This is a genomic window from Sphingopyxis sp. GC21 (genome assembly GCF_025727575.1).
In the GTDB taxonomy this organism is placed as follows: domain Bacteria; phylum Pseudomonadota; class Alphaproteobacteria; order Sphingomonadales; family Sphingomonadaceae; genus Sphingopyxis; species Sphingopyxis terrae_A.
Window position 1 is genome coordinate 281865 of sequence record NZ_CP095845.1, and the last position, 114737, is coordinate 396601.

The 114737-nt window shown below is 65.9% G+C and carries 107 protein-coding genes, 2 tRNA genes and 1 pseudogene (2 of these 110 cut by a window edge); 69 read left to right on the forward strand and 41 right to left on the reverse strand.

Annotated elements, in window-relative coordinates:
* Together MU856_RS01355 and MU856_RS01360 are read right to left on the reverse strand one after the other, a co-directional pair.
* Positions 1–86, reverse strand: the beginning of a protein-coding gene (locus tag MU856_RS01355) for a TlyA family RNA methyltransferase (protein ID WP_186401107.1). It extends 655 nt beyond the left edge of the window; only the first 86 of its 741 coding nucleotides appear in the window; it begins with the start codon at positions 84–86; the stop codon falls past the left edge of the window.
* Positions 86–2026, reverse strand: a complete 1941-nt coding sequence (locus tag MU856_RS01360; protein ID WP_263588255.1) for a thioredoxin family protein — start codon at positions 2024–2026, stop codon at positions 86–88. Before MU856_RS01360 ends, MU856_RS01355 begins: the two co-directional genes overlap by 1 nt.
* An 85-nt stretch (positions 2027–2111) precedes the next feature.
* Here MU856_RS01360 and MU856_RS01365 point away from each other — a divergent pair, with 85 nt between their 5' ends.
* Entirely contained in the window at positions 2112–3803 is a 1692-nt protein-coding gene (locus MU856_RS01365; protein ID WP_263588256.1) for an alkaline phosphatase family protein, read from the forward strand.
* A gap of 23 nt (positions 3804–3826) precedes the next feature.
* Complete coding sequence (gene proC, locus MU856_RS01370; RefSeq protein ID WP_234181021.1) at positions 3827–4657, forward strand: pyrroline-5-carboxylate reductase; 831 nt, start codon at positions 3827–3829, stop codon at positions 4655–4657.
* A 54-nt stretch (positions 4658–4711) separates the two neighbouring features.
* On the opposite strand, the gene MU856_RS01375 is transcribed toward proC, so the two are convergent.
* Positions 4712–5221 carry a MarR family winged helix-turn-helix transcriptional regulator gene (locus MU856_RS01375; protein WP_003042620.1) on the reverse strand — a complete coding sequence of 170 codons (510 nt, stop codon included), beginning with the start codon at positions 5219–5221 and terminating at the stop codon, positions 4712–4714.
* Between the two features lie 78 nt (positions 5222–5299).
* On the opposite strand from MU856_RS01375, the gene MU856_RS01380 reads away from it, so the two are divergent.
* The gene (locus MU856_RS01380) at positions 5300–6385 is read left to right on the forward strand and encodes a branched-chain amino acid aminotransferase (RefSeq protein ID WP_062900960.1); all 1086 of its coding nucleotides are present in this window, start codon (positions 5300–5302) and stop codon (positions 6383–6385) included.
* Between the two features lie 56 nt (positions 6386–6441).
* Positions 6442–6516 (forward strand) — tRNA-Gln (locus MU856_RS01385).
* A 288-nt stretch (positions 6517–6804) separates the two neighbouring features.
* Here MU856_RS01385 and MU856_RS01390 read toward each other — a convergent pair.
* Both MU856_RS01390 and MU856_RS01395 read right to left on the reverse strand, forming a co-directional pair.
* A complete protein-coding gene (locus MU856_RS01390; protein WP_263589007.1) occupies positions 6805–8298 on the reverse strand; it encodes an MFS transporter in 1494 nt (497 codons plus the stop codon).
* A 102-nt stretch (positions 8299–8400) separates the two neighbouring features.
* Positions 8401–9435, reverse strand: a complete 1035-nt coding sequence (locus MU856_RS01395) for a LacI family DNA-binding transcriptional regulator (protein WP_062900909.1) — start codon at positions 9433–9435, stop codon at positions 8401–8403.
* 307 nt (positions 9436–9742) lie between these two features.
* On the opposite strand from MU856_RS01395, the gene MU856_RS01400 reads away from it, so the two are divergent.
* The 6 genes from MU856_RS01400 to MU856_RS01425 all read left to right on the forward strand — a co-directional run bounded on the left by MU856_RS01400 (position 9743) and on the right by MU856_RS01425 (position 21014).
* Entirely contained in the window at positions 9743–12568 is a 2826-nt protein-coding gene (locus MU856_RS01400; protein ID WP_263588257.1) for a TonB-dependent receptor, read from the forward strand.
* Between the two features lie 74 nt (positions 12569–12642).
* Complete coding sequence (locus MU856_RS01405) at positions 12643–14148, forward strand: tryptophan halogenase family protein (protein ID WP_263588258.1); 1506 nt, start codon at positions 12643–12645, stop codon at positions 14146–14148.
* 26 nt (positions 14149–14174) lie between these two features.
* Entirely contained in the window at positions 14175–15953 is a 1779-nt protein-coding gene (locus tag MU856_RS01410) for an alpha-amylase family glycosyl hydrolase (RefSeq protein ID WP_234181000.1), read from the forward strand.
* A gap of 15 nt (positions 15954–15968) precedes the next feature.
* Positions 15969–17609: an alpha-amylase family glycosyl hydrolase gene (locus MU856_RS01415; protein ID WP_186401058.1), complete on the forward strand. Its 1641-nt coding sequence runs from the start codon at positions 15969–15971 to the stop codon at positions 17607–17609.
* Entirely contained in the window at positions 17609–19651 is a 2043-nt protein-coding gene (locus MU856_RS01420) for a glycoside hydrolase family 97 protein (protein WP_186401057.1), read from the forward strand. The genes MU856_RS01415 and MU856_RS01420 overlap by 1 nt, the downstream gene beginning before the upstream one ends.
* A gap of 82 nt (positions 19652–19733) precedes the next feature.
* Positions 19734–21014 (forward strand): sugar MFS transporter, encoded by a 1281-nt coding sequence (locus MU856_RS01425; RefSeq protein WP_263588259.1) that lies wholly within the window; start codon positions 19734–19736, stop codon positions 21012–21014.
* 49 nt (positions 21015–21063) lie between these two features.
* Here the strand turns inward: MU856_RS01425 and MU856_RS01430 are convergent, their stop codons facing one another.
* From MU856_RS01430 to kdpF, 5 genes are read right to left on the reverse strand one after another with little or no spacing between them, the layout of a single operon-like run.
* Positions 21064–21756 carry a response regulator gene (locus MU856_RS01430; protein WP_263588260.1) on the reverse strand — a complete coding sequence of 231 codons (693 nt, stop codon included), beginning with the start codon at positions 21754–21756 and terminating at the stop codon, positions 21064–21066.
* A 9-nt stretch (positions 21757–21765) separates the two neighbouring features.
* Positions 21766–22353 (reverse strand): potassium-transporting ATPase subunit KdpC, encoded by a 588-nt coding sequence (kdpC, locus tag MU856_RS01435; protein WP_263588261.1) that lies wholly within the window; start codon positions 22351–22353, stop codon positions 21766–21768.
* Between the two features lie 10 nt (positions 22354–22363).
* On the reverse strand, positions 22364–24394 hold the full coding sequence (kdpB, locus tag MU856_RS01440) for a potassium-transporting ATPase subunit KdpB (protein WP_186401053.1): 2031 nt from the start codon (positions 24392–24394) through the stop codon (positions 22364–22366).
* Between the two features lie 12 nt (positions 24395–24406).
* Positions 24407–26110 (reverse strand): potassium-transporting ATPase subunit KdpA, encoded by a 1704-nt coding sequence (gene kdpA / locus MU856_RS01445; protein WP_263588262.1) that lies wholly within the window; start codon positions 26108–26110, stop codon positions 24407–24409.
* A gap of 14 nt (positions 26111–26124) precedes the next feature.
* Positions 26125–26214: a K(+)-transporting ATPase subunit F gene (kdpF, locus tag MU856_RS01450; RefSeq protein WP_040590286.1), complete on the reverse strand. Its 90-nt coding sequence runs from the start codon at positions 26212–26214 to the stop codon at positions 26125–26127.
* Positions 26215–26469: 255 nt separating this feature from the next.
* Between kdpF and MU856_RS01455 the strand changes: the two genes are divergently transcribed.
* The gene (locus MU856_RS01455; RefSeq protein WP_263588263.1) at positions 26470–29127 is read left to right on the forward strand and encodes a sensor histidine kinase; all 2658 of its coding nucleotides are present in this window, start codon (positions 26470–26472) and stop codon (positions 29125–29127) included.
* A 294-nt stretch (positions 29128–29421) separates the two neighbouring features.
* Here MU856_RS01455 and MU856_RS01460 read toward each other — a convergent pair.
* Positions 29422–29568, reverse strand: a pseudogene (locus MU856_RS01460) (IS110 family transposase); the annotation flags it as partial.
* Positions 29569–29983: 415 nt separating this feature from the next.
* On the opposite strand from MU856_RS01460, the gene MU856_RS01465 reads away from it, so the two are divergent.
* Positions 29984–30760 carry an SDR family NAD(P)-dependent oxidoreductase gene (locus tag MU856_RS01465; protein WP_062900898.1) on the forward strand — a complete coding sequence of 259 codons (777 nt, stop codon included), beginning with the start codon at positions 29984–29986 and terminating at the stop codon, positions 30758–30760.
* Entirely contained in the window at positions 30757–31548 is a 792-nt protein-coding gene (locus tag MU856_RS01470; RefSeq protein ID WP_186401050.1) for an enoyl-CoA hydratase/isomerase family protein, read from the forward strand. The genes MU856_RS01465 and MU856_RS01470 overlap by 4 nt, the downstream gene beginning before the upstream one ends.
* A 50-nt stretch (positions 31549–31598) precedes the next feature.
* On the opposite strand, the gene MU856_RS01475 is transcribed toward MU856_RS01470, so the two are convergent.
* Complete coding sequence (locus MU856_RS01475) at positions 31599–32045, reverse strand: hypothetical protein (protein ID WP_186401049.1); 447 nt, start codon at positions 32043–32045, stop codon at positions 31599–31601.
* Between the two features lie 623 nt (positions 32046–32668).
* Positions 32669–33820 carry a flavodoxin-dependent (E)-4-hydroxy-3-methylbut-2-enyl-diphosphate synthase gene (ispG, locus tag MU856_RS01480; protein ID WP_186401048.1) on the reverse strand — a complete coding sequence of 384 codons (1152 nt, stop codon included), beginning with the start codon at positions 33818–33820 and terminating at the stop codon, positions 32669–32671.
* A gap of 279 nt (positions 33821–34099) precedes the next feature.
* Here ispG and MU856_RS01485 point away from each other — a divergent pair, with 279 nt between their 5' ends.
* Together MU856_RS01485 and MU856_RS01490 are read left to right on the forward strand one after the other, a co-directional pair.
* Positions 34100–34855 carry a TorF family putative porin gene (locus MU856_RS01485; RefSeq protein WP_062900894.1) on the forward strand — a complete coding sequence of 252 codons (756 nt, stop codon included), beginning with the start codon at positions 34100–34102 and terminating at the stop codon, positions 34853–34855.
* Between the two features lie 277 nt (positions 34856–35132).
* The gene (locus MU856_RS01490) at positions 35133–35897 is read left to right on the forward strand and encodes a TorF family putative porin (protein WP_186401047.1); all 765 of its coding nucleotides are present in this window, start codon (positions 35133–35135) and stop codon (positions 35895–35897) included.
* A gap of 49 nt (positions 35898–35946) precedes the next feature.
* Here the strand turns inward: MU856_RS01490 and MU856_RS01495 are convergent, their stop codons facing one another.
* Genes MU856_RS01495 through MU856_RS01510 form a run of 4 tightly spaced genes read right to left on the reverse strand, consistent with a single transcriptional unit; the run spans position 35947 to position 40857 of the window.
* On the reverse strand, positions 35947–37101 hold the full coding sequence (locus MU856_RS01495; RefSeq protein ID WP_263588264.1) for an alpha-hydroxy acid oxidase: 1155 nt from the start codon (positions 37099–37101) through the stop codon (positions 35947–35949).
* Complete coding sequence (locus MU856_RS01500; RefSeq protein ID WP_263588265.1) at positions 37098–38336, reverse strand: NAD(P)/FAD-dependent oxidoreductase; 1239 nt, start codon at positions 38334–38336, stop codon at positions 37098–37100. The genes MU856_RS01495 and MU856_RS01500 overlap by 4 nt, the downstream gene beginning before the upstream one ends.
* Positions 38336–39982, reverse strand: a complete 1647-nt coding sequence (locus tag MU856_RS01505) for an amidohydrolase (RefSeq protein ID WP_234180996.1) — start codon at positions 39980–39982, stop codon at positions 38336–38338. Before MU856_RS01505 ends, MU856_RS01500 begins: the two co-directional genes overlap by 1 nt.
* Positions 39979–40857: an NAD(P)-dependent oxidoreductase gene (locus MU856_RS01510; RefSeq protein WP_040589033.1), complete on the reverse strand. Its 879-nt coding sequence runs from the start codon at positions 40855–40857 to the stop codon at positions 39979–39981. The genes MU856_RS01505 and MU856_RS01510 overlap by 4 nt, the downstream gene beginning before the upstream one ends.
* A 59-nt stretch (positions 40858–40916) precedes the next feature.
* Between MU856_RS01510 and MU856_RS01515 the strand changes: the two genes are divergently transcribed.
* A complete protein-coding gene (locus MU856_RS01515) occupies positions 40917–42167 on the forward strand; it encodes a threonine ammonia-lyase (protein WP_062900888.1) in 1251 nt (416 codons plus the stop codon).
* 172 nt (positions 42168–42339) lie between these two features.
* Positions 42340–42738 (forward strand): acyl-CoA thioesterase, encoded by a 399-nt coding sequence (locus MU856_RS01520; protein WP_062900887.1) that lies wholly within the window; start codon positions 42340–42342, stop codon positions 42736–42738.
* 22 nt (positions 42739–42760) lie between these two features.
* Here the strand turns inward: MU856_RS01520 and MU856_RS01525 are convergent, their stop codons facing one another.
* The 4 genes from MU856_RS01525 to MU856_RS01540 form a co-directional block, all read right to left on the reverse strand.
* Positions 42761–44596 (reverse strand): gamma-glutamyltransferase family protein, encoded by a 1836-nt coding sequence (locus MU856_RS01525; protein ID WP_062900886.1) that lies wholly within the window; start codon positions 44594–44596, stop codon positions 42761–42763.
* A 76-nt stretch (positions 44597–44672) separates the two neighbouring features.
* Positions 44673–45923, reverse strand: a complete 1251-nt coding sequence (locus tag MU856_RS01530; RefSeq protein ID WP_263588266.1) for an N-succinylarginine dihydrolase — start codon at positions 45921–45923, stop codon at positions 44673–44675.
* Between the two features lie 3 nt (positions 45924–45926).
* The gene (locus tag MU856_RS01535; protein WP_062900884.1) at positions 45927–46937 is read right to left on the reverse strand and encodes an arginine N-succinyltransferase; all 1011 of its coding nucleotides are present in this window, start codon (positions 46935–46937) and stop codon (positions 45927–45929) included.
* A complete protein-coding gene (locus tag MU856_RS01540) occupies positions 46934–48142 on the reverse strand; it encodes a hydrolase (RefSeq protein ID WP_062902993.1) in 1209 nt (402 codons plus the stop codon). The genes MU856_RS01535 and MU856_RS01540 overlap by 4 nt, the downstream gene beginning before the upstream one ends.
* Before the next feature lie 195 nt (positions 48143–48337).
* Between MU856_RS01540 and MU856_RS01545 the strand changes: the two genes are divergently transcribed.
* From MU856_RS01545 to MU856_RS01575, 7 genes are all read left to right on the forward strand, one after another.
* Positions 48338–49510 carry a GGDEF domain-containing protein gene (locus tag MU856_RS01545; RefSeq protein WP_062900883.1) on the forward strand — a complete coding sequence of 391 codons (1173 nt, stop codon included), beginning with the start codon at positions 48338–48340 and terminating at the stop codon, positions 49508–49510.
* A 125-nt stretch (positions 49511–49635) separates the two neighbouring features.
* Positions 49636–51729, forward strand: a complete 2094-nt coding sequence (locus MU856_RS01550; protein WP_062900882.1) for a malate synthase G — start codon at positions 49636–49638, stop codon at positions 51727–51729.
* Between the two features lie 83 nt (positions 51730–51812).
* A complete protein-coding gene (locus MU856_RS01555) occupies positions 51813–52634 on the forward strand; it encodes a hypothetical protein (protein WP_062900881.1) in 822 nt (273 codons plus the stop codon).
* A gap of 123 nt (positions 52635–52757) precedes the next feature.
* Positions 52758–53135 (forward strand): Rap1a/Tai family immunity protein, encoded by a 378-nt coding sequence (locus tag MU856_RS01560; protein ID WP_263588267.1) that lies wholly within the window; start codon positions 52758–52760, stop codon positions 53133–53135.
* A gap of 14 nt (positions 53136–53149) precedes the next feature.
* Positions 53150–54064: a CDF family Co(II)/Ni(II) efflux transporter DmeF gene (dmeF, locus tag MU856_RS01565; RefSeq protein WP_234180517.1), complete on the forward strand. Its 915-nt coding sequence runs from the start codon at positions 53150–53152 to the stop codon at positions 54062–54064.
* A 95-nt stretch (positions 54065–54159) separates the two neighbouring features.
* Positions 54160–56172 (forward strand): GMC family oxidoreductase N-terminal domain-containing protein, encoded by a 2013-nt coding sequence (locus MU856_RS01570; protein ID WP_234180518.1) that lies wholly within the window; start codon positions 54160–54162, stop codon positions 56170–56172.
* A gap of 44 nt (positions 56173–56216) precedes the next feature.
* Positions 56217–56945 carry a rhodanese-related sulfurtransferase gene (locus tag MU856_RS01575; protein WP_186401035.1) on the forward strand — a complete coding sequence of 243 codons (729 nt, stop codon included), beginning with the start codon at positions 56217–56219 and terminating at the stop codon, positions 56943–56945.
* A 37-nt stretch (positions 56946–56982) separates the two neighbouring features.
* On the opposite strand, the gene MU856_RS01580 is transcribed toward MU856_RS01575, so the two are convergent.
* Complete coding sequence (locus MU856_RS01580; RefSeq protein WP_003038658.1) at positions 56983–58230, reverse strand: aspartate kinase; 1248 nt, start codon at positions 58228–58230, stop codon at positions 56983–56985.
* Positions 58231–58452: 222 nt separating this feature from the next.
* On the opposite strand from MU856_RS01580, the gene ubiG reads away from it, so the two are divergent.
* The gene (ubiG, locus tag MU856_RS01585; RefSeq protein ID WP_062900878.1) at positions 58453–59178 is read left to right on the forward strand and encodes a bifunctional 2-polyprenyl-6-hydroxyphenol methylase/3-demethylubiquinol 3-O-methyltransferase UbiG; all 726 of its coding nucleotides are present in this window, start codon (positions 58453–58455) and stop codon (positions 59176–59178) included.
* Positions 59179–59393: 215 nt separating this feature from the next.
* Positions 59394–59906, forward strand: coding sequence for a GNAT family N-acetyltransferase (locus MU856_RS01590; protein WP_062900877.1), 513 nt, complete (start codon positions 59394–59396; stop codon positions 59904–59906).
* A gap of 30 nt (positions 59907–59936) precedes the next feature.
* Here MU856_RS01590 and MU856_RS01595 read toward each other — a convergent pair whose 3' ends face one another.
* The 5 genes from MU856_RS01595 to MU856_RS01615 all read right to left on the reverse strand — a co-directional run bounded on the left by MU856_RS01595 (position 59937) and on the right by MU856_RS01615 (position 63185).
* Positions 59937–60242 carry a hypothetical protein gene (locus MU856_RS01595; protein WP_062900876.1) on the reverse strand — a complete coding sequence of 102 codons (306 nt, stop codon included), beginning with the start codon at positions 60240–60242 and terminating at the stop codon, positions 59937–59939.
* 43 nt (positions 60243–60285) lie between these two features.
* Complete coding sequence (locus MU856_RS01600; protein WP_234180520.1) at positions 60286–60981, reverse strand: esterase/lipase family protein; 696 nt, start codon at positions 60979–60981, stop codon at positions 60286–60288.
* Between the two features lie 59 nt (positions 60982–61040).
* Complete coding sequence (locus MU856_RS01605; RefSeq protein WP_234180522.1) at positions 61041–62213, reverse strand: PQQ-dependent sugar dehydrogenase; 1173 nt, start codon at positions 62211–62213, stop codon at positions 61041–61043.
* Between the two features lie 79 nt (positions 62214–62292).
* Entirely contained in the window at positions 62293–62928 is a 636-nt protein-coding gene (locus MU856_RS01610) for a sigma-70 family RNA polymerase sigma factor (RefSeq protein WP_062900873.1), read from the reverse strand.
* The gene (locus MU856_RS01615) at positions 62928–63185 is read right to left on the reverse strand and encodes a NepR family anti-sigma factor (RefSeq protein ID WP_058812440.1); all 258 of its coding nucleotides are present in this window, start codon (positions 63183–63185) and stop codon (positions 62928–62930) included. The genes MU856_RS01610 and MU856_RS01615 overlap by 1 nt, the downstream gene beginning before the upstream one ends.
* 165 nt (positions 63186–63350) lie before the next feature.
* Here MU856_RS01615 and MU856_RS01620 point away from each other — a divergent pair, with 165 nt between their 5' ends.
* Together MU856_RS01620 and MU856_RS01625 are read left to right on the forward strand one after the other, a co-directional pair.
* Positions 63351–63767 carry a BLUF domain-containing protein gene (locus MU856_RS01620; RefSeq protein ID WP_003038631.1) on the forward strand — a complete coding sequence of 139 codons (417 nt, stop codon included), beginning with the start codon at positions 63351–63353 and terminating at the stop codon, positions 63765–63767.
* A 96-nt stretch (positions 63768–63863) separates the two neighbouring features.
* A complete protein-coding gene (locus MU856_RS01625; protein ID WP_412072836.1) occupies positions 63864–64478 on the forward strand; it encodes a sigma-70 family RNA polymerase sigma factor in 615 nt (204 codons plus the stop codon).
* Positions 64479–64533: 55 nt separating this feature from the next.
* Here MU856_RS01625 and MU856_RS01630 read toward each other — a convergent pair whose 3' ends face one another.
* Positions 64534–65055, reverse strand: a complete 522-nt coding sequence (locus tag MU856_RS01630; RefSeq protein WP_082819813.1) for a GNAT family N-acetyltransferase — start codon at positions 65053–65055, stop codon at positions 64534–64536.
* Between the two features lie 160 nt (positions 65056–65215).
* The gene (locus MU856_RS01635) at positions 65216–66010 is read right to left on the reverse strand and encodes a response regulator (protein WP_003052571.1); all 795 of its coding nucleotides are present in this window, start codon (positions 66008–66010) and stop codon (positions 65216–65218) included.
* A 206-nt stretch (positions 66011–66216) separates the two neighbouring features.
* Between MU856_RS01635 and MU856_RS01640 the strand changes: the two genes are divergently transcribed.
* The 14 genes from MU856_RS01640 to fghA all read left to right on the forward strand — a co-directional run bounded on the left by MU856_RS01640 (position 66217) and on the right by fghA (position 80138).
* Complete coding sequence (locus MU856_RS01640; protein ID WP_238929722.1) at positions 66217–67797, forward strand: GAF domain-containing protein; 1581 nt, start codon at positions 66217–66219, stop codon at positions 67795–67797.
* 51 nt (positions 67798–67848) lie between these two features.
* Positions 67849–69099, forward strand: coding sequence for a putative DNA modification/repair radical SAM protein (locus MU856_RS01645; protein WP_062900870.1), 1251 nt, complete (start codon positions 67849–67851; stop codon positions 69097–69099).
* Positions 69096–70526, forward strand: a complete 1431-nt coding sequence (locus tag MU856_RS01650; protein ID WP_062900869.1) for a UdgX family uracil-DNA binding protein — start codon at positions 69096–69098, stop codon at positions 70524–70526. The genes MU856_RS01645 and MU856_RS01650 overlap by 4 nt, the downstream gene beginning before the upstream one ends.
* Positions 70526–71536 carry a ligase-associated DNA damage response exonuclease gene (locus MU856_RS01655; RefSeq protein ID WP_062900868.1) on the forward strand — a complete coding sequence of 337 codons (1011 nt, stop codon included), beginning with the start codon at positions 70526–70528 and terminating at the stop codon, positions 71534–71536. Before MU856_RS01650 ends, MU856_RS01655 begins: the two co-directional genes overlap by 1 nt.
* Positions 71533–73116, forward strand: a complete 1584-nt coding sequence (locus MU856_RS01660) for a cisplatin damage response ATP-dependent DNA ligase (protein ID WP_062900867.1) — start codon at positions 71533–71535, stop codon at positions 73114–73116. The genes MU856_RS01655 and MU856_RS01660 overlap by 4 nt, the downstream gene beginning before the upstream one ends.
* 88 nt (positions 73117–73204) lie before the next feature.
* The gene (locus MU856_RS01665) at positions 73205–73819 is read left to right on the forward strand and encodes a superoxide dismutase (protein ID WP_234180524.1); all 615 of its coding nucleotides are present in this window, start codon (positions 73205–73207) and stop codon (positions 73817–73819) included.
* 171 nt (positions 73820–73990) lie between these two features.
* Positions 73991–75370 carry an L-serine ammonia-lyase gene (locus MU856_RS01670; protein ID WP_234180527.1) on the forward strand — a complete coding sequence of 460 codons (1380 nt, stop codon included), beginning with the start codon at positions 73991–73993 and terminating at the stop codon, positions 75368–75370.
* Positions 75371–75451: 81 nt separating this feature from the next.
* Positions 75452–75841, forward strand: coding sequence for a hypothetical protein (locus MU856_RS01675; protein WP_234180529.1), 390 nt, complete (start codon positions 75452–75454; stop codon positions 75839–75841).
* A gap of 106 nt (positions 75842–75947) precedes the next feature.
* Positions 75948–77060 (forward strand): S-(hydroxymethyl)glutathione dehydrogenase/class III alcohol dehydrogenase, encoded by a 1113-nt coding sequence (locus MU856_RS01680; protein ID WP_062900863.1) that lies wholly within the window; start codon positions 75948–75950, stop codon positions 77058–77060.
* 18 nt (positions 77061–77078) lie between these two features.
* Positions 77079–77465 carry a VOC family protein gene (locus tag MU856_RS01685; RefSeq protein WP_003052594.1) on the forward strand — a complete coding sequence of 129 codons (387 nt, stop codon included), beginning with the start codon at positions 77079–77081 and terminating at the stop codon, positions 77463–77465.
* 1 nt (position 77466) lies between these two features.
* Positions 77467–78339: a formyltetrahydrofolate deformylase gene (gene purU, locus MU856_RS01690; RefSeq protein ID WP_062900861.1), complete on the forward strand. Its 873-nt coding sequence runs from the start codon at positions 77467–77469 to the stop codon at positions 78337–78339.
* Between the two features lie 55 nt (positions 78340–78394).
* Positions 78395–78775: a VOC family protein gene (locus tag MU856_RS01695; protein WP_003052600.1), complete on the forward strand. Its 381-nt coding sequence runs from the start codon at positions 78395–78397 to the stop codon at positions 78773–78775.
* Positions 78776–78789: 14 nt separating this feature from the next.
* On the forward strand, positions 78790–79293 hold the full coding sequence (locus MU856_RS01700) for a prolyl-tRNA synthetase associated domain-containing protein (protein WP_062900860.1): 504 nt from the start codon (positions 78790–78792) through the stop codon (positions 79291–79293).
* The gene (gene fghA / locus MU856_RS01705) at positions 79290–80138 is read left to right on the forward strand and encodes an S-formylglutathione hydrolase (protein WP_263588268.1); all 849 of its coding nucleotides are present in this window, start codon (positions 79290–79292) and stop codon (positions 80136–80138) included. The genes MU856_RS01700 and fghA overlap by 4 nt, the downstream gene beginning before the upstream one ends.
* A 31-nt stretch (positions 80139–80169) precedes the next feature.
* Here fghA and MU856_RS01710 read toward each other — a convergent pair whose 3' ends face one another.
* From MU856_RS01710 to MU856_RS01730, 5 genes are all read right to left on the reverse strand, one after another.
* Positions 80170–81147: a quinone oxidoreductase family protein gene (locus MU856_RS01710; RefSeq protein ID WP_234180532.1), complete on the reverse strand. Its 978-nt coding sequence runs from the start codon at positions 81145–81147 to the stop codon at positions 80170–80172.
* Between the two features lie 64 nt (positions 81148–81211).
* Positions 81212–83041 (reverse strand): DEAD/DEAH box helicase, encoded by a 1830-nt coding sequence (locus MU856_RS01715; RefSeq protein ID WP_003052614.1) that lies wholly within the window; start codon positions 83039–83041, stop codon positions 81212–81214.
* Positions 83042–83189: 148 nt separating this feature from the next.
* Complete coding sequence (locus MU856_RS01720) at positions 83190–84362, reverse strand: NAD(P)/FAD-dependent oxidoreductase (RefSeq protein WP_234180533.1); 1173 nt, start codon at positions 84360–84362, stop codon at positions 83190–83192.
* A 9-nt stretch (positions 84363–84371) separates the two neighbouring features.
* Entirely contained in the window at positions 84372–84551 is a 180-nt protein-coding gene (locus MU856_RS01725; RefSeq protein ID WP_003052619.1) for a hypothetical protein, read from the reverse strand.
* Entirely contained in the window at positions 84548–85024 is a 477-nt protein-coding gene (locus MU856_RS01730) for a GreA/GreB family elongation factor (protein WP_062900855.1), read from the reverse strand. The genes MU856_RS01725 and MU856_RS01730 overlap by 4 nt, the downstream gene beginning before the upstream one ends.
* A 150-nt stretch (positions 85025–85174) precedes the next feature.
* On the opposite strand from MU856_RS01730, the gene MU856_RS01735 reads away from it, so the two are divergent.
* The 9 genes from MU856_RS01735 to MU856_RS01775 all read left to right on the forward strand — a co-directional run bounded on the left by MU856_RS01735 (position 85175) and on the right by MU856_RS01775 (position 90610).
* Positions 85175–85471, forward strand: coding sequence for a DUF2282 domain-containing protein (locus tag MU856_RS01735; protein WP_234180534.1), 297 nt, complete (start codon positions 85175–85177; stop codon positions 85469–85471).
* Positions 85472–85480: 9 nt separating this feature from the next.
* Entirely contained in the window at positions 85481–86356 is an 876-nt protein-coding gene (locus MU856_RS01740; protein WP_260833921.1) for a DUF692 domain-containing protein, read from the forward strand.
* Positions 86349–87065 carry a DNA-binding domain-containing protein gene (locus MU856_RS01745; RefSeq protein ID WP_234180537.1) on the forward strand — a complete coding sequence of 239 codons (717 nt, stop codon included), beginning with the start codon at positions 86349–86351 and terminating at the stop codon, positions 87063–87065. Before MU856_RS01740 ends, MU856_RS01745 begins: the two co-directional genes overlap by 8 nt.
* Position 87066: 1 nt before the next feature.
* Positions 87067–87525, forward strand: a complete 459-nt coding sequence (locus MU856_RS01750; protein WP_234180540.1) for a DoxX family protein — start codon at positions 87067–87069, stop codon at positions 87523–87525.
* Positions 87522–88043, forward strand: a complete 522-nt coding sequence (locus MU856_RS01755; RefSeq protein WP_003052645.1) for a sigma-70 family RNA polymerase sigma factor — start codon at positions 87522–87524, stop codon at positions 88041–88043. Before MU856_RS01750 ends, MU856_RS01755 begins: the two co-directional genes overlap by 4 nt.
* A gap of 1 nt (position 88044) precedes the next feature.
* Positions 88045–88695: an NrsF family protein gene (locus MU856_RS01760; RefSeq protein WP_058812418.1), complete on the forward strand. Its 651-nt coding sequence runs from the start codon at positions 88045–88047 to the stop codon at positions 88693–88695.
* Between the two features lie 100 nt (positions 88696–88795).
* The gene (locus tag MU856_RS01765; RefSeq protein ID WP_263588269.1) at positions 88796–89512 is read left to right on the forward strand and encodes a head GIN domain-containing protein; all 717 of its coding nucleotides are present in this window, start codon (positions 88796–88798) and stop codon (positions 89510–89512) included.
* Positions 89513–89555: 43 nt separating this feature from the next.
* Positions 89556–90266, forward strand: a complete 711-nt coding sequence (locus MU856_RS01770) for a head GIN domain-containing protein (protein WP_234180544.1) — start codon at positions 89556–89558, stop codon at positions 90264–90266.
* Between the two features lie 32 nt (positions 90267–90298).
* Positions 90299–90610, forward strand: coding sequence for a YdeI/OmpD-associated family protein (locus MU856_RS01775; protein WP_234180546.1), 312 nt, complete (start codon positions 90299–90301; stop codon positions 90608–90610).
* A gap of 14 nt (positions 90611–90624) precedes the next feature.
* Here the strand turns inward: MU856_RS01775 and MU856_RS01780 are convergent, their stop codons facing one another.
* On the reverse strand, positions 90625–91473 hold the full coding sequence (locus MU856_RS01780; RefSeq protein ID WP_234180547.1) for a class I SAM-dependent methyltransferase: 849 nt from the start codon (positions 91471–91473) through the stop codon (positions 90625–90627).
* On the opposite strand from MU856_RS01780, the gene MU856_RS01785 reads away from it, so the two are divergent.
* The 6 genes from MU856_RS01785 to MU856_RS01810 all read left to right on the forward strand — a co-directional run bounded on the left by MU856_RS01785 (position 91472) and on the right by MU856_RS01810 (position 94205).
* A complete protein-coding gene (locus MU856_RS01785; protein ID WP_234180549.1) occupies positions 91472–92302 on the forward strand; it encodes a ComF family protein in 831 nt (276 codons plus the stop codon). The genes MU856_RS01780 and MU856_RS01785 overlap by 2 nt on opposite strands.
* Positions 92303–92354: 52 nt before the next feature.
* A complete protein-coding gene (gene grxC, locus MU856_RS01790; RefSeq protein ID WP_062767121.1) occupies positions 92355–92615 on the forward strand; it encodes a glutaredoxin 3 in 261 nt (86 codons plus the stop codon).
* A 3-nt stretch (positions 92616–92618) separates the two neighbouring features.
* Positions 92619–93086, forward strand: coding sequence for a DUF1178 family protein (locus MU856_RS01795; RefSeq protein ID WP_234180551.1), 468 nt, complete (start codon positions 92619–92621; stop codon positions 93084–93086).
* Positions 93087–93134: 48 nt separating this feature from the next.
* A tRNA-Arg gene (locus tag MU856_RS01800) sits at positions 93135–93211 on the forward strand.
* Positions 93212–93286: 75 nt separating this feature from the next.
* Positions 93287–93502 (forward strand): hypothetical protein, encoded by a 216-nt coding sequence (locus MU856_RS01805; protein WP_234180553.1) that lies wholly within the window; start codon positions 93287–93289, stop codon positions 93500–93502.
* 19 nt (positions 93503–93521) lie between these two features.
* Positions 93522–94205 (forward strand): fumarylacetoacetate hydrolase family protein, encoded by a 684-nt coding sequence (locus tag MU856_RS01810; protein ID WP_234180555.1) that lies wholly within the window; start codon positions 93522–93524, stop codon positions 94203–94205.
* Between the two features lie 34 nt (positions 94206–94239).
* On the opposite strand, the gene MU856_RS01815 is transcribed toward MU856_RS01810, so the two are convergent.
* Positions 94240–95046, reverse strand: coding sequence for an SDR family oxidoreductase (locus tag MU856_RS01815; RefSeq protein WP_234180557.1), 807 nt, complete (start codon positions 95044–95046; stop codon positions 94240–94242).
* A 147-nt stretch (positions 95047–95193) separates the two neighbouring features.
* Between MU856_RS01815 and MU856_RS01820 the strand changes: the two genes are divergently transcribed.
* The 7 genes from MU856_RS01820 (at position 95194) to MU856_RS01850 (ending at position 102933) form a co-directional block, all read left to right on the forward strand.
* Complete coding sequence (locus tag MU856_RS01820; RefSeq protein ID WP_234180559.1) at positions 95194–95577, forward strand: hypothetical protein; 384 nt, start codon at positions 95194–95196, stop codon at positions 95575–95577.
* 116 nt (positions 95578–95693) lie between these two features.
* Entirely contained in the window at positions 95694–95954 is a 261-nt protein-coding gene (locus MU856_RS01825) for a hypothetical protein (RefSeq protein WP_234180561.1), read from the forward strand.
* Between the two features lie 106 nt (positions 95955–96060).
* Positions 96061–98796, forward strand: a complete 2736-nt coding sequence (gene secA / locus MU856_RS01830; protein ID WP_003052744.1) for a preprotein translocase subunit SecA — start codon at positions 96061–96063, stop codon at positions 98794–98796.
* A 222-nt stretch (positions 98797–99018) separates the two neighbouring features.
* A complete protein-coding gene (locus MU856_RS01835; protein WP_234180563.1) occupies positions 99019–100416 on the forward strand; it encodes a circularly permuted type 2 ATP-grasp protein in 1398 nt (465 codons plus the stop codon).
* 5 nt (positions 100417–100421) lie between these two features.
* Complete coding sequence (locus tag MU856_RS01840; RefSeq protein WP_263588270.1) at positions 100422–101363, forward strand: alpha-E domain-containing protein; 942 nt, start codon at positions 100422–100424, stop codon at positions 101361–101363.
* A 2-nt stretch (positions 101364–101365) separates the two neighbouring features.
* Positions 101366–102169 carry a transglutaminase family protein gene (locus MU856_RS01845; protein ID WP_234180630.1) on the forward strand — a complete coding sequence of 268 codons (804 nt, stop codon included), beginning with the start codon at positions 101366–101368 and terminating at the stop codon, positions 102167–102169.
* A gap of 32 nt (positions 102170–102201) precedes the next feature.
* The gene (locus MU856_RS01850) at positions 102202–102933 is read left to right on the forward strand and encodes a proteasome-type protease (protein WP_003052754.1); all 732 of its coding nucleotides are present in this window, start codon (positions 102202–102204) and stop codon (positions 102931–102933) included.
* A 31-nt stretch (positions 102934–102964) separates the two neighbouring features.
* Here the strand turns inward: MU856_RS01850 and acs are convergent, their stop codons facing one another.
* Positions 102965–104929: an acetate--CoA ligase gene (gene acs / locus MU856_RS01855; RefSeq protein ID WP_234180565.1), complete on the reverse strand. Its 1965-nt coding sequence runs from the start codon at positions 104927–104929 to the stop codon at positions 102965–102967.
* A 179-nt stretch (positions 104930–105108) separates the two neighbouring features.
* On the opposite strand from acs, the gene MU856_RS01860 reads away from it, so the two are divergent.
* Positions 105109–106593: an aldehyde dehydrogenase family protein gene (locus MU856_RS01860; protein WP_263588271.1), complete on the forward strand. Its 1485-nt coding sequence runs from the start codon at positions 105109–105111 to the stop codon at positions 106591–106593.
* A gap of 111 nt (positions 106594–106704) precedes the next feature.
* Here the strand turns inward: MU856_RS01860 and MU856_RS01865 are convergent, their stop codons facing one another.
* From MU856_RS01865 to fsa, 3 genes are all read right to left on the reverse strand, one after another.
* Complete coding sequence (locus MU856_RS01865; RefSeq protein ID WP_234180569.1) at positions 106705–108207, reverse strand: acetyl-CoA acetyltransferase; 1503 nt, start codon at positions 108205–108207, stop codon at positions 106705–106707.
* Between the two features lies 1 nt (position 108208).
* Positions 108209–109003 (reverse strand): enoyl-CoA hydratase-related protein, encoded by a 795-nt coding sequence (locus MU856_RS01870; protein WP_234180571.1) that lies wholly within the window; start codon positions 109001–109003, stop codon positions 108209–108211.
* Between the two features lie 187 nt (positions 109004–109190).
* Positions 109191–109841, reverse strand: a complete 651-nt coding sequence (gene fsa, locus MU856_RS01875; RefSeq protein WP_234180573.1) for a fructose-6-phosphate aldolase — start codon at positions 109839–109841, stop codon at positions 109191–109193.
* 204 nt (positions 109842–110045) lie between these two features.
* Here fsa and radA point away from each other — a divergent pair, with 204 nt between their 5' ends.
* From radA to MU856_RS01895, 4 genes are read left to right on the forward strand one after another with little or no spacing between them, the layout of a single operon-like run.
* Positions 110046–111407, forward strand: coding sequence for a DNA repair protein RadA (radA, locus tag MU856_RS01880; protein WP_234180575.1), 1362 nt, complete (start codon positions 110046–110048; stop codon positions 111405–111407).
* 10 nt (positions 111408–111417) lie between these two features.
* The gene (locus MU856_RS01885) at positions 111418–111978 is read left to right on the forward strand and encodes a CvpA family protein (protein ID WP_234180577.1); all 561 of its coding nucleotides are present in this window, start codon (positions 111418–111420) and stop codon (positions 111976–111978) included.
* Complete coding sequence (locus tag MU856_RS01890) at positions 111975–112403, forward strand: iron-sulfur cluster assembly scaffold protein (protein ID WP_234180579.1); 429 nt, start codon at positions 111975–111977, stop codon at positions 112401–112403. Before MU856_RS01885 ends, MU856_RS01890 begins: the two co-directional genes overlap by 4 nt.
* Positions 112400–114301 (forward strand): cation:proton antiporter, encoded by a 1902-nt coding sequence (locus tag MU856_RS01895; RefSeq protein ID WP_234180581.1) that lies wholly within the window; start codon positions 112400–112402, stop codon positions 114299–114301. Before MU856_RS01890 ends, MU856_RS01895 begins: the two co-directional genes overlap by 4 nt.
* Before the next feature lie 26 nt (positions 114302–114327).
* Here the strand turns inward: MU856_RS01895 and aroB are convergent, their stop codons facing one another.
* Positions 114328–114737, reverse strand: the 3' end of a protein-coding gene (aroB, locus tag MU856_RS01900; protein WP_217373234.1) for a 3-dehydroquinate synthase. 694 nt of this gene lie beyond the right edge of the window; the window shows 410 of its 1104 coding nt (coding positions 695–1104); the start codon falls outside the window, past its right edge; the stop codon is at positions 114328–114330.

Consider the following 114737-nt stretch of genomic DNA (forward strand, 5'->3'; position numbering starts at 1 on the left):
CCGGCGAGGATCAGCGCCTGCGCGCGCGTCCGGCTTTCGGCGAGTCCGCGATCGACAAGCAGCTGGTCGGCACGCTGCTTCGCCATCAGTCGCCTGTCCGGTCGGTGAGAAGTCCCGGCGTCAGGATCTGCGGCAGGATTTCGGGTTCGGACTTTCCCGGCGCGTACCAGAGGTAAAGCGGCACGCTGTTGCGGCCATGCTCGGCCAAGGCACGCGTGATGGCGGGGTCGCCGTTGGTCCAGTCGCCGACGAGCGTGACGACGCCCGCCTTGTCGAACGCATCCTGCACCGCCTCGCGGTTGATCGCGCCTGCCTCGTTAGCCTTGCACGACAGGCACCAGTCGGCGGTGAAATAGACGAACACGGGCTTTCCCGTCGCACGCGCCTTGGCAAGCGCCGCCGCCGAATAGCGATCGGCCGAGACTTCGATTCCCGCGCCATGCCCCGCCTCGCGCCCGTCAACCTGTCGCCACAGGAGGACGGCGAGGGCGAGCGCGGTCAGGGCCATCGGTAGCGCCATCCATTTGCGGAAGGTCGCCATCCACGGTCCCGGCTTGGGCATGCGATTGCGGAGCGCAGGCACGAAGCCGACGGCCAGAAAGGGGAGGGCGATACCAAGACCCAGCCCGCCGAAAATCGGCAGGGCAGCCCAGGCCGGAAGGACCAGCGTGGCGCCGAGCGCGGCGCCGAGCAAGGGGCCGCTACACGGCGTGGCGACAAAGGCCGCGAGCGCGCCGGTCCAGAAACCGCCCGCCGCGCCGCTCTGGTTTGCGAGCCGTTGGCCGCCGCCGAACGACGGCAGTTCGAAGACGCCCAGCAGATTGAGCGTGATGGCGAGCGCGAGCAGCAGCAGCACGAACACGCTCGCCGGATGCTGCAGTTGAAAAGCCCAGCCGACCTGCTCGCCCGCCGCGCGCAGGCCGAGCAGCAGCGCGCCGAGCAGTAGCGCGGTGAGCGCCGCACCCGCCGTATAGGCCACAGCCTCGACCTTCGCGGCGCGTGCATCGTCGCCCGACCGCGCAAGGCTGAGTGCTTTCAGGCTCAGGATCGGAAAGACGCAGGGCATCAAATTGAGGATCAATCCGCCGACGATCGCGCCGCCGAGCGCGGTCCAGAACAGCGCCAAGTCGATACCGGCCCCGCCGCCGGAGCCGCCCCCGGCGATCGCCTTGCCGGCCGCCGGAACCGCGCCGGGGACGAAGCGTACGGAAAGGCCACGGTCCTGGTCGAGCTTGAGCAGCGCGTCGATTTCCCCTTGCGCGTTGCCCTTGCCCGCCGTTTCGATCACGATCCAGTCCCCGTTGCGGCTGAAGCGCTGCACTGCCGGATAATCGACGACGCCTTGGGTCGCTGCGAACAGATGCGGTACCGTTAACGATGTTCCCTCGGGCAGCGGTACGGCGAAGCGCACCATCGCGCCGCGGCGTTCCCACCGGCCCGCGCGGTCGAGCGGCTGCGGCAGCTTGGCGCGCCATGCGTCGAATTGCTGCTGCGCGCCCGCTGCGATGGCTCCGTCGCCAGCCTTCATCGCGACCGAGATCACCGCTTTTTCGGGAACGCAGATCTTGTCGGTGCAGGCGAGCCAGTTGGCGATGCCGGTCAGCGTCAGGTCGGTCCCCGGCGCGACGCTCTTGTCGACGCGGACATCGGCGAGCAGCGCATAGGGATGTTCATAGACATGGTTCATCAGCCCAAAGAGCGTCAGCGCCTCGGGAACCGGATAGCGAAAGGCGCCTACGGTGACGCCTGGCGGCGCGTTCCATTCGACTTGCATGCCGAAACCGGCGTCGCCGCCGTTCGACCAATAGCCGTGCCAACCCTTATCGGGGGTCATCGCGAGGGCAATCGTCGTCGCTCCGCCGGGCGACGGTACCACCGATTCGGCGACCAGCCGCGGCGCGATATGCGTGGTCTGCGCCTGCGAAGGAGCGAAGGCGAGCAGAACCAGGGCGAGCAGCGCCAGCAGCGCGCGCGCCGTCGCTGATGCACTTCGGTCTGTCACAAAGCCGTCTTTCGCGCGATCCATGCCTGTCCTGTGTCTGCCTGTCGTTCGAGGCTTGCCATATAGGCGGCTTTCGTCGAGAGGACAGCCCGCGCTGACGACCCCAGCCATGGAGATGTTCCCCGTGAAGCTCAAAAGCCTGACCACCGTTCTCGCTGCCACCCTCTGTTTCGCAAATGCCGGAGCCGGCCTTGCGCAGGATTCGGCGCCACCGGTCGCAAAGGTTACGGCGGCAACCCCGCCGCCCAAGCTGATCGTCGCAATCTCCGTCGACCAGTTTTCGGCCGATCTGTTTGCCGAATATCGCAGCCATTACACCGGCGGTCTCGCGCGGCTTGCGTCGGGCGTGGTATTTCCGGCGGGGTATCAGTCGCACGGCGCGACCGAAACCTGCCCCGGCCATTCGACGATCCTGACCGGAAATCATCCGGCGCACACCGGGATCATCGCGAATAATTATTTCGACCTCTCGGTCGCCCGGTCCGACAAGCGCGTCTATTGCGCCGAGGACGAAACCGTGCCGGATACAAGTTCGGGCGGCGGCAAATATGCGGCATCGGTGAATCATCTGATGGTCCCGACACTCGGCGATCTGATGAAGGCGCGCGATCCGAAAGCGCAGATCGTCTCGGTCGCAGGCAAGGATCGCGCCGCGATCATGATGGGCGGGCGCAAGGCGGACGAGCTGATGTGGCTGTTTCCGGGCGGCCTCACCAGCTATCGCGGCATCACGCTGTCGCTGGTCGCGCAGCAGGCAAGCAGCGCGATCGCCGCGGCGATTGGCCAAGCGCGCCCCGCGATGGACCTGCCCGCCGATTGCGCGTCACACAATATCGCGATCCCGATTGACAAGGGCGGCACGGTCGGCACCGGCCGCTTTCAGCGCGATGGCGGCGATTTCCGCCGCTTCATGGCCTCGCCCGAAGCGGACGGCGCGGTGCTCGCCGCCGGCGCCGCGCTGCGCGCTGCGCGCAAGCTGGGTGAGGGCACCACGACCGATCTATTGATCCTCGGCCTGTCGGCGACCGACTATATCGGCCACAGCACGGGCACCGAGGGCGCCGAGATGTGCATCCAGATGCACGCGCTCGACCAGCAGCTCGGCGACTTCTTCGCACGGCTCGATGCGACCGGCATCGACTATGCCGTCGTGCTGACCGCCGACCATGGCGGTCACGATCTCCCCGAACGCAACCGCCAAAACGCCTGGCCCGCCGCTGAACGCGTCGAAGCCGCGCTCGATCCCGAAGCGATGGGCAAGGCGGTGGCCGAAAAGCTCGGCCTGCCGCAGCCGCTGCTCTATGGCGACGGCCCGTTCGGCGACATGTATCTGTCGAAGGCGTTGACCCCCGCGCAGCGCAGGGCGGCGCTGGACGAGCTGGTAGCGCGCTACCGCGCCCACCGCCAAGTCGAGGCGGTGGTGACCGGTGAGGAACTGGCGAACCATCCGATCTCGAAGCGGTCGCCCGACGTGTGGACGCTGATGGACAAGCTGCGCGCTTCCTATAATGCGCAGCGTTCGGGCGATTTCATTGTCGTGCTCAAACCGCGCGTCACGCCGATCCCCGAATCGGGCCTCGGCTATGTCGCGACGCACGGTTCGGTATGGGACTATGACCGCCGCGTGCCGATCCTTTTCTGGCGCAAGGGGCTCACCGCCTTCGAACAGCCGAATGCCGTGATGACGGTGGATATCATGCCGACGCTTGCCGCGCTCATTGACCTGCCGGTCGACGCGGCCAAGATCGATGGCCGCTGCCTCGACCTGCTTTCGGGTCCGGAAAGCAGTTGCCGTCCGTAAAGAAGAATGAAGAACAAGGAATCATGACGAAGACTTTGGGAAAATTTGCCGGCCGGATGCTGCTGGTCGGTTGCGGCAATATGGCGGGCGCGATGCTCGATCGCTGGCTCGTCGCGGGGCTCGATCCGGCGCGGGTCGCCGTCGTCGATCCGCTCGCGGCGCCGCGCGAAGGCACCGCGCATTTCACCTCGCTTGCCGACTGGCGGGCGGCGGGTCAGGCCGCCGACTGGATCATGCTCGGCATGAAGCCGCAGCAATTGGGCGAGGTCGCTGGCGATCTGGCGGCGGTCGCGGGTGGCGAGGTGCATCTGCTCTCGATCCTCGCCGGCGTCTCGCTCGCCGATCTCGCGGTCCGTTTTCCCGAAGCGCGGGCGCAGGTCCGCATCCTTCCCAATCTGGCCGCGCGCATCGGCGCTGGGGTTTCGGCCGTGACCAGTACGGGTGATGCCGACAGTGCCGCGATCGAAGCGCTGCTCAAGCCGCTCGGCGAGATCGTTGCGCTCCCCGACGACGGCATGATGGACCTCGTTACCGCGTTCACCGGCAGCGGTCCGGCCTTCGTCTTTCGCCTGATCGAAGCCTATGCAGCGGCGGGCGAGCGGCTTGGCCTTTCGGGCGACGATGCGCTCAAGCTTGCGACCGCGACCTTTGGCGGAGCGACCGCCCTGCTCGCGCGCAGCGGCGAAAAGCCGGGCGCGCTCGTCGCGCAGGTCGCGAGCAAGGGCGGCACGACGCAGGCCGGGCTCGACATCCTCGACGAAGGCGGCGAACTCGTTGCGCTGATGACCAATGTCCTGCGCGCGGCGCGCGATCGCGGCCGCGAACTCGCCGATCTTGCCCGCGGCGAAGATTGATCGGCGCGCCCGCAAAGGCGTGGGCCGTGAAAGCGCCGGGCGGCTATCGCCCGCTCAGCTCTCGCTGCCCAGCCTGGCGACGCGCTGCCGCTCGCGCGGCGACATCAACGCTTCGTTGACCTGCCAGAAGCCGGTGACCGCCGCCTGACCCGCATGGGTGTAGGCGCGGCTCATCGCGTCGCGTAGCTGCCCGAAGACCGCAGCCTCGACGGCGCGTCCGGCGGGAGTGAGCCGTAGTTCCTTCTGCCGCCGGTCGCGGTTGCCCGGGCGCGTGACGAGCATCTCGCGCGCCTCCAGATCCTTGATGACCCGGCCGAGCGACTGTTTGGTGATGCCGAGCAGCGCGAGCAGGTCCGAAATCGTCAGCCCCGGCTGGCGCGCGATGAAGTAAAGCGCGCGGTAATGCGCGCGTCCGAGGCCGTTTTCGGCCAGCCGCGCATCGCCCGCGCGCCACAGCGCGCCATGGCCGAAAAACAGGAATTCGATGCCGCGGCGCACCTCCTCTTCACGCAAGAAAAGGGCAGAGGCAGCGGGAACTTGTGAAAGAAAATTTTCATCGGCCATGGCGACTACCGTTGCGCGCGGCGCCGCGCTTTGGCAAGAGGCGCGCACCGAGTCACTGCCAAGAGGTTAGGTTTTTCCATGTCCGCACCCGCTTTCACCCGTCTTCCGCATCCGAACCCGACGGCGGACGATGTACGCGCGGCGGCGATTGCGGACCCGGTCTTCGGCCGCGTCTTCACCGATCATATGGTCTCGATCCGCTACAAGGAAGGCCAGGGCTGGCACGATGCGCAGGTGATGCCGCGCGGCCCCTTGTCGCTTGATCCGGCGACCGCGGTCCTTCATTATGCGCAGGAGATATTCGAAGGGCTGAAGGCCTATCGGCTCGACGACGGATCGATGGCACTGTTCCGTGCCGAGGCGAATGCCGCACGCTTCAACGCCAGCGCCCGCCGCATGGCGATGGCCGAGCTGCCCGAGGACCTGTTCCTTGCCGCGGTGCGCGAGATTGTCCGCGTCGATGCCGACTGGTTCCCGAAGGTGCAAGGCGGCGCGCTCTATCTGCGCCCCTTCATGTATGCGAGCGAGGTGTTTCTGGGCGTCAAGCCTGCCGCCGAATATCATTTCCTCGTCATCGCCTCGCCGGTTGGCAATTATTTCAAGTCGGGCGCGCCGGCCGTCTCGCTGTGGGTGTCGGAAGACTATACCCGCGCCGCGCCCGGCGGCACCGGCGCCGCCAAATGCGGCGGCAATTATGCCGCGAGCCTGATTGCGCAGCAGGAAGCGATCGCAAAGGGTCACGATCAGGTCGTCTTCCTCGACGCCGCGGAGCATCGCTGGATCGAGGAACTGGGCGGCATGAACATGTTCTTCGTCTTCGACGATGGCAGCATTGTCACCCCGCCGCTCACCGGCACGATCCTGCCCGGCATTACCCGCGACGCCATCATCACACTGGCGCGCGATGCGGGCCTGACGGTGCGCGAGGAACCCTATGCGATCGACCAGTGGCAGGCCGATGCGACCAGCGGCAGGCTGACCGAAAGCTTTGCGTGCGGCACCGCGGCGGTCGTGACCCCTGTCGGCAAGGTGACGCGCGGCGCCACCAGTTTCACCGTCGGCGCCGGCGGCCCCGGACAGGTGACGGCGATGCTGAAGGACAGGCTTGTCGACATCCAGCGCGGCCGCGCCGCCGACCCGCACGGCTGGGTCACGCGCCTCTGATCCGGCGCCTTGCCAATCGGTCGCGAGACGCTATAGAGCGCCCTCGCACCGGCCGATGGGGCGTAGCCAAGCGGTAAGGCAGCGGTTTTTGGTACCGCCATGCGCAGGTTCGAATCCTGCCGCCCCAGCCAGCCGGTGCTGTGCCTCAGCCAAGGGACGGAAAACCCCAGTTTTCTCCCTAAGCTGATCAAGGGCGACCCTCGCAGTTGCATCTGAGATCGGGCAGTTCGTCGGCAGCCCGGCTTGTCCGGAAGTCGCCGCGGGGCAGTTCGAGAAACATAGAGGACAACGGCCGCATCGTTGCACGGATACGCTAGTGCAGAGGCTGTCCACGTCATCACCTAACGACCACCACCTGCCTTCCCAAAAAGCCTGATGAGGGCCGGAACATTCGGCCGCGACCCGCAGCAGGGCGGCGGTTATTGGGTGATCGATGCCGTGTCGACACGCGCCATGGCGGCGAGCGCCATCATCAGGGCGAGCGCCGCAAAGGCCATCGTATAGATTGGCTCGCCAGGAAAAAGCGCTTGCATGATCGACCCCATGACTGTGGCGACCAGAAGCTGCGGGATGACGACGAATATGTTGAAGAGACCCATGTAGATGCCGAGCTTTGCCTGTGGCAGGCTCGACGCAAGGATCGCATAGGGCATGGCAAGGACCGAGGCCCAGAAGATACCGATGAAAATTTCGCTGAAGATCAGCTGCGTCGGATCTCGCAGCAAAAAGAAACTCGCAAAACCGATCGCGCCGCAGGCCAGCCCCACCATGTGCGTCCGCGCCTGTCCCAGATGGCGCGACAACCACGGCAGCAGCGTCAGAGCGGCAACGGCCGCGACACCGTTATAGATCGCGAACAGCTCGCCTACCCAGTTGCCCGCCGCCTGATAAACCGCACTGGCCGCGTCGGTCGTGCCGAAATGATATTGGGCGACGATCGGCGTGGTATTGATCCACATGATGAACAGCGCAGACCAGCTGAAGAACTGTACCGCCGCGAGCCGCTTCATGAGCGGCGGCATTCCTGCAAAGTCGCCGACGATGCTTGACAGCATGTTCTTTTCATAGCCGCGGCGCGCGAGCGCGATGGCAATCATGCTGGCCAGGCCATAACCGATCAACAGCGTGCCGAGCAGCAGCACCTCGCGCAGCAGCGCAAATTCGAGCTGAATCAGGATGACTGCCAGCCCGGCGGCAATCCAGCCAACGTTGCCGATGTGGCTGCGCGCCGCCAGCGCGGGCCCGGTCGGAGCATCGTCTGCATTCGCGGGTTCGAACACAGCCATCTGCGCAGGGGTATATTCGCTGGTCGAAACGACGGTCCACAACACAGCGAGGAACAGGGCCAGTCCGCCAAACCAGAAAGCATAGCGAACCGTATCGGGAATCTGCCCCGGTGGCGCGACATTGGCGACGCCTGCCGCCTCCATCAGCGCCGGGAACAACGAGCCGACGACCGCACCGGCACCGATGAAGGCGGTCTGCACCGCATAACCGATGCTGTGCTGATCCTTGCGCAGCATATCGCCGACGAACGCCCGGAAGGGCTCCATCGAAATGTTGAGCGATGCGTCGAGAACCCACAGCATCATTGCCGCAAACCAGATGGACGGGCTTTCGGGCATGAGGAACAGCGCGATCGTCGCGAGCAGGGCGCCGGCAAGGAAATAGGGGCGCCGCCGACCAAGGCGGCCGAGCCAGGTACGGTCGCTCATGTGGCCGATGATCGGCTGGACGAGCAACCCGGTCAGCGGTGCCGCGACCCACAGTCCGGGCAATTTCTCGATATCCTCGCCCAACGATTGGAAAATGCGACTCATGTTCGCATTTTGCAGCGCGAAACCAATCTGGATGCCGAAAAAGCCGAAACTGACGTTCCACATGCCCGCGAAACCCTGCCGCGGCTTTTCCATCATCTCTCTCCCATGGCCGCTGACGGCTGTTGTCGGCAAGACGTGTTGCAGCGGGTGGCGTGCGGGGCAAGCGCGCGGCAACCACGTATACGAATACGTTGACTAAACTGCTGTGCTTTGTCGCCTGATCAACCGGGCGGGCAACATGCGTTGCTCGACCGGTCGCCCGTCGATGCTGGCGAGAAGAGCATCGACAAGGAGCGTCCCTGCGCCCTTCATGTCCTGCATGACCGTCGTGAGCGTCGGTGAGGTCAGGCCAGCGGCGGGAATGTCGTCGAAGCCGATGATCGCGACATCCTGCGGGAGTTTCAGCCCTGCTTCGGAGAGTGCGCGCATTGCGCCGATCGCGATCAGGTCGCTTGCCGCGAAGATCGCGTCGAATCGCTTTCTGCCAGCGAGCAACGACTGCGCCGCGGCATAGCCCGATGCCTCCGAGGATATCGCGTCGCGTTGAAGCGCGGCATCTGGCACGATGTCGGCGGCACGAAGCGCACGGCACAGACCGGTGTAGCGGTCCTGGAATTCGGGCGCATGGTCCGACGCATCGCCGAGGAAGGCGATCGCCCGGCGGCCTATTTCCACCAAGTGTGCTCCCGCCTGTTCGCCCGCGCCGACATTGTCCGACCCGACCGTCAACCCGATCCCATCGCTCGACACCGAGCCCCAGCGAACGAAATTAGTGCCCATCTCGACCAGATGCTCGAGCTTGCTGAGATACAGCTGATAGTCGCCATAGCCGAGCAGGATGATCCCGTCCGACCGGTGGCTGTCCTGATAGGCGACGTGCCAGTCGTTGTGCATCTGCTGAAAACTGATGAGCAAGTCATATCCGCGCAGCGCACATTCGCGGGTGATGGATCCCAGCATCGACAGGAAGAAGGGGTTGATCATCGATTCGTCAGGCGTCGGATCTTCAAAGAAGAGCAGCGCGAGCGTGTGGGTGCGTTGCGAGCGCAGGCTCGACGCATTCTTGTCGACCATGTAATTCAGTTCGCGTGCGATGCGTTCGATATTGGCCCGGGTCGCAGCGCTGACCGATTTGCTGCCGCGCAGCGCGCGCGAGACCGTCGGCTGCGAGACGCCGGCAAGATAGGCGATGTCGAAACTCGTCGGCTTGACGGAGGGTGGTCGGCCCATGCTGTTCTCCCGGTCGCGGCGCCCTTATCGTTGGTCGCTCAGCGCGTACAAAGTAACCGGCGACCGCGGTCCTGCCAAGATTTTGCAAGTCCCATCGCGCTTCGAACAGCCGCTGTGGCATTTGGGCGACACGTCGGGAATGCGCATATTATGCGTATACGTATACCCTATGGCCCTCGCAGCCGATTGGCCTCAATTGCGAGGGCGAAAGATGGGATCATCCCACGCATCGGAGAGGATAGTCGCGGCTGGCAGCCGCTTCCCCTGATGCTGGGCGCGCGAACCCGTCGAAGCCAGGGGAGCATAGATGACAAACAACAAAAGCCTTCGCCGCGGCGGCAGTGCCCTCGCACTTGGCCTCGCCTCGATTGTCTTCGCGCCGGGCGTCGCCTTGGCACAGGATACCGGCGCTTCGTCTGCGGACGATTCGAGCGGCGAGGGCGAGATCGTGGTCACCGGCTTCAGCGCCAGCCTGCAAAGCGCCGTCAATGCCAAGAAGAACCGCGACCAGGTGGTCGAATCGATTTCGGCCGAGGATATCGGCAAGCTGCCCGACGCCTCGATCGCCGAATCGATCGCTCGTTTGCCGGGCCTGACATCGCAGCGCGTATCGGGGCGCTCGAACGCGATCTCGATCCGCGGTTTCGCTCCCGACTTCTCGACCACGCTGCTCAACGGCCGCGAACAGACCTCGACCGGCGACAACCGCGCGGTCGAATATGACCAGTATCCGAGCGAAGTCATCAATCAGGTGCTCGTCTACAAGACCCCGATGGCGTCGATCGTCGGGCAGGGGCTTTCGGGTACCGTCGACCTGCGCACGATCCGTCCGCTCGACTATGGCAAGCGCGTCATCTCGGTCGGCGGGCGCGGCAGCTGGGCCGAAATCGGCAAGCTGAACGCCGGGTCGAAGAAATATGGCTACCGCGTCAACGGGGTGTACGTCGACCAGTTCGCGAACGACACGCTGGGGATCGCATTGTCGGCGAGCTATGTCGACGAACCCTATCAGATCCAGGAATTCAACGCTTGGGGCTATGCCGGCGACGGTACCGCGGCGAACCCGGTCGTCATCGGCGGGTCGAAAAGCTACGCGACCTCGACCCAGCTGACGCGGCTTGGCCTGCAGGGCACGGTGCAGTGGCGGCCGAGCCCCAATTTCACCTCGACGATCGATGCCTTCTATTCGGACTTCAAGGACGACCAGATCAAGCGCGGCATCGAGCTGCCCCTCGCCTTCGGCGGCGCCGGGGTCAATGTCACCGACGTCGACAGCAGCGGCCAATATGTCTTCGCGCGGTCGGGCACCTTCACCAATGTCGAGGGGGTCGTGCGTAACGACGTCTTCGAACGGCAGGCAAAGCTCTACAGCTTCGGCTGGAACAACCGCTGGGAAGGCGACAACGGCTGGAACGTCACCGCCGATATCAGCCTGTCGAAGACCGACCGCAACGAACTGATCCTCGAAAGCAATGCCGGCACCGGGCGCGGCGCGGGCGTCGGCGCGACCGATACGATCGGCTTCAGCAGCGACCGCAACGGCACCGTGTTCAGCCCCGGCCTGAACTATGGCGACTATGATCTGATCCAGCTCACCAGCCCGCTCGGCTGGGGCGGCGACCAGACCGGTGTCGACGGTACGCGCATCCGCGGCGGCCAGGACGGCTATTACAACAACCGCATCATCAAGGACGAACTCTGGCAATATCGCGTCGAAGTCGAACGCGAGCTCGACGGCTTCCTGAAATCGGTGCAGTTCGGCGTGAACTATACCGATCGCAGCAAGAGCTTGGTTCCCGACGAAGCCTTTGTCGGTCTCGTCGCCAACACCGACGGCCTGACCAGCGTGCCGATCCCCGAACAATATCGCCTCGGCACGACCAACCTGTCCTACCTCGGGCTGGGCCCCGTCGTCAGCTACGACCCGCGCGACCTGCTCGCGGCCGGCATCTACCAGCTGGTCGCCAATCCCTATGGCGACGTCGTGGTCAAATCCTACGACGTGTCCGAAAAGTTGATGACCACCTATCTCCAGGCCAACATCGACCAGGAAATGGGTTCGTCGGTGCTGACCGGGAATGTCGGCGTGCAGGCGATTTTCACCGACCAGAACTCGAACGGTGCGAGCGCCGCCTATATCGGCCAGAATGCGAACGGTTCTCCGAACATCCAGGGCATCCCGCAGCGTGCGAGCACCGACTATGTCGATGTGCTGCCCAGCCTGAACCTGTCGCTGCGCACCGCCAGCGATTTCGTGGTCCGCTTCAGCCTGGCGCGCGAGATCATCCGTCCGCGTCTCGACGACATGCGCGCGTCGCTGAAATATGGCACGACGATCGGCGACGTCGGCAATGGCGTCTGCCCCGTCGGCCGCCAGTGCGCCGTCGTCCGCGGCGACGCGGGCAACCCGGACCTGCGTCCGTGGCGCGCCAATGCCGCCGACCTGACGTTCGAGAAATATTTCGGGTCGAAGGGTTATCTGGCGGTGCAGCTCTTCTACAAGGATCTGAAGAGCTATATCTACAATCAGGACGTCGCTTTCGATTTCACCGGCTATCCGATCCAGGATCCGGGCCTCGACGTGAACGGCAATCCGATCATCGTGAACTATCTGGGCACCGCGAACGTCCCGATCAACGGCAAGGGCGGCAAGCTTTACGGCGTCGAACTGGCGGGTACCTTGCCCCTTGGTGAGCTGGTATCGGCGCTCGACGGTTTCGGCGTGACGGGCGGTGCGTCCTATACGAAGACCAAGATCCAGCCGACGCCGGGTGCGCCGGCCCAGGATATTCCCGGCTATTCGAAATGGGTCGCCAACGGCACAGCGTATTTCGAGAAATGGGGCTTCAACGCTCGCGTCAGCGCGCGCTACCGGTCGAGCTTCATCGGCGAGCTGTCGGGCTTCGGCGGCAATCGTGTCCGTCGCCGCGCCCGCGCCGAGACGATCGTCGATGCCCAAATCGGCTATGACTTCCAGCCGGGCAGCGCGCTCGAGGGGCTGTCGCTCTTCATTCAGGGCCAGAATCTGACGAACGAGCCCTTCGTCACCGACGATCCGCGCGATAGCCGGGCGGTGATCGACTATCAGGTCTATGGCAGCCGCTACCTCGCGGGCGCTTCGTTCAAATTCTGAACCCTCCCTGACGGGGGCGGCCGGGTCGCGCCGCCCCCGTCCTCTTGTTGCGCTACAGGGCAGAGGCTGATCTTATGTCCCCCATGCGGCTAGTTATCATCGGCGGAGGCACGGCAGGCTGGATGGCGGCCGCCTGCTTGCGCCGCTTTTTGCCGGCGGGCTGGTCGGTGTCGCTCGTCGAATCGGACGCGATCGGCGCCGTCGGCGTCGGCGAGGCGACGATCCCGCAGATCCGTCTGTTCAACGCCGCAATCGGCATCGACGAGGATGAGTTTCTTGCCGCGACGCAGGGCACGATCAAGCTCGGCATCGAATTCAACGGCTGGACGCGGCCCGGTCATCGCTACATGCACGCCTTCGGCGCGGTCGGGCGCGGGCTCGGCCTGCTTGAGTTCCATCACTATTGGTTGCGCGCGCGGGCGGCCGGGGTGGCCGAAACGCTCGACCATTATTCTCTCAACGAGCGGGCCGCGTACGCGCGGCGAATGCAGCGCGGCGCGCCGCGCACATCGCCGCATCTGCTCGAGATGCCCTATGCATTCCATTTCGACGCCGCGCTCTACGCTGCCTTTCTGCGCCGCCGCGCTGAAGTGAGCGGTGTCGAGCGGATCGAGGGGAAAGTTGTCGATGTCCGTCTGAATGGCGAGACCGGCGATGTCACCGGCGTCGCGTGCGATGACGGGCGGTCTGTCGAGGGCGATTTCTTCATCGACTGTTCGGGTTTCCGGGGCTTGCTGATCGAGGACGCGCTCGAAACCGGATATGAGGACTGGTCGCACTGGCTTCTCAACAATCGCGCGGTGGCGGTGCCGTGCGCGCACGGCGCCACGCCGCAGCTGCCGTGGACCGGCGCGACGACGCGCGACGCGGGTTGGCAGTGGCGTATCCCGCTGCAGCACCGGATCGGCAATGGTTATGTCTATTCTTCGGACCATGTAACGGACGACGAGGCCGTCGCGACCCTGCTTGCCAATCTCGACGGACCCGCGCAGGCGGAACCGAACCGGCTGCGCTTCGTCAGCGGCAAGCGGCGCCGGATGTGGAACCGCAATGTCGTCGCGCTTGGCCTGGCCAGCGGCTTCATGGAGCCGCTCGAATCGACGAGCATCCATCTGGTGCAGGCCGGCATATCGCGGCTGCTCAAGATGTTGCCATCGGGCGCTGCCGACCCCGCCGTCGCCGCCGAGTTCAACCGGCAGAGCGACTTCGAGTGGGAACGTATCCGCGACTTCATCATCCTGCATTTCAAGGCGACCGAACGCCGCGACACGGCCTATTGGCGCGACCGGGCAGAGATGCCGGTTCCCGACACGCTCGCGGCGAAGATCGAGCTGTTCCGCGCGCAGGGGCTCATCTTCCGCGAGCATGAGGAGCTGTTCACCGAATCGGGCTGGCTGCAAGTGCTGGTGGGGCAGGGGATTGCGCCGCGCGCGTGGCATCCGCTCGCCGATGGGATCGGCGCCGACGACCTCGCGCGCTATATGGCCGGCGTCGCGGCGATGGTCGAAGCGGAGGTCGCGCAAATGGCGAGCTATGACGATTTCCTTGCGGCGACCTCGCGCGCGGCGGTGGCGGCGTGATCCGCGGGCTCGCCGCGCTTGCGCTGATGTTGGCGCCGCTTCCGGTGCTGGCGCAGGCCGGCCTCGCCGACGTCCGCGCGCGCCCCGCGACCGAAGAAGTGATCTATTTCGTCCTGCCCGACCGGTTCGAGAATGGCGACCCGCGCAACGATCGCGGCGGACTGACGGGCGACCGGCTCGCAACCGGTTACGATCCGTCGGCCAAGGGCTTCTACCACGGTGGCGATCTTGCCGGGCTGACGAAGCGGCTCGACTATATCCAGGGGATGGGCGCGACCGCGATCTGGTTCGCCCCCATCTTCAAGAACAAGCCGGTGCAGGGACCCAAGGGCGACGAAAGCGCTGGTTATCACGGCTATTGGGTGACCGATTTCACGCGCGTCGATCCGCACTTCGGGACCAATGACGAATTCCGGGCCTTCGTCGACGCGGCGCACGCGCGCGGGATGAAGGTCTATATGGACATCATCACCAACCACACCGCCGACGTCATTCGCTACACCGAAGGCGACGGGACGGGGTATCGCTATCGCAGCCTTGCCGATTATCCCTTTTCACGGCGCGGCGGTGCCGGCGGCGCGGCGATCAATCGGGGTTTCGTCGGCGACGGTGATCGCTCGCCCGAAAACTGGGCAAAGCTGACCGATCCATCGTTCGCCTATACGCCCGTCGTGCCGCAGGGCGAGGAAAAGGCCAAGGTGCCGGCGTGGCTGAACGACCCGATCTATTATCATAATCGCGGCAACAGCGACTGGGTTGGCGAGTCTGCGCTCTATGGCGATTTTGCAGGGCTAGACGATCTCGCGACCGAGGATCCGAAGGTCGTGCAGGGCTTCATCGACATCTATGGCCGCTGGATCGACGCGTTCGGGATCGACGGATTCCGCATCGACACCGCGAAGCATGTGAACCCCGAATTCTGGCAGGCCTTCGTGCCCGCGATGCTGGCGCGGGCGAAAGCGCGGGGGATTCCGAATTTCCACATCTTCGGGGAAGTCTATAACGACGCGGTCGACCCCGGATCGCTGGCGCGCCACACGCGCGTCGCCGGATTGCCAGCGGTGCTCGACTTCAGCTTTGCGCGCGCGGTGATCGATGCGGTCGGCGGAACAACCGGAACCGCCGTGTTCGAACGGCTGTTCGATGGCGATGTGCTGTACAAGGGCGGGCCGGCCGCGGCGCTGCAACTCCCGACCTTCCTCGGCAACCACGACATGGGCCGCTTCGCGATGTTCGTGAAGCAGGCAAACCCCGGTGCGAGCGCCGACGACCTGCTGAAGCGCGTGATGCTGGGCCATGCCATGCTGCTGACGCTGCGCGGTGTCCCGACGATCTATTATGGCGACGAGCAGGGCTTCGTGTCCGACGGGGGCGACCAGCTCGCGCGCGAGGACATGTTCGCCTCGACGGTCGACGTCTATAACGACAACGATCTGATCGGCACCGATGCGACCACGGCGTCGGCCAATTTCGACCCGGCGCATCCGCTCTACCGCGAGATCGCGGCGCTTTCGGCTATCCGCCGCAAGACGCCCGCGCTGCTGCACGGGACGACGAAGCTGCGCGCCATTTCGGAAAAGCCGGGCTTGCTCGCGGTCTCGCGGTTCGATCCCGACTCCGGCCGCGAAGTGCTACTGGCGTTCAATACGTCTGCAACGCCCGTCTCGGCCAATATTGCCATCGACATGAAAAGCGCGGCCTTTACGTCGCTCCTTGGCGACTGCCCGGCGCACGCCGCCGCACCGGGCAGCCTGTCCCTCACTCTCCCCGCCTTCGGCACCGCCATATGCCAGGCCAACGAATAAGCGGAAAAACGACGCGTGACGACGAACCATAGCCTTGCCAAACAACCGCACGCCGTCGCCGACGCCGACCTGCCGTGGTGGAAGGGCGCGGCGATCTACCAGATTTATCCGCGCAGCTTTGCCGATTCAAACGGCGACGGGATCGGCGATCTGGCCGGCATCACCGCGCGGCTCGATTATGTTGCCTCGCTGGGTGTCGATGCAATCTGGCTGTCGCCCTTCTATCCCTCGCCAATGGACGATTTCGGATACGACATTGCCGATTATTACGGCGTCGATCCGATCTTCGGGACGCTCGACGATTTCGACGCGCTCGTCGCGCGCGCGCACGCGCTGGGTCTGAAGGTGACGACCGACCTTGTCTTTGCACACACGTCGGACCGGCACGACTGGTTCGCGACCAGCCGCGCGAGCAGGGATAATGCGATGGCCGACTGGTATGTCTGGGCCGATGCGAAGCCCGACGGCTCGCCGCCGACTAATTGGCAGTCGGTGTTCGGCGGTCCGGCATGGACGTGGGACGCGCGGCGCGGCCAATATTATATGCACAATTTCCTGGGGACCCAGCCGCAGCTCAACGTCCACAACCGCGCGGTGCAGGATGCGTTGCTGAACGTGGTCCGCTTCTGGCTCGACCGCGGCGTCGACGGGTTCCGCATCGACGCGATCAATTTTGCGATGCACGATCCCGAATTGCGCGACAATCCGCCGGCGCCGCCGTCGAACAAGGTCCGCACCCGGCCGTTCGATTTTCAGCTGAAAATCTACAACCAGTCGCATCCCGACATCCCGCTGTTCCTCGAACGCATTCGCGCGCTGACCGACGAATATGGCGGCAGCTTCACCGTCGCCGAGGTTGGCGGCGACGATGCGGTGCGCGAGATGAAGCTGTTCACCGTGGGCGACCGGCGCCTGAACAGCGCCTATGGTTTCGACTTCCTCTACGCCGACCGGCTGACGCCGAAGCTCGTTCGCGAAGCTGCCGAGCAATGGCCCGACGCGCCGGGTATCGGCTGGCCGAGCTGGGCCTTTGAAAACCACGACGCGCCGCGCGCGGTGTCGCGCTGGACGCCCGCCGGCGTCGATGCCGCCGCCTATTCGCGCATGAAGATGGCGCTGCTGTGTGCGCTGCGCGGCAACATCATCATCTATAATGGCGAGGAACTGGGGCTCGATCAGGTCGATATCCCGTTCGAGATGGTCAAGGATCCCGAAGCGCTGAAGAACTGGCCGCTGACCCTGTCGCGCGACGGCGCGCGGACGCCGTTGCCGTGGGCGGGGGATGCGGCGCATGCCGGATTTTCGTCCGCCAGTCCGTGGCTGCCGCTGGGTGACGCGCACGCCGGCCTCGCGGTGGACCGGCAGGATAGCGACCCCGCGTCGCTGCTCAACCTGACGCGGCGGCTCGTCGCGCTGCGGGCAGCGCATCCCGCGCTCCGTCACGGCCGCGACGGCGACTGGGTAGCCGAAGGCGACCTGCTAGTCTTCGACCGCGTGACCGGAGGCGAAACGATCCGCTGCCTCTTCAACCTCGGCGGGGAGTCCATTGACATTGCCGCGCAGCATCGCGGCGGAACGCCGATCGTGGCGATCAATGGGGCCGACGCCGACACCTTGCCGCCTTGCGGTGCCCTCTGGATCCGGATCGAACATTGATGTCCATGCTTCGCCTTGCCCCGCTCGCGCTTCTCGCCGCGTCACCCGCCGTCGCGCAGGAGGCGCCCGCGTCGGTCACCGCAACCTCGCCCGACGGTAGCCTGGTGCTGACCGTCGCGACCGACAACGATCAGCGGCCGACCTGGTCGCTGTCGCGCAAGGGGCAATTGCTGTTCGCGCCGTCGAAGCTCGGCTTCCTGCTCACCGACGGGATCGGCCTCCAGCGCGGCTTCGCGATCGATGGCATCGAGCGCGCGAGCGCTGACAGCCGCTGGGAACAGCCTTGGGGCGAACGCCGCTTCGTGCGCGACCACCACAACGAACTGCTCGTTCGCCTGCGCCAGAACGAAAGCTGGGGCGGCCATGCGATGAACGTCCGCTTCCGCCTGTTCGACGACGGCATCGGCTTTCGCTACGAGCTCCCCGAGCAGGCGGGGCTCAAGACCGCGAAGATTGCCGACGAAATCACCGAGTTCGACCTGGTGCCCAAGGGCACGGCGTGGTGGATCACCGCCGGCGAGTGGAACCGGTACGAGCAAATCTATCAAAAGACGCCGGTCGATGCCGTCGCCACCGCGCACACCCCGATGACCGTGCGGCTCGACGACGGGACGCATCTGTCGTTCCACGAGGCAGCGCTCGTCGACTATTCGGGGATGTGGCTGAAGCGCGCCGAAGGGCAGAAATTCCGCGCCACGCTGGCACCCTCGTCGAAGGGGCCGCGCGTCGTGCGCGACCTGCCGTTCGCGACGCCATGGCGCACGATCCGCATTGCGGACAGCGCGGCGGGGCTGGTCGAAAGCGACCTCGAGCTCAATCTCAACGAACCGAACAAGCTGGGCGATGTCAGCTGGTTCAAGCCGATGAAATATGTCGGCATCTGGTGGGGCATGATCCGCGGCGATTGGACCTGGGCCGAGGGGCCGAAGCATGGCGCGACAACCGAGCGCACGAAAGCGACGATCGATTTCGCAGCCAAGCACGGCTTCGGCGGCGTGCTGGTCGAGGGCTGGAACAAGGGCTGGAACGGCAACTGGTTCGGCCACGGCGACGAGTTCAGCTTTACCGAGGCGACTCCCGATTTCGACCTGAAGGCGGTTACCGACTATGCCCGCGCTAAGCATGTCCAGCTGATCGGACACCATGAAACCGGCGGGAATATCAAGGTTTACGAGGCGCAGCTCGACGATGCGATGAAGCTGTACGGCCGGCTCGGCGTCGGGACGGTCAAGACCGGCTATGTCGCCGACGCGGGCGGCATCATCGCGCCGGGCGACACCGCCGACAGCGTTGCGATGGAGTGGCACGACGGCCAGCGCCAAGTGCAGCATCATCTGAAGGTCGTCCAGACCGCCGCCAAATATCATGTGGCGGTCGATCCGCACGAGCCGGTGAAGGACACCGGCCTTCGCCGCACCTATCCCAACTGGGTCGCACGCGAAGGCGCCCGGGGCATGGAATATAATGCCTGGGGCGCCTTCGCAAACGGCCCCGATCACGAACCGACGCTCGTCTATACGCGGATGCTGTCGGGGCCGATGGACTTCACGCCAGGGGTCCTCAGTCTCGAGGGTGCGAACCATGCGCCGCTGGCTTCGACGCTGGCGAAGCAGCTCGGCCTCTATCTCGCCATCTATTCGCCGATCCAGATGGCGGCCGATTTCCCCGAAACGCTGGAGAAGTTTCCGCGCGAGCTCGATTTCATCTCGACAGTGCCGGCCGACTGGTCGGAAAGCCACCTGATCGCGGGCGAGGTCGGGGATTATGCTATTTTCGCGCGCAAGGACCGCAACAGTGCTGACTGGTATGTTGGCGGCGTCAACGATGCGACGGCGCGGACGTTGACGCTGCGCTTCGACTTTCTGGAACCGGGCAGAACCTACGTCGCGACGATTTATAAGGACGGCGACGGCGCCACTTATCTGACCGATGCGCGGCACAGCATCGCATACGACAGGATCAAGGTGAAAAAGGGTGATAGCTATACCCTGTGGCTCGCGCCCGGCGGCGGCGCCGCCATGCGCCTTGCCGCGGGTAAATGATACGCGTCCTGATTATGGCCGACCCTACGGATCGCGATAACGACATCACCTATCGTCGATAGGACTATTTTGGAGAAGCAGGATGGCCCATACGCCCGCCCGGACCAGCGCCGGGGATGCAGGAACGGAAGCTTATGTCGACGCACCGGAGCTGCGGCTGTTCGTGATGGGGCTGTTCTTCATCTTCGGGGGGATCACGTCTCTGAACGACGTGATCATTCCGAAGCTGAAGGAGCTATTCACTCTCAACTACACGCAGGCAATGCTCGTACAGTTCTGCTTCTTCACCGCCTATTTGCTCATCGGGATACCGGGGGCGAAGCTTGTCAAGAAGATCGGCTATATGCGCGGTGCGGTCGCGGGCCTGCTTACGATGATGGTAGGCTGTCTCCTGTTCATTCCGGCATCGCAGAATGCGACCTATGGCCTGTTCCTGCTTGCGCTGTTTGTCCTCGCGAGCGGGGTGGTTATCGTGCAGGTCGTTGCCAATCCGCTGATCTCGCTGCTTGGTAAGCCTGAGACAGCGCACAGCCGCCTGACCTTCGCACAGGCGTTCAACTCGCTGGGTACCACGCTGTTCCCGGTCGCAGGGTCGACGCTTATCCTCGGCGGTCTGGCAAAAGTGAGCGCCGATCAGCTATCGGGCGCCGAGCTCGACGCCTATCGCACTTCCGAAAGCCTCGCGATCGTGCATGGCTATCTCGGCATTGCGGTCGCGCTTGCGGTCGTGGCGGCGACCGTGTGGATGTTCCGCAAGCGCCTGAAGGGCGAGCGGCATGAGGCGAGTGCCGCGCTTGCGGGTTTTGACCTGCTAAGGCGTCCGCGTTTCGGCTTCGGCGCTCTCTGCATCTTCCTATATGTTGGCGCTGAAGTGTCGATCGGGTCGTTGATAGTCAGCTACCTGATGCAGGGGCACGTCCTGGCCCTGCAGGAACAGGCGGCGGGCAAGCTCATCGGACTCTATTGGGGCGGCGCGATGGCTGGGCGTTTCATCGGATCGGCAGTGATGCGCGTCATCAGTCCGGGCAAGCTGCTCGCCTGGGTCGCGGTCGGCGCGATCGCGCTGATCCTTGTCTCCACCAGCACGACCGGTGCTCTGTCGGGCTACAGCCTGCTTGCCATAGGCCTGATGAACGCGATCATGTTCCCGACGATCTTCAGCCTCGCTTCCGAAAAGCTCGGTCCCCGCGCTGCCGACGGGTCAGGGATCATCAATATCGCGATCTTTGGAGGTGCCGTGGTCCCGCTCGCGACCGGTGCAATCGCGGACCTCACCGGGCATCTTGGGCTCGCGCTGCTCCTTCCCGCCGCTTGCTATGCCGTCATCGCTGCCTTCGGCCACTATGCTCGGCGGCCGGCATGACGGCATCGCATTTGCCGGGGCAAAAGCTGACTGTCCGAAATCGGCCAAACTAGGTCCGCAGCCGGTACCCCACGGCCAGTTCGTTGACGATCCGCTTCGGTTGCGACGGATCTTCTTCCAGTTTCTGGCGCAGTCCGCGGACGACGATCCGCAGATATTCCACGCGATCGGCCTGGGCCGGACCCCACACCGAGGTCAGCAATTGGGTGTGGCTCAGGACGCGGTCGGGGCGGCGCGCAAGTTCGGCCAGGACGCCATATTCCTTCGGGGTCAGATGAACCTCCTTGGCGCCGCGAAAGACGCGGCGGTGCGCAAGGTCTATTCGCAGCGCGCCCGCCTCGACAACGGTGGGTTCCTCGCCGGACGCGGACGCGCGCTGGTGGCGCAGCGCCGTGCGGATCCGGGCGAGCAATTCCTCGGTATCGAAGGGCTTGGTGACATAGTCGTCGGCGCCCAGATCCAGCGCCGTCACCTTCTCGACACTGTTTTCGCGCGCCGATACGACGATCAGCGTGGCGTTCGAGCGCAGCCGCAGCGGCTCGATCAATTCCAGCCCGTCACGATCGGGCAGGCCGAGATCGAGCAGCACGACATCGGGCCGTTCGATGTCGAACAGGGCGATCGCCTGCCTGGCGCTGTCGGCTTCGATCACCTGATGACCGGCGCGCTGCAGCGTGGCCTGCAACAGCCGCCGGATATGGGCATCGTCCTCGATGATCAGGATTTTTGCCGGGGGCACCATCCGGCCAGCCTATTTCGTCGGGAAGCGCGCGTCGAGTGCCCGATTGAGCATCAGCACGTTGACGCGCCTTTCGCCAAGGATGCCTGCGAGCGGGTGTTCGACAGATGCCTCGACCAGTGACCGGAGGCTGGCGTCGTCGATGCCGCGCGCTTTCGCCACGCGCGCAATCTGGAAAAAAGCCGCCTCGGGGCTGATGTGGGGGTCCAGCCCCGAGGCGGAGGTCGTCACCAGGTCGGGCGGGACAGGGCGGCCCGGTGCCGTTGTAGTGAGCGCCTTGACGTCGGCGGCGACGCGATCCGCAAGCGCTTTGCTCGCCGGACCGAGATTCGACCCCGAGGAAGCGGCGGCATCATAACCAACGGCGCCGGCGGCCGAGGGGCGCCCGTGGAAATAGGCGTCGGCCAGGAATCGCTGGCCGATCAGCTTCGACCCCACGATCTTTGAACCGTCGCGGACGAGGCTGCCATTGGCTTGCTCCGGAAAGACGAGCTGGCCCATAGCCGTCAGCGCAAGCGGATAGGCCAGCCCGAGGAGGAGAGCGAAAAGCGCGGTCAGCACGAGCGCGGGACGAAGGGCGGATTTGAGTTCGGAAAGCATGGAATTGTCCTTACGCAAGCTGGAGGCCGGACACGGCGAGGTCGATCAGCTTGATGCCGACGAATGGCGCGACCAGTCCGCCTAGGCCGAAGATCGAAAGATTGCGCGCGAGCAACGGGCCGGCAGGCATCGGCCGGTAGCGCACGCCCTTGAGCGCAAGCGGGACGAGGCACGGAATGATCAAGGCGTTGAAGATGATCGCCGACAGTACCGCGCTTTCGGGCGTGGCAAGGCGCATGACGTTGAGAACGCCGAGCTCAGGATAGAGAAAGACGAAGATCGCCGGGATGATCGCAAAATATTTGGCGACATCGTTAGCGACCGAAAAGGTCGTCAGCGCGCCGCGCGTCATCAGCAATTGCTTGCCCAGGCCCACAACCTCGATCAGCTTGGTCGGATCACTGTCGAGATCGACCATATTGCCCGCCTCGCGCGCCGCCTGCGTGCCGGTGTTCATCGCGACGCCGACATCGGCCTGCGCCAGCGCGGGGGCGTCGTTGGTGCCGTCGCCGCACATGGCAACGAGCCGTCCCTCGGCCTGCTCGCGGCGAATGAGGGCAAGCTTGTCCTCGGGCGTCGCTTCGGCCAGGAAATCGTCCACCCCGGCTTCGGCGGCGATCGCCGCGGCCGTCAGCGGGTTGTCGCCCGTAATCATGACGGTGCGGATTCCCATTTTGCGCAATTCGCCGAAGCGTTCGCGAACGCCCGCCTTCACGACGTCCTTCAGGTGGATGGCGCCGAGCAGACGTCCGTCCCTGACCACCGCGAGCGGCGTGCCGCCGGCGCGCGCAACTTCGTCCGTTATGCGGCGCAACTCCTGCGCGGCAGGCGAGGATACGGTGTCGGGGTGAGCCTTGAAGATCGAATCGACCGCGCCCTTGTGGATCGTCACCTCGGCGACCGTGACCCCCGAAAGGCGCGTTTGCGCGGTGAAGGGGATGACGTCGGACCCGACCGGAAGCGCCACCACGCGGATCGCATAGCGTTCGCGCGCAAGCGTCACGATCGAACGGCCCTCGGGGGTTTCGTCGGCCAGGCTGGCGAGTAGTGCGGCCTCCGCCAGAGTCTCGTCATCGACGCCCGCCAGCGCGCGGAACTCGCTGGCCTGGCGGTCGCCGATCGTGATCGTGCCGGTCTTGTCGAGCAGGAGAACATCGACATCGCCTGCGGCCTCGACGGCCCGGCCCGACTTGGCCAGCACGTTGAAGCGCACAAGGCGGTCCATTCCGGCAATCCCGATGGCGGAGAGCAGTGCCGCAATGGTCGTCGGGATCAGCGTGATGAGCAGGGCCGCGAGCAACGCGACCGGGATCGATCCGTCGGCATAGGACGCGAAGCCCGGAATGGTCGCGACGGCGATCAGGAAGATGATGGTCAGCCCGACGAGCAGGATCGTCAGCGCAATCTCGTTGGGCGTCTTGCGCCGCTCGGCGCCTTCGACGAGTGCGATCATGCGGTCGAGAAAACCCTGGCCCGGCTCGGCAGTGACGCGCACCTTGACGCGGTCGGAGATGACGCGCGTGCCGGCTGTCACGGCGCTACGATCGCCGCCGGCCTCGCGGATCACGGGGGCGCTTTCGCCGGTGATCGCCGCTTCGTTGACCGATGCGACGCCTTCGATCACCTCGCCGTCGGCGGGGATGAGGTCGCCCGTCTCGACCAGCACGATCTCGCCCTTTTCGAGCTGGCTTGCGGCGACGATTTCATAAGTCTCGCCGACGCCGAGCATCAGCTTGGCGCGCAACTCGGCTTTCGTTGCGCGAAGCGAGGCCGCCTGGGCACGCCCGCGTCCCTCGGCCAGGGCTTCGGCAAAGGTGCCGAAAAGCACGGTGAGCCAGAGCCAGGCGACGAGCTGGATTTCGAAACCCAGCGACAGGCCGGGGTCGCCGAGCGCGAGCAGCACCGTCAGGAGCAGGGCAACGCAGGCGGTGGTGAACATCACCGGGTTGCGCATCAGCTCGCGCGGATTGAGCTTCCTTACCGCATCACGCATCGCCGGAACGACCAGTGCGGGGCTGAACATCGAGGTTGGAGTCGTCATGTTGCTGATCCCTCAGAAGCGCTGGCCGGCCATCATCGAGAGATGATCGGCGACGGGACCTAGCGCGAGGCTGGGAAGGAAGGTGAGGCCGCCCATGATCAGGATGATCCCGATCAGCAGGCCGATCCACAGCCCCCCGGTGGTGGGGAAAGAGCCGCTGGTAGCGGGGGTGTGGCGCTTTGCGGCAAGGCTGCCCCCGATGGCGAGCACCGGCACGATCACGAAGAACCGGCCAAGCCACATCGCGATCCCGATCATAGCATTGTAAAAGGGAGTGCCCGCGCTCAGGCCCGCAAAGGCCGAGCCATTGTTACCGGCCCCCGAGCTGAACGCGTAGAGAATCTCCGAGAAGCCGTGCGGCCCCTTGTTGAGCGGCCCGGCAAGCCCCACGGGGAGCACGCTGGCAATGGCGGTGAAGCCGAGGATGACCAGCGGCAGGATCGCAATGGCTAGGACCGCGAGCTTGACCTCGCGCGCCTCGATCTTCTTGCCGACATATTCGGGTGTGCGCCCCACCATGAGGCCCGCGACGAACACCGCGAGGATGGCAAAAAGCAAAAAGCCATAGATGCCCGCGCCGACACCGCCGACCACAACCTCGCCGAGCTGGATGTTGAGTAGCGGGATCAGGCCGCCGATTGCGGTGAAGCTGTCGTGCATGGCATTGACGGCCCCGCAGGACGCCGCCGTGGTGACAACGGCGAAGAGCGAAGAGGCGGCGATGCCGAAGCGAACTTCCTTCCCCTCCATATTGCCGCCGCCAGCGCCGAGGTAATGAAGTGCGGGGTTGCCGGCAGCCTCCTGCCAATAGGCAATGCTGGCGCCGGCGATGAAAATAAGTCCCATCGCCGCGAGGATTGCCCAGCCTTGGCGCGTGTCGCCAACCGCCTTGCCGAAGCACCACGTCAACCCGGCGCCAATCAGGAAGATCGAGACCATCTGGATCAGATTGGTGAGCGCGGTCGGATTTTCGAAAGGGTGCGCGCTGTTGGCGTTGAAGAAGCCGCCGCCATTGGTCCCCAGCATCTTGATCGCTTCCTGGCTTGCGACCGGACCGAGCGCGATCGTCTGTCGCACGCCTTCGAGCGTCGTTGCGTGGACCGATCCCGCCAGCGTCTGCGGCACGCCGCTCGCGATCAGGAACAGCGCGTAGACCGTGCAGATGGGAAGCAGCAGATAGAGCGTGATGCGCGTCGTATCGGCCCAGAAATTACCGATCGTTCCCGTTTCGCGCCTTGCGAAACCGCGAAACAGCGCGAAGGCAATCGCGATACCGGTGGCGGCGGAGAGGAAGTTCTGGATCGTAAGCCCGAGCATCTGCGACAGGTTCGACAGCGTCGTCTCGCCCGAATACCATTGCCAGTTGGTGTTCGTCGTAAAGCTGACCGCCGTACTAAAAGCGCCGTCGGCGCCGACCGCGCCGAAGCCTTGCGGATTAACGGGAAGTACCCCCTGCAATCGCAGCACCGCATAGGTGAAAAGCAGCAGCGCGAGGTTGAACAGCAGCATGTGAAGCGCGTAGCGCCGCCAGCCCTGCTCTTCGGTCGGGTCGATCCCGGCCATCCGGTAGAAGCCCCGCTCGACTGGCCCCAGGATGCGATGAAGCGGGGTCGTGCGCCCTTCGTAAAGGGCAAAGAGCCAGAGGCCCATCGGTTTGGCAAGGACGGCAAGGATCGCGACGAAGGTGAAAATGAGCATCCATCCGGACAAGGTCATGGGATTGCCTCCGGTCAGAAACGTTCGGGGCGCAGCAGCGCCACCACGAGATAGACGAACAGCGCCGCAGCGACGGCGCCAGCGAGCATCGACGAAGCGCTCATGGTCAGGCCTTGTCGCAGATGCGCGCGTAGCCGAGCGTGGCTGCGAACAGCAGCGCGGTAAGGGCGAGCCACATCAGATCGGTCATCATAGGTCTCCGGCAAAGGGCGACTCCCGAGGGAGCCGGACTGAATGCGACGCCGCTACGCCCCTTCGCCGTAAAGTTTCGCGGTCGATTTTCGCCGGGCGCATAAGGATTCCATAAAGATCGCCGATTGTCGCTTGGCCCTGTGTCCGCGACCGGGGTAAGCGGGCGCATGGTATCGGCCACCAAGAGACCCTCACCCGAAGCCCTGTTGCGGCAGGCAAAGCGCGAGGCGCGCGGGCGGCTGAAGATTTTTCTCGGTGCGGCGCCGGGCGTGGGCAAAACCTATGCGATGCTCAGCGAAGGTGCCGCGTTGCGGCGCGACGGACAGGACGTCGTCGTCGCCGTGGTGGAAACGCACGGTCGGGCCGATACCGAAGCACTGCTCGACGGGATGGAGGTCGTGCCGCGCTGCGAAGTCGCCTATCGCGGCCACCAACTGACCGAGATGGACATCGATGCCGTGCTCCGCCGCGCCCCGACACTCGCGCTGGTGGACGAATATGCCCATACCAATATCGACGGCAGCCGGCATCCCAAACGCTGGCAGGATGTCGAGGAACTGCTGAACGCCGGGATCGACGTCTATACGACGCTCAACGTCCAGCATGTCGAAAGCCTGAATGACGTCGTCGCAAGCTTTACCCGGGTGCGCGTTCGCGAGACGGTACCCGACAGCGTGTTCGAAGGAGCCGAAATCAAGCTCGTCGACCTGCCGCCCGACGAACTGATCGACCGGCTGCGCGATGGCAAGGTCTATGTGCCGCACGAGGCAAGCCGTGCCCTCGGCCATTTCTTTTCGAAGGCGAACCTTTCGGCGCTGCGCGAAATGGCGCTCCGGCGAGCTGCCTTGAGCGTCGACCGGCAAATGTTGCACGATCTCGATGCGACGGGCGAAGCGGGCACCTTCGCGGCCGGCGAGCGGATCCTCGTCGCGATCAGCGAACAGCCAGGCAGCGATATGCTCGTGCGCACCGCAAAGCGCCTTGCCGACGGGCTGAACGCCCCATGGACGGCGGTGCATATCGAGACGGCACGAAGCGCGGCCTTCGACGACGATGCCCGGCGGCGGATAGCCGCGTCGCTCGCACTGGCCGCTACCCTCGGCGCGACGATCGCTACCGTTCCTGCGGAGAGCGTTATTGCCGGACTGCGCGGCCAGATCGAGGTGATGCGCGCGACCCAGCTTATCATCGGCAGGTCACAGCGTAGCTGGTGGTTCGAACTTCGCCACGGTTCGGTCGTCGAGGCGCTGATCCACGACGCGGGCGACCTTGCCATCCACGTCATCCCGTCACCCCGCGAATCTCCTGCCCCGCGCCGGGGTCTCGACTGGACACGCGGCTGGGGGCGCCCGTCGAGCTATGCGGTCGGACTGGGGCTCATCGCGTTGATGACGGGCGCCGCGCGTCTGGCCGAACCATGGATCGGGACCGGGGCCGTCGACCTGCTGTATCTCGTTCCGGTGATTGTCGCCGCGACGCTTTACGGCTTGCGTCCGGGGCTGTTCGCGAGCCTCGTGGCGGCGCTGGCGTTCAACTTCTTCTTCCTCGAGCCGCGGCATACCTTCACGATCGCCGATCCGCAGAGCGTCCTCACCATGTTGATCCTTACCGGCGTCGCCGCGGTGGTCAGCAATCTTGCCGGCCGGCTGCGGACGCGCGCGCGGATCGGGGTTCGCAGCGCGCAGGAAAATGCGTCGCTTGCCGCCTTCGCGCAGATGCTTGCGCGCGCCTCCGATCGCGAAACCACCGCTGCGGTAACCTGCGAGGAAGTGGCGCGCTTGCTGGGCGTGCGCAGCATCATTCTGGCCGAGCAGGGCGGGCTGTTGCGACCGCTGGTCGCGCGGCCCGTCGATGCGGCGATCTCGCCGATCGATCAGGCGGCGGCCGAATGGGCCTGGACGAGCGGCGAACCTGCGGGACGCGGGACGAATACGCTCGTTGCGTCCGACTGGCAGTTTCATCCGCTCAAGACCGGGCTCGGGGTTCTTGCGATCCTCGGCATCGCGAGCGAGGACGGCCGCGACCCGATTTCGCCCGACCGCGCCGCGCTGCTCGCCACGCTCGTCGGCCAGGCGGCGCTCGCGCACGAACGCTTGCATCTGGAGGACGAGATGCGCAGCCTGTCGGTCCTCGAGGAACGCGACCGCCTCCGCGCCGCGCTGCTCTCGTCGATCGGGCACGACCTGCGCACCCCGCTGACCGGCGTGACCGCCGCGATCGAGGCGCTGGCGAGCGAGCACCCCGGCGCGTCCGCGCTGCCGCTCGCGCGCGCGGAGGTGTCGCGATTGCGGCGTTTTCTCGACAATCTCGTCGAGTTGGTCCGCCTCGATTCAGGCGGTCTCAACCTGGATGTGGCGCCGGTCGATCTGACCGACGCCGTGGCGGCTGTGGTCCACGATCTGAAAGATCTGCTGCGCGGACATCATGTCGATTTCCAGGTTCCCGCGGGTCTTCCGCTTGTCCGGGTCGATGAGCGGCTGCTCCATCACATTCTGCTCAATCTGCTCGCCAATGCGATCCAGCATGGCGGCAGCGCCGGGCCCATCGCCATCATTGGCCGCCGAACGCCCGATGCCGTAGCCCTGACCGTGCGCGACCATGGCGGCGGTCTGGAACCGGGATCGGAAGGCACAATCTTCGACACATTCGAGCAAGGGAAGGGCGGCGACCGGCACGGCGGCAGCGGGCTGGGGCTTGCGATCGTCAAGGGCTTTGCCGACGCGCTCGGCATCGCCGTTTCGGCGAGCAATCATCCGGACGGGGGCGCAGCATTTACGCTGACCTTCCCGTCCGCCTTGATCGCGACCATTTCCGATACCGAATGATCGCATCAAGGCGCGCGGTCGCCATCGCTCATCCTATGCTGTTCTCTAATGGGTCAAGGTCTGGCTACTCGGTCCTGAGCGGATGATGCCTTTGGGTGCCTGCGTTCTCTGCGTGCTCAATATCGGCACTTGATGGGGTCAGCTGGGTGCGAGCGTGGCTTGGTTGAAACCGCAGTCGGTCGACGGGTCGGCCGCATGCTACAGCATAGGCGCCATCATCTGCTCCCTCCCTCGGGCGTTCGCTCCCGCTCGGGAGCGCGGTGCGGCCTCCTGTCTTTGTATTGGGGCCGAAGGTCAGGCCGGCTGGAACTCAGTGCCATTTCGGAGCATGGCGTGCATGATGATGGCGAGGCGCCGGGCGAGCGCGATCCGCGCCATGCGCATGGTCGAGCGCGCGGCAATTGCGAACGCCCAGTTCTTCAGCTTCAATTCGCCTTTGCAGTCCGCCGGTATGGCCGCATCCGGATATTCGCCCCAATGCTGATCCTTCATCACCGCCAAGGCGCGCGTCATTTCCCGTTCCCCATTCGCAAAAGCTGATGCGATAGTGGTGGGGGGCGCCTCATTGTAAAGTTGCGGATTTGGTATGCTAATTAAGGGTGGGGAGCAGAGGCCCTTTTTCCCCCGTCCGCCACGCTTGGCGGCCGCGACGGGGGAACAGGTTGTGTGTGCACAAAAAGAACAATAAGAGAACAAATATGGTCGGTCAACCCCCCGTGCGGCGATTTTCCGTCAGCCCGGGGGCGGAAGGGCTTGCCATCGCTCGCCGTTGACGTAAGCGTCAACTTAACTGACGGTGCGGCCCTGCCGCCGCCCGCGCATCGCCCGTCCGGCGGCCAGAACAAGGGAGAGAAATATGGCTAGCGAACCGAAATTCGACCTCAGCGGGCGCGTCGCACTGGTGACCGGGGCGTCGTCGGGGCTGGGCGCGGGCTTTGCAAAAGCGCTCGCCGCAGCAGGCGCGAAGGTGGTGCTCGCGGCACGCCGCGCCGACAAGCTTGCCGAACAGGTCGAGACGATCCGCGCAGCGGGAGGCGAAGCGGTCGCGGTCAGTATGGACGTTACTGACGAAGCATCGACCAAGGCCGCCTATGACGCCGCCGAGGCTGCGTTCGGCACCGTCGATACGATCGTCGCCAATGCCGGCGTCGCGACCGAGAAGGTGGCGCTCGGCCTGTCGGTCGAGGATGTCGATTTCCTCCTCGCCGCCAATGTCCGCGGGGTCTTCCTGACCGCAACCGAAGGCGCGCGCCGGCTCGAGGCGGCGGGCAGTCGCGACAAGGAAAATGGCCGCATCGTCATCATCGGGTCGATAACGGCGGAAAAGATCTTTCCGGCGACCTCGGTCTATGGCGCCACCAAGGCCGCGGTTCGCCACATGGGCAAGGCGCTTGCCCGCGAATGGGCGCGGCGCGGGATCAGCGTCAATGTCATCCAGCCGGGCTATTTCGAATCCGAAATGACCGCCGAACTGTTCGCGAGCGAGGCGGGTACCAAATTCGTCGCGAGCTTCCCGCGCCAGCGGCTGCGTCCGCCGAGCGACCTGCACACGCCGCTGCTGATGCTGTGCTCCGACGCGGCGCGCGGCATCACCGGTTCGGTGATCACCATCGACGACGGCCAGACGCTGTGAGCGGCGAACTGCTGATCGAGGCGCGCGGCCAGATCGAGATCGCAACGCTCAACCGGCCCGCGCGGCTCAACGCGCTGAGCGAGGGGCTCGTCGAGGAGCTGAACGATTATTTCGGCGGGCTGGCGGCGCGGCCCGACGTACGCGTCGTCATCCTGCGCGGGGCGGGGCGCGGATTTTGCGCCGGGCTCGATATTCAGGAGGACCGGTCGAGCGACGAGACGCCGGTGCTGCGCACACTGCGCACCCAGACGAGCATCGGCAATATCTATCGCAAGATGCGCGCCTGTCCGCAGCCGATCATCGCGCTGGGGCACGGCGCCGCGGCGGGAGGCGGGCTGTCGCTGATGCTTGCCGCCGACGTGCGCTATGCGGCGCCCGGCTTCCGGTGCAACGCCGCCTACATCCGCATCGGGCTCGGCGGCTGCGACATGGCATCGAGCTATTTCCTGCCGCGTCTCATCGGCGCCAGCCTGGCGTCGGAGATGATCCTGACCGGCCGCTTCATCGAAGCCGAGCGCGCGCTGTCGGCGGGACTGGTGAGCGAGATCGTCGCCGAGGACGAATTGCTGGACCGCGGCCTGGCGCTCGCCGAAGAAATGCTCGCGACCAGCCCCTGGGGACTGCGCCTGTCGAAGCAGGCACTCAACCTCAACATCGACGCCCAGAGCCTCGACGCCGCCATGGCAATCGAGGATCGTCAGCAGGTCATCCTCTCCGCAACCGAAGACCATAAGGAAGCGCTCGCCGCCTTCCTCGGCAAGCGGCCCCCGGCGTATCGCGAGCGGTGAGGGTGTCGGGGTAGACGGGAGGTTGGCAGCTAACGACCGATTGTGGGCGTTCAGCCAAACAACCGGCCGCACAGATACAGCGACAGTTCGCGAGCATGCTGTCCCCAATGGAAGAATTGAAGCCGGAAGGCGAAATGCGCGTCATTGAGACTGACATGGTCAGCAAGCCATAAGACCTCGCGCATATCTAACGTAAGGTCAGCCAAGTCATCGATTGCGTCAGCGACCATCAGCGCGTCGTCTAAAGATCCAGTCGGGTCCACTACCGGATAAGCGCCATAAGTTGGAAAACGTGCCGCTACTTCGGCGTAGAGAGATGCGCCGTTTTGCATCGGCGCGTCCACGTCAGCATCTGACACATCTCCAACTGGGGTTACGTGATAAGCTGCGACTAAGCCGTCCAGCGCAGCGAGGAGCGTTTTGTCGCCTGGCCGATCGCCATCCCATACGACACTTAAGAAGTGTTTGGCGGCGCTGATGGCTGGCGAACTGTTCATCGCGAGCAAGTCGCACGAACGGACGGATGAGGCAATCGTTCACCGCCGGTGTGGATCGAATGACTGCCAACGACCGATTGCGGAACTTACACCCCAATGCGAAGAGGGTCCGCATGGACCTAATTCACGAAATGATCAGTCCGAACAGTGAGAGGAAGGTGCGCGTCTACAAACGGACGGATGGCTTTTTCGAGTATGAAGAGGTTTTGAAGCGTTCGATCAGATCGCCGGGACCTACTGGTCGTCCGGATATCAATCCGGGATGTTCGGCACAGAAGGCGCCGCGATGGCGGAGATTACTGCAACGACGCCTTGGCTTCGGAGCGGCGCCTGACGACCGATTGCAGACATGTTTGGCCCCGGTAATGTCGATATGGAAATCTTGATCGTAGATCTTGCGCAAACGGCCATTGAGCATGTGGACGACTGCCATGGCCGCGCGGCAGCTTGGATCGTCGCAATTTTAAGCATTTCGGTCCTAATTAGCGTACCCGTTTCAATCGTGCTGTATCTCATAAACTAACGTCCGCTCCCACCCCAAAGCGGTCCCTGGTCGATGACGAAAGAAGAAAAGGCCGCCGGTCCTTTCTCATTCTGAAACCACTGCGTGCTTGTCGCCCAGGTTACGCCGCCTTGCCATGAGTCACGTCCATGCTCACCGCGCTGCCGGCGTCGATCGCGGCGGCTTTGGCTTCGACCAGCTTGACGATGTGCGCGATCATGTCGGCGTCTTCGACATGGTGGTCGGTGACGCCCGAGAGATAGACCATATGCTTGCCGTTGCCGCCGCCGGTGATGCCGATGTCGGTTTCGCGCGCCTCGCCGGGGCCGTTGACGACGCAGCCCAATACTGAGAGCGACATCGGGGTCTTGATGTGCTGGAGCGCGTCTTCGAGCGCCTGCACCGTGCGGATGACGTCGAAGCCCTGGCGCGCGCAGCTGGGGCAGGAGACGACGCGGACGCCGCGGGTTCGTAGGCCGAGCGATTTCAGGATTTCATAGCCGACGCGCACTTCCTCTTCGGGTTCGGCCGACAGGCTGACGCGGATCGTGTCGCCGATCCCCGCCCAGAGGAGGTTGCCGATGCCAAGCGCCGATTTGACGGTGCCGCCGATCAGCCCGCCGGCTTCGGTGATGCCAAGGTGGAGCGGACAGTCGACCGCTTCGGCGAGCTGCATATAGGAGGCTACGGCGAGGAAGACGTCGCTCGCCTTTACCGCGACCTTATATTCGTGGAAGTCATGGTCCTGAAGCAGCTTGATATGGTCGAGCGCGCTTTCGACCAGCGCCTCGGGGCAGGGTTCGCCATATTTTTCGAGCAGATCCTTTTCGAGACTGCCTGCGTTGACGCCGATGCGGATGGCGCAGCCGTTCGCCTTGGCGGCGCGGACGACCTCGCCGACGCGCTCCGACGAACCGATATTGCCGGGGTTGATGCGTAGGCAGGCGGCACCCGCGTCGGCGGCCTCAAGCGCACGCTTATAGTGGAAATGAATGTCGGCGATTACGGGCACGCGCGCGGCGCGGACGATCTTGCCGAGCGCGGCGGTGCTGTCGGTATCGGGGCAGGAGACGCGGATCAGGTCGGCGCCTGCATCCTCGCAGCGGCGGATCTGGTCGATGGTCGCGACGGGATCGCTCGTTGGCGTGTTGGTCATCGTCTGCACCGTGATCGGGGCGCCGCCGCCGACAGGGACGTTGCCGACCATGATCTGACGGCAGTCGCGCCGCGCAATGTCGCGCCAAGGGCGCAGGCCGGGATTGTGATCGCTCATGAAACGGGTCCGGTGAGGAGAGGGAGGATGGCCTCCTTTAGCCGCCCGCGCCCGCCTTGGCAAAGCCTGTGGGCGGTGGCCGCGCTTGTGGCGGGAAAGACACAGTGTGGCGGCGAATGTAACATTTGTGCAGTTTTCAATTGTGCGCTGCCGCATATTGCGCGATTTTCGGCGCGTTCCTGACCACGCGCCGGCCGCAAGAGCATCGGGAGAGGATCGGGCGGGGACCGCAGGATGGACGGTTTCGGTTCAATATCGATGAGAGGGGGGGCTCACCCAATGAAATTTCTTACCAAGGCGTGCTTTTGCATGCTGCTCGCGACATCGGCGATGGCGACGCCAGCCATGGCGCAGGACGCGACCGACGCGCCGAGCGGTCCGATCACCGTGTCGGGCGGGGTCGATCTGGTGTCCGACTATCGTTTCCGCGGCATTTCGCTGTCGAACGAAAAGGTCGAGGTCCAGCCGACGATCACACTGACCCACGAGAGCGGATTTTATGCAGGCGTCTGGGGGTCTGGCCTGCCGAAGACCGATGAATATGGCAAGGTCGAGGTCGACCTCTATGCGGGCTGGGGCGGCGAAGTCGCGCCCGGCACGTCGGTGGATATCGGCGCGACCTATTACTGGTATCCCGATGGCAAGGATGCCTTCGGTCCGGTCGACTATGTCGAAATCATCGGCAAGATGTCGCACGACATCGGACCCGTGTCCGCTACGGGGACCGTTGCCTATGCGCCCAGCCAGAAGTCGCTCGGCAGCGATGACAATATTTATCTGAACTTCGGCCTGTCGTCGGGGATTCCGAATACGCCGGTCACGGTCGACGCGTCGCTCGGCTACACCAGCGGTTCGCTCGGCGCGTTGGCGCCCGGCGGCGACTATCTCGACTGGACGGTCGGCGCCACGGTTACGGCGGGCATCTTCAACCTGGGCGTCCATTATGTCGATACTGACATCAAGAAGACCGGGATCAAGGAAGTCGATACGCTGTATGACCCGACCGTCGTCTTCAAGGTCGGCGTCGCCTTCTGATAGCGCGGCCAGATCGAGCCGACGATAAAGCGCGGGCGCCGACCGAGGGTTGGCGCCCGTTTGCGTAATATTGTTTCCGTTGAAACCGGATATGCGCAACGACCTGTTGCATAAAAGTCGCAATCCGCGCCTTATCGTGCCCGATGCGGCTTTTTTGTTTGTGCGCCGCAGCAAATTGTCGGAGAGAGGCGCCACGTACGGCCGACCGGAGCAAAGACTTCGGCTGTCTTGCGGCAGGCAGGGACGATCCATTTTACCTTGTTAAGGGGATCAACCCATGAAGACTCTCTCCCGCGCGTGCCTGGGCCTTGCCCTTGCGGCTTCCGCTCTTCCCGCCACCGCTTTCGCCCAGAACGAAGCACCCTCCGATCCGATCACCATTTCGGGCAGCGTGACGCTGGTATCCGACTATCGCTTCCGCGGTTTCACCCAGAACAGCGAAGACCCGGCCATCCAGGGCGGCATCACCGTGACCCACGAAAGCGGCTTTTACGTCGGCACCTGGGGATCGAGCGTCAGCTTTGCCGGTAACACCGAGGTCGACCTGTTCGCGGGTTACAGCAAGGATGTCGGCGGCGTGACGATCGACGGCGGTCTGCTTTACTATCTCTATCCGCAGCACGGCGGATCGGGCGCCGACTTCTTCGAACCCTATCTGAACCTGTCGACCGATGTCGGGCCGGTGAATGCGAAGGTCGGCGTCAACTATGCGTGGAAGCAGTCGGCGCTCGGCAATCTGCAGGACCCAAGCCGCGCGCCCGGTGCCAAATCGTCGGCCTTCTATCTGCACGGCGAACTCGCCGCCGACATTCCGGGCACGCCCCTGGCGCTGAACGCCCATGCGGGCCAAGCATGGAGCGACGCCTTCCCCGGCGGTTTCGACGGCAAGGTGTTCGACTGGTCGGTCGGTGCGACGGCTTCGTACAAGATGCTGACCTTCGGCGTCAGCTATGTGAACACCGACGAGCCCAAGGCCGGCGGTTACAAGGAAGCGATCGGCGCCGACGGCGCGGTGGTCTTTTCGCTCGGCGCGTCGTTCTGATGCCGGGCAGGGGCGGCCTTCGGGGGGAGGCCGCCCCCTCCTTCTTCTTCTATTCGGAATGCCAGCGCAGATTGCCGCGCCCAAGGTCGGCGAGGCTTTTTGCGCCCATCAGCTTCATGCCGCGCTCCATCTCGGCGCGGAGCAGCGCGACGGCGCGCGCCACCCCCGCTTCGCCCGCCGCGGCGAGCGCATAGAGATAGAGCCGGCCGCCCGAGCAGGCTTTCGCGCCGACCGACAGCGCCTTGAGCACATGCGTCCCGCGGGTGATGCCACCGTCGCAGATGACCTCCACCCGGTCGCCGACCGCCTCGACGATCGCCGCCAGCGCGTCGAAGGGGGCAATGCTGCCGTCGAGCTGCCGCCCGCCATGGTTCGACACCATGATCGCGGTCGCGCCAATGTCGGCGGCGCGCCGCGCGTCCTCGGCCGCGACGATGCCCTTCAGGCAGAAAGGGCCGTCCCACGCCTTGCGGATCGCCTCGGCACGTTTCCAGTCGAGGCTCTGGTCGAGCATGGTGGTGAAATATTCGGCGACCGACTTGGGCACGCTCGACCCTTCGGACACGTGCGTCGCAAGGTTGGGCAGGCTGAATTTTTCGCGCAAGACATAGTTGAGACCCCAGCCGGGCTTGATCGCATAGCTCAGCATGTTCGATGCGGTGAAGCGCGGCGGCGAGGTAAAGCCCGAGCGCAGGCAGCGTTCGCGGTTGCCGCCGACGATCGTATCGACGGTGAGCGCGACGGCATCGAACTTCGCCGCGCGCGCGGCCTCGAGCATCGCATGGTTGAGCCCTTCGTCCTTGTGGACATAGAGCTGGAACAGCTTGGGGCCGTCGGTTAGCGCGCCCGCTTCGGCGAGGCCGATCGTCGCGAGGCTCGATATGCCGGCGACGGTCCCCGCATCGGCGGCAGCGCGCAACACCGCGCGCTCGCCCTGCCAGTGGAACAGGCGCTGGAGCGCGGTGGGTGACAGGAAAAGCGGCATCGCGACCTCGCGGCCGAAGAGCGTCGTCTTCATGTCGATCGATTCGACGCCGGCCAGCACGCGCGGGATGAGGTCGCACCGGTCGAAGGCGGCGCGGTTGCGGCGGCGCGTCACCTCATCATCCGCGGCGCCGTCGATATAGTCGAACACCGGCCAGGGCAGCCGCCGCTTCGCCAGCGCGCGGAAATCGTCGATATTGTGGCAGTCGGTCAGCTTCATGTCGTGGTCGCTCCAGTCAGGCGGGCGAGCGCCCAGCGCGGTTCGATCGCGCGCGCGGGGTCGGCGATGTGCGCCGCGATACGCGCGCCGATGGCCGGGGCGAGCGCGAAGGCACGCCCCGTCGCGCCGCCGGCGAGCCAGGCGCGTGCGTGGCCGGGCAGGCGGTCGAGCAGCAATTCGCCGCTGATCGTGCGGCAGTCGTGCGCGGCGGCGCTCGCGACGACCGGAGCCTCGGCCAGATGCGGGACGCGGCCCGCGAGCCACTGGCGCACCGCGGCCAGCGCGGCATCGTCGGCGCGGCGGTCGAAGCTGTCGGGATCGACCGTTGCATCGGGGGCGGTTTTCCACACGCGCACCCCGCGCCCCTCGATGTCGGGGAGCAGGGTGAAGCCGTATGCGCGGTCGACCAGCGCGGGCATCGCGGGCGGGCGATACTGGACATCGCCCTGACCGGGGCCGACGTGAAAAAGCTGGTAGCGCACCGCCGACAGCCGTGCGGGCGTCAATATCTGCGGAAAAAGCTCGGTCAGCCACGCGCCGGTCGCATAGACGATGCTGCGGGCGGTACCGCCGTCGGGCAGGATATAAAGGTCGCGCTTCTTGTCGAACAGCGGCGCGGGCATGACGACGTCTTCTACATCGACCTGTGCGTCGAGGATGGTTTCGAGAATGGCGCGGCGGCCGGCGAGAAGCGCGGCCTTGTCAGCGACGAGAGCCGCTTCCTCGTCGCGCCAGCCGATCGCGCCGAAGCGGCTGCGCAGCTTGTGCCCGGTCGTGCGGTCGGTCCCCGGCGGCTCGTCGGCGCTGTCGGTCGGCAGCAGTGTGGTGACCGCTGCGCACTGGGTCACGATCGGCAGGCTGGCGCTGTCGGACAGGCGCTGCCACAGCGGCAGGCTGTCGTGCGCGAGGTCGGCGTAGAGCGCGTCGCCCCCCTGTGCGGGATCGTACAGCATGGTCGGGAGGTTCGAGGCGGCGCGGCCGTTCCCGGCGCCATAGGCATCGAACAGCCGGACATCGAGGCCCTGACGGACGAGATGCCACGCGGTCCATGCCCCGACCGCGCCGGCGCCGACGACCGCGACATCAACATGCTTGTCGGGCGATTTGACGCCCTTGCGCCGTTTCGATGCGCGCGGCTGCGGCGGATCCTTGCGCTTCGGTTCTTTCGTCGCCGCGCCGAGCGCCAGCGCGGCGGGCGCCGCGGCGAGCGCGCCGAGCAGACGCCGCCGATCCATCAGCCGCCCTTTTTGTAGTAGCGGTAGCCGCCGATCCAGGTTTCGAGCGGCACCATCTTGCGGATGTCCTCGGGGCTGGCGAGCAGCAGATCGGTGTCGACAATCAGGAAGTCGGCGCGCATGCCGGGCATCAGCGTGCCGAGCCGGTCCTCGGCGAAGGCGGCATAGGCGGCGCTGCGCGTGAAGCCGTCGAGCGCGGTCTCGCGCGATACCGCTTCTTCGGGATGCCAGCCGCCGAACGGCTGACCCTGTGCATCGGTGCGCGAGATGGCGGCGGCGATGCCGGGGAAGGGGTTGGCGCTTTCGACCGGCACGTCCGACCCGAAGGTGAGGCGGACGCCGGCATTTTCCATGCTGCGCCACGCATAGGCGCCCTTCAGCCGGTCGGGCCCGAGGCGGGCTTCGGCCATCAGCCGGTCCGACGGCTGGTGGATCGGCTGCATCGACGCGATGACGCCGAGCTTGGCGAAACGCGGGATGTCGGCGGGATCGACGATCTGCGCATGTTCGATCCGCCAGCGCCGTTCGCCGGGCAGATCGGCAGTGAGATCGGTGATTGCGTCGAGCGCCTCGGCATTTGCGGCATCGCCGATGGCGTGGATCGCGACCTGAAACTTGTCCATCGAGGCGCGGACCATCTTGTTGCGCAATTGCGCCGGGGTCAGCAGCGGCAGGCCCTTCTGGCCCGGCGCGTCGGCATAGGGCGCCTTGAGCCACGCGCCGCGCGACCCGAGCGCGCCGTCGAGATAGAGCTTCACCCCCACCATGCGCAGCTTGTCGTCATAGAGCCACGGCGTGGGCCCCGGACCCGCGATCAGCGCCATATTGTCGATGTCGCCGCCGTAGCTGAGGATACGGATCGCGAGCTGGTGCTTGTCGCCCGCGCGGCGATAGGCCTGCCATTCCTGGATCGTCGTGCCCATGTCGGCGATCGCGGTGATCCCCTGGGCGAGCAACTGCTGCTGCGCGGCGAGGAAGGCGCGGTCAAGGTCGCGCGCGAGCGGCTTGGGCTTGGCACTGTCGATCAGCGCGACCGCGGCATCGACGAAGACGCCAGCGGGCTTGCCATCCGCCATCTCGATCCGGCCGCCCTCGGGCGCCTTGGTCGCGGCGGTGATCTTTGCCGCCGCCATTGCAGCGCTGTTGGCCCATCCGGCGTGGCCGTCGACGCGTTCGAGCCAGACCGGCCGGTCGGGCACGACCGCGTTGAGATCGGCCGCGGTCGGGAAGCGGCCCAATCCCCATTTTTCCTGATTCCACCCGCGCCCGATGATCCACGGCAGTTCTGGGTTTTCGTCGGCATATTTCTTGATCGCCGCCTGTGCCTCGGCCAGCGAGCGCGTGTCCGAGAGGTCGAGCAGCATGAGCGACAGGCCCAGGCCCATCAGATGGCCGTGTGCGTCGATCATGCCCGGGATCAGCGTCCGGCCCTTGCCGTCTTCCTTGAAATCGGGGCGTTCGGGGCGCTTGTCCTTGCGGTCGAGGAGCTGCTTCACCTTGCCGTCGGTGCCGATCACCATGCCGGTGAAGCGCACGACCTTGCCGTCCTTGTCGAGCGTGATACCGTTGACATTGTCGACGAGCGTATCGGCCTGCGCGGGTGCAGCGAGCAGGAGGGCGATGACGGTTAGGGCTAGGCGCTTCATTTCGGCAACCTCGTCACGAGCGAGCTGGTGTCCAGGCGGCCGCCGCCTGCGCCCTGCACCTCGGCATAAAATTGATCGACCAGCGCCGCGACGGGAAGCGTCGCCCCGTTGACGCGGGCTTCGTCGAGCGCGAGGCCCAGATCCTTGCGCATCCAGTCGACCGCAAAGCCGAAATCATATTCGTCCTTCGCCATCGTGCCCCAGCGGTTGAGCATCTGCCAGCTTGCCGCGGCACCGCCCGACACTGCCTCGAACACCTTGTCGGTGTCGAGGTCCGACGCCTGGGCGAAGCGCAGCGCTTCGGAGAGGCCCTGAAGAACGCCGGCGATCGCGATCTGGTTGACCATCTTGGTCGTCTGGCCCGCGCCCGGTCCGCCAATATGCACGATGCGCGCGGCATAGGCGCGCATCAGGGGCTCGGCGGCGGCGAAGGCGGCGTCGCTGGCGCCGCACATGATCGACAGCGCCCCATTTTGCGCACCCGCCTGACCGCCCGAGACCGGCGCATCGACGCACAGCAGGCCGCGCGCATCGGCCTCTTCGGCCAGGCGCCGGGCGATTCGGGCGGAGACGGTCGTGTGATCGACGAAGACCGCGCCAGACTTCATCGCGCCGAAAGCCCCGTCGTCGCCGAGCGTCACCGCCGCGAGATCGTCGTCGTTGCCGACGCAGGCGAACACCGCATCGGCGCCCGCGGCGGCGGCGGCGGGGCTGTCCGCTGCCTGACCGCCATAATCCGCCGCCCAGGCGTCCGCCTTGGCGCGGGTGCGGTTATAGACGGTGACGGCATGACCGGCCTTGACAAGATGGCCGGCCATCGGGCCCCCCATGATGCCGGTGCCGATAAAGGCGATGCGCAATTTTTCTTCGCTCATGCCGCGGTCCATAACCATGGTTTGCGCGCGGCGCCAGATAGGGTAGGGGGCTTGCCGCTATGACCGATCAATCCATCCTGACCGCCGCCGCCGATTTTCCGGCGATAAACCTCGACGATGTGCGGGCGGCGGCGGGACGAATTGATGGCGCGGTTGTCCGCACCCCGACGCTGAAGTCGCAGACGCTGTCCGAGCTGGTCGGTGCCGAGGTGTGGCTGAAATTCGAAAATCTTCAATTCACCGCAGCCTACAAGGAACGCGGTGCGCTCAACGCCCTGCTGCTGCTCAGCGAAGAGGCGAAGGCGCGCGGCGTGATCGCGGCGTCGGCGGGCAATCATGCACAGGGACTTGCCTATCATGGCAAGCGGCTCGGCGTGCCCGTCACCATCGTCATGCCGAGCACGACGCCGCAGGTGAAAGTGTCGCAGACCGCGAGTCACGGCGCGCAGATCGTGTTGTTCGGCGAAAAATTCGACGATGCCTACGCCCATGCACGCGAGCTCGAGGCGGAACGCGGGCTGACCTTCGTTCACCCCTTCGACCATCCGCACGTCGCGGCGGGGCAGGGGACGGTCGCGCTCGAAATGCTCGAGGATGTGCCCGAACTCGACACGCTGATCGTGCCGATCGGCGGCGGCGGTCTGCTCGCCGGCATGGGCACCGCGGCGCGCGGGATCAAGAATGACATGCGGCTCGTCGGCGTGCAGGCCGAACTTTACCCGTCGATGTATGCCGAGCTGAACGGCGTCGACATGGCGTGCGAGGGCGATACGCTCGCCGAGGGCATCGCGGTCAAGGAGCCGGGAAGCTATACGCGCAAGCTGGTCGCCGCACTCAACGACGATATCGTGCTCGTCGCCGAACGCCATCTGGAGCGCGCGGTCAGCCTGCTGCTCCAGATCGAGAAGACGGTGGTCGAAGGCGCGGGCGCCGCGGGCCTCGCGGCGATGCTCGCGCATCCCGAGGAATTCGCCGGGCGCAAGGTCGGCCTGGTGCTGACGGGCGGCAATATCGACACGCGCCTGCTCGCGAATGTGCTGCTGCGCGACCTTGCGCGATCGGGCCGGATCGCGCGGCTGCGCATCCGGTTGCAGGACCGCCCCGGCGCACTGTTCAAGGTGATGGAGGTGTTCAACGAAAAGCAGGTGAACATCATCGAAATCTATCACCAGCGCATCTTCACGACGCTGCCCGCCAAGGGCCTGATCACCGACATCGAATGCGAGGCGCGCGACAAGGAGCATCTCGACAGCCTCGTCTCGGCGCTGCGCGATGCGGGCTATATGGTCACGACGGTGGAGCTGGCCTGATTTTTCCCCTCTCGCAAGCGGGAGGGGCGGCGAGGCTTGGCAGCTTGCTGCCTAGCCGCAGCGAGGTGGGCCAGCCACACCGCGTTCTTGCCCACCCCGTTGCGACTAGCGGACAAGTTCGCAAGTCTCACTGCCCCTCCCGCTTGCGGGAGGGGATTGCTATGGTGCCGCGATGAAAGAATTCACCCTCGCCCTTATCGCCACGCCCGACGCCATCGACGAGCTGGGCCATGTCAACAATGCGGTCTGGGTCCAGTGGATCCAGCAGGTTGCGACGGGGCATTGGGACGCCGCGGCGCCGCAGAGCCACAAGGATGCCTATATCTGGGTCGTGGTGCGGCACGAGATCGACTATCTGCGCGCGCTCGGCCCCGGCGAGACGGTGACCGCGCGGACCTGGGTCGCCGACAAGCCGCAGGGCGCGAAGTTCGACCGCTTCATGGAATTCACCGGCGCGGATGGCACGGTGCATGTCCGCGCGCGCACCGTCTGGGCCCTGCTCGACAAGGCGAGCGGCCGCCCGCTGCGCGTCACCGACGCGATCGTCGCCCCCTTTCAGGCCGACCGGTGAGGCGCCCGGCGTTACCGCGCGGTCAGTAGGCGAGGGCGCAGCCGTCGGCGCGCATCTCGCTCGCCGCGGCATAGACGCGCGTGTCGCCGTCCATGCGATGTTCGACGCACTGGTAGCGGCCGAAGCCGCCGTCGGGATTGCCGATCGTCCAGCCGAGCGCCGCAAGCTGGGCCCGCGTCGCGGCGGGAACGCCGCTTTCGAGCCGCAGAAGTCCCTTGGGGCCGAGCCCCGACGCATCCTCGCCCATCGATTGCGACGATCCTTCATGATGCCAGCGCGGCGAATCGCCGGCGGCCTGGATTTCAAGGCCGTAGTCGATGCGGTTGACCATGATCTGCGTCTGCCCCTGCGGTTGCATGTCGCCGCCCATCACCCCGAAGCTCATCCACGGCGTGTCGCCATGCGCGGCGAAACCGGGGATGATCGTCTGGAACGGGCGCTTGCCGGGGGCATAGATATTCGGGTGGCCGTCTTGCAGGCTGAACAACTGGCCGCGATCCTGGAACATGAAGCCCAGCCCGTCGGCGACAAGCCCCGACCCCATGCCGCGGAAGTTCGACTGGATCATCGACACCATCATGCCGTCCTTGTCGGCGACGCTGAAATAGGTGGTGTCGCCATGGCTCGGCGCCTGCCCCGGATGGACCGGGGTCAGGATGCGGTCGGGGCGGATCAGCCGGGCGCGCTCGGCCGCATAGTCCTTCGAGATCAGCCATTCGACCGGCACGTTCGAAAAATGCGGGTCGGCGTAGTAGCGCGCGCGATCCTCATAGGCGAGGCGCTTTGCCTCGGCCTGAAGATGGATCGACAGCGCCGACTGGAACCCCGCGCCCTTCAGGTCGAAATTTTCGAGGATGTTGAGCATCTGCAGCGTCGCGATGCCCTGCGTGTTGGCGCCGAGTGCATAGACGTCGGTGCCGCGGTAGGATGTGCGGTGCGGCTCGATCCATTCGGAGCGGTGCGCGGCCAGATCCTCGCGGCGCAGCCAGCCCCCGATGCGCCGGAAATAGGCGTCGATCGTCCGCGCAATCTCGCCATCGTAAAAGACGTCGCGGCCGCCCTCGGCGATCAGGCGGAAGGTGCGCGCAAGGTCGGGGTTGCGGAACACCTGTCCCGCTTGCGGCCCCTTGCCGTCGGCCATGCCATAGGTGCGCAGCGCATTGTCGACCTCTTCGATCCCGCGCCCCGGCTGGCGAAAACCGGCGAGGCTGCGGCGGATATAATAAGCGATCATGTCGGGGACCGGCGCGCCCGCCTCGGCATGGGCGATGACCGGTTCGAAAAGCTCCTTCCACGGCAGCTTGCCGTAGCGCTGGTGCATCGTCCACCAGGCGTCGACCGTCCCCGGCACCGACACCGCGATCGCGCCATAAGCCGGGATCGCGCCGCCCGTCGCGCGCGACCGCACGGTGGCGAGGTCAAGCGCGCGGGGGCTTTTGCCCGACCCCGCCAGCCCGACGACCTTCTTTGCCTTCGGATCCCAGATCATCGCATAGGCGTCGCCGCCGATGCCATTGGCGGTGGGTTCGAGCAAGCCGAGGCAGGCGTTGGTCGCGATGGCGGCGTCGACCGCCGACCCGCCGCGTTTCAGCATGTCGATCCCCGCCTGCGTCGCGAGGGGATGCGCGGTGCCGACCGCGCCGCTGAGGCCGTAAGCGGCGGTACGCGAGGCGAAGCTCGCACCGACCGGCCGGTCGCCGGCATGCACGTCGGGTCGCAGGAAGCGTTCGCTGTCCTTGTCCCACGCGGGAGGCAGCGCCGGATCGCCTTTTGGCGCCGGCTTCGCGGACTGGGCAAGCCCGGCGGTCGGTAACAGGGCGACGGCGGGGGCGGCAGCAAGAAGCGTGCGACGGCGCATGGCGATGTCCTTTGGAATTTTCTGTCGTCCCTTTGTTGCGCCATGCGGCAGGCTTGGCAAGGGGCGTGGAGACTCCCTACTCGAGTTCGGTAAGGTCGAGCGCCGCGAGCAGCTGGCCACGGGCGCGGCGGACGTCGGCGGTGAGCGCGGGTGAAGCGAGGTCGCCGGGTGCGATCGCTTCGGGCCAGTGCGCCGCGACGACGGCGGCTATCCGGTCGAGCTTGGCTTCGTCGGCCATGAACCGCGGATCGACGGTCGCCGGATCGGCGACGACGCGCAGGCGCAGGCAGGCGGGGCCGCCGCCATTGGCCATCGACTGGCGCACGTCGACCGGAAACAGCCGCCGGATCGGACCGTTGCCCGCGACATGCGCCTCGAGCCAGGTCCACACGCTCGGCGTTTCGCGCGCTTCGGTGGGGAGGATCAGCCCCATGCCGCCGTCGTTCGGCAGGCTGACGAGCTGCGCGTTGAACAGATAGGATTTGATCGCATCGGGCAGGCTGACTGCGCTCGCTGGGACTTCGACGATCTCGACCTCGGGAAAGGCCGCGCGGATCTGGGCATGCGCCGCCGCGCGGTCCTCGAAAGCGGTTTCGTGCGTGAACAGCACGCGCTCGTTGGCGACGGCGACCACGTCGTTGTGAAAGGCGCCGCCCTGGATCGCGGTGTCCGATTGCCGGATGAACAGCGTCCGGTCGGGATCGAGCCGGTGGTGGCGCGCGATCGCTTTCGAGGCGTCGAGATGCTGGCGCGCCGGGAAGCGTCCGCCGCCGACGCCATAGACGAAAATCTCGACCCCCGGCTGGTCATGGCCGGCGCACAGCCGCATGTGATTGGCGGCGCCCTCGTCGCCGAACGGCACGGGGACCGGACCGTGGACGGCGAAGGCCGAGTGCGCGAAGGCGAGCCGGAGCTGGGCGAGCGTGCCCTGCCACTCATGGCTGCGGTGCGGCATGGTGACGAGATTGGCGACGGTCAGATGGCATTTGCCGTCGCCGCTGTCGGGCGCGGGCGAGACGGTGGCGGCATTGGCGGCCCACATCGACGAAGCCGACCAGGCCTGCGCGCGCAGATGCGCCTCGGCGCTGTCGAGATCGGTCGCCAGCGCCGCGAGCCACGCCGCATCGGGGCGGTCGAGCGGCGCGAAAAAGCCCTGCGGCAGCCCGAGCGCGAGGTTGTGGTGCATCTTGTCGATGCCCTGCAGCGCCGCGGCGCGCGGTTGCGACACGTCGCCGGCATTGCTGGCGGAAGCCATGTTGCCGCGGCTGAGGCCAGCATAATTATGCGTCGGGCCGATGATGCCGTCGAAGTTGATTTCGGTGATCATGGCTCAGCGCCCGATCCAACTGATGGTATCGCCGGTGCCGATCTGCAGCAGCCGCGCCGTCTCGGCATCGATGCTGCCGCCCTCGCCGACCTTGCCGAAGCAGCAGCGGAAATCGGCAAGGCGGCCCGTCGCGATCAGCGCGTCCGCGCCATCGTCCAACCGGTCGGCGACCCGCGTCACCTCGACATGCTGCGCGTCGCGGATGCTCGACACCTGATCGGTGCGCGCGGTCATCGTCGGGCCGCCGTCGAAGATGTCGATGTAATTTTCGAAGGCGAAGCCCTCATTCTCGAGCATCCGCATGGCGGCGCGGCCAGTGGGATGGGGAACGCCGATCACGCTGCGCGCGGTTTCGGGCAGCATTGCGATATAGACCGGATGCTTGGGCATCAGGTCGGCAATGAACTGGTTGCCGTGAACGGCATTGAACTGGTCGGCTTCCTGAAAGCTCATGCCGAAGAATTTGCCGGCGACGCCGTCCCAGAAGGGCGATCCGCCCGCTTCGTCGATCACCCCGCGCAACTCGGCCAGGATGCGGTCGCCGAAGCGCGCGCGGTGCCGCGCGATGAACAGATAGCGCGAGCGTGCGAGCAACAGGCCAAGCCCGCCGGCGCGCGCCGCGGGATGGAGGAACAGGCCGCCGACCTCGCTCGACCCGTTGAGATCGTTGCTGAGCATGAGCACCTGCGCGTGGAAGGTCCGCCCCAATTGCTCGCTGTGCTTGCTGTCGGTGCCGATGCGATAGCTGTAGAAGGGCCAGCGCTGGCCGACCTGGCCGAAAATCTGGCAGGTGCCGCGCACCTCGCCCGTTTCGGTGTCCTCGAGCATCATCAGGTAAAGCTCGTCGGACGGATACTCGCGGTCGCTGGCGAAGCTGGCCTCGGCGCGATCGAGCTTGGCGCGCAGCGCCTTGCGGTCGGGCGGCAGATTGGTGAAGCCGCCCCCCGTCAGTTTCGCCATTTCGTAGATGCTTTGCAGGTCGCTCGGTTTCGCCGAGCGGATCACATAGCTCACACAGTCCCCCGTTCCGCTATTTTCGTTAGGGTCAGCGCTGACAGCTGCGCGCGTTCAGCGAGACTGTCGACGATCAGAAATTCGTCCGACGAATGGATGGCGCCGCCGCGCGGGCCCATCGTGTCGACGACGGGAATGCCGCAGGCGGCGATATTGTTGCCGTCGCACACGCCGCCGGTCGCGTTCCAGCCGATCGACAGGCCCAGCGCCGCGCCGCAGTCGCGGACCAGTTCGAAGAGACGCGTCGCTGCGGCATCGAGCGGCTTGGGCGGACGGTTGAAGCCGCCGTAGAGATGGCAATGGACGTCGTGGTCGCGCTGGATCGCGGCGATGGCGTCGCGCAGCGCCGCTTCGGCGGCGGCCATCGCGTCGGGGGTCATCGGCCGCATGTTGACGCGCAGGATCGCCTGATCTGGGACAACATTATTGGGGCCGCCCCCGTCGATCTTCGCGGGATTGACCTTGAGGTCGGGAGATTTCAGCGCATTGAGGCGGAGTGCGAGGTCGGCGGCGGCGACGAGCGCGTTGCGGCCGTCCTCCGGGTTGCGTCCGGCGTGCGCCGAGCGGCCGTGGATCAGAACGGAGAAATTGCCACTGCCCGGGCGCGCGCCGGCGAGCGTGCCGTCGGGCAGTGCGGGTTCGTAGGTAAGCGCCGCAGTCTTGCCGCGCGCCAGTTCGGCGATCAGCGCGGCGGAGGCGTGGCTGCCCGTTTCCTCGTCGCTGTTGATCATCACGTCATAGCCGACGCGCTCGGCCAGCGGCGACGCCTCGAGCGCCGACAGCGCGGCAAGGATGACGGCGATGCCACCCTTCATGTCGGCGGTGCCGGGGCCGTTGAGCACGCCCGGCTCCAGCCATTTGAGCGACTGGAAAGGGTGATCGGCGGCGAACACCGTGTCCATATGGCCGGTCAGCAGCAGCTGGACCGGCGCCTCGGGGCGCACGCGAAGATGGAGATGCGCGCCGCGCTCGATCGTCTGGACGCGGCCCGCGGCATCGACGCTTTCGACAGGATCTGGCGCGACGAGACACAGGGTGCCGGGGAGCGCCGAAAAGGCGTCGGCGAGCAGGCCGGCGACGGTCTTCAGCCCGGCAAGATTACCGGTGCCGCTGTTGACCGCGGCCCAGCGTTCGACCTGCGCCAGCATCGGCGCATCGGCCGCACGCTCCAGCGTGGCGGTTTCGCTTGGCTTCAGGATGGTCATGCGCAGCCTATAGCCGCCCGCGCCCGGCTTTGGCACCCCCGGCGCGAAACAATCTTTCACGCGATACGGTAAATCACTGACATCGCTGGACGAGGCAGGCGATGTCGCGCGCGAAAGCGTCCGAATCGCAACGCGTTAACCGAAACTTCGTCTGCCGGGGCATAGGGCCTTGGCATCGCGCCAACGAGTGGGTCCATGACAGCCGCCTTCGTCCTCGTCATCAACATGTGCATCGCCGGGATTTTCGCGGTGGCATTCGGCGTGATCGCGGCGACCAACCGAATGGCGCGCGGCGCCGCCTTCATGGCGGCGGGCTATGCGCTGGGCATCGTCGATGTCGCGCTGGAATTCCTGCTGCCCTTCCAGACCGATCCCACGCCGGTGGCGGTCAGCATCTTTGTCGTATTCCTGCTCGCGCTCAGTTTCTGCCTCATCGGCATCTCGCGCCACTATCGCGTGCCGACGCCGCGCGGCGCGATGATCGCGATCTGGGCGAGTGCGCTGCTGTTGGCGCCCTTTGCCTTTTCGCTGCCTTACGGGTCACCCGCGCGCGGCATGATCTATCAATTTTCCTATTGCCTGATGCAGGGGCTGGCGGGGGTCGTCATCCTGCGGTCGGGACGGCGCCAGGCGCTCGACCTGCTGCTGATGGGGATGCAGTTCGTCGCGGCGCTGCTGTACCTGGTGAAACCCGCAATCGGCATGCTGGTTGGAACCGCCGCGGCGCCGCAGGCCTATATGGCGACAACCTATGCCGCGATTTCGCAGTCGATGGGCGCGGTGACGCTGGTCGCGGTGGCAATGGTGCTGCTGCTCGTGATGATCCGCGATGCGACCGCCGAGATGACCGCGCGGTCCGAAACCGACCCACTGTCGAGCGCGCTCAACCGGCGCGGCTTCGAACTGCATGGGGAATCGGCGCTGGCGGGCGGTACACGCGGCGTTCTCGTCGCCGCGGACCTCGATCATTTCAAGCAGATCAACGACAATTACGGCCATGCGGCGGGCGACGGCGTGATCGCCCATTTTGCCGCTCTGTTGCAGGACGCGGCGCCCGAGGGGGCTATCGTCGGACGCGTCGGCGGCGAGGAATTTGCGGTGCTGCTGCCCGATGCGCTGCTGTCCGACGGTCGGCTCTATGCCGAAACGGTGCGCGGCCGCTTTGCGGCGCAGCGGCTTCCGGTGCTCGGCGTCGATCGCTGTTTCACCGCGTCGTTCGGCGTCGCGCAGGCGGGGCGCGGCGACACGCTGCATGACCTGCTCCACCGCGCCGACGCCGCGCTTTACAGCGCCAAGGCCGGGGGACGGAACCTTGTGCGTGTGGCGCTCGGCGAATTGCCGCCGCTGCCCGCCATAGGCGCTGCCTGACGCGGCCCTATGGCGCGATTGGGGCGCGAAGGGCGGTTGCCATCGCGCCCCAATCGCGCCATAGGGCGGCGGCCCTTTCCTCCCCGGGTCCATCCGCGCAATCGCGCTGACCAAAGGGTGCTTGAATGATTGATTTCCTCGACCGCAGCGGCCTGTCCGTCGATTCGCGTCTCGTCTCCTTCCTCGAGGAAAAGGCGATTCCGGGAACCGGCGTCGATACCGCCAAATTCTGGTCGGATTTAGCAACGTTGCTCGGCACCTTCGCGCCCGAAAATGCCGCGCTGCTCGCGAAGCGTGAGGATTTGCAGGCACAGATCGACGCTTGGCATCGGGCTCGCGAGGGGCAGGCGCATGACGCCGCAGCCTATCAGGATTTTCTGCGCGAAATCGGCTATCTCGTCCCCGAACCCGCGCCGTTCGCGGTCGGCACTGTCAATGTCGATCCCGAAATCGCGACGATGGCGGGGCCGCAGCTCGTCGTGCCGGCGCTCAATGCGCGCTTCGCATTGAACGCCGCCAACGCGCGCTGGGGCAGCCTTTACGATGCGCTGTACGGCACCGACGCGCTCGATGCGCCGCCGGCCAAGCCCGGCGGCTACGACCCTGAACGCGGCGCGGCGGTGATCGCGCGGGCAAAGGCGTTTCTCGACGAAGCCGCGCCCCTGGCGTCGGGAAGCTGGGCCGACTGGCAGGGCGGCGATCCGGTGCTGGGCGATCCGTCGCAGCTTGTCGGGCGCCGGCCGGGCGGGCTGCTGCTCCGCCACAACGGGCTGCACATCGAACTCGTGATCGATTCGAAGAGTCCGATCGGCGGCGGCGACCCCGCCGGCATCGCCGACGTCGTGCTCGAGGCCGCGCTGACGACGATCATCGATCTTGAAGACAGCGTCGCGGCGGTCGATGGCGAGGACAAGACGCTGGGCTACACCAACTGGCTCGGCCTGATGCGCGGCGACCTCACCGAAAGCTTCGACAAGGGCGGCAAGACGATGACGCGCCGCATGGCGGACGACCGCGAATGGACCGCGCCCGACGGCACGCCCTTCACGCTGCACGGGCGCAGCGTGATGTTCGTGCGCAATGTCGGCCATCTGATGACGACGCCGATGATCCGTCTCCCCGATGGATCGGAAGCGCCCGAGGGGCTGTGCGACGCGGTCATCACGAGCCTGTGCTCGCTGCACGATCTGAAGGGGCTCGGCAGCCGGACCAACAGCCGGGCGGGCAGCATCTATATCGTCAAGCCCAAGCAGCATGGGCCAGAGGAATGCGGCTTCACCGACCGGCTGTTCGACGCGGTCGAGGATATGCTCGGCCTCGCGCGTCACACGATCAAGGTCGGCGTGATGGACGAGGAGCGCCGCACCAGCGCGAACCTTGCCGCCTGCATCGCGGCGGTGAAGGACCGGATCGTCTTCATCAACACCGGCTTCCTCGACCGCACCGGCGACGAGATCCATACCAGCATGCGCGCGGGGCCGATGATCCCGAAGGGCGAGATGAAGGCCTCGGACTGGATCGCCGCTTATGAGGACCGCAACGTCCGCATCGGGCTGGCCTGTGGGCTTTCGGGCAAGGCGCAGATCGGCAAGGGCATGTGGGCGATGCCCGACCTGATGCGCGGCATGCTCGACGCGAAGATCGGCCATCCGAAATCGGGCGCGAACACCGCCTGGGTGCCGTCGCCGACCGCCGCGACGCTGCATGCGCTGCATTATCATATGGTCGACGTGTTCGCGCGGCAGAAGGACATTGCGGGCGAGGCCGTGCCGTCGCTCGACCGGCTGCTGGCGATCCCGGTCGCGACCGGGCGCAACTGGAGCGAGGCCGAGGTCGCGCGCGAACTCGACAATAATTGCCAAGGCATTCTGGGCTATGTCGTGCGCTGGATCGACCAGGGCGTCGGCTGTTCGAAGGTGCCCGACATCGACGACGTCGGCCTGATGGAAGACCGCGCGACCTTGCGCATTTCGAGCCAGGCGCTCGCCAACTGGCTGCTCCACGGTGTCTGCACCGCCGAACAGGTCGATGCGGCGCTCGCGCGGATGGCGGCGAAGGTCGATGCGCAGAATGCGGGTGATCCGCTGTACGAAAAGCTGACGCCAGAGGGCATCGCCTATCAGGCCGCGCGGGCGCTGATCTTCGAAGGCGTGACGCAGCCGTCGGGCTATACCGAGCCGCTGCTGCACAAATACCGGCTGGCGAAAAAGGCTGCGTAACGGCAGCGCCGCACCGAAAAGCCGCAGCGGTTGAATTGCCTGGCGAGTCCCCTATGCTTGGCGTGGGTCGAGAAGGGGGAATCATGTTTCGATCCATTCTGTCGCTGTGCGCAGCGGCGGGTCTGGCGTCCGCAGCGACGTCGGCCGAGAGCGTGCCGGTCGCCAAGCGCAGTGTTCAAGCGCTCGAAGGCGAATGTTCGGGCGGCGCGGTGCCGAGCTGCGAAGAACTGTATTGGCGGTACTATTTCGGGCGCGTGGTTGCCGCCGATCCGGTGAAGGCGGCGTCCTATCATCTGCGAATGTGCGATCTGGGCGATGCCGCGCAATGCGGGCGCTATGCAGGCAAGGTGTGGCTGAGCAAGCCGGGCTATCCGAAAAATGATACCGCGACGGTCGCTCGTTATGCGAAACGCGGCTGTATGGGCGGCGACAGCATGAGTTGCGGCCTTGCCTACACGATGTCGAAGAAACCCAATTCCTATGGCGCGGCGGAACGCGCGACCGTCTATCGCAAGCTGTGCCAAGTCGGAAAGCCGGCGGATTGTTCGCTTGCCGCCGATTTCGAGGGCGAGGCGGGGAACAATGCGTTCGCGATGGAATTGGCGCGCAAGGCCTGCGGCCGGGGCGATTCGCGCGCCTGCATCAATGCCGATGTCTATGCCGTGCGGTTGGGCAACAGCCAGCGCCGCTCGGCTGCGGCCGCCAGGCCGACGCCGCCCGTTGCGAACCGGCAGGCACCGCCGAGCGATGCCGGCATGTATCAGCCGAGCAGCGGACGGCGAAGCAACGCACGCGACACCAGCCGTTCGGGCACTGATTCCTGTACCAAGAGCAATGGTACCGCGGGCAAGCGTTATTGGTACTATGGCTTCGACAACCAGAGGAAATACGGCCCCTGTCTCTGATTCACGGGCAGCGCCGGCGCGGTTGCTGCTGCGCAACGAAAAAAGGCGCCGCCTGAGATTGGCAACCCCCGATCCGCGGGTTAAGTAGCCCGCGGGTCGCGATTTTTTCGGGGGAAAATTGCCATGCGTCATTCCGTTTTTTCTGCCTTGCTGGCGTCCGCAGCACTGGCACTAGCAGGGCCGGCTACCGCCGCGCCCGACAGCACGCCGTCGAGCGGCGTGTTCAAGACCGGGCAGGAGGTCCACGATCTGTGCGTGTCGAAGGATGACGCCGATGTGTCCGCGTGCGACTATTTCATCATGGCAGTTCACGACGCGATCAAATTGTACGGCGACACGAAGATGGCCGACAGCAATCTGTGCCCGCCTGAAGGCGTGACCGCCCTCGAACTGCGCAACACTGTTCTCGCGTACTGGAACGGCCGGACGACCAGCCTCAAATATTCGGCGGTCAGTTCGATCCGCAATGCGTTGTTCCAGAAATATGCTTGCAGCGAATAGGAGCCGCCGCGACCGTGGGTGAGGGCGAACACCGGCACGATTTCCTGGGCGCGTCGCATGACGCCAATGCCCGGCGCACGCTGTGGGTGGTGTTGCTGACCGCGGTGATGATGGTCGGCGAGATCGTCGCCGGTTATCTGACCGGATCGATGGCGCTGCTCGCCGATGGCTTTCACATGGCGACGCACGCGGGCGCGCTGGGGTTGGCGGCGATCGCCTATCGCTATGCGCGGACGCACCGGCACGACCCGCGCTTCAGCTTCGGGACGGGCAAGGTCGGCGATCTGACGGGCTTTGCCTCGGCGCTGATCCTCGGCATCTTCGCGCTGGGCATCGCGGTCGAATCGACGATGCGGCTGATCGATCCAGTGGCGGTCGATTTTTCGGCCGCCGCGCTCGTCGCGGTGATCGGGCTGATCGTCAATATCGTCAGCGCGCTGCTTCTGATGGGCGGGCATCACCATCATCACGATCATCATCATGGCCATGACGACCATGCGCACGGCCATCATGCGCACCATGGCGCCGACAATAATCTGAAGTCGGCCTATTTCCATGTGCTCGCCGATGCGCTGACCTCGGTACTGGCGATTGCGGCGCTGCTGGCCGGGCGCTATCTGGGGCTGGGGTGGATGGACCCGATGATGGGGATCGTCGGCGCGCTGGTGATCGCGCGCTGGTCCTGGTCGCTGATGCGCGATACCGCCGAGGTGCTGCTCGATACGACCGATGCGACGATTGCGGCCACGCTGCGCAGCCGGATCGACACAGCCGCGGGCGTGCGGCTGACCGACCTGCACGTCTGGCGCGTCGGCCCCGATGCCTGCGCGGCGATCGTCGAGGTCGAAGGGGCGATGAGCGCGGCGGACCTGCGCGCGCGGCTGGCCGATATCCGCCAGCTCGCCCATCTGACCGTGGCGGTGCGCTGACGGGGGTGTGGCAGGGTTAATGCGGCGGCAATTCGGCGCTTGCCATCGCCGGGTTTTGGCGGATGATCCGGGGCGGCTGAAGCGGGGGACGGGCGATGTCGGCACCTTTCAATTTCGGGCAACTCAAATTTCTGAAGGCGCTGACCGAGGCGCTGTTCCACGGCGCGCCGATGGTCATCTCCGCCGATCAGGTGGTGGCGAACATTACCGAATTGTTCGCGAAGGTCGGCGGCACCAAGCTCGACGAAATTCGCCTGTCGCTGACCGCGACCGAACTGGTGCTCGGCCCGCTGTTCGCGGCGGTCGATGTCGAGACGCGCGCCCACCGCATCCGCAACCGGCTGCAGAACAGTCAGATCGACCTGTTTCAGGACATGGCCCGGCTGCGCGGTATCGTTTACGCCTGCTATTACGGGCATTGGCAGCCGGGGGTCGAGGCAGGCGACCAGCAGGCGAACGCCGCCAATCCGGTGCACCAGCAGATCGGTTTCACGCTGCCCAAATTCCGCGTGCGCGGCCCCGCCGACATGGCGATCACTCGCGTCGAGGGGCGCGAGATCGATCCCGCGCATATATTGGATGCGGATACGCTGGGCGACGAATATGACGTCGTCGTCGTCGGATCGGGCGCAGGCGGCGGGGTCGCTGCGCACAATGTCGCCGCGCGCGGCTACAAGGTGCTGATCGTCGAGGCGGGGCCCTTCTATCCCTCGCCGCGCATCACGCACCACGAACTCGACATGGTGGCGCAGCTTTACAAGCATGGCGCGCTGCAAACCTCGACCAACCGCGACTTCATCGTCTTTCAGGGGCGCTGCGTCGGCGGATCGTCGACGATCAACAACGGCATCTGCCTGCGCGTCAACGAGGCGGGGCGGACACACCCCGATGCGGTTGATGTGCTGGCCCGATGGGCGAGCATCGGCGCGCCGATTGATGCCGACGCCTTTCACGCGAGCTATGACGCGATCCGCGACCGGCTGCATATCGGGACAATCGAGGCGCGCGCCGGGCGGCATAATGGCCCCCATCTGATAAACGGCTGGCACGCCTATGCCGCCGGATCGTCGGACCCCAATGAACAGCGCGCGGTCGCCGACTGGTTCGCGAAGAATTTCGGGCCGCCGCACACGCCGGAAGCCTGCGCCTATTGCGGCTATTGCAATTCGGGCTGCGCCTATGGCCGGCGGCTCGGCATGGCGCAGACCTATCTGCCCGATGCGTGCCGCGACCATGGCGCGCGCATCGTGCCGGAAACGAAGGTCGACCGGATCGTCTGGCAGACGAGCATCGACGGACGGCGCGAGGCCGAGGGGGTGAAGCTGATCCTGCCCGACGGCAGCCGCCGCACGGTGCGCGCGCGGGTCGGCGTCGTCGTCGCGGCGGGCACCATCGCCTCGTCGAAGCTGCTCGACCGCAGCGACATCGACGGCACCGGGCATAATGTGTCGCTCAACATCGCCTCGCCGGTCGTGGCGCTGATGCCCGAGGGCGTCGGCTGCAATGCCTGGGACGAGGACCAGATGTCGAGCTACGTCGATTGCGGCGATTTCCTGCTCGAAAGCCATTTCCAGCCGCCGATGGCGATGGCGTCGCTGATGCCGGGCTGGTTCACCGACCATAGCGAGCGGATGCGCAACTATGGCCGCGCCCATTCGGCGGGCATCCTGTTCCCCGCCGACCGGCGCGGACGGGTCAAGGACGGCAAGCTGAAATTCGAGCTCGACCGCGATACCGACCTGCCGCTGCTGCGCCGCGCGATGGCGACGCTGACCAAGGTGCATTTCGCCGCCGGAGCGATCGAATGCTATCCGGCGCTGACCAAGGGGCAGCGGCTGACCCCCGACATGGACATCGACGGCTTCTTCGAAACGGCGATCCGCGAATCGGACGATGTGACGCTGTCGAGCAGCCACCCGCACGGTGGCAATGCGATCAACGTCGATCCCGACGCAGGCGTGGTCGATCCCGATTGCCGCGTCCACGGCACGACCAATGTCATCGTCACCGACGCCAGCGTCTTTCCGACCTGCATCCGCGTCAATGCGCAGTGGACGACGATGGCGATGGCGCATTACGCGACCGCGCGGCACGATCCGTTCGGTTAAGGTCTCCTCGCAATGACGGCGGCTTTTGTTTATGGGGCGCGCCGATGACCTTCACTGTTGCCGCTCTCTATCGTTTCGCGCCGTTCGACGACCCCGCCGCGCTGCGCGCGCCCTTACTTGATCTCTGCGCGGCCCAGGGGGTGAAGGGCACGCTGCTGCTCGCGCGGGAAGGGGTGAACGGGACGATCGCGGGGAGCGCCGAAGGTATCGCTGCAGTCATCGCGCATATCCGCGCGCTGCCCGGCTGCGCCGAGCTCGACGTCAAATATTCATCCGCCGCAGCCATGCCCTTTCAGCGGCTGAAGGTGCGGCTGAAAAAGGAAATCGTGACGATGAAGGTGCCGGGGGTCGACCCGGCGCGCGAGGTGGGTGCCTATGTCGCGCCGGCCGACTGGAATGCGGTGATCGACGATCCCGACACGATCGTCATCGACACGCGCAACGATTTCGAGGTCGGCTATGGCAGCTTCGCGGGCGCGGTGAACCCGCAGACGAAAAGCTTCGGCGATTTTCCCGGCTGGTGGCGCGACCATGCCGCCGATTTCGCCGGGAAGCGCGTCGCGATGTTCTGCACCGGCGGCATTCGCTGCGAAAAATCGACCGCCTTCCTGAAAAGCGAAGGCGTCGCCGATGTCGTTCACCTGAAAGGCGGCATCCTCGCCTATCTGGAGCAGATACCGGAGGCCGACAGCCGCTGGCAGGGCAGCTGTTTCGTCTTCGACGAACGCGTCAGCGTCGGCCACGGCTTGGTCGAGGTCGGCGACAAGGACTGACCGGCCCGGCCGCCGAAGCCTCCCCTGCGGGCCGCAATCAGTCGGCGTCGAGGCCGTAGGCGGTGTGGAGCACGCGCACCGCGAGTTCGGTTTCATCCTCGTCGATCAGCACGCTGACCTTGATCTCGCTGGTCGAGATCGCCTGGATGTTGATGCCGCGATCGGCGAGCGCGCGGAACATCGTGCTGGCGACGCCCGCGTGGCTCTTCATGCCGACGCCGACGACGCTGATCTTTGCGACCTTGTCGTCCGACAGGATGCGGTTGAAGCCGATCTTGTCCTTCGCGGCTTCGAGCAGGTCGATCGACCGCAAGAGGTCGGCGGCGGGAACGGTGAAGGTCACGTCGGTCTCGCCCTTGTCGCGGCCGACGTTCTGGATGATCATGTCGACGTTGATCCCCGCGGCGGCGAGCGGGCCGAAGATGTTGGCGACGCCGCCCGGACGGTCGGGGACGCGCGTCACGATGATCTTCGCTTCATTCTTGTCGTGGGCGATGCCGGTGATCAGCTGCCGTTCCATCTGATGTTCCTCTATTTCCTCGTCGCTGACGATCATCGTGCCTCTTTTGGGTGCCTCGTCGCCCTCGACGAAGCTGGAAAGCACCTGCACGCGCACGCCCATCTTCATCGCGAGGCCGACCGAGCGCGTCTGGAGCACCTTGGCGCCGACGCTCGCGAGTTCGAGCATTTCTTCATAGGTGACATAATCGAGCTTCCGGGCGCGCGCGACGATGCGCGGGTCGGTGGTATAGACGCCGTCGACATCGGTGTAGATGTCACAGCGATCGGCCTCGACCGCCGCGGCGACCGCGACAGCGCTGGTGTCCGATCCGCCGCGCCCCAGGGTCGAGATGCGACCATCGTCCATCATCCCCTGAAAGCCCGGGATCACCGCGACTTCGCCGCGGCCCATCGCGGCGAGCAGCGCGCCCGTTTCGATATCGAGGATGCGGGCGCGGGCATGCGCCTCTTCGGTGCGGATGGGGAGCTGCCAGCCGAGCCAGCTGCGCGCGGGAACGCCCATCGCCTGCAGCGTGAGCGCGAGCAGACCCGACGTGATCTGTTCGCCCGCCGCTACCACGACATCATATTCCGCCGGGTCGTAACGCGGGTTCGCCTCGCGGCAGAAATTGACGAGCCGGTCGGTCTCGCCAGCCATCGCCGAGACGACGACGGCCACCTCGTTGCCCTGTGCCACTTCGCGCGCGACCAGTTTCGCGACGGTGCGAATCCGCTCGGTGCCCGCCATCGACGTGCCTCCGAATTTCATCACGATCCGTGCCATCTCGTCCCGCCTTTTCGCAAACTGGTTTCGGCCGCAACTTCCAAGGATTTCCGCGGCGACCGCGCTGTTAGGGAAGGGGGAGCGCGATGGCAAGGCCGACAGATTATACCATCAGGATATTTTTTCTTGTCCGTTCGCAACAGGAGCGCCGGTATCCGCCGAACGATTATTCTATCCCGATAAGTCTTGTGCCGCGCCGGACGGGGTGCCAAATCGCGCTCTATGAGCGCTACGACAATCAATCCGCACGAAGCCGCCCATTTCGGCGCGCTCGCCGCCGACTGGTGGGATCCGCACGGCTCGTCCGCCATGCTGCACAAGCTCAACCCGGTGCGCCTGTCCTATATTCGCGACCGGATCGACGCGCATTGGCTGACCGACAGCCGCGATCTGAAGCCGCTCGCCGGCAAGCGCGCGCTCGACGTCGGATGCGGTGCGGGCCTGCTTGCAGAACCGCTTGCGCGGATGGGGGCGGCGGTGACGGGGGTTGATGCCGCACCCGAAAATATCGCCGCGGCGCGCGCGCATGCGGCCGGGCAGGGGCTGGGAATCGACTATCATGCGGGCGAACTGGCGGCACTGCCGCCCGCGACCTTCGACCTCGTCACCTCGATGGAGGTGGTCGAGCATGTGGCCGATCCGGCGGCCTTCATCGCCGAACTTGCCGCGCGCCTGGCGCCCGGCGGACTGATGATCCTGTCGACCCCCAATCGCACCGCCCTGTCGAAGCTGCTGCTCGTCGAGGCGGCCGAGCGGATCGGCGCCGTGCCGCGCGGCACGCACGACTGGGACCAGTTTCTGAAGCCCGAAGAATTGACCGCGCTCCTCGCGGCGGCGGGGCTTGAAGTCGTCGATCGCACCGGCCTCGCGCCATCGGCAGCGCGCGGGTTCAAGCTCGGCGGCAGCGAAGCGCTGAACTATCTGCTCGCGGCGCAGCGCGCGGGCTGATCGCGCGCTTGATCGCGGCGCCGGCGCCTGATAGGCACCGCTGCGATGACCAACGACCGATCCCTTCGATTCAAGGCGTATTGGCGCTCCTTTACCTAAGGAGCGGCATGGCATCATTCATCATGACCATGGCCGCCGTGTCGGAAGGCGAATGGTCATCATCATGAAACCGCACCCCCTCTGTCACGGCGCGCCTTTTAGAAGAGACGCTTGCGATGACAGAGACTTTGATCCGCCTCACCACCCCGCGATGCCGCATCGACCGGCTGGTCGCCGATGATGCCGCCGACCTCTGGGCGATCACCGATGCGTCGGTGACGTCGCAGGTCCATTTCCTGCCCGAACCCTTCACCAAGGACGAAGCCGCCGCGCTGATCGCGCGGTCGCGCGGCGACGATGTCTTCCACGCCGTGCGCGACGCGGCGGGGCTCGCCGGGGTCATCGGCGTCCACCGCCGCGGCGCGGGCGAATATGAGGTCGGATACTGGTTTGCGGCGCGCGCGCGCGGGCAAGGGCTGGCGCGCGAAGCGGTCGGTGCGACGGTGCGCGAGATTGCGGCGGCACGGCGCGGCGCGACGGTCGTCGCCGAATGCCGGCCGGGCAATGCGCGGTCCGAAGCTTTGCTGCGCGCGGTCGGCTTCGTACCGACGGGGACCGCGGGACGGCGCCCCGGGCGCGCGCTGTTCGTGTGGCGCGCGGCGCCGGGCGAGCGGATCGATGTTTGCTGAGGGTGCTGAGGGTGCTGAGGGCCGGTTCGATCAGGATCCGAGCGCGGCAAGGCGGCGGCGGTCGACCCAGCCGGTAGCGCAGGTCGCCCCGCGCGCGGGAACGCAACTGTTGCGGCGGCTGGCATAGGCGACCCACGCCCAGCCGCCCTGTTCGCCGCACACCATGACGCGCGTTCCCGCGCGCAGCCGGTCGGTCTTGCGCGCGGCCAGGCTGGGCGAGCGATAAACGGCGACGCGGGCGCTCTGCGCGTTGCCCGTGACGACCGCGGGCGGACAGGCGGCGGGCGCGGCGGCGCCCTGCATCGCGAGCGCGAGTGTTGCAAAGATCGTCAGCATCGGTGCATTCCTTTGGCTAGCTCTGTCGCCGGCCTATCACACATCAGCCTATCTCTTCGGTTAACGCCTTGGCAATTGCGGCGACCGAGGTCGGGGCATAGGCAAAGCCCATATGTGCGCATTCGACCTCGATCTGCCGGTCGCTTTCGTGCGGCAGGCCGCGCGCGCTGTTCACCGCGACGACGCCGTCATGCTTGGACCATAAGGCAAAGGTCGGCATTTCCGGGCGCGGCGCCGGGTGGAAGTCGATGGGGGGATTGTCGACCGGGTGGCGCGCGATCAGATGATAGAGCCGCCAGGCGCGATTGGCGCGGCGGCTGCCTGAAAAGGGCGAACCGAGCGTGACGACGCGCGCGACCTTGTGTGGGTGATGCTTGGCATATTCGCGCGCATAGATGCCGCCGAGGCTCCAGCCGACGAGTGCGGGCGGCCGCCCGGTGCGCGCGATGATCCATTCGACGCGCGCATCGATACGGTCGACGATGTCGGCGGTCGCGCCGCGGTTGAAGCCGAGGCCCCAGGCATAGCAGCGAAAGCCCGCGCGGCGCAGGTCGGCGCGCAGCGCCTTCGTCGACCAGTCGCCCGACAGAAAGCCCGGCAGCACCATCACCGGCGGGTGGGCACTGTCGGGATTGGGTTCGGGCGGCATCGGCCGGACGCGTCCGCCGAGCGCGCGCAGCAGCGATCCCGCCTCACGCCAGAGCAGCGCCAGCCGCGGCGGGGCGTCGGGGTCGGGCACGCGCGCCGGCCAAAGGGCGCGCCTCGAGAGATAGCTGCGGATCATCGTCGGCGCGGCAGTCAGGCCTTCGGGACCAGCTTCAGCAGCTTGCCGTCCTTGCCGTCGGTCAGCAGCCAGACGCTGCCGTCGTCGCGCACCTCGACCTCGCGGATACGGGCGCCGAAGTCCCAGCGATCGGACTTGTGCAGCGTGTCGCCGTCGATCGCCATACGGATCAGCCCCTCGCCCGACAGTGCGCCCATCAGCAGGCTGTTCTTCCAGCCGGGATAGGCGTCGCCGCCGTACCAGACGAGCCCCGCGGGCGACACCGAGGGGTTCCACCACAGCTTCGGCGCGGCAAATTCGGGGCGGGTCGGATGATCGGGAATGTCGCGGCCGTCATAATGATCGCCGTTCGACACGATCGGATAGCCGTAATTGGCCTTTGCCGCGACCAGATTGACCTCGTCGCCGCCCTTCGGCCCCATTTCCTGGTTCCAGAGCCGGCCTGTCCCATCGAACGCGAGGCCCAGGATATTGCGATGACCAAGCGACCAGATTTGCGCGGTCACGCCGCCTGCGGAAGCAAAGGGGTTGTCGGCGGGGACGCTGCCGTCTGGGTTCAGGCGCAGGATCTTGCCGAGATTGGCCTGCATGTCCTGCGCCGGATCGAACTTCTGCCGCTCGCCCGAACCGATGAACAAATATCGGCCATCGGGCGAGAAGGCGAGGCGGTGCGAATAATGGCCGCGGCCGGGCACTTTGGGGTCCTGTTTCCAGATCACTTCCAGCCCGTCGAGGCGCGGCGCGGCGCCCTGGACCAGCTTCGCCCGGCCGACCACCGCGCCGGCGGTGTCGCCGGGGCCGGCTTCGGCCCAGCTCAAGTAAATGGTACCGCTCTGCGCGAAATCGGGGGCGACGATTACATCGCCGAGCCCGCCCTGACCGGCGTAGAGAACCGGGGGTGTCCCCGCGACATCGCGCGCGGCGCCGCCTTCTTCCCAGAGTTTGAGTTTGCCCGACTTTTCGGTGACGAGCGCGAGGCGCGTTCCGGGCAGGAAGGTCATCGCCCAGGGCTCGTTAAAGGCCGCTGCCTCCTGCACCGTGAAGGGCGCATCGGCGAGCGCGGTCGCGGGCTGCGCGCCCGAGGTGTCGAGCGCGGCGCTGTCGGTGGCCGCGTTGCTGGGCGTTCCGGTCGAACAGGCGGCGACGGCCAGTGCGGCCGATAGCGCAAGGGCGGGGATTTTCTGTATGAAAAGGCTCGCTTTGCTGGGGAGGTGGGCGGCCAGTCTGGCGCGCCCGCCCGGAAAAGTCGAGAGGATGCGTGGCGCGCTAGCGGTTCGCGGCTTCGCGGCGCGCGGTGATTTCCTCGACGCTGTCCATGATTGCATCCATCGCCTCGCTCGCCGGTACCGCGTCGGATCGGCGCTGCGAGAATTGACCGCGATCCATGATTTCTTCGAGCGCGGTGCGCGCGCGCGAGACGCGGCTTTTCATCGTGCCGAGCGCGCAGTCGCAAATCTGCGCCGCTTCCTCATAGGACAGACCGCCGGCACCGACGAGGATCAGCGCCTCGCGCTGGTCCTGCGGCAATTCCATCAGCGCGCGCTGGAGATCCGCCATCTCGCCCGAATCTTCCTGCGACGCCGGGGTCGACAGCGTGCGTTCGACGGTTGTTTCGTCATATTCGCCGTGAAATTTGTTGCGGCGCATCTGCGAAAGGAAGGTGTTGCGCAGGATGACGAAGGTCCACGCCTTGATCGAAGTGCCGCGTTCGAAGCGCGCACGCGACGCCCACGCCTTGACCATCGTGTCTTGCGTCAGATCGTCGGCCAAATCGGGATTGCCCGACAGGCTGCGCCCATAAGCGCGCAGATGCGGGATGACGCCAGCGAGAAGCGCCTTGAATTCGCCGTCCGACAGGCTGTGATTTTCCTGCGAACGCGGCGCAGCAGCAGGGCGGGTCATCAGAGTTTAGGGCTTTTCTGATCGAGTTGGGCCAAAAGATCGAGCATCTGGTCGGGAAGCTTTTCGGCGACGACGCTGCCATAGATCATGCGCAGCTTCGCACTCACCGGCTCGGGCGACTGCCGACCGGTCAGCGTGCGATGCCACTGGTCGCTGTCCGTCCCCGGAAAGCTGCCATTCGTGCGGCGCACGACTTCGGCTTCCTCCGCCGGGTGGGGCGGCTTGCCGTTGATCCTGTTGTCACCATGCGTAGCCATGCCGAAGCAACGAGGAAGATCGCCGCTGGTTCCCGGCAATTTCGATTTTGCGACGAATGCGTTGCCAAGGTGCCACACGCGCCCTAAGCAGGCAGGGCAGGCCCGCAGGGGTTTGCGGATGGGGTCACAACGCTCCTTGAATGGGGAAGCCGGGAGTCACGTGACTTGCGATCGATTATTTATGTCAGCGTTGCGGACCCGCTGATAACGCCCGACGACATTGCCGATATTCTGGGTACGGCACGCCGCAACAATGCTCGCGACGCGCTGACCGGCGCCCTGATCTTCAACGGGCATAATTTCATGCAATTGCTGGAAGGTCCGGGCGACAAGGTCGAGGCGTGCCTCGCCGCGATCCGCGACGACCGCCGTCACAGCGGCATGGTCGAGGTGCGGCGGCGCGACATCGACCACCGCGAATTCGGCGACTGGTCGATGCTCTACGAACCCAATTTCGACGGGCATGAGGACAGTCTGAGGCGGCTGGCCGCCAACGGCCGGCTCGACCCCGTCGACGAACAGATGATGGCCAATTTCATCGCGCTTGGACGTCGCCGGCCGGCGGCCGCGGTTCCCGCCTGAGCCATTGCGGCGGGGATCGCCGCTTTCCATCGACGTTTCAACGCGCTAAGCCCGGTGTCATACGCATCGAGAGATTGCCCAGATAAAGGCCCGATTATCAGCGACGACACGCCCCGACCGCTCGACGACGCCAGCTTCAAGCAGGAGCTGGCGGCGATGCTGCCGCATCTGCGCGCCTTCGGCCGCAGCCTGACCGGCAACGCCGACCTGGCCGACGATCTGGTGCAGGAGACGATGCTGAAGGCATGGAAGGCGCGCGCAAGCTATATTCCGGGGCCGTCGAGCATGAAGAGCTGGGCCTTCGTCATCCTGCGCAACTGTTTCCTGTCGCAGATGCGGCGCAAGAAATTCACCGCCGAATATGACGAACTCGCCGCCGAGCGCCTGCTCGTCGCGCCCGACGATCAGGACGACAGCCTGCACCTGTCGGACGTGCAGCGCGCGCTGATGATGCTGCCCGTCGACCAGCGCGAGGCGCTGATCCTTATCGGCGCAGGGCAATTATCCTATGAGGAAGGCGCCGACATCTGCGGCGTCGCGGTCGGCACGATGAAAAGCCGCGTCTCGCGCGCCCGGGCCGCCTTGCAGGCGATCCTCGACGGCGGCGAGATGCCGCTGCGCAGCGAAGACCCGCTGCCCCCGAGCGAAGCCTTCGCGACGATCATGGGCAGCGTCGACCAACTGACAGGCGGGGGACCCTCGCCGGATTGACGGCGCCTGCGTGGCGGTTTGGGAGTGGACGACGCACTTTACTCGCGAATTGCCCTCAATGTGGACGCGGTAGACCGAAAATGTCTCGTTCCAGTCCGTCGGGAAACTTTTCGCGCAAGATTTTTGTGCCACCAAGTTTTTGGACAAGCGCTCGCGCCGCGACGTTATCATCATTCATGTGGGTCTCGACCAAGTCCCAACCCAGCATATCATATCCAAATGCAATGGCTGCACGCGAAGCCTCCAGCGCATAGCCGTTTCGGCGGGCCGATGGAACAATCCACCACGTCAGCTCCGATCTCGGATAGCCTTCAGGCCACCAAAGTCCGCACCCGCCGATCATTAATCCACTCGCGCGCTCTACAACCGACCAGCGGCCATATCCACGCAGTGACCAATGGCCCAAGTCCGTTGCAAGCACACGCCAGGCGCGGTCCGCTTCCATCGGCCCCCCGTAGAAGTGCGATGCCGCGGCATCTGCAAAGAAATCACGATAAACCGGGAAATCCTCGCTTCTCGGACCTCGCAGATCGAGATGTTCTGTTTTCAGGGTGGGGATATGCTCGTGGATTGTCATAACGAGCTGCAGCTTATGACGAACCTCAACTTGCGGGTAAACTTCCGAGAATGGTCGTTTGCCGGATTGCCGGCACATCGGAAGCGAAGGGCTTAGAGGGCGGTTCGGTCTGGAGCGCCGCCCCTCGAGCCGTTCCTCCGACCCAGAGGCCAACGAAGCCTTATGCCGCGAGTTGGGGGGTGAAGAGCAGGCTCTGGCTGATCGCGGCGCGGACCATGTTCTGGCGGAAGGGCTTGGAGATCAGGAAGGTCGGCTCGACGCGGTTGCCGGTGAGCAGGCGTTCGGGAAAGGCGGTGATGAAGATCGCCGGGACGGGGGCGATCGCCAAAATGTCCTGTACCGCGTCGATCCCCGACGATCCGTCGGCAAGCTGGATGTCGGCGAGGACTAGGCCAGCCTCGGTGCGTTCGAACGCCGCGACCGCATCGTCGTGCGTTGTCGCGATTCCGGCGACCTCGTGGCCGAGTTCGCGGACGATCTGTTCAAGCTCCATCGCGATCAGCGGCTCGTCCTCGATAATCAGGACCGAGGTGCGCGATTCGCGGTCGAGGTCGCCGACCGCTTCGGCGAGCAGCGTTTCCACGGTGGGGATGTCGGTGCCGGTGATCGCCGCGGCCTCGTCGGCCGAGAAGCCTTCGAGCGCGGTAAGGAGGAGGATCTGACGGCCGAGAGGGGTGATCCGGCGCAGCCGGTCGTTCGCGGCGCGTAGCACCGGGTCGAGTTCGGCGTCGCTGCCTTCGCCATCGTCGATATAGGCGCTTTCCCAGATGCGGTGAAAGCTGCGGTAGAGGTCGATACGCGTATCGGGACAGGTGCGAAACTCCTGGGGCGCCGCGACGATGACTTCCAGCGTGGTGTGGACGAAATTGTCGCCATGTTGCTGACTGCCCGTGAGCGCGCGCGCATAGCGGCGCAGGAACGGCAGATGGCCACGGATTTCTTCGCCCAAGCTCATGCAGGAACCTCCCTCTTTGAACCGATCATACGCGCCCCGCGGAGGCAGGTTCCCGCATTGAGGCAAAAAAGCACCCCCATTTTCTGCAACCACCACGCGCCTGATGCGTAGAGTCTGCCGGGACGCTACCGGATCGCCGCGTAAGTAGCAGAAAGATGGTCTTTTTCTTGCGCGCTCATTCACAAGCTTTTGCAGGGACCAGATTCATGGCACAGCGCCCCACCACGGCAATCGATGCGACGGCATCGAGCGAGGGCGCTTCGGAGAAGAGCGCGGCGGGAAAAGACGGAGGGCGGGCTTTGGCCGACGGGGGCGACGAAGGGGGTTCGAGGGACATGCGCGAGCGCGAACGCCGCCGACTCGAAACGCTTCGCGAATACCGGATATTGGACACCGCGCCCGAACCGGCGTTCGACCGCGTCACCAAACTTGCCGCCGACTTGTTCGACACCCCGATCGCGCTCGTGTCGCTGGTCGACGATTGCCGGCAATGGTTCAAATCCTCCTATGGCCTCGACGTCCCCGAAACGCCGCGCGAGATCAGCTTTTGCGAAAAGGTGGTGAAGAGCGAGCGGCCGATGATTATCGCCGACACGCTGGAGGACACCCGATTTCGCAGCAATCCGCTCGTCACCGGCGAGCCGCTGATCCGGTTTTATGCCGGTGTGCCGCTGCGCGCCTATAATGGCGCGGTACTGGGGACTTTGTGCATCATCGACCGGCGGCCGCGCGTCGATTTTGCGGACCGCGAGCGCGAACGGCTCGAGGATCTGGCGGCGATCATCATGGCCGAGGCAGACCTGCGGCGCACCGTGATGGAGCGCGACGAGGCACGGCACATGCTGGAACGCGCGCTCGACTTTTCGTGCATTGCGACCTGGCAGTTCGACCCGCGCACCGACGAGCTCAAATGGCGCGGGGCCACCGCCGAGCTATGGGGCGCCGATTTCGAAACCGCATTGAGGAACGGCGAGGGGTTTTTCGCGCGCGTCCATCCCGAGGATCGCGACGCGGTGCGCCGCGTGCTCTATGCCTCTGTCGACAGCGGCGCGCCCTATTCGATGGAGTACCGCATCGACCATCCCGAACGCGGTGTGCGTTGGATCGCGGCGCGCGGGGACTGGGATGTGCGCCGCGACGATGCCATTCTGACCGGGATCAGCGCCGACATTACCGAACAGAAGAGCCGCCAGGAAAATGCGACGCTGCTGATGCGCGAGCTGCACCACCGGATGCGCAACCTGTTCGCGACGGTCGGCGCAATCATTTCGCTCACCAAAAATTCGGCGCGCGATGTTGACGATTATGTCGAGCGGATCAGCAGCCGGCTCGACGCGCTTAACCGTGCGCAGAACGTCCTGCTCGGCGCAAATTTCATGACCGGATCGATACACGCGCTGATGCGCGAGGTCGAAGCTGCCTTTCCGCGCGTGCGCTGGTCGGGCCCCGACCTGCTGCTTCCCGAAAATGCGTTGGTGGCGATGGCGCTGCTGTTCAACGAGCTGGCAACCAATGCGGTCAAGCATGGCGCGTTGACCGGCGCGCGCGGGCAGGTCGATGTCAGCTGGAGCCAGGACCCCGAAGGCAGCGAGCCGCGCCTGTTCCGGCTCGACTGGACCGAAAGCGGCGGCGATGCGCCGATCGGTCCGCCCGATCGCACCAGCTTTGGCACGCTGCTGATGGAACGCAGCGTCCGGAACAATTTGGGGGGCACGATTACGCGGCACTGGAACCCCGAGGGCCTGCGGGTCGAAATCGCGCTGCCCGCCAAATGGCGCGAAGCCTGAAACGCGACGAGGTGATTTGTTCCTTAAATGTTCTCGTGTTAAACGGGTGGCATGTCGGGAAAATCGATTCTGCAAAAGCTCGCGATCCTCGCCGATGCGGCGAAATATGATGCCTCCTGCGCCTCCTCGGGAACGGTGCGGCGCGATTCGACCGCGACCAAGGGCATCGGATCGACCGAAGGCATGGGCATATGCCACAGCTATGCGCCGGACGGCCGCTGCATTTCGCTACTCAAAATCCTGCTGACCAATTTCTGCGTTTATGACTGCCGCTTCTGCATCAACCGGGCGTCGAGCAATGTCGCGCGCGCGCGTTTCGATCCGCGGGAGGTCGTGCGGCTGACGCTCGATTTCTACAAGCGCAACTATATCGAGGGGCTGTTCCTGTCGTCGGGGATCATCCGGTCCGAAGATTATACGATGGAGCAGCTGGTCGAGGTCGCGCGGCTGCTGCGCGAGGAGCATCGCTTTCAGGGCTATATCCATTTGAAGACGATCGCGGGCGCCGATCCCGCGCTGATCGCGCTTGCCGGCATCTATGCCGACCGGCTGTCGACCAATGTCGAACTGCCGACCGAGGCAGGACTGGCGAGCTTTGCGCCTGAAAAGAAGCCCGGCGTCATCCGCAAGACGATGGCATCGGTGCGCACGCGCGAGGCCGACGTCCTCGACGCCGCGAAGGGGCGGCTGATCGGCAAGGCACCGCCGCCGCGCTTTGCGCCTGCCGGGCAGTCGACGCAGATGATCGTCGGCGCCGACGGCGCGCGCGACGACGACATTCTGCACGCGGCGACGAACCTCTATTCGGGCTATCGGCTGCGCCGCGTCTATTATTCGGCCTATAGCCCCATTCCCGACGCGAGCAGCGACCTGCCCCCCGTGCGCCCGCCGCTGCTGCGTGAGCACCGCCTGTATCAGGCGGACTGGCTGCTGCGCTTCTATGGCTTCGAGCGCGCCGAAATCATGGCGGGCGGGCGCTGCGGCATGCTCGACCTGGCGATCGATCCCAAGCTTGCGTGGGCGCTTCAGCAGCGCGAGAGCTTTCCCGTCGACATCAACCGGGCGCCGCGCGAACTGCTGCTCCGCGTGCCCGGTCTTGGCACGCGCGCGGTCGACCGCATCGTGGCGGCGCGGCGGCTGGGCAAGGTGCGGCTCGGCGACCTCGCCAAGCTGACGGCGTCGGTCAAAAAGCTGCTGCCCTTCATCGTCACGCCCGACTGGCGGCCGGGCAAGCTCACCGACAGCGCCGACCTGCGCGCCCGCTTCGCGCCGCCCGCGGAACAACTGACGCTGGCGCTGTGAGGGAGGTCGTCCTCGAAACGCCCGGCGATTTCGGCGAATGGCGCCGCGCCGCGCGCAGCCTGCTGGCGGACGGGATTGCGCCCGAGGACATCAGCTGGCGCGGCGGCGGCGAGGGCGCATCGCTGTTCGGCGAGGCCGCAGCGGTACCACCGCCGTCCGGCGCGCTCAGCCTGCCGCGCGAACTGGTTGCGATCGCCGAGCGGGTGATCTGTTACCGCGATGCTGCGGTGCCCGCACGTCTTTACCGTGTGCTTTGGCGCGCGTTGCAAGACCGTCGGCTGCTTGAACGGCGCACCGACGCCGATGTCGACTGGCTGATGAAGGCCGACAAGGCGATCCGCCGCGATGTTCACAAGATGCACGCCTTCGTGCGGTTCCGGCGGCTGGGCGAGGATGGCGAGCGCGAGCGCTTCGCCGCGTGGTTCGAGCCCGCGCACCGCATCCTGCGGCTGACCGCCCCCTTTTTCCAGCGCCGCTTCACCGGCATGGACTGGGCGATCGTAACCCCCGACGCGCGTGCGATCTGGGAGGACGAGGCGCTGCGTTACGGTCCCGGCGGGACGCGGGACGAAGTGCCGGAGAGCGATGTGGTCGAGGATCAGTGGCGCACCTATTATGGCGCGATCTTCAACCCCGCGCGCGTCAAGATCGCCGCGATGCGCGCCGAAATGCCGAAAAAATACTGGCACAACCTGCCCGAGGCGCAGGATATCGCGCCGTTGCTGGCAGGCGCCGAGGCGCGCGTGGAACGGATGCGCGCGGTGGCCGTTTCGGCTGCGAATGCGCGAACGGAGAAATGGCGCAAACGCGTGACCGACGACGACGCCTCGACCGAAGCCCTTGATACGCTCGACACGATCGCGCGTGCGCTCGATCGCTGCACGCGCTGTCCGCTCTATTGCGACGCGACGCAGGCGGTCGCGGGCGAGGGACCGGCGACGGCGCGGATCATGCTGGTCGGCGAACAGCCCGGCGATCAGGAGGATTTGCAGGGACGGCCCTTCGTCGGCCCGGCAGGGCAGGTGCTGAACGAAGCGCTCGACGAAGCGGGCATGGACCGGCGGCGGCTGTTTCTGACCAACGCGGTCAAACATTTCAAATTCGAACCGCGCGGCAAGCGAAGGCTGCACCAGAATCCGACGGCTGCCGAGATCGATATCTGCCGCTGGTGGCTCGACAAGGAGCGCGCGCTGGTCCGGCCCGACGTGATCGTGACGCTGGGCGGCAGCGCGCTGCGAGGGGTGACGGGGCGAAGCGCGACGATCGCGTCGATGCGCGGGTCGGTGCATGACCTGGAGGACGGCACGAAGCTGATCGCGACGGTCCATCCGTCGTTCCTGCTCCGCCTGCCCGACCGCGAACGCGCGGCGAAGGAGCGCGACATGTTCGTCGCCGACCTGATCCGCGCGCGAAAGCTGGCTGCCTGATGCCCGGCGCTAGCTGGATCGAGCCGCACCCGAGCGGTATCTATGTGAAGCCCGCTGACTTGTGGATCGATCCGTCGCGCCCCGTTGCGCGCGCAGCGGTCACCCACGGCCACGCCGATCATGCGCGCAGCGGGCATGGCGCGGTCTTCGCGACGCCGGAGACGCTCGCGATCATGGCGCTGCGCTATGGCGTCGATGCCGAGGCGAGCCACAATCAGGCCTTTGCCTATGGCGACGGGTTCGAGCGCGGCGGGGTGCGGTTCAGCTTCCATCCCGCCGGCCATGTGCTCGGCAGCGCGCAGATATTGATGGAGTATCGCGGCGAGCGGATCGTCGTCACCGGCGATTACAAGCGCCGCGCCGACCCGACCTGCGCACCGTTCGAGGTGGTTCCGTGCGATATCTTCGTGACCGAGGCGACGTTTGGCCTGCCGGTGTTCCGGCACCCGCCGACTGGGGACGAGATCGCCAAGCTGATCGGCGCGGTGCGTGCCGAGCCCGACCGCGCGATACTCGTCGGCGCCTATGCGCTCGGCAAGGCGCAGCGGGTGATCGCCGAACTGCGCGGCGCGGGCTGGGATGCGCCGATCTATATTCACGGCGCGCTCGAACGGATGTGCGCGCTCTATGCTGCGCACGGCGTCGATCTGGGCGAATTGCGGCTGGTATCCGAAACCGACAAGGCGGCGATGGCGGGGCAGATCGTCATTGCCCCGCCGTCTGCGCTCAACGACCGCTGGTCGCGGCGGCTCCCCGATCCCGTCACCGCGATGGCGTCGGGCTGGATGCGGGTGCGCCAGCGCGCGCGGCAACGGATGGTCGAACTGCCGCTCGTCATCTCCGACCATGCCGACTGGGACGAACTGACGGCCACGATCGCCGAAGTGAACCCCAAGGAGAGCTGGATCACCCACGGCAGCGAGGACGGCCTCTTGCGCTGGTGCGAACTCACCCAGCGCAAGGCGCGCGCGCTGCACCTCGTCGGCCGCGACCTGGAGGAGGAGGTGTGAAGCGCTTCGCCGCCCTGATCGACCGGCTGATCTACACGCGCTCGCGCAACAGCAAGCTGGCGTTGATCGTCGATTATCTGAAGCATACGCCCGATCCCGATCGCGGCTGGGCGCTCGCGGCGTTGACCGAGGCGCTCGACTTTTCGGCGGTGAAGGCGGGGACGGTGCGGACGCTGCTCGCGACGCGCGTGGATGAAGAGCTGTTCCGGCTGTCGCGACATTTTGTTGGCGATACGGCGGAGACGGCGGCGCTGTTGTGGCCCGATGCGCCCGGCAAGAGTGCGGATCTCAGCATATCCGAAGCCGTCGATGCGCTGGCCGCCGCAAGCCGCAGCGATGCGCCCGCGGTCGTCGCCGCACTGCTCGACCGGCTCGACGCCGACGGGCGTTATGCGCTGCTCAAACTGGCCTTGGGCGGAATGCGCGTCGGGGTGTCGGCGCGGCTCGCGAAGCAGGCGTTCGCGCAGGCGTTCGGGGTGCCGGTCGACGATGTCGAGGAGCTATGGCACGCGATCCCGCCGCCCTATGCGCCGCTGTTCGCCTGGGGTGAGGGACGGGCGCCGCGTCCCGACCTTGCCGACGTCGCCTTTTTCCGGCCCTTCATGCTCGCGCACCCGCTCGAGGAAGAGGTTGTCGACCTCGCCGACTTCGCCGCCGAATGGAAGTGGGACGGCATCCGCGTCCAGATCGTCCATGCCGCCGGCGCGACGCGTATTTACAGCCGCGGCGGCGAGGAGATCAGCAGTGCTTTCCCCGAACTGGTCGCGGCCTTCGATCGGGAGGCGGTGATCGACGGCGAGTTGCTGGTGCGGGGCGAGGTTCAGGGCGGCCCAGAAACACAGGGTGGGGCGGCGAGTTTCAATGCGCTGCAACAGCGGCTCGGGCGCAAGACCGTCTCGAAAAAGATGCTTGCCGATTATCCGGCTTTCGTGCGCGTCTATGACCTGCTGGCCGTTGCCGGCGACGATCTGCGCGGGCTGCCGTGGTCCGAACGGCGGCGCCAACTGGAGGCCTTCGTGCCGCGGCTGGCCGCCAGCCATTTCGACCTGTCGCCGCTGATCGCGGCGGCGGATTTCAATGCGCTCGCCGATCTGCGCGCCGGCGCGCGCGACGCCGCGATCGAAGGCGTGATGCTCAAGCGGCGCGATGCCCCCTATGTCGCCGGGCGGCGGGCGGGGCTGTGGTATAAATGGAAGCGCGATCCGCTGAGCGCCGATTGCGTGATGATGTATGCGCAGCGCGGCAACGGGCGCCGCGCCAGCTTCTATTCGGATTATACCTTCGGCTGCTGGACCGAGACGGGCGAATTGCTGCCGGTGGGCAAGGCCTATTCGGGCTTCACCGACGAGGAGCTGAAGTGGCTCGACAAGTTCGTGCGCGACAACACGGTCGATCGCTTCGGCCCGGTCCGCGAGGTCGAAAAGACGCTGGTGCTCGAGGTCGCCTTCGATTCGATCCACGCATCGAAGCGCCACAAATCGGGGCTGGCGATGCGTTTCCCGCGCATCGCGCGCATCCGGCGCGACAAGCCGGCGGAGGAAGCCGACCGGATCGCGACGCTGCGCGGCATGGTGACGTAAAAATAACGCCAGAATTCGTCGTCACGGGGTTGCAACTCGCGTCAAACATACCGAGTTACACCCCCGAACACCAAAAAAGGAGACTGCCATGACAATCGCTTTTCCGCCGCTGCCCTATGCCGAGGACGCGCTGGCGCCGCATATTTCGGCCGACACGCTCGCGACGCATCATGGCAAGCATCACAAGGCCTATGTCGACAAGACCAATGCCGCGATCGAAGGCACCGACCTCGCCGGCAAGAGCCTGGAAGAAATCATCCACCATGCCGAAGGGTCGGGCAACAAGGGGCTGTTCAACAACAGCGCCCAGTCGTGGAACCACGCTTTCTACTGGAACTGCCTGTTACCGACCAAGACCGCCCCGTCGGGCGATCTCGCCGCGGCGATCGACCGCGACTTTGGGTCGCTCGACGATCTCAAGAAGAAGCTGAAGGACACGGCGGTCAACCATTTCGCCTCGGGCTGGGCGTGGCTGGTCGCCAAGGACGGCAAGCTGTCGGTCACCGACACGCATGACGCCGGCACCGAAGTGACCGCGGGTATCAAGCCGCTGCTCGTCATCGACGTGTGGGAACATGCCTATTACATCGACCGCAAGAATCTGCGTCCGGCCTACGTCGACGCGGTGGTCGACGAGCTGCTCAACTGGGATTTCGCCGCTGAGAATCTGGCGCGCGACGGTGCTTGGACTTATCCGGCGTAATTTCCCGTCAAAGAAAAGGCCGTGCGTCCCCGCGAATGCGGGGACCCATCTCCGGTCGGTGCTATTTTTCGCCCACGGATGATGGACCCCCGCCTTCGCGGGGGGACACGGCTTTAGACGTCAAGGCATTGGCTTCTGTCATAAGGCTATTTCCTCGCCTATAGGCGCGGCATGACGATCAGCCTCTTCGAACTTTTCAAAATCGGTGTCGGGCCATCGAGCTCGCATACTGTCGGACCGATGGTTGCGGCGCGGCGCTTCACCGTCTGGCTCGACGAACGCGGCCTGCTCGGCAAGGCGGCGCATGTCGAGGCCGATCTCTATGGCTCGCTTGCGCTGACGGGGAAGGGGCACGCGGCCGATACCGCAGTGGTCGCCGGGCTGGCGGGCGAAATCCCGGCCGAAACCAGCCTCGCCGCGATCAAGGCGCATTGGGACCGCGCCGAGAATGAGGGCTTTCTTTATCTACTCGGCCGCCAGCGCGTCCGCTTTCAGCCGGCGCGCGACCTGCATTTCCAGATGAAGCAGCGCCAGCCTTTTCATAGCAACGCCTTGAGCTTCACCGCGCGCGATGGTGACGGAGAGACACTGGCCAAGCGCATGTATTTCTCGATCGGCGGCGGTTTCGTCGTCGACGAGGAGGAGGCGGGGCGCAACAGCCGCGGGGCCGAGGACGAAGTGGCGCTGCCTTTCGCCTTCACCTCGGGCGCCGACCTCCTCAACATGGGCGCGGCGTCGGGCAAGAGTTTCGCCGAAATGATGCTCGACAACGAGCTGGTGCACCGCAGCCCCGAACAGGTCGAGGCGGGGCTCGACCAGATCGCCGCGGCGATGGACGCCTCGATCGATGCGGGCTGTTGCAGCACCGGCACGCTGCCCGGCGGCCTCAAGGTCAAGCGCCGCGCGCCGCAGATCGCCGCCGACATCCGCGAACGGCACGAAGCCAATTTGTCGGACCCGATGGCGATGATGGACTGGATCAACCTGTGGGCGATGGCGGTGAACGAGGAAAATGCCGCGGGCGGCAAGGTCGTCACCGCGCCCACCAATGGCGCGGCGGGGATCATCCCGGCGGTGATCCGCTATTACCGGCGCAGCTATCGCGGCGACGCGGCGGGGGTGCGCACCTTCCTGCTCGCCGCGGGCGCGGTCGGCGCGCTCTACAAGCGCAACGCCAGCATCTCGGGCGCCGAGGTCGGCTGCCAAGGCGAGGTCGGCGTCGCCTGCTCGATGGCCGCCGCGGGGCTGACCGCGGCGCTCGGCGGCACCAACGCGCAGGTCGAAAATGCCGCGGAGATCGGCATGGAGCACAACCTCGGCCTCACCTGCGATCCGATAGGCGGGCTGGTCCAGATCCCGTGCATCGAGCGCAACGCGATGGGCGCGATCAAGGCGATCGACGCGAGCCGCATCGCGATGATCGGCGACGGCACCCATGTCGTCAGCCTCGATACGGTGATCGCGACGATGCTGCAGACCGGCCGCGACATGCGCGATAAATATAAGGAAACGTCGAAGGGCGGGCTGGCGGTCAGTGTGGTGGAGTGTTGAGCTTCAACTGTTGGCTGCTAGCGCACTGAACCTTTTTTGCTAAAAGGCGAGATGCTCGAAAGGTCAGACTGCCCATTCCTATTGGACGTGCTTGATTGCCTTAAACGCCGTGGAAAAGCGCTCAAGCATCGTAACGCAACTCCGATAATTGAGCGCTTCATCGAGCTTCGCGATGGAAAGACCGAAGAGCGGGTGGAAGTTACATTCAAGGTGCGCAAACGGCAGATCGTGGCTCTGACGGTCTGGGGTGATCGGTGGATTTCGATCCGCGCCGCAGAGTCAATTCCGCAAGCTGGGTGGAAGTTTCAGTATACGCACTCCGGACGCTTTCTCGGCACCGAGGGCGGTCGCGATCTGGTCAAAGCGACGGAGGCTTCGCTTTCCGAGATGTACGAATTGACCGATACGACCGTCGAACGGCTCGACCTCATCTGGAGACCATTGTTGGCCAACGGCCCGCAAGTCGCTTGATGGCGGCGGGCTGCCACCTCCCCACGGCTTCGCAGCAGGGAGGATCTGCAGTATCTTGCATTGCCGGGCGCTTTGCCTGATTGGAGCGGCGAGAAGGAGACCTGCCATGAAGACCCGCGCCGCCGTCGCATTCGAAGCGAAGAAGCCGCTCGAAATCGTCGAACTCGATTTGGAAGGCCCGAAGGCGGGCGAGGTGCTGGTCGAGATCATGGCGACGGGCATCTGCCACACCGATGCCTATACGCTCGACGGCTTCGACAGCGAGGGCATCTTCCCGAGCGTACTGGGACATGAGGGTGCGGGCGTGGTGCGTGAGGTCGGCGCGGGCGTGACGAGCGTGAAGCCCGGCGACCATGTCATCCCGCTCTACACCCCCGAATGCCGCCAGTGCAAAAGCTGCCTTTCGGGCAAGACCAACCTCTGCACCGCGATCCGCGCCACGCAGGGCAAGGGGCTGATGCCCGACGGCACGACGCGGTTCTCGTACAAGGGCCAGCCGATCTTCCATTATATGGGCTGCTCGACCTTCTCGAACTTCACCGTGCTGCCCGAGATCGCGGTTGCGAAGATCCGCGAGGACGCGCCGTTCCAGTCGAGCTGCTACATCGGCTGCGGCGTGACCACCGGCGTCGGCGCGGTGATCAACACCGCGAAGGTGCAGGTCGGCGACAATGTCGTCGTCTTCGGGCTCGGCGGCATCGGCCTCAACGTCATCCAGGGCGCGCGGCTGGCCGGTGCGAACAAGATCATCGGTGTCGACATCAACCCCGATCGCGAAGAATGGGGCCGCAAGTTCGGCATGACCGATTTCCTCAATTCGAAGGGCATGAGCCGCGAGGATGTCGTCGCGGCGATCGTCGCGATGACCGACGGCGGCGCCGATTACACCTTCGATGCCACCGGCAATACCGAGGTGATGCGCATCGCCTTGGAAGCCTGCCACCGCGGCTGGGGTACCTCGATCATCATCGGCGTCGCCGAGGCGGGCAAGGAGATTTCCACGCGGCCGTTCCAGCTCGTCACCGGCCGCAACTGGCGCGGCACGGCCTTCGGCGGCGCCAAGGGCCGCACCGACGTGCCCAAGATCGTCGACATGTATATGCAGGGCAAGATTGAGATCGACCCGATGATCACCCACGTCATGGGGCTGGAAGAGATCAACAAGGGCTTCGACCTGATGCATGCGGGGGAAAGCATCCGCAGCGTTGTCGTGTATTGACGCGGAAGGACGCGCAGCATGTTCAGCCATGTCACGCTCGGCGCCAACGATATTGCGGCGACCAAGCGCTTTTACGATGCGGCGCTTGGTGCGCTCGGCATCCCCGTCGGCCGCGTCGATGAGCGTGGCCGGTTGATCTACGCGCATGACGGCGGACGGCTCGTCATCACCAAGCCGGTGAATGGCGAAGCGGCGGCGTGCGGAAACGGCCATACGCTCGGCCTGCTCGCGGCCTCGCCCGAGGCGGTCGATGCGTGGCACGCCGCGGGCCTTGCCAATGGCGGGACGAGCGCCGAGGACCCGCCGGGCATTCGCAACGCGACCGAAGGCCGGGTGCTGTATCTGGCCTATCTGCGCGATCCGGCGGGCAACAAGCTGTGCGCATTCCACAAGATTTCGGGCTGACATGACGACCGAACGTCCGGCCGCTTTCGTCCTGACCTTCAGCTGCGTCGATGCGGTGGGCATCGTCGCGGCGGTGACGGGGCTGCTTGCCGAAACCGACGGCTTCATCCTCGACAGCCAGCAATATGCCGACCTCGATTCGGGGCGCTTTTTCATGCGCGTCGAATTTCGCGGCGCAGGTCCGCGCTTTCCGCAGACGCTGGACGCGGTGCGCGCGGCCTTCGCGCCGATCGTCGAGCGGTTCGCTTTGGAAGCGCGGATCAGCGACGCGGGGGCCAAGCCGCGCTTCGTGATTGCCGTGTCGCAGGGCAGCCATTGCCTCAACGACCTGTTGCACCGCTGGTCGACGGGCAATCTGGCGATCGACATCGTCGGCGTGGTGTCGAACCACGACCATTTGCGCCGCCTGACCGAATGGCACGGGGTGCCGTTCCACTACCTGCCCGTCAGCGCCGCGAACCGCGCCGAACAGGAAGCCGCGATGCTGGACGTCATGGCACGCGGCGGCGCCGATTATCTGGTGCTCGCACGCTATATGCAGGTGCTTTCGGCCGATCTGTCGGCGAAGCTCGTGGGGCGCTGCATCAACATCCATCACAGTTTCCTGCCCGGCTTCAAGGGCGCCAAGCCCTATCATCGCGCGCACGAACGCGGGGTGAAGCTGATCGGCGCGACGGCGCATTTCGTGACGAGCGACCTCGACGAAGGCCCGATCATCGAGCAGGCGGTCGAGCGTGTCGACCACCGCGACGGGATCGACGACCTGATCCGTATCGGCCGCGATGTCGAGGCGCAGGTGCTCGCGCGCGCGGTGCGCTGGGTCGCCGAACAGCGGGTGTTGATCGACGGACGCAAGACGGTGGTCTTCCGTTAGTCACGCGAACAGGATAAGTCCCGATTCGCAACCAAATCAGGAGGAGCCAAGGGCGATGTACAGTCACAATATGGTCGGATCGAACGACCTCGACGCATCGAAGAAATTCTACGACGCGACCTTTCAGGCGATCGGCGGCAAGCCGGGCATCGTCGATGACAAGGGGCGCCTTATCTACATGCACAATGGCGGACTGTTCCTGGTGACGGCACCGATCGACGGCCAGCCAGCGACTGCGGGCAATGGCTGCACCATCGGTTTCGCGATGGAAGGGCCCGAGCAGGCGAAGGCGTGGCATGACGCCGGCGTCGCCGCGGGCGGCACTTCGATCGAAGACCCGCCGGGCGTGCGCGAAGGCGGCTTCGGCAGCCTGTACCTCGCCTATCTGCGCGATCCGTCGGGCAACAAGCTGTGCGCGCTGCACCGCGTCGTCTGACTTTCTGAGGGCTTATGCGCGGTGAGGCGGGATTGCTGGCGGATCTGGATGCGCTCGCCATCCCCTTCACCGCGCACGAGCATGTCGCGGTGTTCACTGTCGCCGAAAGCGACACGGTGAATGCTGCGATTCCCGGCGCGCACACCAAAAATCTGTTTCTGAAGGACACGGGCGGGGCCTTCTGGCTCGTCACCGTGCCGGGCGAAGCGCGCGTCGACCTGAAAGCGCTGCCCGCCGCGATCGGATGCAAGCGCGTGAGCTTCGGCAAGGCCGACGACATGCAGCGGCTGCTCGGCATCGCCCCGGGATCGGTGACGCCGCTTGCCGCGATCAACGCCGCACCGGGAACCATCACGGTGGTACTCGATGCCGGGCTTGCGGCTGCGGAGCGCGTCAACGTCCATCCGCTGCGCAACACGGGAACCATCGGCCTTGCGGGCGCAACCATCCTCGACCTCTTGCGTCATTGGGGGCATGAGCCGTTGATCGCTTCCATACCCGTGCAGGACAATCCATGACCCTCGAAACGCTATCGACCAATCGCAGCCATGGCGGCACGCAGGGCGTCTATCGCCATGCCAGCGACACCACCGGCACCGACATGACCTTTGCGCTGTTCGTTCCCGATCATGCGCCGGGCGCGAAGCTGCCGGTGCTGTGGTATCTGTCGGGGCTGACCTGCACCCATGCCAATGTGATGGAAAAGGGCGAATATCGCGCCGCCTGCGCGCAGCATGACATCATCTTCATAGCTCCCGACACGAGTCCGCGCGGTGAGGGCGTGCCCGACGATCCGGAGGGCGCATGGGATTTCGGACTCGGCGCCGGCTTCTATGTGGATGCGACCGAGGCGCCATGGGCAAAGAATTACCGCATGCGCTCCTATATCGAGGATGAGCTCCCGTCGGTGGTGCTGCGCAATTTCCCGATGGCCGACATGACGCGGCAGGGGATCAGCGGTCATTCGATGGGTGGCCATGGCGCGCTGACGGTGGCGCTGCGCACGCCCGACCGCTTCCGCTCGGTCTCGGCCTTTTCGCCGATCGTCGCGCCGCTGCAATGCCCGTGGGGCGAAAAGGCGCTGTCGAACTATCTCGGTGCCGACCGCGAGCCGTGGAGTCACTATGACGCCTGCGCGCTGATCGAAGGCGGCGCGCGCGTTGCCGACTTGCTCGTCGATCAGGGAGAGGCGGACAGCTTCCTGGAAGATCAGCTCAAGACGCATCTGCTGGTCGAGGCGTGCGAGAAGGCGGGGCAGAAAGCCGAAATCCGCATGCAGCCGGGCTATGACCACAGCTATTATTTCATCTCGACCTTCATGGCCGAGCATATCGGCTGGCACGCCGAACGGTCGAAGGTTTAGTCGCTCCCCTCCCGCCCGCAAGCGGCAAAGATCAGGGCATCAACAGCGTCGACCCCGTGGTCCGGCCCGCTTCCAGATCTTCGTGTGCGCGAGCCGCGTCGCGGAGCGGGTAGCGCTGACCGATGGTGACCGCGACCGCGCCGCTTTCGAGCATCTCGAACACGCGCGCGGCGCCGGCGGCGCGTTCGCCGGGATCGAGATAATAGTCGAACAAGGTCGGGCGCGTGACGAACTGCGACCCATGCTGCGCCAGGATGCCGAGATTGACGCCGGTCACCGGCCCGCCGGCATTGCCGTAGCTGACGATCAGCCCGCGGCGCGCTGTGGCCTCGAGCGAGGTCGCCCAGGTCGCCATGCCGATGCCGTCGAAAGTGACGGGAACGCCTTGGCCGTCGGTGATTTCGCGGACGTGCGCGGCGACATCTTCGTCCCGGTAGCGGATAACATGGTCGGCGCCGGCGTGGCGCGCGGCCTGTTCCTTGGCTGCGGTGCTGACGGTGCCGATCACGGTGGCGCCGACGGCTTTCAGCCATTGGACGAGGATCAGACCGACACCGCCGGCGGCGGCGTGGACGAGCACCGGCCAGCCTGCCTCGACCCTGGCGCAGCGTTCGACGAGCGCCTCGACCGTGCAGGCCTTGAGCAGCGCGGCGGCGGCGGTCTCGTCGTCGACCGCCGCGGGCAGCTTGAACAGCGCGGCTGCGGGGACGAGCCGCGCGGTCGCATAGGCCGTGCGGCGGGGGCCGAAGGTCGCGACGCGGTCGCCGGGCTTCAGCCCGTGGACGTCGGCACCGATCGCCACGATCTCGCCCGCCGCCTCGAGCCCCAGACCGCCAGGAAGGTCGACCGGGTAGGTGCCGTCGCGATGATAGGCGTCGATATAATTGAGCCCGACAGCGGTCTGGCGGACCAGCACCTCGCCCGACCCGGGGGCGCCGAGCGTGACGCTGCGCCACTGGATGACGTCGGGACCGCCCTGCTTCTCGATAAAGGCTTCAACCGCTTCCATGCGTCCTCTCCTGCTGTTCGCCCGATTTGGGACGGCGGCGGAGAGGGCGCAAGGGCTCTACGCCTTAATATTTCCCGGTCTTGCGCGGGTTGCGCTGGCCGTAGGGTTTGGGCTTGTAACGGTCGGTGCCGCCGCCGGGGGCGCCGGGGCCGCGCGGTTTGCGCGGACCGTCGCCGCGAGGGCCGTCGTGGCGCGGGCCAGCGTCGCGGCGCCCGCCCTTATGGGGGCGCGTGTCGCGGCGCGGCGGATAGGTGCTGCCTTCGGGCGCCGGGGTGATGGCGACGCCGCTATCGTCTTCGCCATCCTTGTTCGCGGTGCGCGACACGGCTTCGGCGAAGCGATCGGCGATCGCGAGCGGGATGTTGAACAGCGTTTCGTTGGGGCCGATGCGGATCGCGCCGATTTCGTGCTTGGTCACATGGCCGCGGCGACAGAGCAGCGGCAGGATCCAGCGCGGATCGGCGTTCTGGCGGCGGCCGATGTTGAGCCGGAACCAGACGCTGTCGTCGAACTGTTCGCGGTCCGCCCCACGATCGGCGCGCTCGAGACGCTCACCGCGTTCGGGGCGCTCGCCGCGCGGGCGCGGGCCGTTATCGATCAGATCTTCGGGCGGCGGCATCGTCGCGCGGTGCGCGCGGACGAGCGCGGCGGCGATGTCTTCTGCGCTGCGCTCCGCGAGCAGGCGCTGGCCGAGTTCGATGTCATCAGCCTCATGTTCGACCGGCGCGAGCAGCGCCTCGATCAGCCGTTCCTTGTCGCGCGCGCGCACGTCGGTCGCCGTCGGCGCGTTCATCCACTGCGCGTCGATCTTCGCACCGCGCAGCATACCGTCGACGCGGCGGCGGCGCGGATAGGGGACGATGAGCACGGCGGTGCCCTTTTTCCCCGCGCGACCGGTGCGGCCCGAGCGGTGCTGAAGCGTTTCGGCATCGCGCGGGATTTCAACGTGAATGACGAGGCTGAGGCTCGGCAGGTCGATACCGCGCGCGGCGACGTCGGTCGCGACGCAGACGCGTGCGCGGCGGTCGCGCAGCGCCTGCAGCGCGTGGTTGCGTTCGGACTGGCTGTGCTCGCCCGACAGCGCCACCGCCGCGAAGCCGCGTTCGAGGAGGCTGGCGTGGAGGCGGCGGACATTGTCGCGCGTGGCGCAGAACAGCATTGCCGTGTCGGCCTCGTGCAACCGCAGCAAATTGACGACCGCGCCCTCGATATCGGCGGGGGCGACGGTGACGACCTGATAGGCGATGTCGCCGTGGCCGCGATCTTCGCCGACGGTCGAGATGCGCAGCGCGTCGCGTTGATAATGTTTGGCAAGCTGGGCGATCGGCTTGGGGATCGTCGCCGAAAAGAGCAAAGTGCGGCGCGTTTCGGGGGTCGCGTCGAGGATTTCCTCAAGGTCTTCGCGAAAGCCCATGTCGAGCATTTCGTCGGCCTCGTCAAGCACGGCGACGCGCAGCGATTCGAGGTCGAGCGCGCCGCGTTCGAGATGGTCGCGCAGGCGGCCGGGGGTACCGACGACGATGTGCACGCCCTGGCTGAGCATCCGGCGCTCGCGGCTTGCATCCATGCCGCCGACACAGGTCGCGATGCGCGCGCCGGCCTTCGCGTAGAGCCAGCTCAGTTCGCGGCTGACCTGCAGCGCGAGTTCGCGTGTCGGGGCGATGATCAGCGCCAGCGGCGCGGCCGCGAACGGCAGGCGCCCATCCTCCAGCAATTCGCCCGCCATGGCGAGGCCGAAGGCGACGGTCTTGCCCGATCCGGTCTGCGCCGAGACGAGCAGGTCGCGGCCGACAGCTTCGGCTTCGACGACGTGGGTCTGGACGGGGGTTAGTCCTTCATAGCCGCGCGCGGCAAGGGCGTCCGCAAGGACGGGCGAGAGATTTTCAAAAGGCATTTTATTCTTCTATCCTGTGCAGCAAAGGCGCCGCTGTTTGGTCCTCGCTGCCCAGTCTGCGTCCCGGGGTCTGTCGCCCGCGATCGAAACACTGGTCATGGATGCCGAACCCCGTTCGGCATGACGAAGAAATATCTGGGTTTTTTTCCTAAAGGGCCTGACCCGCCGCGTATCCGCTGGCCCAGGCCCATTGAAAATTGTAGCCGCCCAGCCACCCGGTGACGTCCACGGCTTCGCCGACCGCATACAGTCCCGGCACGCTTTTGGCCATCATTGATTGCGACGAAAGATTCGCGGTCGAAATGCCGCCCACCGTCACCTCGGCCTTGGCAAAGCCTTCGGTGCCGTTCGGATGGAAGGTCCAGCGCGCGAGCCGCGCCTCCGCATCGGCAAGCCTGCGGTCGGTTTGCGCGCCGAGCTCGCCGGCCAACTCCAGCCGCTCGGCGAGCGTCTGCGCCAGCCGATCGGGCAGGGGCAGCGTTGCGGCGAGCGTGGCGCGTGGACGCGCGCGCTTTGCGTCGATCAGCCATCCGGGCGTGGCGGCGGGCAGGAAGTCGATCGTCACCGGATCGCCGGGACGCCAATAGCTGCTGATCTGGAGGATTGCCGGACCCGACAGACCCTTGTGGGTGAACAGCGCCGCTTCACGGAACGCCGCCTTGCCCGCGCGCGCCTCGACCGGGGTTGCGACGCCCGACAGTTCGCGGAACAACACATCGTCACCGCCGAGCGTCAGCGGGACGAGCGCGGGGCGCGGCTCGACGATTTTCAGGCCGAACTGGCGCGCCAGATCGTAAGCAAAGCCGGTCGCACCCATCTTCGGGATCGATGGGCCGCCGGTAGCGATGACGAGGTTGGGCGCGCGGACATGCCGGTCGCCGAAGTCGACGGAGAAGATGCCATCCGCATGCTTGACGGCGCGCACCGGCTGGCCGCAGCGGACTTCGACGCCGCCCTTTGCACATTCCTCGAGCAGCATCGCGACGATCTGTTTCGCCGACCCATCGCAGAACAGTTGGCCGAGCGTTTTTTCGTGATGCGCAATGCCATAGGCATCGACCAGCGCGATAAAATCGGCGGGCGTGTAGCGCGCGAGCGCCGATTTGGCGAAATGCGGATTCGCTGAAATATAGCGGTCGGGCGCTGTATGGATATTGGTGAAATTGCAGCGGCCGCCGCCCGAGATCAGGATTTTCTTGCCCACCTGCTCGGCATGGTCGAGCAAGAGAACGCGGCGACCCCTTTGCCCCGCGACCGCGGCGCACATCAGCCCGGCCGCGCCGGCACCCAGCACGATGGCATCATAATCGGTGGCGGTCATGCGGGGTGGTCAGCGCAGCTTTGCGATCGACAGGCCGTCGGCCTTGGCCCGGATTTTTACCGACTCTTCGCTCCGCGTCAGGGCCTTGGCGATGGCTTTGAGCGCCATGCCCTTTTTCGCCAGCGTGTGGAGCTTGTCGATTTCGGCGGCGGTCCACGGCTGCTTGTGGCGTTCGAACTTGTCCTTCATGCCATTTCCTCCGCATCGGGCGCGGCGGCAAGGACGGTGATGGCATCCTCGCGGCCCTGGAATTCGACGTTCTCGCCGACCTCGGCGCCCATCAGGGCGCGGCCGAGCGGCGCGGTGAAGGCGATCCGCCCTGCCGCCGGATCGGCTTCGTCATGCCCGACGATCGTCACGGCGCGCTCGGTACCTGCGAGCCGATAGCGTACCGCGCTGCCGACCCCGACGATCCCGTCCGCGGGCGCGGCCTGCACCTCCGCGGTCGCGTGGCGCGTGGCGACATAGCGCTGGCGGCGCTGCAATTTCTTGCGCGCATCGTCGGTTTCCGCCGCCGCGATGGCGGCTTCGATCTGCGCGAATTCTTCGCCGAGCAGACGGTGTCCGCGCGGGGTTACCAGATTGGCGCCCGGCGGGATCGGCCATTCGAAGACCGGTTCCATATGTTCGTCATCGCTTTCGCGGCGGAACGCTACGCTCACGTTTCTCTCTCGGTATCGGGGAGGGGAAAGGCTCCTTTGCCGTGCGAAGGTGGCGACAAGATGGCGCGCTGTAACCTTGCCGGGCGGCGCGGCGAATTTCCCTTCGATGCCATCCCCCCGCATCCCCCTTTGTTGTGAATGGAGTGAAGAATGAGCAATGTCGTGAAACTGTCGCTGGCCGCTTCGGCCGTTCTGGCCATGGCCGCCGGCGCGATGGCGCCGGGAACCGCTGCTGCGGCCGGAGCGACCGAAAAATGCTTCGGCGTCGCGCTGAAGGGCAAGAATGATTGCGCCGCCGGCCCGGGCACGAGCTGCGCCGGTACCTCGACCGTCAATTATCAGGGCAATGCCTGGAAGTCGGTTCCGGCGGGCACCTGCGTCAAGATGGGCGGCACGCTGACCGCGCATGAGGGCGATGCCAAGCCGGTGCCGCAAAAGAAGAGCTGAGCCCCCGCCGTGTCCGCCTCCACTACCCCCCGGCTACCCCGACGCGCCGGCATAGGACTGAAATCTCAGCATTATGCCGCGCTTCTTGCCGCGGTGGAGGCGGGCACGGCACCCGCCTGGGCCGAAATCCACCCCCAGAATTATTTCGGCCCGGGCGGGCCCCCGCATCGCTGGCTGACCGCGGTCGCCGAGCATATGCCGCTCAGCTTTCATTCGGTCGGCCTGTCGCTGGGGTCGTCGGGGGGCGTCGATCGCGGCGAGATCGATGCGCTGGCGGCGCTGTGCGCGCGCTATGTGCCTGCCATGGTGTCGGACCATCTGAGCTGGAGCAACGGCCCCGGTGACAAATTTCCCGACCTGTTGCCGATGCCCTATACCAGCGCCGCGCTCGCGCATTTAGCGGGCGAAGTGGCGCGCGTGCAGGACCGGCTCGGCCGCACGATCCTGATCGAAAATCCGTCGTGCTATCTTGCCTTTGCGGCAAGCAATTGGTGCGAGGTCGATTTCCTGCACGAACTGTGCCGCCGGACCGGCTGCGGCCTGTTGCTCGACATCAATAACATTCTCGTTTCCGCCCATAATCTGGATCGCGACCCCGAAGCCTGGCTTGACGCATTCGACCCGCGGCTGGTCGGCGAAATTCATGTGGCGGGCCATGCGGTAAAGCCCGATGGCGACGGCGGCACGATCGCCATCGACGATCATGGATCGCCGGTCGGCGCGGCCTGCTGGACTTTGCTCGACCGCTTTCTGCACCGGGCAGGGCCGACGCCGGTGCTCGTCGAATGGGACAGCGACGTTCCGGATTATGCGGTGCTACACGCCGAAGCCGTGCGCGCCGACACGCTCATCGCGGCCTGTTCACCCGTCACCGCCGATGCTTGAGCGCGATCAGGCCGCCATCACCGCGGCGATCAACGGCGGGCCCGACCATTTGCCCGACTGGCTGTTCGCGGGCGATCCGGCGCAGATCCTGCGCGGGCTGCGCGTCCATGCCAATACGATCTCGCACGCGCGGCTCGTCGCGCTGGAGGAGACGTTTCCGCTATGCCGCGATCTGCTGGGCGCCGAAACATTCAACCGGCTGTCGCGGTATTATGTCGAAACAAACGGCGCGCGGCGTCGGGCGTTGGCCGATATCGGCGCCGGCTTTGCCGACTGGCTGCGCGTAAAAGCACCGCCGCCCGCGCAGGACCTCGCCCGGATCGAATGGGCGTGGCTCGAATGTTATCACGCCGCGGACGCGCCCGCGCTGACCTTGGCCGAACTGGCGGGGCAGAGCGAGGCGGCGCTGCTGTCGCTGGCGGTCCGGCGGCATCCCGCCGCGCGGATCGTCCGCCTGTCGAGCGATGCAGCGGCGGCGCTCGACCCCGCGCTCGCGGCGGCACGGCTCGTGCTCCTCGCCCGGCCCGATGCGGAGGTGCGCGTTCACGCGCTTGCCCCTGCCGAAGCCGCGGCGCTGGCGCTGGCCGATGATTTCGGCCCGCTGCGTAACCTGATCGCGCTTCTTGCCGAAAAGCATCCGGGCGGCGGCGCGGCGATCGCGTCGCTGATTGCCGCCGGGGCGCTCGAAACGGCGCAGGAAGAAGGATAGCATGAAGCAGATTGTCGCATTTTACGATCGCGGCGTGGCGATCGTTTCGGGCCGGCTCGCCGAAAGTGTCGCCCTGCTGTTGCTGCGCGTCGCGCTGGGCGGCGTCTTCTGGCGATCGGGGCAGACGAAGGTGATCGAAGGGAGCTTCCTTACCATCGATCCCAACACTTATGATCTGTTCCGCAACGAATTTTCCGGCCTGCCGCTCGACGCATCGATCGCGGTGCCGCTGACGACCTGGGCCGAGCATATCTTCCCTGCGCTGTTGATCATCGGCCTTGCCACCCGCTTTTCGGCGGGCGCGCTGCTGGTGATGACGCTCGTCATCCAGATATTCGTCTTTCCAGACGCGTGGTGGCCGGTCCATTCGCTGTGGACCGCGATGGCCGCGATCCTGATCGTGCGCGGCGGCGGCCTGTTTTCCCTCGACGCCTTGCTTGTTAGGATGCGCGGGAAATGAGCCTCGACGAACCTTCGCTCGCGCGCCTGATGGCCGCTTCGCAGCGGGGGGATCGTGCGGCCTATCGCGCGCTGCTCGGCGATTGCCGGACATGGCTCGCGCGCTATTTCGCGCGGCGGATCGCGCCGCATCAGGTCGACGATCTGATTCAGGAAACTTTGGTGTCGATGCATCGCAAGCTGGCGACCTGGGACAGCGATCGCGCCTTTCTGCCGTGGCTCGCCGCCATCGCGCGCTATCGCTGGATCGACATGCTGCGCCGCCAGCGTGACGAGGCCGAGCTCGGCGACAATGACGCCGCCGTGGGCGCCGAGGACGAAGCGGTGCATGCGCGGCTCAGCCTCGATCATCTGCTCGCGCTGTTGCCGCCGAAACAGGCGCAGGCGATCACGCTGGTCAAGATCGAGGGCGCGTCGATCGCCGAGGCATCGCGGATTTGCGGGCAGAGCGAATCGCTGGTGAAGGTGAATATTCATCGCGGCTTGAAAAAGCTCAGCCAATATATTGAAAGCGAATGACATGACGGACGTATCGATCGACGATCTGATCGACGGCCTGGCCGATGATCTGAAGCCGATCCGGCCGCGCCGGCTGCTGCGCGGCGGGGCCTGGACCGCGGCGGCGTGGCTGATCGGCGGCGGCACCCTGCTGTGGCTGCTGGGGATGCGGCACGATCTGGCTCATGGTGCCTCTATGGCGCCGATGCCGATGTTCGCCTTCTGGCTGATCGTCGCGCTGGGACTGGCCGCAACCTGGAGCGCCTTGCGCATGGGGCTGCCCGGAGTCGGGCGCGACTATAGCGGGTGGCGCTGGGCCGGGCTCGCGGCGCTCGCGCTGCCGCTGACGGCGCTCGTCGTCGGGCTGGGCGATACCCATGCGGCGATGCACGGGATGGACCCGCACGGCGGGATGCGCTGCACGCTCGACGGACTGGTTGCCGGGCTCGGGGTCGGAGCCGCGCTGTTCGCGTGGTTGAAGGGCGGTGCCCCGACCTCGCTCGAACGCGCCGGCTGGGTTGTCGGGGTCGCGGCAGGTGCGGCGGGTGCGGCGGTGCTCGCGCTTCATTGTTCGTCGGACAATATGGTCCATATCGCGCTGTGGCACGGGCTTGTCGTCATCCTGTCGGCGATTGCCGGGCGCCTGATCCTGCCGCCGCTGCTGCGCTGGTAGGACGGACTGGACAGTGTGTCCTCTCTGTGTTAGGCGACTAATACAGAGGAGATTGATGATGCGAAACCGGTTGATTGGCGTTTTGCCGCTGGCGCTTGTGATGGCGACCGCGGCCTGTGGCGGATCTTTCACGATCGACAGCGACAAGGACAGCAAGTCGGGTGCCCGCGATGCGGGACCGGTTACCACCCGCGGCTTCGCGCTGAACGGCTTCACCGGCGTCAAGGTCACCGGCCCCGACGATGTCACGATTCGCCAGGGCGACGCCTTCGCCATCACGGCCAAGGGGCCGCAAGGCGAGCTCGACCAGCTCGAGATCGTGACCGACGGCTCGACATTGTCGATCGGCCGCAAGCGCGACGGCTTCAGCTTCGGCGGGCGCGACCATGAGGGTGTCGAGATCAGCATCACCATGCCGAAACTGTCGATGCTGCGCCTGACCGGATCGGGTTCGATCGACGCCGACAGCGTCGATGGCGACGCGCTGGAGGCGACGGTGACCGGATCGGGCGACCTCAAGGTCGCGAAGATGACCGGACAGAGCGCTAAAATCGCGATCTCGGGGTCTGGCGACGTCGATATCGGCGGCGGTACGGTCAATTCGGGCGCGATCAGCGTGACCGGATCGGGCGACGTCGATGCCAAGGGGCTTGCGGCGCAGACGCTCGACGTGTCGGTCGCGGGATCGGGCAATGTCGAAGGACAGGCGAGCGGCACCGCGTCGATCAATATCCTGGGGTCGGGCGATGTGACGCTGACCGGTGGCGCGACCTGCACCTCGCGCGAAATGGGATCGGGAACCGCAACCTGCAAATGATCGCGCGCTGGTGCCGCCGCCGCGAACCGGTTAAGGCAGCGGCATGACCAGCATCATGCGATGGGCCGCGATCGCGGCGACCGCCCTCTTGTCCGCTGCGTCGGCGCACGCCGCCGAAAAGCGCTTCGGCCTCACCAGTTTCGCGGCGATCGAAGTCGGCGCCGATGTCGATGTCGAGGTGGTGGCACGCGCGCCGGTGAGCGCCGTGGCAACGGGATCGCAGGATGCGCTCGACCGGCTGACCGTCGAAAATCGCGACGGACGGCTGGTGATCGGGATGCGCCAGTTCGCGGGTGACGACCGCCGCGGCAGTTCGCCGGGCGCGGTGCTGCTCCGCATCAACGCCGCGACGCTGCAATCGGCAACGCTGGTCGGTGCGGGGTCGCTTCACATCGACGGGATGAAGGGCCAGCGCGTCGCACTCGGACTGCGCGGTCCGGGCAAGCTGAGCGTCGACGCGGTCGATACCGACCGGTTGGCGGTCGCGATGATCGGCAACGGCACGCTGACGCTCGCCGGCAAGGCGAAGCAGGCGCAGATGACGCTATCGGGTTCGGGAGTCGTCGATGCCGGCAAGCTGGCGGTCGACGGACTGATTTCGGACAGCGAAGGGACGGGCGACCATATCTTCAACGCGGTCAAATCGGCCGCGATCACCACGCGCGGCAGCGGCAAGACCGTGGTGCTGGGGCGCCCCGTCTGCACCGTGCGCAACGTCGGCACCGGCACGGTGGCGTGCGGCAGGGCGCGCTAGGGCGCGCGGCGGGACACGGAAGGGACGCTGGCGTGAGCGATGATTTTCTTCAGGGCACCGTGCATCAGGCGGCCGACGATATGCAGGCCGCGATATGCGCCGATCCGGCGGTCTTCGCGCTGTGGCAAGGGCTGACGCCGCTCGGGCGCAATGAATTCATCTGCTGGGTGGAAGATGCGAAGCAGGCGCCGACGCGCGCCCGGCGCATCGGCCGGACCGTCGAGGAGTTGCAGGAAGGCAAGAAGCGCCCCTGCTGCTGGGCGGGGTGCATCCACCGCACCGACAAGGCGCCAAGCCGGTGGCAACAGGCGGTGCTGATCGACGGCAAGGCGAAGGCGCGCTAGGCTGAGCGGCCGACCTAGGGCCGGGGAGACAGCGCGTCGATCAGCGACGCCGTGCCGCTGCCGCGGCGGGCGGGACGGGGCTGGTCGGGGTGCGGCGCCCAGCCGCTGAAATGGATGATACGGAATTGCTCGGCGATGCGGCCGTCGGGGTCGGCGCCTTCGGAAAAGGCGGCCGCGATGCGCGCAGCTTCGGCGCGTGTCAGCGGCAGCGGCGTCGGCGTGAGGCGGCTCGTGAGGCCCGCCGCGCGCAGATCGCGCACAAGCCCCGGCAGCGCCGCATAGCGCACGGTCAGCGCCTCGACATCGACGACGGGCAACGCAAAGCCGGTGCGCTGGAGCAGATTGCCCATCGCCGCAAGGTCGATCTGCGGATGCATCCGCGCGATGGTGCGCACGCCCTCTGCCATCGTCGCACGGCGCAGGCGCGGCAGGCTGCCGTCGCCGACAAAGGCGCCGAGCAGCAGGCCATCGGGCGCCAGCAGCGCGCGCAGCCGTACAAGCGCACCCGGAACGTCGTTCACGGCGTCGAGACCGCCGGGCCAGACGATCAGATCATATTGGCCGAGCGGCAGGTCGATCGCATCGACCTCACCCACCATCGCGCCGGTCGCCGCGGCGAGCCGCGGTCCGGCCTCGAAGAGGTCGAGCGCCCGCCCGCGCGCGCGCAGCGCATCGGCAAGCGCCGCATCGTGGGCGCCGATCAGCAAGATGCGGTCGAAGTCGCGCGTGACCATGTCCAGCCGGTCGAGAAGCGTTTCAGCCAAGATTGGAGCAAGGAAATTGGCGTCGGGGGGCAGGCGCGCCAGCCGGTCGCGCTGGGCGCGGTGGCGGGCGGCGGAAAAGAGCGACGGCGGCTGCGACATGGGCGCGCTTGTGCCGCCGGGCGCGATGTTTCACAAGAGGCCGATGGCGACGATGGCCGAAGACAGCGAGGATGATGCGCCGGCGCCGGCGGCACCTGCTCTGTCGCGCGGCATTCGCCGACTGGGCACGGCGCTGCTCGATTATGCGCTGCCGCCGCGTTGTCCGGGGTGCGGCCTGGTAGTGGGTGAGGTCGGGCAGTTCTGCCTCGATTGCTGGAATTCGCTGCATTTTCTGGATGGCCCTTCGTGCGCCCGCTGTTCGGTGCCGCTGCCGACGGCGCTCCCCGGCGTCGCGAGCGAATGCGGGGCGTGCCTGGCCGATCCGCCCCCGTTCGACGGCGCGCCAGCGGCTTTGGCCTATGGGCCCGTCGCACGGACGGTGGCGCTACGGCTCAAATATGGACGGCGCCTTGGCCATGCCCGGCTGATGGCGCGCCTTATGGCGCGGCCTTTCGAGGCGCTGGCGGGCGAAGCCGAACCGCTGCTCGTGCCCGTTCCGTTGCACCGCTGGCGGCTCTGGTCGCGCGGCTTCAATCAGGCGGCGCTGATCGCCGACGAGTTGGCGCGGCTCACCGGCGCGGCGCATGATCCGCATCTGCTCGTCCGGCGCAAGGCGACCGCGGCACTGCGCGGCAAGGGGCGCCGCGAGCGCGAGAAGATCGTTGCGGGGGCCTTTGCGCTGGCGCCCGATGCCAAGACGCGCGCCGCGGGCCGGCATCTCATTCTCATCGATGATGTGCATGCGAGCGGGGCGACGCTGCGCGCGCGTGTCGGCGCTCTGCTGGGCGCGCGTCGTCCACGACGTGCCGGTCAATGCCGCGCCATTTGACTTTGCGGCGCTCGATTCCGATATGCAGCGGTGAAAGGATGAAATCAGTCCCATGGCCAGGATCGAAGTCTATACCAAATTCCTCTGCCCCTATTGCACGCGGGCGAAGGCGCTGCTCGAGAACAAGGGCGCCGCGTTCGAGGAGATCGACGTGACGATGGACCGCGCCGGGTTCGACGCGATGGTCGCACGGGCTGGCGGTCGCCGCACGGTGCCGCAGGTGTTCATCGATGGCCAGCATATCGGCGGCAGCGACGATCTGGCGGCGCTCGATGCGCGGGGTGGGCTCGACCCGCTGCTCGGCGCGGGCTGACCCTTGATTGTCTTCGATCTCTGCTGCGACGCCGGGGATCACCGGTTCGAGGCCTGGTTCGCGAGCAGCGACAGCTTCGCCGACCAGCAGGCCCGCGGCCTGATCGCCTGTCCGGTGTGCGGCGATAGCCGGGTGAAGAAGGCGGTGATGGCGCCGCGCATCGGCGCCAAGTCGAACCAGCAGGCGGTCGCCGCGCCGACACCCGCACCGGCACCCGATGCGCCGCCGTCCGCCGAAATGGTCCGCACCGTCCTGGCGGCGATTGCCGCGAAGCAGGCCGAGATGTTGCCGCAGTCGCGCTGGGTCGGACGCGATTTTGCCGATGCCGCGCGTGCGATGCACGAAGGCCGCGCGCCCGAAAACCTGATCCACGGACAAACCTCGCCCGAAGAGGCGCAGGCGCTGCATGACGACGGGATCGCCGCCATGCCACTCCTCGTCCCGATCGCGCCGCCCGGCGCGATCAACTGACCGCGCCGATTGACGCTGCGCGCCTTGCCCCGCTAAACGAGCGCCGACGCGCCCGTAGCTCAGCAGGATAGAGCATCAGATTCCTAATCTGGGGGCCACAGGTTCGAATCCTGTCGGGCGCACCACATGCGATATGAGATTGATATAATCATTTAGATTATGAGAACGGTCGGGACGATCGACGCCGTTCTGCGCGCTTCGTGCAGACGATTGCCACCGGGCGGCTGGAAGAGGGCGCGGCGGGTGACTTTGTAGTCGCCGGCGCGGCGACGCTGGTCGCGGCGAACGGCAAGCTCTATGGCTTCTGGTATCGCCCCGAAGACAAGATGGGCAGCCCGTGGAATGCGGTGAGGGAAGGCGGCCTTGCGGGCGCCGACCTCGGCAAGTGTCGCGCGGCGCTCTATCCGTCTTCCTGATATCGAGGACGCCCTTTTCATGACCCTGCCATTTGCCGTTGCAGCACCTACTGCCGAGATTGCCGGCAGCGCCGATCGCTTTCCGGTTCGCCGTATTTTTTGCGTCGGCAAGAATTACGCCGATCATGCGCGCGAAATGGGCGGCGATCCGACGCGTGAGCCGCCCTTCTTCTTTTCGAAGCCCGCCGACGCGCTGGTCGGAGCGACCGCCGACATCGCGATGCCGCCGCGCACCGACAATCTGCATCACGAGATCGAGCTGGTGGTGGCGCTGGGCAAAGGCGGTGCGAATATCGCGGCGGCCGACGCTCTGTCGCACGTCTTCGGCTATGCCGTCGGCAACGACCTGACGCGCCGCGATCTTCAGGCCGAGGCCAAGGCGGGCGGGCGGCCCTGGGACATGGCGAAGGGTTTCGACCACAGCGCCGTGCTGTCGCCGATCGTCCCCGTGGTCGCGGTCGGTCATCCGGCAAGCGCGCGGATCTGGCTGTCGGTCAATGGCGAGGCGCGGCAGGAGGGCGACATCGCCGACATGATCTGGCCGGTAGCCGACATCATTGCCGAGCTGTCGGCCTATGTCGAACTGCGGCCCGGCGACCTGATCTACACCGGCACGCCCGCGGGGGTGGGCCGTATCGTCCGGGGCGATGTCGTCGAAGGCGGTGTCGATGGCGTCGGGACCATCGCCAACCGCTTTCTATAAAGGTTTCGGCACAGCCGGAAAGCCGACCAGCGCGTCAGTGCGCCGCGGCGCCGCCGAGGCCGTCGATCTTTTTCGATTGCTTGGCGATCAGGCCGGGGAAGAAGCGCGCGAGGGGGCCGAGGCGGCGCGCCATCTTGCCGACGGGGACATGCACGCGGTCGCCGTGAACGGCATCCCACGCTGCCTTTGCGACATCTTGCACCGGCGAGATTTCGAAACCGCTCGCCGACAGGCGGTCGCGGGCCGGCTCGTTGCTGTCGGCGCTGACCTGATCGAGCAAAGGCGTGTCGATGAAGCCGGGCATCAGCGAGCGAACCTTGATCCCGTATTTGGCGAACTCGATCTCCAGCCCCTCGGTCAGCCCGCGCACCGCGAACTTCGTCGCCGAATAGACGGCAAGCCCGGCGACGCCATAGAAGCCCGACGCCGATCCGGTGTTGAGGATCGCCGATCCGGGGGTCGCGCGCAGCAACGGCATCGCCATGTAGATGCCGTTGACGACGCCGCCGAAATTGATCGCAATCAGCCGGTCCGCCTCTTCGGGCGGCATGTCGAGGAACTGGCCGCCCGATCCGATACCGGCGTTGTTGAACAGGACGTCGAGGCGACCGCCGCTCGCGGCTGCGAATTCGGCAAGGGCAGCTTTCCATTGGTCGCGGTCGCGTACGTCCATGACATGGCGCGACGAGGCGCCTTCGGGAAGCAGCGCGGCGGTTTCGTCGATGCCCTGTTTGTTGACGTCGGCGATCCCGACGAACCAACCCTGCGCCGCGAAATATTGCGCGGTGGCACGGCCGATGCCCGATCCGCCGCCGGTGATGAATATCGCCTTCCGTGCCATCCCGTCCTCCCTGACATGTTTGTCAGTAGAGAACAGGCGAAGTTGACGCGCCCGTCAAGCGCAATCGCGGCGCCCGGCGCAAACGGGCTTTGACAGCGATGCGCGCGGCGATATGGAGCAAGTGGGGTCGCAGGGGAGTGTCAGACGATGAACAGGCTGTTTTTGGCCGCCGCACTGGCGGTCGTTTCGATCCCAACGGCTGCAACCGCACAGGCTCCGAATGCCGCGCCGACGATCGGCGACTATGTCGCGGCCATGCGCACGACAATCGGGACGGTATTCGAGGGCGGTATCCAGATTCAAGCCGTGGACGCCGAAGACAATACGCTGGTGATTACGGTCACCGGACCCGACGGATGGCGGGCCGACGCAACGCCGCAACAGGTTTCCGACGCCCTCGTCACGGGCTTCTGCGAAACCTCGCCCGAATTCTTCCGGTCCAGCCACATCACGATGCGCGTCGATTCGATCGATATGAAGGCCAAGACGAAGGGGCCGGTGGTCACGGATTGCCCATCGGGCGGCGCGTGAGGGCGTCGCACGTCGTTGCGCCGCCTCTGGACGTCCGCCTCCTTTCACCCTATGTTCATGCACCAGCGCGCTATATGCGGCGCGTTGGATTGGAATAGGGGCGATTCTTGCGGTTATTGCTGACCCTTTTGGCGCTGCTCACCGGCTTCGCGACTGCGGACCGGGCGATGGCGGCGCCTGCCACGCCCGTGGCAATGGGGTCGCTGGTCCTGCTCGCCGAAAGCGCGAACAAGGCCGAGGCGACCGATAGCGAACGCCGACCGACCACGACGGCCCCGACCCGCCGCACGACGAGCGGCGGTAGCGGCAAGCCGCGCAAGGCGGCTCCGCCGCATCTTCCCGGCCTCCTCACCGGCAGCGACCGCGCGCTCGAATAGCCTTTCGGCATTGCCCTGACGGGCCAGGCTCCGATGATCGGGGCCTTTTTCTGCATATTCGTGCGGCGCGTCCGCCACCCTTTTCGATAATCCAAGGAAATCCGCCATGTTCGGCAGCATTGCCAAGAGCCTGTTCGGCTCGTCCAACGACCGCTACGTCAATTCGATCCGCAAGACCGTCGCCAAGATCAACGCCTTCGAGCCCGAAATGGAAGCGAAGAGCGACGAGGAATTGAAGGCGCAGACCCCGAAGTTCCGCGCCCGGCTCGATGCCGGCGAAACGCTCGACGACATCCTGCCCGAAGCCTTTGCGACGGTTCGCGAAGCGGCAAAGCGCACGCTCGGCATGCGCCATTTCGACGTGCAGATGATTGGCGGCATCGTCCTCCACCGCGGCGAAATCGCCGAAATGGCGACGGGCGAAGGCAAGACGCTGATGGCCACTTTGCCCTGCTATCTGAATGCGCTCGAGAGCAAGGGCGTTCACGTCGTCACCGTGAACGATTATCTGGCCCGCCGCGACGCCGAGTGGATGGGCACCGTTTATGGCTTTCTGGGGCTGACGACCGGGATCATCGTTCCCAACCTCAACGAAACCGAACGCCGCGCCGCCTATAACAGCGACATCACCTATGCGACGAACAACGAGCTGGGTTTCGATTATCTGCGCGACAACATGAAATATGACCGCGGCCAGATGGTCCACCGCCCGTTCAATTTCGGCATCGTCGACGAAGTCGATTCGATCCTGATCGACGAAGCGCGTACGCCGCTGATCATCTCCGGCCCGACCGACGACAAATCCGAACTCTATATCCGCGTCAACGAAGTGGTCCTTCAGCTCGGCGAAGAGGATTATGAGAAGGACGAAAAGGCGAAGTCGATCAGCCTGACCGAAGAAGGCACCGAGCATGTCGAGCGATTGCTCGAAAACGCCGGGCTGCTCCAGGGCAGCAACCTCTACGATATCGAGAACACGCAGGTCGTCCATCACGTCAACCAGGCGCTGAAAGCCATCGTGATGTTCCGCCGCGACACCGACTATATCGTCAAGGACGGCAAGGTCGTTATCATCGACGAATTCACCGGCCGCATGATGGATGGCCGCCGCTGGTCCGACGGCCTGCACCAGGCGGTCGAGGCGAAGGAGGGCGTGAATATCGAGCCCGAAAACCAGACGCTCGCCTCGATCACCTTCCAGAATTATTTCCGCATGTATCCCAAGCTGAGCGGGATGACCGGCACCGCGGCGACCGAGGCGGCCGAATTCTTCGAAATCTACAAGATGAACGTCGTCACCATCCCGACGAACCGCCCGATCGCGCGCATCGATGAGGAAGATGAATTCTACAAGAATATCACCGACAAGTTCGGCGCGATCGCACGCACGATCCGCGATGCGAACGAGCGCGGCCAGCCGGTGCTGGTCGGCACGGTGTCGATCGAGAAGTCCGAGCTTCTGTCCTCCTATCTCGAAAAGGAAGGCGTGCCGCACAGCGTCCTCAACGCGCGCTTCCATGAAAGCGAAGCGCATATCGTCGCGCAGGCCGGCCGCGCCGGCGCGGTGACGATCGCGACGAACATGGCGGGCCGCGGCACCGACATCAAACTCGGCGGCAGCGAAGAATTCCGCATTGAGGACGAGCTGAAGGACATGCCCGAAGGCGCCGAACGCGACGCCGCCGAGGCGCGAATCCGCGAGGAAGTCGCCGCCGAGCGAGAGGCGGTGAAGGCCGCCGGCGGGTTGTTCGTGCTCGCCACCGAGCGCCACGAAAGCCGCCGCATCGACAACCAGCTGCGTGGCCGTTCCGGCCGTCAGGGCGACCCCGGCCTGTCGAAATTCTACCTCTGCCTCGACGACGATCTGCTTCGCATCTTCGGTCCCGACACGCTGTTCGCCAAGATGATGAACAAGAATCTCGAGGATGGCGAAGCGATCGGATCGAAGTGGCTGTCGAAGGCGATCGAGACCGCGCAGAAGAAGGTCGAGGCGCGCAACTACGACATCCGCAAGCAGGTGGTCGAATATGACAACGTCATGAACGACCAGCGCAAGGTGATCTACGAACAGCGCGGCGAGATCATCGACAGCGAAACGGTCGATGACGCGATGACGGCGATGCGTGCCGAAACGGTCAATGCGATCGTCGCCGATGCGTGCCCGCCGGGCAGCTATCCCGAGCAATGGGACATCGAGGCGATGAAGGAGCGGGTGGCGAACATCCTCGACCTCAGCCCGCCGTTCGATGAATGGATGCAGGAAGATGCGGTCGACGCCGAAATCTTCGAGGAGCGCATCCAGCAGATGGCCGACGCGGCCGCCGCCGAAAAGGCGGCGCAAGTCGACCAGGAAAGCTGGCGCGGTATCGAAAAGTCGATCCTGCTCCAGACGCTGGACCATCATTGGAAGGACCATCTCGCGACGCTTGACGCATTGCGGCAGGCGATCTTCCTGCGCGCCTATGCGCAAAAGCAGCCGATCAACGAATATAAGGCCGAGGCTTTCGGGCTGTTCGAACGGATGCTGCAGAATATCCGCGAGGATGTGACGCGCACCGTGGCGCGGATCGATTTCCAGTTCCAGGAACCCGAACCGATGCCGTTACCCGACCTGCCGGACTTCCTGACGACGCACATCGATCCCTTCACGGGCGAGGACAACAGTGCCGATATAGACGGCGGATCGCTGGGCGTGATCGCCGACACGCTGCCGCCGATGCAGGTGCCGCGCCCCGATCTTCCCGAAGGCGAAAATCCCTATGCCGCGCTGGAGATCAGCCGCAACGCGCCGTGCCCCTGTGGTTCGGGCCGCAAGTACAAGCACTGCCACGGGCAGCTTTGACGGCATAGGACGGCGGGGCCGCGCGCCGGTGCGCGCGGCCCTTCGCGCCGTGACGAGGCCGCTTGCCATCGCGCGGCGGCGCGATTAGCATCTTTCCCATAAGCTTGGTGGCCGCGTAGCCGCCGGGCGACGTAGCAGGTCGGAACAGGGCGCCGCGTTTATCGTGCGCGGTTGGCGTAGCTGTTGCGTGGAAAGGGTCGGAGCATTTCCTTCTTCGACGAGATGATAACCGGGGATGGCGGGACCAGGCCGCCCTATCGCGAATATTGCGAATGGTTCGATGCCGAGGATGCCCAGCGCATCCAGCGCAAGACGCAGCAGGCCGAAGCCTTTTTTCGCACCACTGGCATTACCTTCAACGTCTATGGCGAGGCCGACGCCGACGAGCGGCTGATCCCGTTCGACGTCGTGCCGCGGATCATCGCTGCGGGCGAATGGCGGCGCCTGTCGCGCGGGATCGAACAGCGGGTGCGCGCGCTCAACGCCTTTCTCTACGATATTTATCACCGGCAGGAGATTTTGCGTGCCGGCCGGGTGCCGACCGCGTTGATCGCGCGCAACGATGCCTTCCTGCCGATGATGATGGGCATGGATCCGCCCGGCGGCGTCTATACCCATATCAGCGGCATCGATATCGTCCGCACCGGTGCCGACGAATTCTATGTGCTGGAGGATAATGCCCGCACCCCGTCGGGGGTGTCCTATATGCTCGAGAATCGCGAAACGATGCTCCAGATGTTTCCCGAGCTGTTCGCGAAAGTGCCGGTGCGCGAGGTCGGCGACTATCCGATCAACCTCCTGAAATCGCTGTCGGCCTGTGCGCCGCCGATGTGCGGCGGTACGCCGACTGTCGCGGTGCTGACGCCGGGCATCCACAACAGCGCCTATTTCGAGCACAGCTTCCTAGCCGATCAGATGGGCGCCGAACTGGTCGAAGGGCATGACCTGCGCGTCGTCGATGGCCGGGTCGCGATGCGCACGACGCAGGGCTATCGCGCGATCCACGTTCTTTACCGCCGCGTCGACGATGACTTTCTCGACCCGCTGAATTTCCGTCCCGATTCGATGCTGGGAGTGCCGGGGATATGGGACGTCTATCGCGCGGGCGGCATCACGATTGCCAATGCGCCGGGGACCGGGATCGCCGATGACAAGGCGCTCTATAGTTACATGCCCGACATCATCGAATTCTACACCGGCGAAAAGGCGCTGTTGCCCAACGTGCCGACGTGGCGATGCAGCGAGCCCGAACATCTGCGCGAGGTGCTCGACCGGCTTCCCGAACTGGTGGTGAAGGAAGTGCACGGGTCGGGCGGCTATGGAATGCTCGTCGGGCCGACCGCAAGCCGGAAGGAAATCGCAGCGTTCCGCGCCAAGCTGGAGGCAAACCCCGGCAATTATATCGCCCAGCCGACCCTGTCGCTTTCGACGGTGCCGATCTTCACCAAAAAGGGCCTTGCGCCGCGGCATGTCGATCTGCGCCCCTTTGTCCTGATGTCGCCGCAGGGCATCACCATCACCCCCGGCGGCCTGACGCGCGTCGCGATGACGAGGGGATCGCTGGTCGTGAACAGCAGCCAGGGCGGCGGCACCAAGGACACCTGGGTGTTGGAGGACTGACGGCGATGCTAGGCAAAACCGCAGGCAGCCTCTTCTGGATGGCGCGCTATCTTGAACGAAGCGAGAATAATGCGCGACTGATCGACGCGGGCTTTCGCATCGCGCTCACCCGGTCGCAGACGGCGCCCGCCGAATGGCGCTCGATATTGGAAACCGCGGGGGTCGATCAGGCGTTCCTGGCGACGCACGATGATTACAGCTCGGCGCGCGTGGTCGATTTCCTGCTGCGCGACCCGGCCAACCCGTCGAGCATCCTGTCGATCGTCAAGCACGCGCGCGACAATGCGCGCACCGCGCGTACCGCGCTGACGCGCGAGGTGTGGGAGGCGGTGAATACGAGCTGGATGACGTTGACCGACCTGCTCAAGCGGCCGGTGCGCGAGGACGATCTGCCCGACGTGCTCGCCGCGATCGGTCAGCAGAGTGCGCAGGTGCGCGGTGCGCTGACCGGCACGATGCTGCGCAACGATGGTTATAATTTCGCGCGGCTGGGAACCTTCCTCGAACGCGCCGACAACACGGCGCGCATCCTCGACGTCAAATATTATCTGCTGCTGCCCTCGGTCGCGCATATCGGCACCTCGATCGACAATGTGCAGTGGGAGACGATCCTGCGGTCGGTGTCGGCGCACCGCGCCTATCGCTGGCTCTACGGAGCCGAGATCAGCGCGCTCAAGATCGCCGAATTCCTGATCCTTTATGGCCAGATGCCGCGCAGCCTCGCCTTTTGCTGCGCCAAGATGCAGGACAATCTTGCCTGGCTGCAGCGCGGCTATGGCGAAGAGACCGAGGCAGGGCGGATGGCCGATGCCCTGTGCCGGCAAAAGCTCGCGGGGCCGATCCAGGCGATCTTCGATGGTGGCCTGCACGAATATCTGACCGATTTCCTGTCCGCCAATTCGGCGCTCGCGATGCAGATCGAGCGCGATTACCGTTTCGTGGAGTGACGATGTTCCTGCGTGTCGATCATACCACCCATTATCGCTATGACGCTCCCGTCGGCTATGCGCTGCAACAACTGCGCCTGACCCCCAAGGACCGGCCGGGCCAGCAGCGGATCCACGACTGGACGATCGAGGTCGAGGGCGGGGAAAAGCAGCTCCATTATGTCGATCATCACGGCAATGGCGTCGATCTGATCGCGGTGCACGGCGGCGATGCCGAACTTGTCATCCGGTGCCACGGCGCGGTCGAACTGCTCACCACCGACGGGGTGATCGGGGCGCATCGCGGGGCGATGCCGCTGTGGATCTTCCTCCGCCCGACGCCGCTTACGCGTGCGGGACGGGGCGTGCGCGCGCTGACCGCCGGATTGGGCCGCGACTTCGCGAACGATATCGAACGCGCGCATGCGCTGTCGGCGGCTATCCTCGACCGCCTGGCCTATCGCATCGGCGTCACCGATGCCGAGACAACCGCCGAACAGGCGCTGGGGGGCGAGGGCGGGGTGTGCCAGGATCACGCCCATATCTTCATCGCCGCGATGCGCCATCTGGGCCACCCCGCGCGTTATGTTTCGGGCTATCTCAGCATGGACGACCGCACCCATCAGGACGCCACCCACGCCTGGGCCGAGGCCTATTTCGACCATATCGGCTGGATCGGTTTCGACGTCAGCAATGGCCATTCGCCCGACCAGCGCTATATCCGCGTCGCGACGGGGCTCGATTATCGCGACGCCGCCCCGGTTCGAGGCATGCGCTATGGTGCGGCGCAGGAAAATCTGGTTGTCCAATTGCAGGTGCAGCAATAATCGGGACAGCACAGGGGCGGGACGGGGATTCGATGACCTATTGCGTGGGCATGCGTTTGAACAAGGGGCTGGTGTTCATGTCGGACACCCGCACCAACGCCGGCGTCGATGACATATCGCAGGTGCGCAAGATGCGCAGCTGGCACGTGCCGGGCGAGCGCGTGATCACGCTGATGTCGGCGGGCAATCTGGCGACCACGCAAGCGGTCGTCAGCCTGCTCGACGAACGCACCAAGGCGCCTGAAGAACGTCAGCCGTCGATCCTGCAGGCGCCGTCGATGTTCCAGGTCGCGACGATCGTCGGGGAAACGCTGCGCCAGATCGTGCTGCGCTACGGCGCCGAAGGGCCGGCCGCCGAATCGATCTTTCGCGCCTCGTTGATCGTCGGCGGGCAGATTGCCGGCGCCGAACCGCGCCTGTTCCTGATCTATCCCGAGGGCAATTTCATCGAAGCGGGGGAGGATAATCCCTTCTTCCAGATCGGCGAAACCAAATATGGCCGCCCGATCATCGTGCGGTCCTACGATCCCGCCATGTCGTTCGAGGATGCGGTCAAGCTGCTGTGCGTCTCGTTCGATTCGACGATCCGCGCCAACGCCGGGGTCGACCTGCCGATCGACCTGAAGGTCCACGAACGCGACGATTTCCACGGCGTCCACGAACGCCGCTTCGAACGCGACGATCCCTATTTCCACAATGTGTCGCACGGCTGGGCCGAGGCACTGGGCATTGCCCTGGCCGAACTGCCGGACTTTCATTTCTAAATCCCCCTCCCGCTTGCGGGAGGGGTTAGGGTTACCGGTTCTTCCGGCCTTCGATCAGCCCGTCGACCAAGCTCGGGTCCGCCAGCGTCGACGTGTCGCCGAGCGAGCCGAAGTCATTTTCCGCGATCTTGCGCAGAATCCGCCGCATGATCTTGCCCGACCGGGTCTTGGGAAGGGCGGGGGTCAGGTGGATATGGTCGGGCGTCGCGATCGGGCCGATTTCCGTGCGCACCTGCTGCCGTAGCGCGGCGGCAATCTCTTCGGTCGGCTCGACCCCCGCATTCAGCGTGACATAGGCGTAGATGCCTTGGCCCTTGATGTCGTGCGGAAAGCCGACGACCGCGGCTTCGGCGACCAGATCGTGCAGCACGAGCGCGCTTTCGACCTCGGCAGTGCCCATGCGGTGGCCCGAGACGTTGATGACATCGTCGACCCGCCCGGTGATCCGCCAATAGCCCTCGGCATCGCGGCGGCAGCCGTCGCCGGTGAAATATTTGCCCTTGTAGGTCGAAAAATAGGTCTGAATGAAGCGGTCATGGTCGCCATAGACCGTCCGCGCCTGCCCCGGCCAGCTGTGCGTGATGCACAGATTGCCCTCGGTCGCGCCGCCGACCTGTTCGTCGGCAAGCACCGCGCCATCCGCATCGACGAGCTGCGGCCGAACGCCGAAGAAGGGGCGCCCCGCGCTGCCCGGCTGCATCGGATGCGCGCCGGGAAGCGTCGTGATCATGATGCCGCCGGTCTCGGTCTGCCACCAGGTATCGACGACGGGGATGCGGCCCTTGCCGACGAGCTGGTGATACCAACGCCATGCCTCGGGATTGATCGGTTCGCCGACGCTCCCGAGCAGCCGGAGCGTCGACAGGTCGTGGCGCGTCACATAATCGTCGCCTTCGCGCATCAGCGCACGGATCGCGGTCGGCGCGGTGTAGAGAATGTTGACCCGGTGCTTGTCGACGACCTGCCAGAAGCGATCGTGATCGGGGTAGTTGGGGACGCCTTCGAACATCAGCGTCGTCGCGCCATTCTGAAGCGGGCCGTAGACGACATAGCTGTGCCCCGTGACCCAGCCGATGTCGGCGGTGCACCAGAAGATTTCGCCCGGCCGATAATCGAACCCGTACCAGAAGGTAGACGCGGTCCACACGCTGTAGCCGCCGACGGTGTGCAGCACGCCCTTGGGCTTACCCGTCGATCCTGAGGTGTAGAGGATGAACAGCGGGTCTTCGGCGCCCATCGGCTCGCACGGGCAGTCCGCGTCGACATCGGCCGACAGCGCGTCGTAACAATGGTCGCGGCCTTCGCGCATCGCGACGTCGCCGCCGGTGTGCGCGATGACGAGCACGCCCTTTACCTCGACGCGATCGAGTGCCTTGTCGACATTGGCCTTAAGCGGGATCGTCTTGCCGCCGCGCAGTCCTTCGTCGGCACAGATCACCCAGTCGCTGCCGCAATCCTCGATCCGCCCGTGGATCGCCTCGGGCGAAAAGCCGCCGAAGATGACGCTGTGGATCGCGCCGATGCGCGCGCAGGCGAGCATCGCCATCGCGCCTTCGGGGATCATCGGCATATAGATGGTGACGCGGTCGCCCTTGCGGACACCCATCTTCTTGAGCGTGTTGGCCATGCGGATCGTGTCGGCGAGCAGCGCGGCATAGCTGATGTGCCGCACCTCGCCATCGGGGGCGTCGGGTTCGAAGATGATCGCGGTGCGCATCCCATGGCCCGCGGCGACATGGCGGTCCAGCGCATTGTGGCAGAGGTTGAGAACGCCGTCCTCATACCATTTGATGCTGACGGGATCGTAGGACCAGCCCGCGATCTTCGTTGGCGGCGTCATCCAGTCGATGCGCTGCGCCTGATCGGCCCAGAAACCGTCGGGATCGTCGATGCTGGCGGCGTAGAGCCGGTCATAATCGGCCGCGCTGCAATGCGTGTTCGCGGCGGCATCGGCGGGCACGGGGACGAAGGGTTCGGAGGGGGGTAGTTCGGACACTGCATCTCTCCTCTATTTGCTATCCCCTTAGCCGTTCGCATCGAGCGAAGTCGAGATGCCCTATCGTCATTGCGCGCCGTCGTAGTGTCTCGACTTCGCTCGACACGAACGGGGGAGGAGTATTATGCGGCTGCCCGATGGCGTGGACGAAAGGACGAAGGATGGCCGGGATCGAGAAAATGACAGCAGGCCTGCTCGATACGCTCGGCGTGGAGCACGCGCTGTACACCCAGGGTTCGATGCCGTCCCATTCGCCGCTGACCGGTGAGCAGATCGCGGCGGTGCGGATCGCCGATGCCGCCGACACCGATGCCGCGCTCGCTGCCGCCGGTGCGGCGTTCCGCGCGTGGCGCGACGTGCCCGCCCCACGCCGCGGCGAACTGGTGCGGTTGTTCGGCGAAGAACTGCGCGCCGCCAAGGATGATCTTGCGACGCTTGTGACGATCGAAGCCGGCAAGATTCGGTCCGAAGGCGCGGGCGAGGTGCAGGAGATGATAGACATCTGCGACTTTGCTGTCGGCCTGTCGCGCCAGCTTCACGGCCTCACCATCGCGACCGAGCGACCCGGGCACAGGATGATGGAGATATGGCACCCGCTGGGCGTCGTGGGCGTCATCTCCGCCTTCAATTTTCCGGTCGCCGTCTGGGCATGGAATGCCGCGCTAGCGCTCGTCTGCGGCAACAGTGTGGTTTGGAAGCCTTCCGAAAAGACGCCGCTTACCGCCTTGGCGACGCAGGCGATTTTCGAGCGCGCCTTGCGGCGGTTCGGCGATGCGCCCGCAGGATTGTCGCAGGTTCTGATCGGCGGGCGCGAGACGGGCGAGGCGCTTGTCGACGATGCCCGCGTCGCGCTCGTCTCGGCGACGGGATCGACGCGCATGGGCCGCGCGGTGGCGCCGCGCCTCGCGCAGCGGTTCGCGCGCGCGATCCTCGAACTCGGCGGCAATAACGGCGTGATCGTCGCCCCCTCGGCCGACCTCGATCTCGCGCTGCGCGGGGTCGCGTTCGGCGCGATGGGCACCGCAGGGCAGCGCTGCACGACGACGCGGCGGCTGTTCGTCCAGGACAGCATCCATGACGGCTTCGTCGCCAGGTTGAAGGCGGTCTATGCCAGCGTCGGCGTCGGCAATCCGCTGGAGAGTACGGTGCTGGTTGGCCCGCTCATCGACCGCGCTGCCTATGAGGCGATGCAGGCAGCGCTGGCGGCGGCAAAGGCCGCGGGCGGCGTCGTGCATAGCGGCGAGCGGGTCGGCGAAGGCGCGAGCTATTATGTTCGCCCCGCACTCGTTGAAATGCCCGGGCAGGTCGGCCCGGTGCTGGAGGAGACGTTCGCGCCGATCCTCTACGTCATGCGCTACGACGATCTCGACACCGCGATCCGTCTGCACAATGATGTGGCGGCGGGACTGTCATCGGCGATCTTCACCACCGACCTGCGCGAAGCCGAGCGCTTCCTGGCCGCGAGCGATTGCGGCATCGCCAACGTCAATCTCGGCACATCGGGCGCCGAGATCGGCGGAGCGTTCGGCGGCGAGAAGGAAACCGGCGGCGGACGCGAGAGCGGGTCGGATGCGTGGCGCCAATATATGCGCCGCGCGACGAACACGGTAAACTATTCCGACGCGCTGCCGCTGGCGCAGGGGGTCAGTTTCGATCTGGGTTAGCAATCCTCGCCATTGCGAGCGAAGCGAAGCAATCTCCAGCTGTCGGCTAGCGCAAGGTCGATAGCTGGGGATTGCCGCGTCGCCTTCGGGTCCTCGCAACGACAAGTTTCGTCAGCCTGCCCGCCATCCGAAGCCTTCGTCGAGCGCCACTATCTGGCCCGCTGCACCGACCGGTTCGGCCTTGCCGTCGGTCAGAAATGCCAACATCGCCGCATCCTCCACATCGACATGTGCGAGCGTGCGCTCTCCTGCCGGAGTCCGTGCCACCACCACGCCCGCCCTTGGCGCACCGTCACGGCCATAAAAGATCGTGTAGCTCTCGATCGTCGCCGGCCCCGCATAATCTTCGACCAGATCGGGCACCGGTCCGCGCTTGGCCTCGGCTTCGGCCTGATAGTCGAAATCCTGCGGGAAGCTGGCGGCGGCGATCGGCTCCTTGCCCAGCACGATGCAATGATTGTCGGTGGCGAAGCCGCCATTGGCGAAGAGGAAGCCGTAGCGGCCTTCGCGGCGGAGTTTTTCAACCATCGAGACGATTGCGTGGCTCATATAATTGGCGATCGGGCCGCCGCCGAAGGTCAGCCCGCCGAACACCGTCGCGGGGCAGTCGACCGGCCAGTCGAGCGTGCGGCGTGCCATCTTCGGCACGCAGGGGAAGCAGCTGTAGAGCTCGACGAAATCGAAATCCTGCGCGGTCATGCCATTGAGCGCGAGCGTGCGGTTGATCGAGGTTTCCATGCTGACGCTGCCGTTATAGCGATCGCGGCGGAGGATGCTCGGCGGCTCCTTCGCCGCGGCGCCCATACCCACGTAAATCAGCCGATCTTCGGGTATGCCGCGCCGCCGCGCTTCGGCCAGGCTGGCGACGAGGAAGCCCGCACCCTGATTGACCGACGAATTGGCGACCATCAGCTTGGAGTAAGGAAAGGCGATCGGCCGGTTGCGCTCGTCGACGCGCAGGATGTCGGCAGGCGTTGCGGGCTTGCGGATCCAGGCGCCTTCGTTTTCCGCCGCAACCTCCGAAAAGCGCGACCAGATTTCGGCGCTTTCATCCTGTGCTTCGGCGAGGCTCTGGCCCCAGGCGGCGCGCGTCGCATTTTCATAGAGCGGATAGACGTCGACCGGCGCGGCGAGGCCGTGCTTCTGCGCATAATCAGGCTCGCGCCGCGTCGCGACCTTGCGGATCGCGTTATAGCTCTTGTCCTCGCCGCTCGCGGCCTTGGCGGCGCGGCCCGCGGCGGTGCGCAGCGCTTCGGCGCCGACGATGGCCGCGAGCTTCACCTCGCCTGCGCCGATGCGGTTCGCCGCTTCGTTGAGCAGGCGTACCGGCGTGTCGCCGTGCGGCGCCGCCGACTGGTAATTGATCGCCGGGCTGGCGCCGATGGCGGCGGCCAGCGGTTCGGGCAGCTTGCCAAGGCTGTGAAAGCTGATCTGGTCGACGATCGCGAGGCTGTCGATCTCTGCGAGCGGCACGCCGGCGTCTTCGGCGGCGACCCGCAGCGCCGCGACCATAAGCCCGAGCGAGTCGAGCCCTTCGTCGGGGTCGGCGGGGCGGTCGTTGACCTGGCCGACGCCGATGATGACGGGAATGCGCTCGGGATCGGTCATGGTCATGTCAGCGCGCTTTCCATTCGGGCTTGCGCTTTTCGGCAAAGGCGCGCGGGCCTTCGCGCGCGTCTTCGCTGCGCATCAAGGCGCTGCGTTCCAGGGTGTTGTGCTCCCAATAGGGCGCGTCGGCGGCGATGCGGCCGTCCTGGATGCCAAGTGCGACGCGCTTCGATGCCTGCACCGATAGCGGCGCGTTGGCGGCAATCTTGTCGGCGAGCGCAAGCGCGGTCGGCATCAGCTCGGCGAGCGGGACGACATGGTTGACGAGGCCGAATTGCGCCGCGCGCGCGGCGGGGATCGGGTCGCCGGTCAGCATATGCTCCATCGCCAGCTTGCGCGGCATCTGCTGCGCAAGGCGGAAGGCACCGCCCGCAGCGGCGAACAGCCCGACCTTGACTTCGGGCAGGCCGAATTGGGCGTGCTCGGCAGCGACGATGATGTCGCTCATCAGCGCGATCTCGCAGCCGCCGCCGAAAGCGAAGCCGTTGACCGCGGCAATGATCGGCTTCGAGATCGGGTGCGACACCATGCCCGCGAAGCCCCATGCAAGCTGATCGGGGTCCGACGGCGCGAGGCTCTCGCCGCGCGACAGGGCGACGAGGTCGGCGCCGGCGCAAAAGCTCTTGTCGCCCGCGCCGGTGATGACGACGGCGCGGATTTCGGGGTCGTTCTCGGCGGTTTCGAGCGCGGTGCCGATGCCGACGTGGACCGCGGCGTTGACCGCGTTGCGCACCTCGGGGCGGTTGATCGTGACGATCAGCACATGGCCGCGGCGTTCGGTAAGAATGGTGGTGTCGGTCATCGCGAATCTCTCCCTTTCGGACGAGTATCGCGGGAGGTTGACGTTTACGTCAACTGGAAAGCTGAGCCAAATAACGGTGTGCTCCCGCGAAGGCGGGAGCCCATCTCCGGAAGGTGCCATTTTGAGCCGGCGGGAGATGGATCCCCGCCTTCGCGGGGACACACGACTGTTTTGGGTTTTGTAGGGGTCAGATCGACTGCCCGGTCTTGGCCCAGTCGGCCAGGAAGCCTTCGATGCCCTTTTCGGTCAGGACATGCTTGAACAATCCCCTGATGACCGACGGCGGCGCGGTCATCACATCGGCGCCGATCTTGGCGGCTTCGAGGACATGGATGCCGTGGCGCACGCTCGCGACCAGGATTTCGGTCTCGAACGCATAATTGTCGTAGATCAGCCGGATGTCGGCGATCAACTGCATGCCGTCGAAACCATTGTCGTCGTGGCGACCGACGAAGGGCGAAACGAAGGTCGCGCCCGCCTTTGCCGCGAGCAGCGCCTGCGTCGCCGAGAAGCAGAGCGTGACATTGACCATCGTGCCGTCGCCGGTCAGCGCCTTGCAGGTCTTGAGCCCGTCGATCGTCAGCGGCACCTTGATGCAGACATTGTCGGCGATCTTGCGGAGGATCTCGGCCTCCTTCATCATCGTTTCATGGTCGAGCGCGACGACTTCCGCCGAGACCGGGCCATCGACGAGTGCGCAGATTTCCTTCGTCACTTCCTTGAAGTCTCGGCCCGACTTGGCGATCAGCGACGGGTTGGTGGTGACGCCATCGAGCAATCCCGTTGCGGCCAGTTCCTTGATGTCGGCGATTTCGGCAGTGTCGGCGAAGAATTTCATGGCGCGGAGCTTTCCTGTGCGAAGGTGATTCGGGTTTGAAGCTGCCGTAAAGGGGTTTGATCGTCATTGCGAGCGAAGCGAAGCAATCTCCAGCCATCGCCTTGCGCAAAGTCGAGAGCGGGAGATTGCCGCGTCGCTACGCTCCTCGCAATGACCGAGAGGAAAGCGCTGGCGTTCCATCTTTGTTCCGATTATGCGAGCCGCATGGCCAAAGCTAAGCGTCAATATGTCTGCCAGAATTGCGGGTCGGTCTCGTACCGGTGGCAGGGGCAATGCGCCGATTGCGGCGAGTGGAATACCCTGGTCGAAGAGGCGAGCGAAACCGTCTTTTCAGCCAAGCACGACCTGTCGAAAGGCGGCCGTTCGCTGGCGCTCGAGACGCTGGGCGAGCATAGCCCGATGCCGGAGCGGATGCTGTGCGGCATCGCCGAATTCGACCGGGCGCTCGGCGGCGGCTTCGTCGCCGGATCGGCGACGCTGATCGGCGGCGATCCGGGGATCGGCAAGTCGACCTTGTTGTTGCAAGCGGCCGGGCGGCTCGCGAAGGCGGGCAAGTCGGTCGTCTATATCAGCGGCGAGGAAGCGGCGGGTCAGGTGCGGCTGCGCGCGCAGCGGCTGGGGCTCGGCGATGCGCCGGTCGCGCTGGCGAGCGCGACGTCGGTGCGCGACATATTGGCGACGCTCGACAGCCGCGACGCCGATTTCGTCGTCATCGATTCGATCCAGACGATGCACAGCGACCTCATCGACAGCGCGCCGGGAACGGTGAGTCAGGTCCGCGCGAGCGCGCAGGAACTGATCCGCTATGCCAAGGACGGCGGCGCGGCGATCGTCCTCGTCGGGCATGTCACCAAGGATGGCACGATCGCAGGTCCGCGCGTGCTGGAACATATGGTCGATACGGTGCTGGCGTTCGAGGGCGAGCGCAGCCACCAATATCGCATCCTGCGCGCGGTGAAGAACCGCTTTGGCGGCACCGACGAAATCGGCGTCTTCGCGATGGGCGAGGAGGGGCTGGGCGAGGTCAGCAACCCGTCGAGCCTGTTCCTGACCGACCGCAGCCGCGACGTGCCGGGATCGGTCGTCTTCCCCGCGCTGGAGGGGACGCGCCCGGTGCTGGTGGAGGTGCAGGCGCTGACCGTGCGGCTGGCGAGCGGCGCGACGCCGCGGCGCGCCGTCGTCGGCTGGGACAGCGGGCGCCTGGCTATGGTGCTGGCGGTGCTCGAGGCGCGCTGCGGGCTTCAGATGGGCGGCGCCGAGGTCTATCTCAACATCGCGGGCGGCTATCGTCTGACCGATCCCGCCGCCGATCTGGCGGTCGCTGCAGCGCTGATTTCGGCGTTCAGCGAGCGGCCGGTTCCCGCCGATGCAATCGTCTTCGGCGAATTGTCGCTGTCGGGCGAAATTCGCCCTGTCGCGCATGACGCGCTGCGCCTGCGCGAAGCCGCGAAACTCGGTTTTTCAACGGGCTGGGGGCCGAAGGGGATGAAAGCGGTGAACGGTATCGGCGTTACCGGCTTCACGCGGCTCGGCGAACTCGTTGACCTGATGCTCGGGCGCGACTAGCGACCGGCAGATGGGAAGTCTGACGGCTCTGGATATCATCGTGCTGACGCTGGTCGGTGGCGGCGCAGTGCTCGGTTTTTCGCGCGGGCTGGTGCAGGAGGTGACGACGCTGCTCGCCTGGGTGCTGGCGATCGCGGCGGTGCGCTTCTTTCATCCGGCAGTGACCGAGTTCGTGTCGCGTTGGGTTGGGACGGCGGGTGGTGCGGCGATGCTCGCCTTCGTTCTTCTCTTCGGTATCGTCTTCGGCCTCGCCAAATGGGGTTCGCGGGCGATGGGGCAGCGCAGCCGCGCCTCGATCGTCGGCGGTATCGACCGTGGGCTCGGCGCGGGTTTCGGGGCGGTGAAGGGCCTGTTGATCGCCGCGATCGGCTTCATGCTCGTCACGCTTCTCTATGACATCGGCTATGGCAATGCGCAGCGTCCCGAATGGATGGAACAGAGCCGCACCTATCCCGCACTCAACGCGACGAGCGCCGCGCTGAGCAAGGTGATCGCCGAGCGGCGGGCCGAAGCGCGCGCCGCCGAAAGCACGACCGCGAAGCAGGATGCGCCCGACGCGGCTGCGAAATGAGCGCGCCGCTGTATAACCGCGACATATTGGCGCTGGCAGTCGCCAATGCCGATTACCCGCCGCTGCCCGAGGCGCGCCATCATATCTCGGCGCGCGCGCCGCTATGCGGCAGCGCGATCATTCTCGACCTCGACGCTGACGAGAGCGGACGGGTGACGAAGGTCGGCCTGCACGTCGAAGCCTGCGCGCTGGGGCAGGCGTCGGCGGCGCTGGTCGCACGCCACGCGCCCGGCCGCGCGCTCGGGGATATTCGCGCCGCGCGCGACGCTATCGCCGCCTGGTTCGCGGGCGAGGGCGCGATGCCCGACTGGCCCGGCTTCGATCTGCTCGCGCCGGCGCGCGACTATCCGGCGCGGCAGGGCGCTATACTGCTGCCTTTCGATGCCGCCATCGCCGCGCTTGAGGACGATGAGGTGATGGCATGACTTTTCTCGTCGCGGCAACGGCGCCCGCCGTCACCGAGGTGGCGGCGCGCACCCCGACCGATACGCTGTTGTTCGAAGGCGCGGTGCTGCTGGGCGTTGCTACGTTGTTCGTGTTGATCTTCCGCCGTTTGGGGCTCGGCGCGGTGCTCGGCTATCTGATCGCCGGCGCGCTCGTCGGGCCGCACGGTCTGGGCCTCGTTGGCGGTGGCGAATCGAAGCTGCAAATCGCCGAGATCGGCATCGCCTTCCTCTTGTTTCTCGTCGGCCTCGAACTGCATCCGCGTCGGCTTTGGCAGCTGCGCCGCGCCATTTTCGGGCTCGGGCTGGCGCAGGTTGTCGTCACCGGGCTGCTCCTGACCGGGCTGATCTTCGTGACGCTGGGCTTCAGCCCTGCAGCGGCGCTCGCGCTTGGCCTGCCGCTCGCGCTGTCGTCGACGGCGCAGGTGCTGCCGAGCCTCAAAAGCTCAGGCCGGATCAACTCGCCCTTCGGCGAGAAGGCCTTTTCGATCCTCCTGTTTCAGGATCTGGCGATCGTGCCGATGATCACGATCATCGCCGCGCTGTCGCGGGCGCCCGCCGACCCTTCGGCGCCGCCGGGCACGCTGTTGACGCTCTATACGCTGCTCGCCATCGCGGGGCTGGTCCTCGCCGGCCGGTTCGTCGTCAATCCGCTGCTGCGCCTCGTCGCGCGCTATGGCGAGCGCGAGCTGTTCGTCGTCGTCGGCCTGCTCGTCGTGCTGGCGAGTTCGGCGCTGATGCACAGCCTGCATGTTTCGACCGCGCTGGGGGCTTTCGTCGCGGGCGTGATGCTCGCCGATTCGCCGTATCGCCACGAGATAGAGGCCGATGTCGAACCCTTCCGCCTGATCCTGCTCGGCCTGTTCTTCCTGGCCGTCGGCATGGTGCTCGACGTCAACGTGATCCTCGCCGATCCGCTGCGCGTCCTGCTGCTCGCGGCGGGTCTGGTCGCGGTCAAGGTGGTGGTGCTGACGCTGCTCGTGCGCGCGTTCGGCAAATCGTGGAAAACCGCGCTCGGCCTCGCGCTTTTGCTCAGCCAGGGCGGTGAATTCGGCTTCCTGCTCTTTACCCAGGCCGCCGACGCGCTGCTTATCGCGCCCGAGGCGGCGAGCCTGTTCAGCGCGGTGGTAACACTGTCGATGGTATCGACGCCTTTCCTGATGCTGTTCGCCCGCAACCTCGAATTCTCGCCCGATCGCGATGGCGACGAACTCGAAGGACCCGACGATGCGCCGCGCGGCTCGGCGCTCGTCATCGGCTATGGCCGCTTCGGCCAGATCGTGGCGCAGATGCTCCACGCGGTCGATTGTTCAGTCACGCTGATCGACAAGAAGCCGAGCCAGATCGAATTGTCCGGCCGGTTCGACACCAAGGTCTATTTCGGTGACGGGCTGCGGCTCGACTTGCTCCGCCGCGCGGGCGCGGAGGAGGCGCGGGTCATCATCTATTGCATCGACGACGCCACGGTTGATGCCGAAGTATTGCGTCCGATCGTGGAAGCCTTCCCGCAGGCCAAGATACTGACGCGCGTTTTCGACCGGCGCCAGTTGATGGCGATCGAGGGTGCGGGAACCGCAGGCGCGGTGCGCGAGGTGTTCGAAAGCTCGATCGCGCTGGGGCTGATGGCGCTCGAAAAGCTCGACGTCGACCCGCGCCAGATGGAAGATGTCGAGGCGGCGCTGCGCCAGCTCGACGCGACGCGCCTCGCCGCGCAGATGGACGAAGGCGACCTCGCGGCGGGCAAGGATCACCGTTTCAAGCCCGGCGGTGGCCGCGAGTCGGCAAGCGTGCTGGAAAAATTGCGTCAGCGGCGTCAGGAGGCAAAGGCCGCCGCGCGCGACGAGGAAGCGATGCAGGCGGCCGACCCCGAGTCGGCGTGACGCGTCCGCGGGCCGGCGTATGGCGCCTAAGCCGCCTGCGCGTCGAGAAATTCCGCTACGCTGTCGAGCCCATATTCGTCGGTGACGAAACTCTGCCCGATGCCGCGCGTCAGGATCAGCGGCAGCTTGCCGCCGCGTACCTTCTTGTCGTGCGCCATATGCGCGGCAAGCACCGCGCCGCCGGTATTGATGCCCGCGCTGGCGAGACTGTGCGGCAGGTCGACGCTCGCCAGATGCGCGCGCACCCGTTCGGCATCGGCGGCGGAGCACAGGCCCTTCGCCGCCGAAAACCGATGCGCGAGTACCATGCCCGCCGCAACCGCTTCGCCGTGAAGTAGCCGCTCTGAATAGCCCGTTTCGGCCTCAAGCGCGTGGCCGAAGCTGTGGCCCAGATTCAGCAGCGCGCGGATATCTTGCATCTCGCGTTCGTCAGCGG

Coding starts and splice junctions, on each gene's coding strand:
- MU856_RS01865 (WP_234180569.1), bottom strand. CDS start 108,207: ATGACCATGACCGATCCCGAGCGCATTCCCGTCATCATCGGCGTCGGC.
- MU856_RS01840 (WP_263588270.1), top strand. CDS start 100,422: ATGCTAGGCAAAACCGCAGGCAGCCTCTTCTGGATGGCGCGCTATCTT.
- MU856_RS01360 (WP_263588255.1), bottom strand. CDS start 2,026: ATGGATCGCGCGAAAGACGGCTTTGTGACAGACCGAAGTGCATCAGCG.
- MU856_RS01510 (WP_040589033.1), bottom strand. CDS start 40,857: ATGAGCGAAGAAAAATTGCGCATCGCCTTTATCGGCACCGGCATCATG.
- MU856_RS01890 (WP_234180579.1), top strand. CDS start 111,975: ATGAGCGCGCCGCTGTATAACCGCGACATATTGGCGCTGGCAGTCGCC.
- MU856_RS01630 (WP_082819813.1), bottom strand. CDS start 65,055: ATGACAATCCACGAGCATATCCCCACCCTGAAAACAGAACATCTCGAT.
- MU856_RS01570 (WP_234180518.1), top strand. CDS start 54,160: ATGTCGGCACCTTTCAATTTCGGGCAACTCAAATTTCTGAAGGCGCTG.
- MU856_RS01525 (WP_062900886.1), bottom strand. CDS start 44,596: ATGCGCCGTCGCACGCTTCTTGCTGCCGCCCCCGCCGTCGCCCTGTTA.
- kdpF (WP_040590286.1), bottom strand. CDS start 26,214: ATGAGCGCTTCGTCGATGCTCGCTGGCGCCGTCGCTGCGGCGCTGTTC.
- MU856_RS01505 (WP_234180996.1), bottom strand. CDS start 39,982: ATGAAGCGCCTAGCCCTAACCGTCATCGCCCTCCTGCTCGCTGCACCC.
- MU856_RS01500 (WP_263588265.1), bottom strand. CDS start 38,336: ATGGATCGGCGGCGTCTGCTCGGCGCGCTCGCCGCGGCGCCCGCCGCG.
- MU856_RS01475 (WP_186401049.1), bottom strand. CDS start 32,045: ATGAACAGTTCGCCAGCCATCAGCGCCGCCAAACACTTCTTAAGTGTC.
- MU856_RS01490 (WP_186401047.1), top strand. CDS start 35,133: ATGAAGACTCTCTCCCGCGCGTGCCTGGGCCTTGCCCTTGCGGCTTCC.
- MU856_RS01670 (WP_234180527.1), top strand. CDS start 73,991: ATGACGATCAGCCTCTTCGAACTTTTCAAAATCGGTGTCGGGCCATCG.
- purU (WP_062900861.1), top strand. CDS start 77,467: ATGACGACCGAACGTCCGGCCGCTTTCGTCCTGACCTTCAGCTGCGTC.
- MU856_RS01520 (WP_062900887.1), top strand. CDS start 42,340: ATGAAAGAATTCACCCTCGCCCTTATCGCCACGCCCGACGCCATCGAC.
- MU856_RS01645 (WP_062900870.1), top strand. CDS start 67,849: ATGTCGGGAAAATCGATTCTGCAAAAGCTCGCGATCCTCGCCGATGCG.
- kdpA (WP_263588262.1), bottom strand. CDS start 26,110: ATGACCTTGTCCGGATGGATGCTCATTTTCACCTTCGTCGCGATCCTT.
- proC (WP_234181021.1), top strand. CDS start 3,827: ATGACGAAGACTTTGGGAAAATTTGCCGGCCGGATGCTGCTGGTCGGT.
- MU856_RS01885 (WP_234180577.1), top strand. CDS start 111,418: ATGGGAAGTCTGACGGCTCTGGATATCATCGTGCTGACGCTGGTCGGT.
- MU856_RS01390 (WP_263589007.1), bottom strand. CDS start 8,298: ATGGAAAAGCCGCGGCAGGGTTTCGCGGGCATGTGGAACGTCAGTTTC.
- MU856_RS01835 (WP_234180563.1), top strand. CDS start 99,019: ATGATAACCGGGGATGGCGGGACCAGGCCGCCCTATCGCGAATATTGC.
- MU856_RS01640 (WP_238929722.1), top strand. CDS start 66,217: ATGGCACAGCGCCCCACCACGGCAATCGATGCGACGGCATCGAGCGAG.
- MU856_RS01410 (WP_234181000.1), top strand. CDS start 14,175: ATGTTGGCGCCGCTTCCGGTGCTGGCGCAGGCCGGCCTCGCCGACGTC.
- MU856_RS01530 (WP_263588266.1), bottom strand. CDS start 45,923: ATGATCACCGAAATCAACTTCGACGGCATCATCGGCCCGACGCATAAT.
- MU856_RS01735 (WP_234180534.1), top strand. CDS start 85,175: ATGAGCAATGTCGTGAAACTGTCGCTGGCCGCTTCGGCCGTTCTGGCC.
- MU856_RS01550 (WP_062900882.1), top strand. CDS start 49,636: ATGATTGATTTCCTCGACCGCAGCGGCCTGTCCGTCGATTCGCGTCTC.
- MU856_RS01590 (WP_062900877.1), top strand. CDS start 59,394: ATGACAGAGACTTTGATCCGCCTCACCACCCCGCGATGCCGCATCGAC.
- MU856_RS01580 (WP_003038658.1), bottom strand. CDS start 58,230: ATGGCACGGATCGTGATGAAATTCGGAGGCACGTCGATGGCGGGCACC.
- MU856_RS01560 (WP_263588267.1), top strand. CDS start 52,758: ATGCGTCATTCCGTTTTTTCTGCCTTGCTGGCGTCCGCAGCACTGGCA.
- MU856_RS01680 (WP_062900863.1), top strand. CDS start 75,948: ATGAAGACCCGCGCCGCCGTCGCATTCGAAGCGAAGAAGCCGCTCGAA.
- MU856_RS01375 (WP_003042620.1), bottom strand. CDS start 5,221: ATGGCCGATGAAAATTTTCTTTCACAAGTTCCCGCTGCCTCTGCCCTT.
- MU856_RS01820 (WP_234180559.1), top strand. CDS start 95,194: ATGAACAGGCTGTTTTTGGCCGCCGCACTGGCGGTCGTTTCGATCCCA.
- MU856_RS01425 (WP_263588259.1), top strand. CDS start 19,734: ATGGCCCATACGCCCGCCCGGACCAGCGCCGGGGATGCAGGAACGGAA.
- MU856_RS01485 (WP_062900894.1), top strand. CDS start 34,100: ATGAAATTTCTTACCAAGGCGTGCTTTTGCATGCTGCTCGCGACATCG.
- MU856_RS01860 (WP_263588271.1), top strand. CDS start 105,109: ATGACAGCAGGCCTGCTCGATACGCTCGGCGTGGAGCACGCGCTGTAC.
- MU856_RS01400 (WP_263588257.1), top strand. CDS start 9,743: ATGACAAACAACAAAAGCCTTCGCCGCGGCGGCAGTGCCCTCGCACTT.
- MU856_RS01615 (WP_058812440.1), bottom strand. CDS start 63,185: ATGGCTACGCATGGTGACAACAGGATCAACGGCAAGCCGCCCCACCCG.
- MU856_RS01540 (WP_062902993.1), bottom strand. CDS start 48,142: ATGACCATCCTGAAGCCAAGCGAAACCGCCACGCTGGAGCGTGCGGCC.
- MU856_RS01665 (WP_234180524.1), top strand. CDS start 73,205: ATGACAATCGCTTTTCCGCCGCTGCCCTATGCCGAGGACGCGCTGGCG.
- MU856_RS01725 (WP_003052619.1), bottom strand. CDS start 84,551: ATGAAGGACAAGTTCGAACGCCACAAGCAGCCGTGGACCGCCGCCGAA.
- kdpB (WP_186401053.1), bottom strand. CDS start 24,394: ATGACGACTCCAACCTCGATGTTCAGCCCCGCACTGGTCGTTCCGGCG.
- fsa (WP_234180573.1), bottom strand. CDS start 109,841: ATGAAATTCTTCGCCGACACTGCCGAAATCGCCGACATCAAGGAACTG.
- MU856_RS01845 (WP_234180630.1), top strand. CDS start 101,366: ATGTTCCTGCGTGTCGATCATACCACCCATTATCGCTATGACGCTCCC.
- MU856_RS01850 (WP_003052754.1), top strand. CDS start 102,202: ATGACCTATTGCGTGGGCATGCGTTTGAACAAGGGGCTGGTGTTCATG.
- MU856_RS01780 (WP_234180547.1), bottom strand. CDS start 91,473: ATGTCGCAGCCGCCGTCGCTCTTTTCCGCCGCCCGCCACCGCGCCCAG.
- fghA (WP_263588268.1), top strand. CDS start 79,290: ATGACCCTCGAAACGCTATCGACCAATCGCAGCCATGGCGGCACGCAG.
- ubiG (WP_062900878.1), top strand. CDS start 58,453: ATGAGCGCTACGACAATCAATCCGCACGAAGCCGCCCATTTCGGCGCG.
- MU856_RS01810 (WP_234180555.1), top strand. CDS start 93,522: ATGACCCTGCCATTTGCCGTTGCAGCACCTACTGCCGAGATTGCCGGC.
- ispG (WP_186401048.1), bottom strand. CDS start 33,820: ATGAGCGATCACAATCCCGGCCTGCGCCCTTGGCGCGACATTGCGCGG.
- MU856_RS01405 (WP_263588258.1), top strand. CDS start 12,643: ATGTCCCCCATGCGGCTAGTTATCATCGGCGGAGGCACGGCAGGCTGG.
- MU856_RS01710 (WP_234180532.1), bottom strand. CDS start 81,147: ATGGAAGCGGTTGAAGCCTTTATCGAGAAGCAGGGCGGTCCCGACGTC.
- MU856_RS01750 (WP_234180540.1), top strand. CDS start 87,067: ATGAAGCAGATTGTCGCATTTTACGATCGCGGCGTGGCGATCGTTTCG.
- MU856_RS01495 (WP_263588264.1), bottom strand. CDS start 37,101: ATGAAGCTGACCGACTGCCACAATATCGACGATTTCCGCGCGCTGGCG.
- MU856_RS01555 (WP_062900881.1), top strand. CDS start 51,813: ATGTTTCGATCCATTCTGTCGCTGTGCGCAGCGGCGGGTCTGGCGTCC.
- MU856_RS01895 (WP_234180581.1), top strand. CDS start 112,400: ATGACTTTTCTCGTCGCGGCAACGGCGCCCGCCGTCACCGAGGTGGCG.
- MU856_RS01785 (WP_234180549.1), top strand. CDS start 91,472: ATGGGCGCGCTTGTGCCGCCGGGCGCGATGTTTCACAAGAGGCCGATG.
- secA (WP_003052744.1), top strand. CDS start 96,061: ATGTTCGGCAGCATTGCCAAGAGCCTGTTCGGCTCGTCCAACGACCGC.
- MU856_RS01365 (WP_263588256.1), top strand. CDS start 2,112: ATGGAGATGTTCCCCGTGAAGCTCAAAAGCCTGACCACCGTTCTCGCT.
- MU856_RS01595 (WP_062900876.1), bottom strand. CDS start 60,242: ATGCTGACGATCTTTGCAACACTCGCGCTCGCGATGCAGGGCGCCGCC.
- MU856_RS01380 (WP_062900960.1), top strand. CDS start 5,300: ATGTCCGCACCCGCTTTCACCCGTCTTCCGCATCCGAACCCGACGGCG.
- MU856_RS01610 (WP_062900873.1), bottom strand. CDS start 62,928: ATGACCCGCCCTGCTGCTGCGCCGCGTTCGCAGGAAAATCACAGCCTG.
- MU856_RS01700 (WP_062900860.1), top strand. CDS start 78,790: ATGCGCGGTGAGGCGGGATTGCTGGCGGATCTGGATGCGCTCGCCATC.
- MU856_RS01715 (WP_003052614.1), bottom strand. CDS start 83,041: ATGCCTTTTGAAAATCTCTCGCCCGTCCTTGCGGACGCCCTTGCCGCG.
- MU856_RS01420 (WP_186401057.1), top strand. CDS start 17,609: ATGTCCATGCTTCGCCTTGCCCCGCTCGCGCTTCTCGCCGCGTCACCC.
- MU856_RS01395 (WP_062900909.1), bottom strand. CDS start 9,435: ATGGGCCGACCACCCTCCGTCAAGCCGACGAGTTTCGACATCGCCTAT.
- MU856_RS01695 (WP_003052600.1), top strand. CDS start 78,395: ATGTACAGTCACAATATGGTCGGATCGAACGACCTCGACGCATCGAAG.
- MU856_RS01765 (WP_263588269.1), top strand. CDS start 88,796: ATGGCGACCGCGGCCTGTGGCGGATCTTTCACGATCGACAGCGACAAG.
- MU856_RS01655 (WP_062900868.1), top strand. CDS start 70,526: ATGCCCGGCGCTAGCTGGATCGAGCCGCACCCGAGCGGTATCTATGTG.
- MU856_RS01430 (WP_263588260.1), bottom strand. CDS start 21,756: ATGGTGCCCCCGGCAAAAATCCTGATCATCGAGGACGATGCCCATATC.
- MU856_RS01815 (WP_234180557.1), bottom strand. CDS start 95,046: ATGGCACGGAAGGCGATATTCATCACCGGCGGCGGATCGGGCATCGGC.
- MU856_RS01755 (WP_003052645.1), top strand. CDS start 87,522: ATGAGCCTCGACGAACCTTCGCTCGCGCGCCTGATGGCCGCTTCGCAG.
- MU856_RS01870 (WP_234180571.1), bottom strand. CDS start 109,003: ATGACCGACACCACCATTCTTACCGAACGCCGCGGCCATGTGCTGATC.
- MU856_RS01760 (WP_058812418.1), top strand. CDS start 88,045: ATGACGGACGTATCGATCGACGATCTGATCGACGGCCTGGCCGATGAT.
- MU856_RS01575 (WP_186401035.1), top strand. CDS start 56,217: ATGACCTTCACTGTTGCCGCTCTCTATCGTTTCGCGCCGTTCGACGAC.
- MU856_RS01455 (WP_263588263.1), top strand. CDS start 26,470: ATGGTATCGGCCACCAAGAGACCCTCACCCGAAGCCCTGTTGCGGCAG.
- MU856_RS01515 (WP_062900888.1), top strand. CDS start 40,917: ATGACCGATCAATCCATCCTGACCGCCGCCGCCGATTTTCCGGCGATA.
- radA (WP_234180575.1), top strand. CDS start 110,046: ATGGCCAAAGCTAAGCGTCAATATGTCTGCCAGAATTGCGGGTCGGTC.
- MU856_RS01685 (WP_003052594.1), top strand. CDS start 77,079: ATGTTCAGCCATGTCACGCTCGGCGCCAACGATATTGCGGCGACCAAG.
- MU856_RS01635 (WP_003052571.1), bottom strand. CDS start 66,010: ATGAGCTTGGGCGAAGAAATCCGTGGCCATCTGCCGTTCCTGCGCCGC.
- MU856_RS01720 (WP_234180533.1), bottom strand. CDS start 84,362: ATGACCGCCACCGATTATGATGCCATCGTGCTGGGTGCCGGCGCGGCC.
- MU856_RS01545 (WP_062900883.1), top strand. CDS start 48,338: ATGACAGCCGCCTTCGTCCTCGTCATCAACATGTGCATCGCCGGGATT.
- MU856_RS01770 (WP_234180544.1), top strand. CDS start 89,556: ATGACCAGCATCATGCGATGGGCCGCGATCGCGGCGACCGCCCTCTTG.
- kdpC (WP_263588261.1), bottom strand. CDS start 22,353: ATGCTTTCCGAACTCAAATCCGCCCTTCGTCCCGCGCTCGTGCTGACC.
- MU856_RS01465 (WP_062900898.1), top strand. CDS start 29,984: ATGGCTAGCGAACCGAAATTCGACCTCAGCGGGCGCGTCGCACTGGTG.
- grxC (WP_062767121.1), top strand. CDS start 92,355: ATGGCCAGGATCGAAGTCTATACCAAATTCCTCTGCCCCTATTGCACG.
- MU856_RS01745 (WP_234180537.1), top strand. CDS start 86,349: ATGCTTGAGCGCGATCAGGCCGCCATCACCGCGGCGATCAACGGCGGG.